Origin of the sequence: Castellaniella sp. (genome assembly GCF_049650445.1) — a bacterium.
In the GTDB taxonomy this organism is placed as follows: domain Bacteria; phylum Pseudomonadota; class Gammaproteobacteria; order Burkholderiales; family Burkholderiaceae_B; genus Castellaniella.
Map to the genome: position 1 here is coordinate 1 of NZ_JBASAD010000033.1, position 113,291 is coordinate 113,291.

General features: G+C 65.7%; 113 protein-coding genes, 1 pseudogene and 1 riboswitch (1 of these 115 running past the window's edge). Of the genes and pseudogenes, 62 read left to right on the forward strand and 52 right to left on the reverse strand.

Features of this window, described 5'->3' with window-relative positions:
* The 5 genes from lpdA to purF form a co-directional block, all read left to right on the forward strand.
* The coding region (lpdA, locus tag WA983_RS10690) for a dihydrolipoyl dehydrogenase (protein ID WP_424312010.1) at positions 1–1,471 on the forward strand (1,471 nt) is incomplete at its 5' end.
* 184 nt (positions 1,472–1,655) lie between these two features.
* Entirely contained in the window at positions 1,656–3,068 is a 1,413-nt protein-coding gene (gene folC, locus WA983_RS10695; RefSeq protein ID WP_424312011.1) for a bifunctional tetrahydrofolate synthase/dihydrofolate synthase, read from the forward strand.
* Between the two features lie 45 nt (positions 3,069–3,113).
* A complete protein-coding gene (locus tag WA983_RS10700; protein ID WP_424312012.1) occupies positions 3,114–3,944 on the forward strand; it encodes an SPOR domain-containing protein in 831 nt (276 codons plus the stop codon).
* Positions 3,945–3,982: 38 nt separating this feature from the next.
* The gene (locus WA983_RS10705; RefSeq protein WP_424312013.1) at positions 3,983–4,471 is read left to right on the forward strand and encodes a CvpA family protein; all 489 of its coding nucleotides are present in this window, start codon (positions 3,983–3,985) and stop codon (positions 4,469–4,471) included.
* Positions 4,472–4,486: 15 nt separating this feature from the next.
* Entirely contained in the window at positions 4,487–5,989 is a 1,503-nt protein-coding gene (gene purF, locus WA983_RS10710) for an amidophosphoribosyltransferase (RefSeq protein WP_424251775.1), read from the forward strand.
* 1 nt (position 5,990) lies between these two features.
* On the opposite strand, the gene WA983_RS10715 is transcribed toward purF, so the two are convergent.
* The 3 genes and pseudogenes from WA983_RS10715 to map form a co-directional block, all read right to left on the reverse strand.
* Positions 5,991–6,479: a disulfide bond formation protein B gene (locus WA983_RS10715; protein ID WP_424251777.1), complete on the reverse strand. Its 489-nt coding sequence runs from the start codon at positions 6,477–6,479 to the stop codon at positions 5,991–5,993.
* A 131-nt stretch (positions 6,480–6,610) separates the two neighbouring features.
* A pseudogene (locus WA983_RS10720) lies at positions 6,611–9,235 on the reverse strand ([protein-PII] uridylyltransferase); the annotation flags it as partial.
* A 16-nt stretch (positions 9,236–9,251) separates the two neighbouring features.
* On the reverse strand, positions 9,252–10,070 hold the full coding sequence (map, locus tag WA983_RS10725; protein WP_424251778.1) for a type I methionyl aminopeptidase: 819 nt from the start codon (positions 10,068–10,070) through the stop codon (positions 9,252–9,254).
* A gap of 196 nt (positions 10,071–10,266) precedes the next feature.
* On the opposite strand from map, the gene rpsB reads away from it, so the two are divergent.
* The 16 genes from rpsB to WA983_RS10805 all read left to right on the forward strand — a co-directional run bounded on the left by rpsB (position 10,267) and on the right by WA983_RS10805 (position 25,964).
* Positions 10,267–11,019, forward strand: coding sequence for a 30S ribosomal protein S2 (gene rpsB, locus WA983_RS10730; protein WP_424251779.1), 753 nt, complete (start codon positions 10,267–10,269; stop codon positions 11,017–11,019).
* A 98-nt stretch (positions 11,020–11,117) separates the two neighbouring features.
* Positions 11,118–11,993, forward strand: a complete 876-nt coding sequence (gene tsf / locus WA983_RS10735) for a translation elongation factor Ts (protein ID WP_424251781.1) — start codon at positions 11,118–11,120, stop codon at positions 11,991–11,993.
* Between the two features lie 209 nt (positions 11,994–12,202).
* A complete protein-coding gene (gene pyrH / locus WA983_RS10740) occupies positions 12,203–12,919 on the forward strand; it encodes a UMP kinase (protein WP_376813053.1) in 717 nt (238 codons plus the stop codon).
* A gap of 8 nt (positions 12,920–12,927) precedes the next feature.
* Positions 12,928–13,488: a ribosome recycling factor gene (gene frr / locus WA983_RS10745; RefSeq protein WP_424251783.1), complete on the forward strand. Its 561-nt coding sequence runs from the start codon at positions 12,928–12,930 to the stop codon at positions 13,486–13,488.
* 27 nt (positions 13,489–13,515) lie between these two features.
* Entirely contained in the window at positions 13,516–14,280 is a 765-nt protein-coding gene (gene uppS, locus WA983_RS10750; RefSeq protein WP_424251785.1) for a polyprenyl diphosphate synthase, read from the forward strand.
* Positions 14,281–14,344: 64 nt separating this feature from the next.
* Complete coding sequence (locus WA983_RS10755) at positions 14,345–15,190, forward strand: phosphatidate cytidylyltransferase (RefSeq protein ID WP_424251787.1); 846 nt, start codon at positions 14,345–14,347, stop codon at positions 15,188–15,190.
* A gap of 77 nt (positions 15,191–15,267) precedes the next feature.
* Positions 15,268–16,473, forward strand: a complete 1,206-nt coding sequence (locus WA983_RS10760) for a 1-deoxy-D-xylulose-5-phosphate reductoisomerase (RefSeq protein WP_424312014.1) — start codon at positions 15,268–15,270, stop codon at positions 16,471–16,473.
* Between the two features lie 46 nt (positions 16,474–16,519).
* On the forward strand, positions 16,520–17,857 hold the full coding sequence (gene rseP / locus WA983_RS10765; protein WP_424251309.1) for an RIP metalloprotease RseP: 1,338 nt from the start codon (positions 16,520–16,522) through the stop codon (positions 17,855–17,857).
* A 67-nt stretch (positions 17,858–17,924) separates the two neighbouring features.
* On the forward strand, positions 17,925–20,288 hold the full coding sequence (gene bamA / locus WA983_RS10770) for an outer membrane protein assembly factor BamA (protein WP_424251311.1): 2,364 nt from the start codon (positions 17,925–17,927) through the stop codon (positions 20,286–20,288).
* Between the two features lie 66 nt (positions 20,289–20,354).
* The gene (locus WA983_RS10775; RefSeq protein ID WP_424251313.1) at positions 20,355–20,906 is read left to right on the forward strand and encodes an OmpH family outer membrane protein; all 552 of its coding nucleotides are present in this window, start codon (positions 20,355–20,357) and stop codon (positions 20,904–20,906) included.
* A gap of 6 nt (positions 20,907–20,912) precedes the next feature.
* On the forward strand, positions 20,913–22,058 hold the full coding sequence (gene lpxD, locus WA983_RS10780; protein ID WP_424251315.1) for a UDP-3-O-(3-hydroxymyristoyl)glucosamine N-acyltransferase: 1,146 nt from the start codon (positions 20,913–20,915) through the stop codon (positions 22,056–22,058).
* A complete protein-coding gene (gene fabZ, locus WA983_RS10785) occupies positions 22,058–22,510 on the forward strand; it encodes a 3-hydroxyacyl-ACP dehydratase FabZ (RefSeq protein WP_043682505.1) in 453 nt (150 codons plus the stop codon). Before lpxD ends, fabZ begins: the two co-directional genes overlap by 1 nt.
* On the forward strand, positions 22,510–23,307 hold the full coding sequence (gene lpxA / locus WA983_RS10790; protein ID WP_424251318.1) for an acyl-ACP--UDP-N-acetylglucosamine O-acyltransferase: 798 nt from the start codon (positions 22,510–22,512) through the stop codon (positions 23,305–23,307). The genes fabZ and lpxA overlap by 1 nt, the downstream gene beginning before the upstream one ends.
* Complete coding sequence (gene lpxB, locus WA983_RS10795; RefSeq protein ID WP_424251320.1) at positions 23,304–24,539, forward strand: lipid-A-disaccharide synthase; 1,236 nt, start codon at positions 23,304–23,306, stop codon at positions 24,537–24,539. Before lpxA ends, lpxB begins: the two co-directional genes overlap by 4 nt.
* Entirely contained in the window at positions 24,526–25,137 is a 612-nt protein-coding gene (gene rnhB / locus WA983_RS10800; protein WP_424312015.1) for a ribonuclease HII, read from the forward strand. Before lpxB ends, rnhB begins: the two co-directional genes overlap by 14 nt.
* The gene (locus WA983_RS10805; RefSeq protein ID WP_424312016.1) at positions 25,134–25,964 is read left to right on the forward strand and encodes a TrmH family RNA methyltransferase; all 831 of its coding nucleotides are present in this window, start codon (positions 25,134–25,136) and stop codon (positions 25,962–25,964) included. The genes rnhB and WA983_RS10805 overlap by 4 nt, the downstream gene beginning before the upstream one ends.
* Here the strand turns inward: WA983_RS10805 and ppsR are convergent.
* Positions 25,958–26,791 carry a posphoenolpyruvate synthetase regulatory kinase/phosphorylase PpsR gene (ppsR, locus tag WA983_RS10810; RefSeq protein WP_424312017.1) on the reverse strand — a complete coding sequence of 278 codons (834 nt, stop codon included), beginning with the start codon at positions 26,789–26,791 and terminating at the stop codon, positions 25,958–25,960. The two genes, WA983_RS10805 and ppsR, sit on opposite strands and share 7 nt — an antisense overlap.
* A 397-nt stretch (positions 26,792–27,188) precedes the next feature.
* On the opposite strand from ppsR, the gene ppsA reads away from it, so the two are divergent.
* Entirely contained in the window at positions 27,189–29,567 is a 2,379-nt protein-coding gene (gene ppsA / locus WA983_RS10815) for a phosphoenolpyruvate synthase (protein ID WP_424252154.1), read from the forward strand.
* Between the two features lie 13 nt (positions 29,568–29,580).
* Positions 29,581–30,240 carry a methylated-DNA--[protein]-cysteine S-methyltransferase gene (locus tag WA983_RS10820; RefSeq protein ID WP_424312018.1) on the forward strand — a complete coding sequence of 220 codons (660 nt, stop codon included), beginning with the start codon at positions 29,581–29,583 and terminating at the stop codon, positions 30,238–30,240.
* Positions 30,241–30,318: 78 nt separating this feature from the next.
* On the opposite strand, the gene smpB is transcribed toward WA983_RS10820, so the two are convergent.
* On the reverse strand, positions 30,319–30,783 hold the full coding sequence (smpB, locus tag WA983_RS10825; protein WP_424247871.1) for an SsrA-binding protein SmpB: 465 nt from the start codon (positions 30,781–30,783) through the stop codon (positions 30,319–30,321).
* A 69-nt stretch (positions 30,784–30,852) separates the two neighbouring features.
* On the opposite strand from smpB, the gene WA983_RS10830 reads away from it, so the two are divergent.
* From WA983_RS10830 to mmsB, 5 genes are all read left to right on the forward strand, one after another.
* Positions 30,853–31,287, forward strand: coding sequence for a type II toxin-antitoxin system RatA family toxin (locus tag WA983_RS10830; RefSeq protein ID WP_424247870.1), 435 nt, complete (start codon positions 30,853–30,855; stop codon positions 31,285–31,287).
* Positions 31,288–31,294: 7 nt separating this feature from the next.
* Positions 31,295–31,603: an RnfH family protein gene (locus WA983_RS10835; protein ID WP_424247868.1), complete on the forward strand. Its 309-nt coding sequence runs from the start codon at positions 31,295–31,297 to the stop codon at positions 31,601–31,603.
* 212 nt (positions 31,604–31,815) lie between these two features.
* The gene (locus WA983_RS10840) at positions 31,816–32,970 is read left to right on the forward strand and encodes an acyl-CoA dehydrogenase family protein (protein WP_424312019.1); all 1,155 of its coding nucleotides are present in this window, start codon (positions 31,816–31,818) and stop codon (positions 32,968–32,970) included.
* Positions 32,967–34,142: an enoyl-CoA hydratase/isomerase family protein gene (locus tag WA983_RS10845; protein WP_424249296.1), complete on the forward strand. Its 1,176-nt coding sequence runs from the start codon at positions 32,967–32,969 to the stop codon at positions 34,140–34,142. Before WA983_RS10840 ends, WA983_RS10845 begins: the two co-directional genes overlap by 4 nt.
* A 4-nt stretch (positions 34,143–34,146) precedes the next feature.
* A complete protein-coding gene (gene mmsB / locus WA983_RS10850; RefSeq protein WP_424312061.1) occupies positions 34,147–35,061 on the forward strand; it encodes a 3-hydroxyisobutyrate dehydrogenase in 915 nt (304 codons plus the stop codon).
* A gap of 1 nt (position 35,062) precedes the next feature.
* Here the strand turns inward: mmsB and WA983_RS10855 are convergent, their stop codons facing one another.
* From WA983_RS10855 to WA983_RS10865, 3 genes are all read right to left on the reverse strand, one after another.
* On the reverse strand, positions 35,063–35,989 hold the full coding sequence (locus tag WA983_RS10855; protein ID WP_424249298.1) for a YgfZ/GcvT domain-containing protein: 927 nt from the start codon (positions 35,987–35,989) through the stop codon (positions 35,063–35,065).
* Positions 35,990–36,112: 123 nt separating this feature from the next.
* A complete protein-coding gene (locus WA983_RS10860) occupies positions 36,113–36,223 on the reverse strand; it encodes an IclR family transcriptional regulator domain-containing protein (RefSeq protein ID WP_424312062.1) in 111 nt (36 codons plus the stop codon).
* Positions 36,224–36,250: 27 nt separating this feature from the next.
* Positions 36,251–37,102: a DMT family transporter gene (locus WA983_RS10865; RefSeq protein WP_424312020.1), complete on the reverse strand. Its 852-nt coding sequence runs from the start codon at positions 37,100–37,102 to the stop codon at positions 36,251–36,253.
* Between the two features lie 207 nt (positions 37,103–37,309).
* On the opposite strand from WA983_RS10865, the gene WA983_RS10870 reads away from it, so the two are divergent.
* From WA983_RS10870 to WA983_RS10895, 6 genes are all read left to right on the forward strand, one after another.
* On the forward strand, positions 37,310–38,380 hold the full coding sequence (locus tag WA983_RS10870; protein WP_424250704.1) for a YeiH family protein: 1,071 nt from the start codon (positions 37,310–37,312) through the stop codon (positions 38,378–38,380).
* A 113-nt stretch (positions 38,381–38,493) separates the two neighbouring features.
* Complete coding sequence (gene mltG / locus WA983_RS10875) at positions 38,494–39,501, forward strand: endolytic transglycosylase MltG (protein WP_424250706.1); 1,008 nt, start codon at positions 38,494–38,496, stop codon at positions 39,499–39,501.
* A gap of 3 nt (positions 39,502–39,504) precedes the next feature.
* Positions 39,505–40,164, forward strand: coding sequence for a dTMP kinase (gene tmk, locus WA983_RS10880; RefSeq protein WP_424250708.1), 660 nt, complete (start codon positions 39,505–39,507; stop codon positions 40,162–40,164).
* Positions 40,161–41,198: a DNA polymerase III subunit delta' gene (holB, locus tag WA983_RS10885; RefSeq protein WP_424250710.1), complete on the forward strand. Its 1,038-nt coding sequence runs from the start codon at positions 40,161–40,163 to the stop codon at positions 41,196–41,198. Before tmk ends, holB begins: the two co-directional genes overlap by 4 nt.
* A gap of 55 nt (positions 41,199–41,253) precedes the next feature.
* Positions 41,254–42,036: a TatD family hydrolase gene (locus WA983_RS10890; RefSeq protein WP_424250712.1), complete on the forward strand. Its 783-nt coding sequence runs from the start codon at positions 41,254–41,256 to the stop codon at positions 42,034–42,036.
* Positions 42,037–42,102: 66 nt separating this feature from the next.
* Positions 42,103–42,948 carry an ankyrin repeat domain-containing protein gene (locus WA983_RS10895; protein WP_424250714.1) on the forward strand — a complete coding sequence of 282 codons (846 nt, stop codon included), beginning with the start codon at positions 42,103–42,105 and terminating at the stop codon, positions 42,946–42,948.
* 1 nt (position 42,949) lies between these two features.
* Here WA983_RS10895 and WA983_RS10900 read toward each other — a convergent pair whose 3' ends face one another.
* The 5 genes from WA983_RS10900 to WA983_RS10920 all read right to left on the reverse strand — a co-directional run bounded on the left by WA983_RS10900 (position 42,950) and on the right by WA983_RS10920 (position 47,761).
* A complete protein-coding gene (locus WA983_RS10900) occupies positions 42,950–44,017 on the reverse strand; it encodes a sulfate/molybdate ABC transporter ATP-binding protein (RefSeq protein WP_424250716.1) in 1,068 nt (355 codons plus the stop codon).
* Positions 44,014–44,904, reverse strand: a complete 891-nt coding sequence (gene cysW / locus WA983_RS10905) for a sulfate ABC transporter permease subunit CysW (protein ID WP_424250718.1) — start codon at positions 44,902–44,904, stop codon at positions 44,014–44,016. Before cysW ends, WA983_RS10900 begins: the two co-directional genes overlap by 4 nt.
* Positions 44,905–44,922: 18 nt before the next feature.
* Complete coding sequence (gene cysT / locus WA983_RS10910) at positions 44,923–45,777, reverse strand: sulfate ABC transporter permease subunit CysT (protein ID WP_424250720.1); 855 nt, start codon at positions 45,775–45,777, stop codon at positions 44,923–44,925.
* Positions 45,778–45,780: 3 nt separating this feature from the next.
* Positions 45,781–46,794 carry a sulfate ABC transporter substrate-binding protein gene (locus tag WA983_RS10915; RefSeq protein ID WP_424250722.1) on the reverse strand — a complete coding sequence of 338 codons (1,014 nt, stop codon included), beginning with the start codon at positions 46,792–46,794 and terminating at the stop codon, positions 45,781–45,783.
* Positions 46,795–46,933: 139 nt separating this feature from the next.
* Complete coding sequence (locus WA983_RS10920; protein ID WP_424250724.1) at positions 46,934–47,761, reverse strand: RsiV family protein; 828 nt, start codon at positions 47,759–47,761, stop codon at positions 46,934–46,936.
* A gap of 112 nt (positions 47,762–47,873) precedes the next feature.
* On the opposite strand from WA983_RS10920, the gene arsC reads away from it, so the two are divergent.
* Complete coding sequence (arsC, locus tag WA983_RS10925) at positions 47,874–48,218, forward strand: arsenate reductase (glutaredoxin) (RefSeq protein WP_424250726.1); 345 nt, start codon at positions 47,874–47,876, stop codon at positions 48,216–48,218.
* 89 nt (positions 48,219–48,307) lie between these two features.
* A complete protein-coding gene (locus WA983_RS10930) occupies positions 48,308–49,093 on the forward strand; it encodes a hypothetical protein (RefSeq protein WP_424250728.1) in 786 nt (261 codons plus the stop codon).
* Between the two features lie 71 nt (positions 49,094–49,164).
* Here WA983_RS10930 and WA983_RS10935 read toward each other — a convergent pair whose 3' ends face one another.
* Entirely contained in the window at positions 49,165–50,424 is a 1,260-nt protein-coding gene (locus tag WA983_RS10935; RefSeq protein ID WP_424250730.1) for an NAD(P)/FAD-dependent oxidoreductase, read from the reverse strand.
* Positions 50,425–50,674: 250 nt separating this feature from the next.
* Here WA983_RS10935 and WA983_RS10940 point away from each other — a divergent pair, with 250 nt between their 5' ends.
* Positions 50,675–50,971: an acylphosphatase gene (locus tag WA983_RS10940; protein WP_424312021.1), complete on the forward strand. Its 297-nt coding sequence runs from the start codon at positions 50,675–50,677 to the stop codon at positions 50,969–50,971.
* Between the two features lie 123 nt (positions 50,972–51,094).
* Positions 51,095–51,523 (forward strand): DUF411 domain-containing protein, encoded by a 429-nt coding sequence (locus tag WA983_RS10945; protein WP_424250734.1) that lies wholly within the window; start codon positions 51,095–51,097, stop codon positions 51,521–51,523.
* A gap of 42 nt (positions 51,524–51,565) precedes the next feature.
* Here the strand turns inward: WA983_RS10945 and WA983_RS10950 are convergent, their stop codons facing one another.
* The 3 genes from WA983_RS10950 to WA983_RS10960 all read right to left on the reverse strand — a co-directional run bounded on the left by WA983_RS10950 (position 51,566) and on the right by WA983_RS10960 (position 54,723).
* A complete protein-coding gene (locus tag WA983_RS10950) occupies positions 51,566–52,852 on the reverse strand; it encodes an OmpA/MotB family protein (RefSeq protein WP_424312022.1) in 1,287 nt (428 codons plus the stop codon).
* Complete coding sequence (locus WA983_RS10955) at positions 52,849–53,667, reverse strand: motility protein A (RefSeq protein ID WP_424250737.1); 819 nt, start codon at positions 53,665–53,667, stop codon at positions 52,849–52,851. The genes WA983_RS10950 and WA983_RS10955 overlap by 4 nt, the downstream gene beginning before the upstream one ends.
* Positions 53,668–53,823: 156 nt before the next feature.
* Positions 53,824–54,723, reverse strand: a complete 900-nt coding sequence (locus WA983_RS10960; RefSeq protein WP_424250739.1) for a LysR family transcriptional regulator — start codon at positions 54,721–54,723, stop codon at positions 53,824–53,826.
* Positions 54,724–54,820: 97 nt separating this feature from the next.
* On the opposite strand from WA983_RS10960, the gene WA983_RS10965 reads away from it, so the two are divergent.
* From WA983_RS10965 to WA983_RS10975, 3 genes are read left to right on the forward strand one after another with little or no spacing between them, the layout of a single operon-like run.
* Positions 54,821–55,825 carry a Gfo/Idh/MocA family protein gene (locus tag WA983_RS10965; RefSeq protein ID WP_424312023.1) on the forward strand — a complete coding sequence of 335 codons (1,005 nt, stop codon included), beginning with the start codon at positions 54,821–54,823 and terminating at the stop codon, positions 55,823–55,825.
* Positions 55,826–55,866: 41 nt separating this feature from the next.
* Entirely contained in the window at positions 55,867–56,763 is an 897-nt protein-coding gene (locus tag WA983_RS10970) for an NAD(P)-dependent oxidoreductase (RefSeq protein WP_424250742.1), read from the forward strand.
* A gap of 58 nt (positions 56,764–56,821) precedes the next feature.
* On the forward strand, positions 56,822–57,697 hold the full coding sequence (locus tag WA983_RS10975) for an AEC family transporter (RefSeq protein WP_424250743.1): 876 nt from the start codon (positions 56,822–56,824) through the stop codon (positions 57,695–57,697).
* Here WA983_RS10975 and WA983_RS10980 read toward each other — a convergent pair.
* From WA983_RS10980 to WA983_RS11000, 5 genes are all read right to left on the reverse strand, one after another.
* Positions 57,666–58,634: a LysR substrate-binding domain-containing protein gene (locus WA983_RS10980; RefSeq protein ID WP_424250745.1), complete on the reverse strand. Its 969-nt coding sequence runs from the start codon at positions 58,632–58,634 to the stop codon at positions 57,666–57,668. The genes WA983_RS10975 and WA983_RS10980 overlap by 32 nt on opposite strands.
* Positions 58,635–58,721: 87 nt before the next feature.
* Positions 58,722–59,891 carry an ABC transporter substrate-binding protein gene (locus WA983_RS10985; protein WP_424312024.1) on the reverse strand — a complete coding sequence of 390 codons (1,170 nt, stop codon included), beginning with the start codon at positions 59,889–59,891 and terminating at the stop codon, positions 58,722–58,724.
* A gap of 28 nt (positions 59,892–59,919) precedes the next feature.
* The gene (locus tag WA983_RS10990; RefSeq protein WP_424312025.1) at positions 59,920–61,806 is read right to left on the reverse strand and encodes an FAD-dependent monooxygenase; all 1,887 of its coding nucleotides are present in this window, start codon (positions 61,804–61,806) and stop codon (positions 59,920–59,922) included.
* A gap of 146 nt (positions 61,807–61,952) precedes the next feature.
* Positions 61,953–63,233: an arsenic transporter gene (locus WA983_RS10995; protein ID WP_424312063.1), complete on the reverse strand. Its 1,281-nt coding sequence runs from the start codon at positions 63,231–63,233 to the stop codon at positions 61,953–61,955.
* 57 nt (positions 63,234–63,290) lie between these two features.
* Positions 63,291–63,866, reverse strand: coding sequence for a TMEM165/GDT1 family protein (locus WA983_RS11000; protein ID WP_424252384.1), 576 nt, complete (start codon positions 63,864–63,866; stop codon positions 63,291–63,293).
* A 75-nt stretch (positions 63,867–63,941) separates the two neighbouring features.
* Positions 63,942–64,081: riboswitch (yybP-ykoY riboswitch) on the reverse strand.
* Positions 64,082–64,168: 87 nt separating this feature from the next.
* Here WA983_RS11000 and nadA point away from each other — a divergent pair.
* Positions 64,169–65,308, forward strand: coding sequence for a quinolinate synthase NadA (gene nadA / locus WA983_RS11005; protein ID WP_424252386.1), 1,140 nt, complete (start codon positions 64,169–64,171; stop codon positions 65,306–65,308).
* Positions 65,305–66,177, forward strand: coding sequence for a carboxylating nicotinate-nucleotide diphosphorylase (gene nadC, locus WA983_RS11010; protein ID WP_424252388.1), 873 nt, complete (start codon positions 65,305–65,307; stop codon positions 66,175–66,177). The genes nadA and nadC overlap by 4 nt, the downstream gene beginning before the upstream one ends.
* 50 nt (positions 66,178–66,227) lie before the next feature.
* On the opposite strand, the gene nadB is transcribed toward nadC, so the two are convergent.
* On the reverse strand, positions 66,228–67,862 hold the full coding sequence (nadB, locus tag WA983_RS11015) for an L-aspartate oxidase (protein WP_424252390.1): 1,635 nt from the start codon (positions 67,860–67,862) through the stop codon (positions 66,228–66,230).
* An 85-nt stretch (positions 67,863–67,947) separates the two neighbouring features.
* Positions 67,948–68,280, reverse strand: coding sequence for a c-type cytochrome (locus WA983_RS11020; protein WP_424252392.1), 333 nt, complete (start codon positions 68,278–68,280; stop codon positions 67,948–67,950).
* 238 nt (positions 68,281–68,518) lie between these two features.
* Between WA983_RS11020 and WA983_RS11025 the strand changes: the two genes are divergently transcribed.
* Entirely contained in the window at positions 68,519–69,010 is a 492-nt protein-coding gene (locus WA983_RS11025) for a TlpA family protein disulfide reductase (protein WP_424252394.1), read from the forward strand.
* Here the strand turns inward: WA983_RS11025 and WA983_RS11030 are convergent.
* The 6 genes from WA983_RS11030 to WA983_RS11055 all read right to left on the reverse strand — a co-directional run bounded on the left by WA983_RS11030 (position 68,967) and on the right by WA983_RS11055 (position 74,196).
* Positions 68,967–69,683, reverse strand: coding sequence for a slipin family protein (locus WA983_RS11030; RefSeq protein WP_424252425.1), 717 nt, complete (start codon positions 69,681–69,683; stop codon positions 68,967–68,969). The two genes, WA983_RS11025 and WA983_RS11030, sit on opposite strands and share 44 nt — an antisense overlap.
* 68 nt (positions 69,684–69,751) lie before the next feature.
* Positions 69,752–70,081 (reverse strand): NfeD family protein, encoded by a 330-nt coding sequence (locus WA983_RS11035; protein ID WP_424252395.1) that lies wholly within the window; start codon positions 70,079–70,081, stop codon positions 69,752–69,754.
* Between the two features lie 90 nt (positions 70,082–70,171).
* Entirely contained in the window at positions 70,172–70,552 is a 381-nt protein-coding gene (locus WA983_RS11040) for a DUF488 domain-containing protein (RefSeq protein ID WP_424252397.1), read from the reverse strand.
* Positions 70,553–70,620: 68 nt separating this feature from the next.
* The gene (fumC, locus tag WA983_RS11045; protein WP_424252399.1) at positions 70,621–72,018 is read right to left on the reverse strand and encodes a class II fumarate hydratase; all 1,398 of its coding nucleotides are present in this window, start codon (positions 72,016–72,018) and stop codon (positions 70,621–70,623) included.
* A 4-nt stretch (positions 72,019–72,022) separates the two neighbouring features.
* Positions 72,023–73,204: a type I glyceraldehyde-3-phosphate dehydrogenase gene (locus tag WA983_RS11050; protein WP_424312026.1), complete on the reverse strand. Its 1,182-nt coding sequence runs from the start codon at positions 73,202–73,204 to the stop codon at positions 72,023–72,025.
* 20 nt (positions 73,205–73,224) lie between these two features.
* Positions 73,225–74,196, reverse strand: coding sequence for a D-2-hydroxyacid dehydrogenase (locus WA983_RS11055; protein ID WP_424252427.1), 972 nt, complete (start codon positions 74,194–74,196; stop codon positions 73,225–73,227).
* A 129-nt stretch (positions 74,197–74,325) separates the two neighbouring features.
* Here WA983_RS11055 and WA983_RS11060 point away from each other — a divergent pair, with 129 nt between their 5' ends.
* Complete coding sequence (locus WA983_RS11060) at positions 74,326–74,937, forward strand: glutathione S-transferase family protein (protein WP_424252403.1); 612 nt, start codon at positions 74,326–74,328, stop codon at positions 74,935–74,937.
* A 59-nt stretch (positions 74,938–74,996) separates the two neighbouring features.
* On the opposite strand, the gene WA983_RS11065 is transcribed toward WA983_RS11060, so the two are convergent.
* The 6 genes from WA983_RS11065 to proC form a co-directional block, all read right to left on the reverse strand.
* Positions 74,997–75,698 (reverse strand): ABC transporter ATP-binding protein, encoded by a 702-nt coding sequence (locus tag WA983_RS11065; protein WP_424252405.1) that lies wholly within the window; start codon positions 75,696–75,698, stop codon positions 74,997–74,999.
* A 2-nt stretch (positions 75,699–75,700) separates the two neighbouring features.
* Complete coding sequence (livG, locus tag WA983_RS11070) at positions 75,701–76,465, reverse strand: high-affinity branched-chain amino acid ABC transporter ATP-binding protein LivG (RefSeq protein ID WP_424252407.1); 765 nt, start codon at positions 76,463–76,465, stop codon at positions 75,701–75,703.
* On the reverse strand, positions 76,462–77,697 hold the full coding sequence (locus WA983_RS11075; protein ID WP_424252409.1) for a high-affinity branched-chain amino acid ABC transporter permease LivM: 1,236 nt from the start codon (positions 77,695–77,697) through the stop codon (positions 76,462–76,464). Before WA983_RS11075 ends, livG begins: the two co-directional genes overlap by 4 nt.
* A 1-nt stretch (position 77,698) precedes the next feature.
* Entirely contained in the window at positions 77,699–78,628 is a 930-nt protein-coding gene (livH, locus tag WA983_RS11080) for a high-affinity branched-chain amino acid ABC transporter permease LivH (protein ID WP_424252411.1), read from the reverse strand.
* Between the two features lie 94 nt (positions 78,629–78,722).
* Positions 78,723–79,841: a high-affinity branched-chain amino acid ABC transporter substrate-binding protein gene (locus tag WA983_RS11085; protein WP_424252413.1), complete on the reverse strand. Its 1,119-nt coding sequence runs from the start codon at positions 79,839–79,841 to the stop codon at positions 78,723–78,725.
* A 206-nt stretch (positions 79,842–80,047) separates the two neighbouring features.
* Positions 80,048–80,881, reverse strand: a complete 834-nt coding sequence (proC, locus tag WA983_RS11090) for a pyrroline-5-carboxylate reductase (protein ID WP_424312027.1) — start codon at positions 80,879–80,881, stop codon at positions 80,048–80,050.
* Positions 80,882–81,081: 200 nt separating this feature from the next.
* Between proC and ugpB the strand changes: the two genes are divergently transcribed.
* The 4 genes from ugpB to WA983_RS11110 are packed head-to-tail and all read left to right on the forward strand — an operon-like array spanning position 81,082 to position 85,258.
* Positions 81,082–82,392, forward strand: a complete 1,311-nt coding sequence (gene ugpB, locus WA983_RS11095) for a sn-glycerol-3-phosphate ABC transporter substrate-binding protein UgpB (RefSeq protein WP_424312028.1) — start codon at positions 81,082–81,084, stop codon at positions 82,390–82,392.
* Between the two features lie 19 nt (positions 82,393–82,411).
* Positions 82,412–83,293 (forward strand): sn-glycerol-3-phosphate ABC transporter permease UgpA, encoded by an 882-nt coding sequence (ugpA, locus tag WA983_RS11100; RefSeq protein ID WP_424252419.1) that lies wholly within the window; start codon positions 82,412–82,414, stop codon positions 83,291–83,293.
* A gap of 33 nt (positions 83,294–83,326) precedes the next feature.
* The gene (ugpE, locus tag WA983_RS11105; RefSeq protein ID WP_424252421.1) at positions 83,327–84,169 is read left to right on the forward strand and encodes a sn-glycerol-3-phosphate ABC transporter permease UgpE; all 843 of its coding nucleotides are present in this window, start codon (positions 83,327–83,329) and stop codon (positions 84,167–84,169) included.
* A 15-nt stretch (positions 84,170–84,184) separates the two neighbouring features.
* Entirely contained in the window at positions 84,185–85,258 is a 1,074-nt protein-coding gene (locus tag WA983_RS11110) for a sn-glycerol-3-phosphate import ATP-binding protein UgpC (protein WP_424312029.1), read from the forward strand.
* 94 nt (positions 85,259–85,352) lie between these two features.
* Here WA983_RS11110 and WA983_RS11115 read toward each other — a convergent pair whose 3' ends face one another.
* The 5 genes from WA983_RS11115 to WA983_RS11135 all read right to left on the reverse strand — a co-directional run bounded on the left by WA983_RS11115 (position 85,353) and on the right by WA983_RS11135 (position 90,947).
* A complete protein-coding gene (locus tag WA983_RS11115) occupies positions 85,353–86,474 on the reverse strand; it encodes a branched-chain amino acid ABC transporter substrate-binding protein (RefSeq protein ID WP_424247601.1) in 1,122 nt (373 codons plus the stop codon).
* A gap of 114 nt (positions 86,475–86,588) precedes the next feature.
* Positions 86,589–87,545: a LysR substrate-binding domain-containing protein gene (locus WA983_RS11120; protein ID WP_424247599.1), complete on the reverse strand. Its 957-nt coding sequence runs from the start codon at positions 87,543–87,545 to the stop codon at positions 86,589–86,591.
* Between the two features lie 54 nt (positions 87,546–87,599).
* Entirely contained in the window at positions 87,600–89,636 is a 2,037-nt protein-coding gene (gene recG / locus WA983_RS11125) for an ATP-dependent DNA helicase RecG (protein WP_424247603.1), read from the reverse strand.
* 60 nt (positions 89,637–89,696) lie between these two features.
* Positions 89,697–90,083 (reverse strand): Rid family detoxifying hydrolase, encoded by a 387-nt coding sequence (locus WA983_RS11130; protein ID WP_424247597.1) that lies wholly within the window; start codon positions 90,081–90,083, stop codon positions 89,697–89,699.
* 87 nt (positions 90,084–90,170) lie between these two features.
* The gene (locus WA983_RS11135; RefSeq protein WP_424247595.1) at positions 90,171–90,947 is read right to left on the reverse strand and encodes a ferredoxin--NADP reductase; all 777 of its coding nucleotides are present in this window, start codon (positions 90,945–90,947) and stop codon (positions 90,171–90,173) included.
* A gap of 257 nt (positions 90,948–91,204) precedes the next feature.
* On the opposite strand from WA983_RS11135, the gene WA983_RS11140 reads away from it, so the two are divergent.
* The 3 genes from WA983_RS11140 to WA983_RS11150 are packed head-to-tail and all read left to right on the forward strand — an operon-like array spanning position 91,205 to position 94,698.
* A complete protein-coding gene (locus WA983_RS11140; RefSeq protein WP_424247593.1) occupies positions 91,205–92,245 on the forward strand; it encodes a Fe(3+) ABC transporter substrate-binding protein in 1,041 nt (346 codons plus the stop codon).
* A 9-nt stretch (positions 92,246–92,254) separates the two neighbouring features.
* A complete protein-coding gene (locus WA983_RS11145) occupies positions 92,255–93,907 on the forward strand; it encodes an ABC transporter permease (protein ID WP_424247591.1) in 1,653 nt (550 codons plus the stop codon).
* An 8-nt stretch (positions 93,908–93,915) separates the two neighbouring features.
* Positions 93,916–94,698, forward strand: a complete 783-nt coding sequence (locus WA983_RS11150) for an ABC transporter ATP-binding protein (protein WP_424247588.1) — start codon at positions 93,916–93,918, stop codon at positions 94,696–94,698.
* 4 nt (positions 94,699–94,702) lie between these two features.
* Here WA983_RS11150 and ntrC read toward each other — a convergent pair whose 3' ends face one another.
* The 6 genes from ntrC to rph form a co-directional block, all read right to left on the reverse strand.
* On the reverse strand, positions 94,703–96,229 hold the full coding sequence (gene ntrC, locus WA983_RS11155) for a nitrogen regulation protein NR(I) (protein WP_424312030.1): 1,527 nt from the start codon (positions 96,227–96,229) through the stop codon (positions 94,703–94,705).
* A gap of 13 nt (positions 96,230–96,242) precedes the next feature.
* A complete protein-coding gene (locus tag WA983_RS11160) occupies positions 96,243–97,196 on the reverse strand; it encodes a two-component system sensor histidine kinase NtrB (protein ID WP_424251380.1) in 954 nt (317 codons plus the stop codon).
* A gap of 11 nt (positions 97,197–97,207) precedes the next feature.
* Positions 97,208–98,620 carry a type I glutamate--ammonia ligase gene (glnA, locus tag WA983_RS11165; RefSeq protein ID WP_424251382.1) on the reverse strand — a complete coding sequence of 471 codons (1,413 nt, stop codon included), beginning with the start codon at positions 98,618–98,620 and terminating at the stop codon, positions 97,208–97,210.
* Between the two features lie 224 nt (positions 98,621–98,844).
* On the reverse strand, positions 98,845–100,041 hold the full coding sequence (gene hemW, locus WA983_RS11170) for a radical SAM family heme chaperone HemW (RefSeq protein WP_424312031.1): 1,197 nt from the start codon (positions 100,039–100,041) through the stop codon (positions 98,845–98,847).
* Positions 100,042–100,075: 34 nt separating this feature from the next.
* Positions 100,076–100,699 carry an RdgB/HAM1 family non-canonical purine NTP pyrophosphatase gene (gene rdgB / locus WA983_RS11175; protein WP_424251386.1) on the reverse strand — a complete coding sequence of 208 codons (624 nt, stop codon included), beginning with the start codon at positions 100,697–100,699 and terminating at the stop codon, positions 100,076–100,078.
* A gap of 74 nt (positions 100,700–100,773) precedes the next feature.
* Positions 100,774–101,526, reverse strand: a complete 753-nt coding sequence (gene rph / locus WA983_RS11180; protein ID WP_424312032.1) for a ribonuclease PH — start codon at positions 101,524–101,526, stop codon at positions 100,774–100,776.
* A gap of 82 nt (positions 101,527–101,608) precedes the next feature.
* Between rph and WA983_RS11185 the strand changes: the two genes are divergently transcribed.
* The 8 genes from WA983_RS11185 to WA983_RS11220 all read left to right on the forward strand — a co-directional run bounded on the left by WA983_RS11185 (position 101,609) and on the right by WA983_RS11220 (position 107,021).
* Positions 101,609–102,520: a YicC/YloC family endoribonuclease gene (locus tag WA983_RS11185; RefSeq protein WP_424312033.1), complete on the forward strand. Its 912-nt coding sequence runs from the start codon at positions 101,609–101,611 to the stop codon at positions 102,518–102,520.
* Between the two features lie 106 nt (positions 102,521–102,626).
* Positions 102,627–102,833 (forward strand): hypothetical protein, encoded by a 207-nt coding sequence (locus WA983_RS11190; RefSeq protein WP_424251939.1) that lies wholly within the window; start codon positions 102,627–102,629, stop codon positions 102,831–102,833.
* Between the two features lie 99 nt (positions 102,834–102,932).
* A complete protein-coding gene (locus WA983_RS11195; protein WP_424312034.1) occupies positions 102,933–103,112 on the forward strand; it encodes a hypothetical protein in 180 nt (59 codons plus the stop codon).
* A 51-nt stretch (positions 103,113–103,163) separates the two neighbouring features.
* On the forward strand, positions 103,164–103,349 hold the full coding sequence (locus WA983_RS11200; protein ID WP_424312035.1) for a hypothetical protein: 186 nt from the start codon (positions 103,164–103,166) through the stop codon (positions 103,347–103,349).
* Positions 103,349–103,633, forward strand: coding sequence for a helix-turn-helix domain-containing protein (locus WA983_RS11205; RefSeq protein WP_424251955.1), 285 nt, complete (start codon positions 103,349–103,351; stop codon positions 103,631–103,633). The genes WA983_RS11200 and WA983_RS11205 overlap by 1 nt, the downstream gene beginning before the upstream one ends.
* Before the next feature lie 451 nt (positions 103,634–104,084).
* A complete protein-coding gene (locus WA983_RS11210; RefSeq protein ID WP_424251945.1) occupies positions 104,085–104,345 on the forward strand; it encodes a hypothetical protein in 261 nt (86 codons plus the stop codon).
* On the forward strand, positions 104,342–105,310 hold the full coding sequence (locus WA983_RS11215) for a c-type cytochrome (protein ID WP_424312036.1): 969 nt from the start codon (positions 104,342–104,344) through the stop codon (positions 105,308–105,310). Before WA983_RS11210 ends, WA983_RS11215 begins: the two co-directional genes overlap by 4 nt.
* A 13-nt stretch (positions 105,311–105,323) precedes the next feature.
* Complete coding sequence (locus WA983_RS11220) at positions 105,324–107,021, forward strand: cbb3-type cytochrome c oxidase subunit I (RefSeq protein WP_424251948.1); 1,698 nt, start codon at positions 105,324–105,326, stop codon at positions 107,019–107,021.
* Here the strand turns inward: WA983_RS11220 and WA983_RS11225 are convergent.
* Positions 107,003–107,884, reverse strand: a complete 882-nt coding sequence (locus WA983_RS11225; RefSeq protein ID WP_424251949.1) for an urea transporter — start codon at positions 107,882–107,884, stop codon at positions 107,003–107,005. The two genes, WA983_RS11220 and WA983_RS11225, sit on opposite strands and share 19 nt — an antisense overlap.
* A 130-nt stretch (positions 107,885–108,014) precedes the next feature.
* On the opposite strand from WA983_RS11225, the gene WA983_RS11230 reads away from it, so the two are divergent.
* Together WA983_RS11230 and WA983_RS11235 are read left to right on the forward strand one after the other, a co-directional pair.
* A complete protein-coding gene (locus WA983_RS11230) occupies positions 108,015–109,232 on the forward strand; it encodes an MFS transporter (RefSeq protein ID WP_424312037.1) in 1,218 nt (405 codons plus the stop codon).
* Entirely contained in the window at positions 109,229–110,431 is a 1,203-nt protein-coding gene (locus WA983_RS11235) for a CynX/NimT family MFS transporter (RefSeq protein ID WP_424312038.1), read from the forward strand. Before WA983_RS11230 ends, WA983_RS11235 begins: the two co-directional genes overlap by 4 nt.
* A 91-nt stretch (positions 110,432–110,522) precedes the next feature.
* Here WA983_RS11235 and fabB read toward each other — a convergent pair whose 3' ends face one another.
* The 4 genes from fabB to WA983_RS11255 all read right to left on the reverse strand — a co-directional run.
* Complete coding sequence (fabB, locus tag WA983_RS11240; protein WP_424249398.1) at positions 110,523–111,740, reverse strand: beta-ketoacyl-ACP synthase I; 1,218 nt, start codon at positions 111,738–111,740, stop codon at positions 110,523–110,525.
* A gap of 11 nt (positions 111,741–111,751) precedes the next feature.
* Entirely contained in the window at positions 111,752–112,267 is a 516-nt protein-coding gene (gene fabA, locus WA983_RS11245) for a 3-hydroxyacyl-[acyl-carrier-protein] dehydratase FabA (protein ID WP_407932645.1), read from the reverse strand.
* 92 nt (positions 112,268–112,359) lie between these two features.
* Positions 112,360–112,812, reverse strand: a complete 453-nt coding sequence (locus tag WA983_RS11250) for a flagellar protein FlhE (protein ID WP_424249400.1) — start codon at positions 112,810–112,812, stop codon at positions 112,360–112,362.
* A 44-nt stretch (positions 112,813–112,856) separates the two neighbouring features.
* Positions 112,857–113,291: the 3' end of a methyl-accepting chemotaxis protein gene (locus WA983_RS11255; protein ID WP_424312039.1), read on the reverse strand. 1,167 nt of this gene lie beyond the right edge of the window; 435 of the gene's 1,602 nt are visible here — the last part of the coding sequence; its start codon lies beyond the right edge, outside the window; the stop codon is at positions 112,857–112,859.

Consider the following 113,291-nt stretch of genomic DNA (forward strand, 5'->3'; position numbering starts at 1 on the left):
GCCTGCGCCTGCGCCCTCAGCCCCGGCGCCGACGCCTGCGCAGTTTTCCGGCGCAGCCGACGGCGAATACGACGTCCTGGTGCTGGGCGCGGGCCCCGGCGGCTATTCGGCCGCCTTCCGTGCCGCAGACCTGGGCCTGAAGGTCGTCCTGGTCGAGCGCTACGCTACCCTGGGCGGCGTCTGCCTGAACGTCGGCTGCATCCCGTCCAAGGCGCTGCTGCACACCGTCGGCGTACTGGAGGAAGCCAAGACCCTGGCGGCACACGGCATCGCCTTCGGTGAGCCGACGATCGACCTGGACAAGCTGCGCGGCTACAAGGACTCGGTGGTGGGCAAGCTCACCGGCGGTCTGGCCGGCATGGCCAAGGCCCGCAAGGTCGCGGTCATCCAGGGCGTGGGCACCTTCGCCGACCCGCATCACCTGACGGTGGACAAGGCGGATGGCAGCCAGGCCACGGTCAAGTTCGCTTCGGCCATCATCGCCGCCGGCAGCCAGTCGGTGAAGCTGCCGTTCCTGCCGGACGACCCGCGTATCGTCGATTCGACCGGTGCGCTGGCCCTGAAGTCGGTGCCCAGGCGCATGCTGATCGTCGGCGGCGGCATCATCGGTCTGGAAATGGGCACGGTCTACTCCGCGCTGGGCGCTCGCCTGGACGTGGTGGAAATGCTGCCCACGCTGATGACCGGTGCGGACCGCGACCTGGTCAAGGTCTGGGACAAGATGAACGCCAGGCGTTTCGACCACGTCATGCTCAACACCAAGACGGTGGGGGCGCAGGCCGGGGAAGACGGCATCTGGGTCACCTTCGAGGGCGAGGCTGCCCCCAAGGAACCCCAGTGCTACGACCTGGTGCTGCAGGCCGTCGGCCGTTCGCCCAATGGCAAGAAGATCGGTGCGGAAAACGCCGGGGTTGCAGTGTCCGACCGTGGCTTCATCACCGTGGACAAGCAGATGCGCACCAACGTGCCGCACATCTACGCCATCGGCGACATCGTGGGCCAGCCCATGCTGGCGCACAAGGCCGTCCACGAGGCGCACGTGGCCGCCGAAGTCATCGCCGGCCACAAGGCGTTCTTCGACGCCCGCGTGATTCCCTCGGTGGCCTACACGGACCCCGAGGTGGCCTGGGTCGGTCTGACCGAAGAAACCGCCAAGAAAGACGGCATCGCCGTCAAGAAAGGCCTGTTTCCCTGGCAGGCATCGGGCCGCGCCATCGCCAACGGCCGCGACGAGGGCTTCACCAAGCTGCTGTTCGACGCGGAAACCGGCCGCATCCTGGGGGGCGGCATCGTCGGCACCCACGCAGGCGATCTGATCAGCGAGGTCGCTCTGGCCATCGAGATGGGCGCGGATTCCGTGGACATCGGCAAGACCATCCATCCGCACCCGACGCTGGGCGAATCCGTGGGCATGGCCGCCGAAGTGGCTGACGGGCATTGCACGGACGTGCCGCCGGCGCGAAAGAGGTAGCCCCCACGCTGCGCAGCCTGCGGCCGCTTGCTGCCCCTGGAGGGGGCCCTCCGGCCTTGGGGCGGTCCGGCGGCCGGAGCCCACTTCAACCCGCAGACTGCGCAGGTAGTAGGGATGTCCGGTGTGTCTTGAAACGGCAGGTGCTACTATCGGCACCTGCCGTTTTCATTGCTGAAGTCCGCTCATGTCCATTTCTGCTCCCGCCCCGGGCGCCGCGCTCGCCGACTGGCTGGCGTATCTCGAAACCCTGCACCCAAAAGCCATCGACCTGGGCCTGGATCGCATCCGTACCGTGGCCGATCACCTGGCCCTGTCCCTGGACTGCGTCAAGATCACCGTGGCCGGCACCAATGGCAAGGGCTCCACCTGCGCCATGCTGGAATCCATACTGCTGAACGCGGGCTACAAGGTCGGCAAATACACCTCGCCTCATCTGCTGCGCTTCAATGAACGCATCTGTGTGAATGGGCAAGAGGCCAGCGACGCGGACATCGTGGCGCAGCTCGAGCGCATCGAGGCCGTGCGCGGCAGCGTCACGCTGACGTATTTCGAGATGACCACGCTGGCGGCGCTGCTGCTGTTCCAGGCCGCTCGTCTGGACGTCGTGGTGCTGGAAGTCGGCCTGGGCGGCCGGCTGGACGCGGTCAACCTGATCGACGCCGATTGCGCCATCCTGACCAGCGTGGACCTGGACCATACGCAGTATCTGGGCAATACCCGCGAGGCAATCGGCTTGGAAAAGGCCCACGTCTTCCGGCCCGGACGGCCCGCCATCTGCGCGGATCCGATGCCGCCGCACACCGTGATCGACCATGCCGAAGCGATCGGTGCGGATCTCTGGCGTGTCGGGGTCGATTTCAACTATTCCGGCGATCGTCAGCAATGGGCCTATGGCGGGCGTTCACAGCGCCGCTCGGCACTGGGTTATCCCGCCCTGCGCGGCGCCAACCAGTTGCTGAATGCCTCGGCCGCGCTGGCGGCCCTGGAGGCCCTGCGCGACCGTCTGGTGGTGACGCAGCAGGACGTGCGCCAGGGCCTGCTGCACGTCAGTCTGCCGGGCCGCATGCAGATCCTGCCAGGCCTGCCCGCCACCATCCTGGATGTGGGCCACAATCCGCACGCCGCTTCGACGCTGGGCCAGAATCTGGACAGCATGGGCCATTACCCGCATACCTATGCGGTGGTCGGCATGCTGCATGACAAGGACATCGAGGCCACGCTGTCGCGCCTGGTGCGGCGGGTGGACCGCTGGCTGTGCGCCACGCTGGGCGGGCCGCGCGGCACCACCGCGCAGGAACTGGCCGACACTGTGCGCCGCATCAGCGGCGAGCAGGCGCCCGTGGACCCGTTCATCACCCAGACTCATGAGCTTGCCCGGCCCGCGGGCGGGCACAAGCCTGGTGTCCGGGCCGAGCCCCGGCCTGCCGTAGCCGTCCGGGACGTTCAGGTTTCAACTTATGACAGTCCGGAACAAGCCTTTGCCGAGGCCCGAAAGCAGGCGACCGACAATGATAGAATCCTCGTGTTCGGATCGTTTGCCACGGTCGGCCCTGTGCTAGACGTCCTGCGCCACGAAGGCCGGGATGTCCTGTCCTGATCGGGCCAGAGGCCGATCCGCCACTTTTGATGGGTTGGCTGCACGATGTTTTTTCGCAAAGGAACCGAAACGGGACAACGCGCACCGGCACGATCCGCCGGGACCGAGGCCCAGCTTCGTGAACTGCGCGTCAAAGCCCGCCGCCGTCTGATCGGCGCCCTGGCGCTGGTGCTGGCGGCCTTCATCGTCGTGCCCTGGCTGTTCGACGAACCCGTGCCCGACGACGCCCACGCGCCGATCGTGGTGCCCGCGCCAGTGGCCGGCCTGCCGCTGGCGACCGAACCGACTCCCTCGCCGGATTCCACCCCCTCCGAAGTCACCCGCAATCCCGGCCCGCTCGCCGCCGCATCCGGTGACGGCGACGAAGAACAGGCCGATCCCACTCAATCGTCCGAACTGCCCCGGCTCGTGCCGCCAGCGATCGCCGTTGCGCCCGAACCCGCCCAGGCTCAGCCCGAACCGACCAGCGAAAAGCCCGCCGCTGAACCCGCCAAGCCCAAACCCGCTGAGCGTGCCGGTACGGAAAAACCGGCCGCCGGCCGTGCGCCGGCCGATCGCACAGACGATGGCTCCGTTGCCCTGGCTTTGCTGTCCGGCAAGACCCCGCCTGCGGCCCGCGCCGATTCCAAGCCCGCTGCCGGGGGCCGCTATTATCTCCAGGTGGCTGCGTACACGACCGAACAGGATGCGAACGCGCGGCGCGACAGCCTGCGCCAGGCCGGTGTCTCCGACGCCTACGTCGAACGCGGCCAGTCCAACGGTCGCACCGTCTACCGGCTGCGGGTGGGACCCTTCGGCTCCCACGAGGCCGCCCAGGCGGCTCAGGCCCGGCTGCGGGCGCTGGGCTACCAGAACGGCCTGATCTCCGGCAAGTGATGGCCGGGCCATGATTTCCTGCCCCTGACCTCCGGCACGTGACCAGCTTCGACTATTTCGTTCTGGCCGTCGTGGCCGTCTCGGCCCTGATCGGTCTGCTGCGTGGCTTCCTGCGCGAGGTCCTGTCGCTGGTCGCCTACATCGTTGCTTTCGTGGCCGCCATCTGGTGGGGGCCGATGGCGTCGGATTGGCTGCTGGGCCTGATCGACAACGGCCTGCTGCGGACGCTGGCCGCCTACGGGGTGGTCTTCATCCTGGCCCTGCTGCTGGTCGGCCTGCTGAACATGGCGCTGGGCGCCTTGGTGGAGCGCACCGGCCTGACGCCGGCCGATCACGGTCTGGGTGCGGTGTTCGGCGCAGTGCGGGGCATCGTGCTGGTCCTGGCCCTGGTGGGCCTGGCAGGCTATACCCAGCTTCCTCAAGAACCCTGGTGGCGGGACGCGCGCACCTCCGAGGCCGTCGTCCGGGGCTTTCAACACGTCAAATCGCTGCTGCCGACCCAGGTGGCGGAACTGCTTCCCTATTAGCCGGAATTCATTCTTATGTGCGGAATCGTGGGTGTGGTGGGGCGCGGCCCCGTCAATCAACTGATCTATGACAGCCTGCTGCTGCTGCAGCACCGGGGCCAGGACGCGGCAGGCATCGCCACCGCGCACGATCAGTTCTTCAATATGCACAAGGCCCATGGTCTGGTGCGCGACGTGTTTCGCACGCGCAACATGCGGGCCTTGCCCGGCAACAGCGGTGTGGGGCAGGTGCGCTATCCCACGGCGGGCTCCAGCGCCAGCGTGGACGAGGCCCAGCCCTTCTACGTCAATGCGCCGTTTGGCATCACCTTCGTGCACAACGGCAATTTGACCAACTGGCGCGAATTGCGCGAGTCTCTGTTCAAGCACGACCGGCGCCACATCAACACCAACTCCGACTCCGAAGTCCTGCTCAACGTCTTCGCCCACGAACTGCAGCAGGCGTCCAACGGGGTCACCCTGGACGCGAACGCGGTGTTTCAGGCGGTGCGCGCGGTACACCGGCGCGCCAAGGGCGCCTATGCCGTGATTGCCAACATCAGCAGCTTTGGCCTGGTGGCGTTCCGTGACCCGCACGGCATCCGGCCGCTGTGCCTGGGCCGCAACGACACCGCATCCGGCACCGAGTGGATGCTGGCCTCCGAATCCGTGGCGCTGACCGGCAGCGGTTTTTCTCTGGTACGCGACATCGCGCCCGGCGAGGCCGTCGTCATCACCGAGGATGGCGAGTTCAGCGCCGAGGCCTGTGCCGAACCCGGCCTGGAGCAGACGCCCTGCGTCTTCGAATACGTCTATTTCGCCCGGCCTGATTCAGTCATGGACGGGATCTCGATCTATGACGCGCGCCTGCACATGGGTGAATACCTGGCGGACAAGGTCGCCAAGACCTTGCGGCTGGGCGATCTGGACGTGGTCATGCCGATTCCGGATTCCTCACGACCCTCGGCCATGCAACTGGCCGCGCGCCTGGGGCTGAACTACCGCGAGGGCTTCATCAAGAACCGCTACGTGGGCCGCACCTTCATCATGCCCGGTCAGGCCGTGCGCAAGAAATCCGTGCGCCAGAAGCTCAGCGCCATCGACATGGAATTCCGTGGCAAGAACGTGCTGCTGGTCGACGATTCCATCGTGCGCGGTACCACCAGTCGTGAAATCGTCGATATGGCCCGGGCGGCGGGTGCCAACAAGGTTTATTTCGCCTCGGCCGCTCCGGCGGTCCGCTACCCGAACGTCTACGGCATCGACATGCCGACCCAGGCTGAACTGATCGCCACCGGACGGGACGAGGCGCAGATCGCACGCGAGATCGGTGCCGATGGCCTGGTCTACCAGGACCTGGAGGATCTGGAACAATCCCTGCGTGACCTGAATCCGGCCATGCACACCTTCGAGTCGTCCTGCTTCAATGGCCGCTACATCACTGGCGACATCGACGAGGCCTATCTGGAGCTGCTGCGCAGCACCCGGAACCTGCCGCAGCGCTCCGGCGCCATGGTGGCGGCTGCCGAAGAAAGCTGATTCAGGTCCGGACGGCGCGCCGCAGTGCGGCCAGCGCCAGCACGGCGCAGACGATGAACAGCATCAGGCCCCACAGCGCGTATTCCACACCCAGCAGGGTGACGCGGGCGTCCATGCAGCTTGCATAGATGCCGAACAGCCAGGGCAGGGCGGCGTCCAGCCCCGAGCTCGAAATGAAGCGATCGGCGAAGGTCTGTGCGCAGGAGAACATCTGCGAGGCCACGCTGTACTGATACCAGGCGGCGACGATGCCGCTCCCCGCCAGGACGGCCGCGATCGCGGCGCCCGCGCGGCGCACCAGGACCGAACCCCAACCCATGCCCGCCAGGCCACAGACGGCGGCGATGGCCAGCAGGATCAAGCGCTGCAGCACGCACCAGGCGCAGGGCTTCATGCCCAGCACATGTTGCGAGATCAGGGCAAAGCCCACGGCAACCAGGCACAGCAGGCCGATGAGACGCAGGAGACGGTCGGAGCGGGTCAAAGTCATGAGGATGAGGGGTTCCGGTTCGTGGGGCTGGTTGGATTCGTGGAATTGGTCTGAGGGTTGGAGCCTGCCGGATCGCTAAAGTTCACCGGAGTCGCCGGCGCCCCGGGCGTGGCGGCGGCGGACGCCGCGCCCAGCGTGTCCAGCACCTGGCGCTCGAACTGCATCTGGCCGCGCGGGTGTTCCAGGCCGGGGCCGTCGAGGACGAAGATATCCTCCACACGGTCGCCCAGCGTCATGATCTTGGCCATTCTCAGGCTCACGGCGTGGCGGGCGAAGACCCGCGCCAGATCATGCAGCAGACCGACGCGGTCGGCTGCCGTGACCGACAGTCGCCAGTTGCCGCCCTGTTCATCGGGCTGCAGCACCACGCTGGGCATGATCGGAAAGGCCCGCGACCGGCGCGAGCCCTGGTTCGGTGCGCGGGCAGCGCGGTGCGCCGTCGGCCCGCCGTCCAGTGCGGCGCGCAACTCGTGTTCGATCAGCGTCGCGTAGGCGCGGTAGTCGCGCTCGTGTTCCGGCAGCAGCACGATGAAGCTGTCCAGCGCCCAACCCTGGCGCGTGGTGTGAATGCGTGCGTCCTGGATGCTCAGGTCACGGTGGTCGAAATAGGTGCAGATGTCCATGAACAGGTCCGGCCGGTCGGGCGCGTAGGTCAGGATCTGCAAGGCTTCGCTCTGGCCCAGGACGCGGGCGCGCACGACGGGATCGGGGCCCTGGAAACAGTGGTACAGGTGCCGCGTGTGCCAGGCGATCTCATTGACGTCATGGCGCAGGAAGTAGGCCACGTCCAGTTGCGACCAGAAGGCTTCCCGGCTGTCGTCGCGCAGTCCCATCCGGCGGATTTCCGCTGCAGCGGCGTCCTTGCGCAGGGCCAGGATGGTCCGGGTGTCGGGCTGTTCGCCCCCCAGGGCCGCCAGCGTCCGGTGATACAAGTCTTCCAGCAGCTTGCCTTTCCAGGTGTTCCAGACCTTGGGACTGGTGCCGCGGATGTCGGCCACGGTCAGCAGATACAGGGCGGCCAGGCGACGCCGGGATCCGACCCGGGCGGCGAATGCGTGGATGACCCTGGGATCGCTCAGATCGCGCTTCTGGGCCACCTGGGACAGGGTCAGGTGTTCGCGCACCAGGAAGTCCAGCAATTCGACGGATTCGCGCGGCAGGTCGTGGCGGCGGGCGAAACGCCGCACCTCGGCGGCACCCAGTTGCGAATGGTCGCCGCCGCGCCCCTTGGCGATGTCGTGGAACAGAGCCGCCACGTACAGCAGCCAATGCTCGTCCAGGTCGGCGATCAATTGGCTGGCCAGGGGATATTCCTGGGCGTGTTCGGGCATGGTGAAGCGGCGCAGGTTGCGGATCACCATCAGGATGTGCTGATCCACGGTATAGGCGTGAAACAGATCGTGCTGCATCTGGCCGACGATGCGCCGGAACACCGGCAGGTAGCGCGGCAGGATGTTCCACATCGTCATGTCGCGCAGCGCATGGACGATACCGCGCGGCTGGCGCAGGATGTCCAGGAACAGGCTGCGGTTGATCGGATCGTCGCGGAACGCCCGGTCGATACGGTGGCGGGCGTGCCACATGGCGCGCAGGGTGCCGGCGGCCATGCCGCGCAGTTCCGGGTGCTGTTGCGCAACCAGGAAGACCTTCAGCAGCAGGCTGGGCGCGTGTTCGAAGGCGTCCTCGCGGACCAGGGCCAGCCGCTCGCGGCGGACGCAGAAATCCGCGTCCAGCGCGACGGTTTCGTCCTGCGGCTGGGGAAACAGGTGTTCTTCCAGCGCCAGCATCAGCAGGCGGTTGACCTGGCAGACCACGCGTGCCGCCCAGTAATAGCGTTGCATCAGCAGTTCGCTGGCGCGTCGGTGGGGCTGGTCGGTAAAACCATAGACCTCGGCCAGACGCGGCTGCAGGTCGAACAGGATGCGGTCCTCGCGGCGGCCAGCCAGCAGGTGCAGCTCGATCCGCAAGCGCTTGAAGGCCAGTTCCGCCCGTCGCAGGGAACGGAATTCGGCCGAGGTCAGCAGATCGGTGCGTGCGACGGCGGTCCAGGTCGACCCCAGACCGGCGGCGCGCGCCAGCCACAGCAGCACCTGCAGATCGCGTAATCCGCCGGGGGCCTCCTTGCAATTGGGTTCCAGCGCATAGGGCGTGTCCTGGTGACGCGCATGCCGCTGCTGCATTTCGGTGCGTTTGGCCAGGTAGAAGTCCTGGGGATCCAGGTCCTGCTGCATCTGTGCGCGGAAGCGCTGGAACAGCGACCGGCCGCCGGCCAGCCAACGGGCCTCCAGCAGGGAAGTCTGAACGGTGATGTCGGCGGCGGCCTCGTGGCGGCATTGCTCCAGGGTGCGTACGCTCAGGCCGGGTTCCAGGCCGATGTCCCACAGGGCGGCGACCAGGGCCTCGATGCGTTCGCGGGCAGCAGCGTCCGGGGCGCGTTCGAGCAGGATCAGGATGTCGAGGTCGGAACCGGGATACAGTTCGCCGCGGCCATAGCCGCCAACGGCCGCTGCGCAGGCGCCGGCCGGCAGCGGATGGATCTTCAACAGGCCGCGCAGCGTGTCGTCGGCGATGCGCCGCAGAGCGGTCAGCAGCGTATCGGGCCGCAAGTGCAGACGCCAGGACTGGATGGCCTCGGCCTGACGCGCCTGCAGCCGGGTGCGCAATTCGGCCAGAGCCGGCCGGGATGGATCGACGTCCGTCAGAGCGGTGTCGAGGCGCCCCGGTTCGCCGGCGGGCAGGCGGGTGCCCGGGCGCATGGTCATGGTCCTGTGGTCAGGCAGCCGTGCGGGCGGCTTTGGTGAAGGCCGGGGGCGCCGGCATGCCAGGCGAGACCGTCAGCACTTCGTAACCGTCGTCGGTGACCAGGATGCTGTGCTCCCACTGAGCGGACAGGCTGTGGTCGCGTGTGACGACTGTCCACTGATCGGCCAGGGTGCGGATTTCGCGGCGGCCGGCGTTGATCATGGGCTCGATCGTGAAGATCATGCCGGGTTCCAGGCGCACGCCCGTGCCGGGCTTGCCGTAGTGCAACACCTGGGGGTCCTGATGAAAGCGCCGCCCGACGCCGTGGCCGCAGTATTCGCGCACCACGGAAAAGCCCGCGCTCTCGGCGTGCTTCTGGATGGCGTGGCCGATGTCGCCCAGCGTTGCGCCCGGGCGGACCTGGTCGATGCCCAGCCACATGCATTCGTAGGTGGTGTCGATCAGGCGGCGGGCCAGGATGGACGGCTCGCCCACGCAGTACATGCGGCTGGTATCGCCGAACCAGCCGTCCTTGATGATGGTGATGTCCATGTTCAGGATATCGCCGTTCTTCAGAACCTTGTCGCCGGGGATGCCGTGGCAGATGACGTGGTTGACCGAGATGCAGATCGAGGCCGGGAAGGGCGGGTAGCCCGGGGGCGCGTAGCCCACGGTGGCCGATTTGACGTGCAGCGTGTTGGTGAGATAGTCCATGCACAGACGTTCGAGCTCTCCCGTCGTGACCCCGGCACGCACATGGGGTTCGAGGTAATCCAGGATGCTGGCGGCGGCCTGGCAGGCGGCGCGCATCTGGTCGAGTTCTTGGGGATCGGTGATGACTGGGCTCATGGGGTGCTTGCTGTATGAACGAGATGAATAGTAGAATTATAGGCTTAGCTGTAAATAGCGTGCCTGGTCGCCCAAGGGTGTGCGCGACGAGATGGAAGTGTGGAAAAGCTTTGGTAGTAATTGAAGCTTCAGCCTTCTTTCATGTTAGTCCCGGATACTGGCCAGGTACAAGACCAAACCCTCTCGGAGAATTTTCATGTCGCTCATGCGCGAAATGCTGGAAGCCGGTGTCCATTTTGGCCACCAAACCCGTTACTGGAACCCGAAGATGGCCGAATACATCTTCGGCCAACGCAACAAGATTCATATCGTCAACCTGGAACGCACGGTTGAAAAGTACCTGGAAGCCAGCCAGTTCGTGCGCCAGGTCGCTGCGCGCGGCGGCAACGTGCTCTTCGTCGGCACCAAGCGCTCCGCCCGTGAACTGGTCGCCGCCGAAGCCCAGCGCTGCGGCATGCCCTACGTCGACAGCCGCTGGCTGGGCGGCATGATGACCAACTTCAAGACGGTCAAGACCTCGATCAAGCGCCTGAAGGACATGGAAGCCCAGCAGGCCGAAGGCGCCACCGAGCACATGAGCAAGAAAGAAGCGCTCATGTTCGCCCGTGAAATGGACAAGCTCAACAAGTCCATCGGCGGCATCAAGGACATGAACACGCTGCCCGAAGCCCTGTTCGTGATCGACGTGGGTTACCACAAGATCGCCGTGGCCGAAGCCCGCACGCTGGGTATCCCGGTGGTCGGCGTGGTCGACACCAACCACTCGCCCGAAGGCATCGATCACGTGATCCCGGGCAACGATGACTCCTCCAAGGCCATCGCGCTGTATGCGCGCGGCATGGCCGACGCCGTGCTGGCCGGCCGCGAACAGAGCCTCAATGGCCTGGTCGAAGAACTGGCCGAAGGCGAGGAATTCATCGAGGTCGAGCAGGACCAGGACCAGGAATAATTTCCGGCCTTCCGCCGTCCCGGTCCGCCGCCCATCTGCGGCGGATTCGTCGCGCGCCGCTCGTCGGCGCGCGCATTGATTGAACAGGAGAAAACAAAATGGCTCAAATCACCGCCGCCATGGTCAAGGAACTGCGCGAAAAGACCGACGCGCCCATGATGGAATGCAAGAAGGCCCTGACCGAAGCCGAGGGCGATCTGGCCCGCGCCGAGGAACTGCTGCGCGTCAAGCTGGGCGGCAAGGCCTCCAAGGCCGCCAGCCGCGTCACGGCTGAAGGCCTGGTCGGCCTGTACATCGCCGCTGACGGCAAGGCCGGCGCGCTGGTCGAGGTCAACTGCGAAACCGACTTCGTCGCCAAGAACGACGACTTCATCGCCTTCGTCAACGACCTGGCCCGCCTCGTCGCCGAGCGCAACCCGGCCGACCTGGACGCCCTGGGCGCATGCGCCATGGGCGACGGCACCGTCGAATCCGTGCGTACCCACCTGGTGGGCAAGATCGGTGAAAACATGTCCGTACGCCGCTTCCAGCGCTTCGACACCGTGGACGGCCTGAACAGCTACGTGCATGGCGGTCGTATCGGCGTGCTGGTGGACTTCGCCGGTGACGAAGAAGTCGGCAAGGATCTGGCCATGCACATCGCCGCGACCAAGCCCCGCGCGCTGAACGCGGACGGCGTGGATCCCGCGCTGATCGCCGCCGAACGCTCTGTGGCCGAACAGAAGGCCGCCGAATCCGGCAAGCCCGCCGAGATCGTCGCCAAGATGGTCGAAGGCTCCGTGCAGAAGTTCCTGAAGGAAGTCACGCTGCTGTCGCAGCCCTTCGTCAAGAACGACAAGCAGTCCGTCGAACAGATGCTCAAGGAAAAATCGGCCCGCATCAACCGCTACGCACTGTTCGTGGTGGGCGAGGGGATCGAGAAGAAGTCCGAGGACTTCGCTGCTGAAGTCGCTGCCGCCGCCAGCGGTTCCTGATTTAGTAGTACTCTAGCGCAACCGTCGGGCAAGCAAGCTTTTTGCATCGCGCATTTCGCTTGTCTGCCCGCTGTACGGCTTGCACGCCGCTTTGGATATGCCGGCACGGTTCAGTTCCCAGGGGCTGAGCCGTGTTCAGGCACATCCCGGTATCCGTACTGCAGTATGTTTCAAGTTTCAACGATTATTCTTCCTTCCAGGAATCCTGCATGTCCACTCCTGCCTACAAGCGCGTTCTCCTGAAACTCTCGGGCGAGGCTCTGATGGGCGGCGATGCCTTCGGCATCAACCGCGCGACCATACTTCGCATGACCGAGGAAATCCACGGCATCGTGTCCCTTGGCGTACAGTTGGCCGTCGTGATCGGCGGAGGCAATATTTTCCGTGGTGTGGCGCCGGGCGCCCAAGGCATGGACCGTGCCACGGCTGACTACATGGGCATGCTGGCCACCGTCATGAACGGCCTGGCGCTGCAGGATGCGCTGAAGAACCATGGCGTCGACACGCGGGTGCAATCGGCCCTGAACATCGACCAGGTGGTCGAGCGCTACATCCGCCCCAAGGCCCTGCGCTATCTTGAAGAAGGCAAGGTCGTCATCTTCGCGGCCGGCACTGGCAATCCCTTCTTCACGACGGATACGGCAGCCGCGTTGCGCGGTGCCGAAGTCGGGGCCGAAATCGTGCTCAAGGCCACCAAGGTCGATGGCATCTACAGCGCCGACCCCAACAAAGACCCGAACGCCACGCGCTATTCGCGCATCAGCTTCGACGAAGCCATCGTGCGTCGTCTCGAAGTCATGGACGCCACGGCTTTCGCGCTGTGCCGCGACCAGAAGCTGCCGATCAAGGTCTTTTCGATCAATAAACCAGGAGCCCTCCGGCGCGTCGTCTGCGGCGAGGATGAAGGCACCCTGGTTCAGGTATAGGAATCCTCATGAGTCTTTCCGACATCCGCAGCTCGGCCAACGAGCGCATGGAAAAATCCATCGAAGCCCTGAAGACCAGCCTGGCCAAGATCCGCACGGGTCGCGCCCATGCCGGAATTCTGGACCACGTGCATGTCGAATACTACGGTTCCCTCGTGCCGGTGAGCCAGGTTGCCAACGTCACCGTGATCGACGCCCGCACCCTCAGCGTGCAGGTCTGGGAAAAGACCATGGCGGGCCCGGTCGACAAGGCTATCCGCGAATCCGACCTGGGGCTGAACCCCATCGCCATGGGCGACAACATTCGCGTGCCGATGCCGGCCCTGACGGAAGAACGCCGCCGGGATCTGACCAAGGTCGTGCGCGGCGAAGGCGAGGACACCAAGGTCGCCGTGCGCAATCTGCGCCGTGAAGCCAACGAAACCCTGAAAAAGCTCGTCAAGGACAAGGAAATCTCGGAAGACGACGATCGCCGTGGCCAGGACGAGGTGCAGAAGCTCACCGACCGCTACGTGGCTGAGATCGACAAGCTGGTCTCTCAGAAGGAAGCCGAGATCATGACGGTCTGATCGACCGTCCAGGCGACGCCACGGCGCATGATCGAAACTCACTCTTCCACGCTTGCCATTCCCGAGACCGGGGACGTGCCCCGGCATGTCGCCATCATCATGGATGGCAATGGCCGCTGGGCGACCCGGCGGATGCTGCCGCGCACGGCAGGGCACATACGCGGCGTCCAGGCCGTGCGCCGCATCGTCGAGGCCTGTGGCCATCGAGGTGTGCGCTACCTGACACTCTTCGCCTTCAGTTCCGAAAACTGGCGACGGCCAGCCCAGGAAGTCTCTCTTCTGATGCGGCTGTTCGTGCGCACTCTGGAAAAAGAGGTCGACCGGCTGGAAGCCCAGGGCGTGCGCCTGCGCGTGGTGGGCGACCTCTCGGCCTTTGATGCGCATCTGCGCGGTCTGATCGAGGCCGCAGAGCAGCGCACCGCCCAACAGACGGCACTGACCTTGACCATCGCCGCCAATTATGGCGGCCGCTGGGACATCCTGCAGGCCACCCGGGCCTTGCTGGCTGACAGCCCCGATCTGGCCGCTCACCCCGAGGCACTGGACGAAGCCGCCCTGACGCCCCGGCTGGCTATGGCCTACGCACCCGAGCCCGACCTGTTCATCCGCACCGGCGGAGAACAGCGCATCTCCAATTTCCTGATCTGGCAGCTCGCCTATACTGAGCTGTATTTCACCGACTGCTGGTGGCCGGATTTCGACGCCGGGCAGCTCGATGAGGCTTTCGCGTGGTACCGCGGACGTGAACGGCGCTTTGGCCGCACCAGCGCCCAATTGCGCGACCCCGTCTAGGCGGCGCGCAGGCCTTGCGATTTCCTTCCTGAATCGTCCACACCGGCCCTGAGGAATACCATCCATGCTGCGCCAGCGCATTCTCACCGCCATCGTCCTGCTGCTGATCGTGGCAGCCGCCGTGACTGCCCCGACTCCCTGGCCGATGTTGGCCCTGCTGGGGCTGATGATCGGCTGCGCATTGTGGGAATGGCTGCGGCTGGTCATCGACAGCGCCGCCGTGCGCTGGGGCGGTGCGGTGCTGGCCGTTCTCGTGCTGGTACCGCTCTCCCGCCTGCTGAGCGACGGCCAGCCGACGCTGGAAGCCGTTTTCGCATCGTATCTGCTGCCGCTGGCCGTTCTGTTCTGGCTGACTCTCGCTCCCGTGTCCGTGGTGCGTGCCCAGGTGCCGGACGCCTGCCGGCCCGGCATGCTGGCGCTGTTGGGGGTGTTGACCTTGGCCGCGACCTGGTATGCGCTGGCCTGGGTCTTTCTGCGCCACGGCGCGGCGGCGCTGATCAGTCTGTGGGCCTTGATCTGGGCGGCCGACATCGCGGCCTATTTCACGGGCCGCAGCCTGGGCCGCCACAAGCTTGCGCCGCGTGTCAGCCCCGGCAAGACACTGGAAGGCGCGGCCGGCGGCATTCTGGCGGCCACTGCATGGTTGGTCGCCACGGCCATGTGGTGGCCGGACAGCTTCGGTGCGCTGCTGCTGGCGCGCATGGGCTGGGTTGGCCTGATCGTGGCCGGCGTGATGCTGGCCGCCTGGTCCATTCTGGGCGACCTGTTCGAATCGCTGCTCAAGCGCCGCGCGGGGGTCAAGGACTCCAGCCAGCTGCTGCCCGGCCACGGCGGCGTGTACGATCGCATCGACGCGGTGCTGCCGGTGGCGCCGGCCGCCGTCCTGCTGTTGACGCTGGCCGCTCGCTAGAGACGCTGCTCCAGGCCGGCCGCATCCGTTCATTCATCCGGCGCTTTTCCGTTTCCGATTCCACAGGCTCCAACACCATGTCCGCTCAACACCGCCTCTGCATCCTCGGCTCGACCGGTTCCATCGGCGTGAGCACGCTGGACGTCGTGGCGCGTCATCCCGACCGGTTCTCCGTCCATGCCCTGAGCGCGCACAGCCGGATCGAATCGCTGGCCGAGCAGGCGGCGCGGCACGCGGCGCGGGTGGTGATCGTGCCTGATGACGCCGCTCGGGCGCGCTTCGTCGCCGCCTGGCCGGCCGGCCGGCCCCTGCCGGAAATCCGCCAGGGCGACCAGGCGCTGGCGGATACGGCGGCCGATCCCGAGGTCACTGCGGTCATGGCCGCCATCGTGGGCGCCGCCGGGCTGCCTGGGGCCTTGGCGGCGGCGCGGGCCGGCAAACGGGTCCTGCTGGCCAACAAAGAAGCGTTGGTGGCGGCGGGCAGCCTGTTCATGCGGGCCGTGCGCGAATCGGGTGCCGAACTGCTGCCTATCGACAGCGAACACAACGCCATCTTCCAATGTCTGCCCCAGTCGGCCGACCGGGCGCAGGCCCCGGCAAACCCGGCCGAAGGCGTGCGCCGGCTGCTGCTGACCGCCTCCGGCGGACCGTTTCGCTGCACCGCGCTGGACCAATTGGAATCCGTCACCCCGGATCAGGCCTGCGCGCACCCCAATTGGCGCATGGGCCGAAAGATTTCCGTGGATTCGGCCACCATGTTGAACAAGGGCCTGGAGGTCATCGAGGCTCACTGGCTTTTTTCCATGCCGATGGAACGCATCCAGGTGGTTGTCCATCCCCAGAGCGTGGTGCACTCAATGGTCGAATACCTGGACGGCTCCATACTGGCTCAGTTGGGCCAGCCCGACATGCGTACCCCCATCGCCTACGGCCTGGGCTACCCTGAGCGTATCGACGGCGGCGTCGGCCTGCTGGAGCTCGCCCGCCTGGGGCGCCTGGATTTCGAAACCCCGGATCTGGCGCGCTTTCCCTGTCTGCGACTGTCCTTCGACGCGTTGGGCCAGGGGCAGGGCGCCTGCATTGCGCTGAACGCGGCCAACGAGGTCGCGGTCGATGGTTTCCTGCGCGGGCGCATCCGCTACACCCAGATCCCGTCCATCATCGAACATTGCCTGGACGATTCCGTCGCGCATGGTGCGCAGACGCCGTCTTCTCTGGCGGAAATCCTGGACCTGGACGCGCACACACGGCGTGTTGCAGCCGGCCTCTGCCAGGTGGTCTGACGGCTCGACTGCCCGATTCCCCCGTTTCTGTATTTTCAATCCTGCCATGCTGTTGACCCTGTTCGCTTTCATCCTCGCTCTGGGCCTGCTCGTGACCTTCCACGAACTGGGCCATTACTGGGTGGCGCGGCGCGCGGGCGTGCCCATCGTGCGCTTTTCGGTCGGCTTCGGTCCGGTGCTGTTGCGCCGTCACGATCGGCACGGCACTGAATGGGCGCTGTCGGCCATCCCCTTGGGCGGCTACGTGAAAATGCTCGATGTCGCCCCGCCGGACGCGGACGAGGCCATGCGCCGCGCCGTGTTCAACGCCCAGCCGCTGATCCGGCGCGTGGCCATCGTGGCGGCGGGCCCGGTCGCCAATCTGGTACTGGCCGCCCTGATCTATGCCTTTCTGGGGATGTGGGGCACGCTCGAACCAGCCGCCGTGCTGGCCGCGCCACCCGCCGGCACCCCTGCTGCGCTGGCGGGGGTGCGCGACGGCGACACGCTGACGGCCGTCGCTGGTGAGCCCGTGGCATCCTGGCCGCAGGCCCGCTGGCAGTTGATCGAACCGCTGTCCCTGGGCGGTGATGTTCCTCTGACGCTGGCGTCTGCCGGCGGCGACGTGCGCACGGGCACGCTGCGGCTCACCCCGCAGACGGTGATGCCGGACGGCCCTGACCCGCTTCTGGTCGCAGGGTTGGCGCTGCGGGCACCGTTTCCCGTGGTGGGCGAACTGGTCCCGGGCGGGGCTGCCGAACAGGCCGGCCTGCGCACCGGCGACCGGATTTTAAAGGTCGGCGACCTGGACCAGCCTGCCGTTGAAGCCTTTGTGCAAACCGTTCAAGCGCATGCCGGCCAGACCTTGCCCCTGATCGTGCTGCGACAGGGTGACCGGATATCCCTCGCCGTGATGCCTCGGCCGGAAGCGGGGGAGGACGGCCGTCCGGTCGGCCGTATCGGCGCTCTGATCCGGGCAGAACGGCCCGAAGCGCTGGTGCGTCTCGGCCCCTTGGACAGCCTGTGGCAGGGCGTGCGGCGCACCGCCGACACCAGCCTGTTCACCCTGCGTATGATGGGGCGCATGCTGGTGGGTGAGGTCTCCTGGAAAAACGTCACCGGTCCGGTCACGATCGCCGAATATGCCGGCCGCACTGCCCGCATCGGTCTGGAGTCCTACCTGGGCTTTCTGGCGCTCATCAGCATCAGCATCGGCGTACTGAATCTGCTGCCCATTCCGATGCTGGACGGTGGCCATCTGCTGTTCTATCTGATCGAGGCCCTGCGCGGCGGCCGGCCGCTGTCCGAACGCGCGCGCGACCTGGGTCAGCGCCTGGGTCTGGGGCTGGTGCTGAGCCTCATGGTTCTGGCCCTGTTGAATGATTTTTCGCGGCTTTTCAGTTGATGAGGTTGTGACTTACAATCCCGCATCGCTCAAGCATGTCCCCCCACGGCCAAATAGGATTGCCAGGATGTCGTCTCCCCGGAATTTTCGTCTGATCAAGCGTGCCATCCCCCTTGTGCTGGCGACCCTGCTGGCACCCGCCATCGCAGCAGCCTTCACGCCCTTCGTGGTTCAGGACATCCAGGTCAAGGGGATCGAGCGCGTCGATCCGGGTACGATCTTCACCTATCTGCCCGTCAAGGTCGGCCAGACCTTCACTCAGGAAGAAGCCTCGGCCGCCATCCAGAAACTCTACGGCACGGGGTTCTTCAACGACGTCAAGATCGACGCCCAGGGCAATGTGCTGGTCGTCACCGTTGCAGAACGGCCCACGATCGCCTCGATCAACTTCAACGGCATGCGTGAATTCGACGCCAAGGCCCTGACGAAATCCCTGTCCCAGGTCGGCTTCGGCCAGGGCCGGATCTTCGACCAGGCCATGCTGGACCGCGCGGTCTTCGAACTGAAGCAGCAGTACCTGTCCAAGGGCAAGTACGGTGTCCAGATCAATCCGGTCATCACGCCGCTGGAACGCAACCGGGTGGGCGTCAGCTTCGACATCTTCGAAGGCGACGTCGCCACCATCGACAAGATCGAATTCATCGGCAACGAGGCCTTCTCCTCCAGCACCCTCGAAGACCAGATGGAACTGACCACCGGCGGTTTCATGACCTGGTACACGGGCACCAACAAATACTCGCGCGAAAAGCTCGAGGGCGACGTGGAACGCATCCGTTCGTACTACCTGGACCGCGGCTACCTGGAATTCTCCATCGAGCCGCCTCAGGTGTCGATTTCGCCCGACCGCAAGGCCATCTACGTCACCATGACCCTGCACGAAGGCGAGCCCTACAAGCTGGGTGAGGTCGGTCTGGCCGGGGATCTGCTCGGCCTGGATGACAAGCTCCAGCCGCTGGTCACCATCAAAGAAGGCGAGACCTTCTCGGCCGAAAAGACCAACGCCGTGGCCAAGTCCATCACGGACTACCTGGGGTCGCTGGGCTACGCTTTCGCCAACGTCAATCCCAGCCCCGTGCTGGATCACGAGAATCACGTCGCCAAGCTGAATTTCTACGTCGACCCGGGCCGCCGCGTCTACGTGCGCCGCATCAACGTGGGCGGCAACACCCGCACCCGCGACGAGGTCGTGCGCCGCGAAATGCGCCAGCAGGAAGCCGCCTGGTACGACTCGTCCAACATCAAGACCTCGAAAGAACGCATCGATCGCCTGGGCTATTTCACCGATGTGGACGTCAAAACCGATCCGGTGCCGGGCTCGCCCGACCAGGTGGACGTCAACGTCGACGTCAAGGAAAAGCCCACCGGCATGATCAGCCTGGGCGTGGGCTACGGTTCCACCGACAAGCTGATGCTGTCGGCCGGCATCAGCCAGGACAACGTCTTCGGCAGCGGCAATTCCCTGTCCCTGAACGTCAACACCAGCAAGACCAACCGTGCTGCGGTGATTTCGCACACCAATCCGTACTGGACCCAGGACGGCATCAGCAAGACCACGTCGCTGTACTACCGCCGCACCACGCCGTACGACGTGTCCGACAGCGGTTCCACCGGCTGGTACACCGTCGAATCCATGGGCCTGGGCCTGAATTTCGGCGTGCCGATCTCCGAAGTCGATCGCATCTTCGCCGGCGCGACCTTCGAACGCAACGCGCTCAAGGACATCCGCCGCGACGGCACCAATCCGGCGCCGCTGGCGTACCAGAATTTTGTCGATCAATACGGCGACGTCACCAACGCCGTCATCTTCAGCCTGGGCTGGGCCAAGGACACCCGCGACAGCGCCCTGGCGCCTCACAAGGGCAGCTACACCCGCGTGTCCACCGACGTCTCCACGATGGACCTGCGCTACTACAAGCTGTCCGGCCAGCAGCAGTACTACCTGCCGTTGGGCCGCGCCTTCACCCTGGCCCTGAACGGCCAGATCGACTGGGCCAAGACCTACGGCAACAGCGGCAAGGCTTTCCCGGTGATCAAGAACATGTACGCGGGCGGCATCGGCTCGGTGCGTGGTTACGAAGGCGCCTCTCTGGGGCCGCGCGACTCTCTGACCGACACCTACCTGGGCGGCTCCCGGCGCATCGTCGGCAACGTGCAGCTCTACCTGCCGTTCCCGGGGGCCTCGCGCGACCGTACCCTGCGCTGGTTCATGTTCTCGGACGCCGGCCAGATCGACACGACCGACGGCTCCACCTGCGCCAACGGCCAGTACGGCCAGGTGGCCGACCCCTGCGGCTGGAAGTTCTCCGCAGGTCTGGGCCTGTCCTGGGAATCGCCGCTGGGGCCGCTGCAACTGTCCTTCGGCCGCGCGCTGAACGCCAAGGAAGGCGACCAGAAGCAGGTCTTCCAGTTCCAGATCGGTACGGGTTTCTGATTCCCTCCGTTTGATGGCACAATAACTCCCTTTGTAGCTGCTTTGATCCTAGGTGGATTCCTCATCATGTTTGTTTCAGGTCTGAATGTTTCAACCTTGGCGCAACGCGCCGTGCGTGGCCACCGGGCGCTGGCCCTGGCGGCGGCCGTGAGCCTGGGGGCGCTGTTCGTCGCGCCGTCTTATGCCCAGGGCACGAAGATCGGTTTTGTCAGCACGGAACGTATCCTGCGTGACTCCAAGCCCGCCAAGGCGGCTCAGGCCAAGATCGAAGCCGAATTCAAGAAGCGCGATCAGGAATTGCAGCGCCTGTCCGACAGCCTGCGCACCGAAGCGCAAAAGCTCGACAAGGACGCCCCGGTGTTGTCCGAGGCCGACCGCGTCAAGCGCCAGCGCAAGCTTCAGGACATGGATTCCGACCTGCAGCGCAAGCGCCGCGAATTCCAGGAAGACTTCAACCGTCGCCGCAACGAAGAATTTTCCACCATCGTGGAAAAGGCCGATGCTGCGATCAAGAAGATCGCCGAACAGCAAAACTACGACCTGATCATCCAGGACGCCGTCACGGTCAGCCCGCGCGTGGACATCACCGATCAGGTCATCAGCGCTCTGGGCGGCTGATTTCCGATGCCTGTGCTGCTCGCGCCCGATCAGGCGCCCGCATTGTCCGATTTGTTGCGGGCGGCCGATACGGTCGGGCTGGGGTGTGGCATCACAGGTGTGCCGGACGCGGGCGCGCTGAAGATTGCGGGCATCGGCTCGCTGCATTCGGCGGGCCGGTCCGAGATCAGTTTTCTGTCCAATCCCCGCCTGCAGGCCCAATTGGATGACTGCGGTGCAGCCGCCGTGATTCTGCGCCAGCAGGATTGGGACGCCTACCGCTCCAGCCATGCCGACACGCCCCCCTGGGCGGCGGTGTTGTGCCCGCAGCCCTATCTGATGTACGCCCTGCTGGCTCAATGGTTCGACCGCCACCGTCAGGCCGGCCTGCCCAAGGGCATCCACCCCAGCGCCGTGATCGCCGATGACGCCGTGCTGGCTGACGGCGTACACGTCGGCCCCCTGGCGGTGATCGAATCGGGCGTGCACATCGAAACAGGAACCCGCATCGGTGCGGGCTGCGTCATCGGCGCAGGCAGCAGTATCGGCGCAGACAGCCTGCTGCATGCACACGTGACGCTGTATCACGGTGTGCACGTGGGCGCGCGGGCCATTCTGCATTCGGGTGTGGTGCTGGGCGCTGACGGCTTCGGTTTCGCGCCCGATCCGCGCACTCCCGGTGCCTGGGCCAAGATTGCCCAACTGGGTGGCGTGCGCCTCGGCGATGATGTGGAAATCGGCGCCAACACCACCGTCGATCGAGGTGCAGTCGAGGACACGGTGCTGGGCAACGGTGTGAAGCTCGATAACCAGATCATGATCGGCCATAATTGCCGCATCGGAGATCACACCGCGATGGCCGCCTGCGTGGGCGTGGCCGGTTCCACCACCATGGGCCAGCGCTGCGTGATCGGCGGGGCCGCCATGTTCGGCGGACATCTCACGCTGGGTGACGACGTACACATCTCGGGGGGCACGGCAGTCACCTCCGATATTCTCAAGGCCGGGCGCTATACCGGGGTATTCCCCGTGGCCGAACATGGCGCCTGGCAACATAATGCAGCCGTGATCGGCCAGCTTGCGCAATTGCGCAAGCGGCTGCGTGCCGCAGAACGACAGGGCGCCGCCGGCACAGCCGGCCAGCCGACGAACCCCAAGCAGGACACACAATAATGGAACTCGATATCAAAGACATCATGGAACGGTTGCCGCACCGGCAGCCGATGCTGCTCGTGGACCGCGTCCTGGAAATGGACCCGGGCAAGAGCATCGTGGCCATCAAGAATGTCACCTACAACGAGCCCTTCTTCCAGGGGCACTTCGCCCACCATCCGGTGATGCCGGGTGTCCTCATCATCGAGGCGCTGGCTCAGGCGGCCGCGTTGTTCTCCTTTGCCGATGCCGGCGCACCGAACCTGGCCAGCACCAAGATCGCCTATTACCTGGTCGGCGTGGACGGCGCACGCTTCCGCCGCCCCGTGGTGCCTGGTGATCAACTGCGCATGGAAGTCTCGGCCGACAAGCTCAGCCGCTCCATCTGCAAGTACACTGCCGTCGCCAAGGTCGATGATCAGATTGCCGCCGAGGCCAAGATCATGTGCGCGGTGCGTATCCTGGAGGAATGATGGGCGCGCCACAGATCCACTCCACGGCCCTCGTTGCGCCGGGTGCGGTGCTGGGCGAGGACGTCGTCGTCGGCCCCTACAGCATCGTCGGTGAGCACGTTCGTGTCGGTGCGCGTACGCGTATCGGCCCGCACTGTGCCATCGATGGGCATACCGTCATCGGTCCGGACAATCATTTCTACCGTTTTTGCTCCATCGGCGGCATCCCCCAGGACAAGAAATACGCGGGCGAGCCCACGGCGCTGGAAATCGGCGCGGGCAACACCTTTCGTGAGTTCGTGACTGTGAACACCGGCACCGCCCAGGACGTGGGCACGACCCGGCTGGGCGATGACAACTGGATCATGGCCTACGTGCATATCGCGCACGATTGCCAACTGGGCAGCCATATCGTCATTTCCAACAGCGTCCAGTTGGGCGGCCACATCCACATCGGCGACTGGGCCATCCTGGGCGGCCTGTCGGCAGTGCATCAGTTCGTGCGCATCGGCGCACACGCCATGATCGGCGGCACCAGTTCCGTGCGTCAGGACGTGCCCCCCTACATGATCGGCGCGGGCGACTCGTTCCGGCCGGTCGGCATCAACGCCGAGGGCCTGGGCCGGCGCGGCTTCACACCGGCTGACGTGCAGGCGCTCAAGGACGCCTACAAGATCCTCTACAGGCGCCAGCTCAGTGTGGAACAAGCCATCGAAGCCCTGGTGGCTCTCCAGGCCGAACGACCGGCCGAGGCGCCGGCCGTTCAGACGCTGGTCGACTTCCTGCGCGCATCCGGCCGAGGTATTGCCCGGCCATGACGTTTGCCGCCGCCATCGTGGCCGGTGAACCTTCCGGCGACCTGCTGGCGGCGCGCATGCTCCGCGGCCTTCAGTCGCACGATCCTCAGGTCAAGGCCATGGGCATCGGCGGTCCGGCCATGGCCCGTGCGGGTTTCGAAGCCTGGCACCCCATGGATGCGCTGTCCGTATTCGGCTACGTCGACGCGCTGCGCCAGGCGCCACGCCTGATCCGCACCTGGCGCGACACTCGCCGCCGCGCGCTGGAATGGCGTCCGGACGTATTCGTGGGCGTGGACGCGCCGGACTTCAATCTGCGCCTGGAAGAAAAGCTGCGCGCGGCCGGCATTCCCACCGTGCATTTCGTCGGCCCTTCGATCTGGGCCTGGCGCTTCGAGCGCATCCACCAGATCCGCCGCGCGGTCTCGCACATGCTGGTGCTGTTCCCCTTCGAGGTCGATCTGTACCGCGAGCAGGGTGTGCCCGTGACCTACGTGGGCCATCCCCTGGCCGAACTCATCCCCGTGCGGCCGGATCGTGCGGCTGCACGTGCACGCCTGGGCCTGGAGCCTGGGGGCCGGGTGCTGGCCCTGATGCCGGGCAGCCGTGAATCGGAGATCCGCCTGCTGGCCCCCCGATTCCTGCAGGCCGCGCAGATCCTGCTCGGCCAGGACCCGGATTTGCGCGTCATCGTGCCGGTCGTCAATCAACACCGCCGTGCTCAGTTCGAGGCCATCCTGGCGCAATATCCCGTCCCGGGATGCCAGGTCCTGACGGCCTTGCCGACCGCGGGGCAGGGCGCCGAAGCCGCTGCGGCCGGGCAGCGCGCCGATGGCCTGGACACGTCCGAATGGCCGATCGCCTGGCATGCCATGGAAGCCGCCGACGCCGTGCTGGTGGCCAGCGGCACGGCCACCCTGGAAGCCGCGCTCTTCAAGCGCCCCCTGGTGATTTCCTACGTCATCACCCCCTGGATGCGGCGCATCATGGCCTGGAAATCCGGCCAGGACGCCCCGAGCCTGCCCTGGGTCGGCCTGCCGAACATCCTGGAGCGCGAATTCGTCGTGCCCGAACTGCTACAGGAAGCCGCCACGCCGCAGGCGCTGGCCGAGCACACCTGGGCGGCTCTGACCGACGCAGACCTGGCCGCGCGCATCACGAAACGCTTCACGACGCTGCACGAGACCCTCAGCCGCGACACACCGGGACTTGCGGCCCGGGCCATCCTGGAAACCAGCCGTGGCCATGCCTGATCTGTTCGATACCCTGGCAGTAGACGGTCTGGTTGCCGGTGTGGACGAGGCGGGACGCGGTCCGCTGGCCGGTCCGGTCTACGCGGCCGCCGTCATCCTGGACCCGGCCCGGCCCATCGAAGGTCTGGACGACTCCAAAAAACTCAGCGCCGGGCGCCGGGAAGTCCTGGCCGGCCTGATCCGCGAGCGCGCGCTGGCCTGGGCCGTCGCTCATGCCGACGTCGAAGAAATCGAGCGTCTGAACATCCTGCACGCGACGATGCTGGCCATGCAACGGGCCTGCCAGGGACTGTCCCAGGCACCCGCGCTGATTCTGGTGGACGGCAACCGCGTGCCCCCCGGGCTGCCCTGTCAGGCCCGTGCCGTGGTGGGGGGAGACGCCCTGGAACCCGCGATTTCCGCAGCCTCGATCCTTGCCAAGACCGCACGCGATGCCTGCTGCCTGGAACTGCACGCACGCTATCCGGACTACGCCTTCGATCGCCACAAAGGTTATGGCACCGCGCTGCATCTGGCCCGTCTGGCGGAGTTCGGTCCCTGCCCCGAACACAGGCGCGATTTCGCGCCTGTACGCCGCCTGCTTGAAGGGGGCCTATGACCGTTCCCGTACGCCACATCGCCTCGCGGGACAATCCGGATTACCGCGCCTGGCTGCGACTGGCACAAGGCCGGCCAGGCCGCCATGACGTCCGCGTCATCCTCGAAGGCGAGCACCTTTGCCGCGCCTGGCTGGAACACAAGGGCGTGCCGCCGACGCTGGTGGTCGGCGAATCCGCACTGTCCCTGGACTGGGTCGGACCGATCTGGCAGGCTTGCGTGCAGGGTCGCCGTATCGTCCTGCAGGACAATCTTGCGGCCGTCCTGTCCCAGGTCGAGCACGGCCCCGCCGTGTTCTTCATCGTGGATGCACCCGCACCGAAGCTGCCCGCACGCATCACGGCTGGTTGCCTGTGGCTGGATCGGGTCCAGGACCCGGGCAATCTGGGCACGCTGTTGCGCACAGCAGCGGCGGCGGGCCTGAAGCAGGCCTATCTGTCGGACGGCTGCGCCTCGGCCTGGTCGCCTAAAGTCCTGCGCAGCGGCCAGGGGGCGCACTTCGCCCTGGAGATCCATGAGCACGCTGACCTGTCGGCGCTGACGCGCCAGTTGGACATCCCGCTGGCCGCCACGACCTTGGAACGAGCCGAGATCCTGTACATCAAGGACTTGCGTCAGCCCTGCGTCTGGCTGTTCGGCAATGAAGGGCAGGGCGTGGCCGACGATCTGCTGGACCTGGCCGACTGGCGGGTCCACATCCCGCAGTCCACAGCGGTCGAATCCCTGAACGTCGCTGCCGCTGCCGCCGTCTGCCTGTTCGAGCAGCGGCGCCAGCAACTGGTGGCCGCCGTGCGAGCACGCACGGCGCACCGCGAAAAAAATCAATAACTCATTCTATCCAGGCCGACCTCATCCAATATCTTGGTCGAGATTTCCTCGATCGAGCGGGTCGTGGTGGACAGCCAGGGAATGTTTTCCATGCGCATCAGGCGCTCGGCGTCGGCGATTTCCTGGCGGCACTGCTTCAGCGAAGCGTAGACGCTGTTGGGACGGCGCTCGTTGCGGACTTCGGCCAGGCGTTCGGGCTGGATCGACAGGCCGAACAGCTTGCGCCGATAGGGCAGCAGGGTGGCGGGCAGGGCGCCGCGGTCGAAGTCTTCCGGGATCAGCGGATAGTTGGCGGCCTTGACTGCGTACTGCATCGCCAGATACAGGCTGGTGGGCGTCTTGCCGCAGCGCGAGACCCCCACCAGGATGACGTCGGCCTGCTCCAGCCCCTGAACATACTGACCGTCGTCGTGGGCCAGACTGAAATTGATGGCCTCGATGCGGTTGTTGTACTGCTTGCTCAGGCCATTGGTGTGCGAACGGCCGACCGAACGGCTGGCGTTCACGCCCAGAACGCCTTCCAGGTGATGGACGAAGGAGCCGAACAGGTCCAGAAAGACGCAGGGCGCGGCGCGAATGCGGTCGGCCATGTCTGAATCCACCAGGGTGCTGAACACCAGCGGGGGCGGGCCGCCCCGGTCCGCCTGCAAGGCGATGCGCTGCGCGGCGGCGTCGGCCTTTGCCGCCGAATCGATGAAAGGCAGACGCACGGACTGGAAGGCGACCTCCTCGAATTGCGAGAGCACTGCGTGACTGAAGGTTTCCGCAGTGATCCCGGTGCTGTCCGAGACGATGAACACTGTGCGTTCGATAGGAGAGTCGGTCATGGATTATTGAACTACCAAGCGTCAGAAACGGTACAATCCGCGAAGGTTACCAGTCACCCGAACCGGGATCAAGGGAACCTCTGAATAAGTCGAGCGGCAAGCGGGCGCTGCGGATTGGGATGGGATGCAAGGCGCGAACCGCAGCCATAGCCGTCGCTATGGCGAGGATGAGCAACGCGGCAGACCGCCCGAGACCGCAGATGTACGCGGCGCGAGGACTTGTTCAGAGATTCCCAAGGCGCCTTCTGAATTCGTTCAGGGGTCCAAGGCTGGTTTGCCGGGCGCACGCGATCATGCCATGCACGCACAGGGTTCGTCCCTGCGCACGCGCAGGACTTGTTTTTGCGCGCCGCGTACGCCGGGCAAACACGCTTTTTCTATCTCAAAGGTGACAACCATGTCGTACGTCGTATCGTTCGAGCAACTCCGCATGACGGATGTGGACTCGGTAGGAGGCAAGAACGCTTCTCTTGGGGAAATGATCAGCCAGTTGGCTGGCGCCGGGGTTCGGGTGCCGGGTGGTTTCGCGACCACGGCGGACGCATTCCGCGATTTCCTGAAGTCCACCGGGCTGGACGCCCGCATCAACGCGCGCCTGGATGCGTTGAACGCCGACGACGTGCGCGAACTGGCTTCCGTCGGCGCCGAGATCCGTCAATGGGTGATCGACACGCCGTTCCCGGCTGACTTCGAGCAGGCCATCCGTGGCGCCTTCGCCACGCTGGATGCCGATGGCAAGGGCTCCTTTGCCGTGCGCTCGTCGGCCACCGCCGAAGACCTGCCCGACGCCTCCTTCGCCGGCCAGCAGGAAACCTACCTGAACGTGGTCGGCATCGACGACGTGCTGGACAAGATTCGCCACGTGTTCGCCTCACTGTACAACGACCGCGCGATTTCCTACCGCGTGCACAAGGGCTATGCGCACGCCGAAGTCGCCCTGTCGGCCGGCATCCAGCGCATGGTGCGTTCGGACAAGGGCAGCGCGGGCGTGATGTTCACCCTGGACACCGAATCCGGCTTCAAGGACGTGGTGTTCATCACCTCGTCCTACGGTCTGGGCGAAACCGTCGTCCAGGGCGCCGTCAACCCCGACGAATTCTACGTTTTCAAGCCCACGCTGGCCGCCGGCCACTATCCCGTCATCAGCCGGCGCATCGGCTCCAAGCTGATCAAGATGGAATTCGACGAGCAGCGCGTCTCCGGCCATGCCGTGCGTACGGTCGAAGTGCCTGCGTCCGAACGCAACCGCTATTCCCTGACCGACGACGAGATCATCGAACTGGCGCGTTACGCGACCATCATCGAAAAGCACTACCAGCGTCCGATGGACATCGAATGGGGGCGCGACGGGGTGGACGGCAAGCTCTACATCCTGCAGGCCCGGCCCGAAACCGTGAAGTCGCAGCAAGGCCACCACGACGTCCAGGAACGCTACCGCCTGAAGGCCACCGGCGAGGTGCTGATCACCGGCCGCGCCATTGGCCAGAAAATCGGCTCGGGCACGGTGCGCGTCGTGGCCGACGCCTCCGAAATGGACAAGGTGCGCCCCGGCGATATCCTGGTCACCGACATGACCGATCCCAACTGGGAACCCGTCATGAAGCTGGCCTCGGCCATCGTCACCAACCGGGGCGGGCGCACTTGCCACGCCGCCATCATCGCGCGTGAACTGGGCATCCCGGCCGTGGTGGGCTGCGCCGAAGCCACCGACGTGCTGGCCAACGGCCGCGAAGTCACCGTGTCCTGCGCCGAGGGCGACGAGGGCCGCATCTACGACGGCCTGATCGAGACCGAGATCGAGGAAGTCCGCTGGGGCCAGATGCCCGACATCGGCCTGAAGGTCATGATGAACGTCGGCAACCCGCAACTGGCCTTCGACTTCTCGCAGATCCCCAACGGCGGCGTCGGCCTGGCACGCCTGGAATTCATCATCAACAACAACATCAACGTTCACCCCAAGGCCATCCTGGACTACCCGAACGTCGATGGCGAACTGAAAAAGGCCGTGGAATCCGCCGCCCGGGGCTACGCCAGCCCGCGCGCTTTCTTCGTGGAAAAACTGGCCGAAGGGATCGCCACCATCGGTGCGGCCTTCTATCCCAAGCCCGTCATCGTGCGCCTGTCGGACTTCAAGTCCAACGAATACCGCAAGCTGGTGGGCGGCTCGCGCTACGAGCCCGAGGAAGAAAATCCGATGCTGGGTTTCCGGGGCGCATCGCGCTACATCTCCGAAGACTTCGCCGAGTGCTTCCGCATGGAATGCGAGGCCCTGAAAAAAGTCCGCGACGAGATGGGCCTGACCAACGTCGAAATCATGGTGCCCTTCGTGCGCACGCTCAGCCAGGCTTCGCGCGTGGTGGATCTGCTGGCCGCGCACGGCCTGAAGCGCGGTGACAACGGCCTGCGCCTGATCATGATGTGCGAAGTCCCGACCAACGCCATCCTGGCCGACGAATTCCTGCAGTATTTCGACGGCTTCTCGATCGGTTCGAACGACATGACCCAACTGACCCTGGGCCTGGACCGGGATTCGGGCATGGAACTGCTGGCCGCCGATTTCGACGAACGCGACCCCGCCGTGCAGTTCATGCTGCGCCGCGCGATCCAGGCCTGCCTGAAGGCCGGCAAGTACGTCGGCATCTGCGGTCAGGGCCCCAGCGATCATCCCGATCTGGCCCAGTGGCTGCGCGACGAGGGCATCCTGTCCATGTCCCTGAACCCGGACACGGTGGTCGATACCTGGCAGCGTCTGGCCGACACCAAGGTGGCCGCCTGACGATCCACCCGCGATGCCGTTCCATGCCCTGATTCCGTCGCTCCTGGGGCCGATCCTGCTGGAAGCGGATGAGGTCGGCCTGCGTGGCCTGTACTTCACCGACCAGCGGGATCTGCCTCAGGTGCCGGGTGTGGAGGCCGTCGCGGCGAAAGTGTCCGATCCCACGGCCGGCCGCCAGGGCGGCCGGCCGATCCGCTCGTTCCGGGCGGTACGGGGGCAGGCCGCAGGCGAGAGCGGGGCGCTGTTTACGGAATCCACGGAAGCACTGCGAATGGAAACGGTGCCGCTGCGCCTGTTGCAGGAGAACACTCCGGACAGCGCGCGGGCGGTGCTGGAACAGACACGGCGTGAACTGGACGAATACTGGCGTGGCGAGCGTCAGGTCTTCGAGATGCCGCTGGCTCCTCAAGGCACGGCGTTTCAGCGAAAAGTCTGGCAAGCCCTGCTGGCAGTTTCCTGCGGCCAGACCCTGTCCTATGGTGAACTGGCCGAACGCGCCGGCCTGGGGGCCGGCCACGGCCGCGCAGTGGGCACTGCCGTGGGCAGCAACCCCATCAGCATCATCATTCCCTGCCATCGCATCCTGGCCCGCAACGGTACCCTGAACGGCTACGGCGGAGGCCTGAGCCGCAAGGCACGGCTGCTGGAAATCGAGGGTTTCACGATTCGCTGAAGACGCCGTGCGCCGGCCGTGTTCGCCGGCGCGCGGCTGGAGCGGGGCCCTGTCGATCGACGTGGCCGTGCAGGCGGCTCAATCCCCCTGCTTGCCGCGGGTGTCGTGCTTCATCAGCCGTTCTTTTTCGCGCGCCCAGTCCTTGTCGCGCTGGGTGTCGCGCTTGTCGTGCAGCTTCTTGCCGCGTCCCAGGCCGAAATCCAGCTTGATGCGCCCGCCCTTGTAGTGCAGGTTCAGCGGCACCAGAGCGTAGCCGCGCTGTTCGACCTTGCCGATCAGCTTGCTGATTTCCTGAGCGTGCAGCAGCAGTTTGCGCGTGCGGGTGGCGTTGGGATGGATGTGCGTCGAGGCCGTGGGCAGCGGGCTGATGTGCATGCCCAGGATCCACAGGGCACCGTCGCGCACGATGACGTAGGCTTCTTTCAGCTGGACGTGGCCGGCACGAATGGCCTTGACCTCCCAGCCTTCCAGCACCAGCCCGGCTTCGAAGCGTTCCTCGATGAAGTAATCGTGGGTGGCTTTGCGATTTTCGACAATACTCATGGGGTCTGAACAGGCCTGGGACTGAAAATGTAAAATCCCTTCATTCTAGCTCAACCGACTGTCTTGCCGATGCCTTCGATCCAGCGCTCCGTCCTCGTCCCTTTCAGTTGCGAACAGATGTTCGATCTGGTGGCCGACGTCGGGCGTTACCCCGAATTCATGCCCTGGTGTGGCGGAGCCCAGGTGCAATGGAAGAACGAGCAGGGCATGCAGGCCACGGTGCAGATCCATTTCGCCGGCATCCGCCAGGGCTTCACCACACGCAACGATCACGAATACCCGCACAGGATCGTCTTCCACCTGGTGGACGGGCCATTTTCCAGCCTGACCGGGCACTGGACCTTCCAGCCCCTGGGCGAGGACGGCTGCAAGGTGCTCTACACCATGGAATACACATTCTCCAGCCGCGCGCTTTCGGCGGTGGTCGGGCCGGTCTTCAACCGGATCGCCACCAGCTTCATCGATTCCTTCACTCAGCGCGCCCACGCGGTCTACGGGGGCTGATGTGCGAGTGCACATCGCCTTCGCCGCACCCACACGTCTGTGGCAACACACCCTGGACGTGCCCGAAGGCACAACCGTTGGTCAGGCGCTGGATCAGAGCGGCTTTGCCGATGAGTTCCCCGAATTCACCGACCACCCGCCCGCGACGGGCGTGTACGGCGAGCGCTGCGATGTGCGTCGCATCCTGCGCGAGGGCGACCGCATCGAACTGTACCGCCCGCTGGTCTTCGACCCCCTGGAATCCAGGCGCCGGCGTGCGGCGCATCGACGGGATGCGCCGCATCGGCCCGCGCGGACGGACACGCCGCACGACTGAGGTCCCGGAATCCCGGCTGATCGCCGATTGTCGCGTGCGCGACAGCCGCGCCGTGGCGGCTGCGCTAAGGTGGTCGGGCCGCACGGAAGCAGCCCCTTTGAAGTGCTACATTAAGCGTGCGGCGTATCGGCCGGCTCTTACCCGGGCCAGGCCGCGTCGGACGGCGCCACAAGCATGCCGCGACAGCCCCCTAGAATCCGGAGACACGCACCATGGATTTTCGCCTCACCGAGGAGCAACAGGCCTTTGCACAGGCCGCCCGCGAATTCGCCCAGGGGGAACTGGCCCCGTACGCGGCGCAGTGGGACGAGGAACATATCTTTCCCCGCGAGGCCTTCGCCAAGGCCGGCGCACTCGGGTTCTGCGCCATGTATGCGCCGGAATCCATCGGCGGGCTGGGCCTGCCGCGCCTGGACGCCACCCTGGTGTTCGAAGAAATGGCCGCCGTCGATCCCTCGACCACGGCCTTCATCACCATCCACAACATGGCCACCTGGATGATCGGCTCCTGGGCGCAACCCGGGGTGCGTGACCACTGGGGGCCGTTGCTGGCCAGCGGAGAAAAGCTCGCTTCCTATTGCCTCACCGAGCCCGGCGCAGGCTCGGATGCCGCTTCGCTGACGACCAGCGCCCGCCGGGAAGGCGACCACTATGTCCTGAATGGTGCCAAGGCCTTCATCTCCGGCGCGGGCGACACCGATGTCCTGGTGGTCATGGCCCGCACGGGCGGCGAAGGCCCCCGTGGGATCTCGGCCCTGGTCGTGCCGGCCGACAGCGCCGGCATCACCTACGGCCGCAAAGAAAACAAGATGGGCTGGAACAGCCAGTCCACGCGTCCTATCACCTTTGAAAACGTCCATGTGCCGGTGGCAAACCGCCTGGGCGAGGAGGGCGAGGGCTTCCGCTTCGCCATGAAGGGCCTGGACGGCGGGCGCATCAACATCGCCACCTGCTCGGTCGGCGCCGCCCAGGGCGCCTACGAAGCCGCGCGCCGCTACATGGGCGAACGACGCCAGTTCGGTCGCGCCCTGGCGGATTTCCAGGCGCTGCAGTTCAAACTGGCGGACCTGCTGGCCAATATCGTCGCCTCGCGCCAGATGGTGCGGCTGGCGGCCTGCAAGCTGGACGAGGGAGACCCCCAGGCCACCGCCTATTGCGCCATGGCCAAGCGTCTGGCCACAGACTTGTGTTTTCAGTCCTGCCTGGATGCGCAGCAGATCCATGGCGGCTACGGCTACCTGAAGGACTATCCGCTGGAACGGCTGGTGCGAGACACGCGCGTGCACCAGATCCTGGAAGGCACCAACGAAATCATGCGCCTGATCGTGGCGCGCCACATCCTGACCCAGGAGGCCGACCTGCGATGAGCGCGTCCGCCCTTTCTCCATCCGGGCACACCGCATCCGCCGGGGCGGCCCCGGTGCTGTTCCAGGAAATCACCGGCCGTGATGGCCGCCGCATCGGCGTCGCCACCCTGAACAGCCCTCAGACCCTGAACGGCCTGTCCCTGCCCATGTGCCGTCTGCTGGACGCCCGCCTGCAGACCTGGGCGGCCGACGACGGGCTGGTTGCCGTGGTCCTGAACGGCGCGGGCGGGAAGGCCTTCTGCGCCGGAGGCGATCTGCACGGCCTGTACCGCGCCATGCTCGACAGTCCGGCGGGGGATGCCTGGGCCAACGTTCCGGCCCGTACCTTCTTCGAGACCGAATACCGCCTGGATCATCGCATCCACTGCTATCCCAAGCCGGTGCTGTGCTGGGCAAGCGGCATCGTGATGGGCGGCGGCGTGGGGCTGATGCTGGGCGCCAGCCACCGGATCGTCACCGACACGACACGTTTTGCCATGCCCGAGGTCACCATCGGCCTGTACCCCGACGTGGCCGGCACCTGGATGCTCAGCCGCTTGCCACGCGGCATCGGCACCTTTCTGGCCTTCACCGGCGCACAACTGGGTGCGGGAGACTGCCTGCATTACGGCCTGGCCGACCGGATCTGCGGTGCCGAGGGGCTGGATGCCTTGCTGGCCGCGCTGGCGGCGACGGACTGGGCCGCCGATCCGGGCCATCATGCCGCCCAGGTGGATGCCGTGCTGGACGCCTGCCAGACGCCGGCCCCCGAGCCCGGCCCGCTGCAGCGTCACGCAGACGCGATCCGTCCCGCCTGTGGCCGCGCTGGTTTTCTGGACATCGCGGCCGCCATCACGGCCTGGAAGGACGACCCCGATCCCTGGCTGGCGCGGGCGGCGGGCACCTTTCTGGCCGGCTCGCCTGGTTCGGCCCGCCTCAGCCATACGCTGCTGGCGCGTGCCCGGCACCAGTCCCTGGCGCAAACCTTCCGCATGGAATTCACGGCCTCGCTGCATTGCTGCGCCGAGCCGGATTTCCGCGAAGGCATCCGCGCGCTGCTGATCGACAAGGACAAGACACCGCGCTGGAATCCGGCCACGTGCGCGCAGGCCACGGCGGACTGGGTGCAGCGCTTCCTGGCGCCTCTTGGACCCGTCGGCCAGCCGCACCCCCTGGCGGATCTGGGTGCTTGATCGAATACAAACACAGGAGACACACATGAGCAGCACCATCGGATTCATCGGCTTGGGCCACATGGGCGGCCCGATGGCCCAGAACCTGCTGAAGGCGGGACATACGCTCCAGGTGTTCGACCTGGTTCCGCAAGCGGTCCAGACCCTGGTCCAGGCGGGCGCCAAGGCGGCGGCCACGGCGGCCGAAGCCGTGGCAGGGGCCGACCTGGTCGTCACCATGCTGCCGGCCAGCCGCCACGTCGAGGGCCTGTACCTGGGCGAGAACGGCCTGCTGACCGCCATCGCCCGGGGGACGCTGGTGCTGGAATGCAGCACCATCGCGCCCGAATCGGCGCGCAAGGTCTCGGCCGCAGCCGCCCTGCGTGGCATCCGCATGATCGACGCGCCGGTGTCCGGCGGCACGGGCGGGGCCGTGGCGGGCACGCTGACCTTCATCGTCGGCGGTGCCGCCGACGACCTGGAGGCCGCCCGGCCCTACCTGGAGAAAATGGGCAAGAACATCTTCCACGCCGGAGACGCGGGCGCAGGCCAGGTGGCCAAGATCTGCAACAACATGCTGCTGGGCATTCTGATGGCCGGCACGGCCGAGGCCCTGGCCCTGGGCGTGGCCAACGGCCTGGACCCCAAGACCCTGTCGGACATCATCGCCAAGAGTTCCGGGCGCAACTGGGCGACGGAACTCTACAACCCCTGGCCGGGTGTGATGGCGCAGGCGCCGGCTTCAAAGGACTACGCCGGTGGCTTTGGCGTGGACCTGATGCTCAAGGATCTGGGGCTGGCGGCCGAGGCATCGATGCAGGCCCGTGCCACCACGCCGCTGGGCGAACTGGCGCGCAATCTGTACGCACTGCACAGCACCCAGGGGAACGGGAAACTGGATTTCTCCAGCATTCTGAAGCTGTATCACCAGCCACGCTGAATCAAGCCACGCTCGACGGTATCCGCATGTCCAATGGGACGCCGTCGGGCGCACCTGCGACGTAGCGCATGGCCGGCCAGTCCGATAGGGTGATTTCCGCAGCCACGTGCAGCAGCCCCCCCTGGACGGCCGATTCGATCACGCGTCCTGCCGGACGGCCGGCCGCATCCCCGGCAGCGTACAGATCAGAAGCCGGGGGCAGGGCGGGGGTGTCGGGCGCCCAGGACGCGGTGCCATACGCCATGCGCCGCTTGACTGTGCCCCGGTAGTGGCTGCGGGCAATGACTTCCTGGCCCGGGTAGCAGCCCTTGGCGAAATCGATGGTGCCGTTCAGATCCATATCCAGCGACGCCGGGAGGAACTGGTCCTGGGACGCGGCTCGAATCCAGGGCCAGGCGCCGGCCAGCCGCGCGGCCGTCCAGGCATCACCTTCGGCCGGGGCGGTCCCCTCGGGCGCGTCCGGTGACGTCTCCGCCAGGCGCCAGGCGGCAGGCTGGTTCGCCCCGGACATGGGGGCCACGATCCAGTCTGCGCTTCCGATCGCGGCGCGCGTCCAGGCCGGCGCCGCATGCAGCGCGGCCGGTACGGCCTGGGCACCCAAAGCGCCACAGACCCGTACCGCTTCGTCCAGGCTGATCGTGACCTTGGCGCGCAGCACGAACATGCGCAGGCGCTTGAGCAGGCTGTCCGTCAGATCCCGCGACACCATCCAGACGAAGCCATCGTCCTGCGTCCGCCACAACACGCCGTTGGCCAGCAGGCGGCCCTGGGCCGTGCAATAGGCGGCCGGGGCCGCCAGATCGGCGCCCAGGCTGGTGACCCCATGCGTCAGTTGTCCGTGCAGGAACGATGCGGCGTCGGGGCCCTGGATGCGCACCAGCGCGCATTCGGGCAAGGGGTGAAATCCGTCGGTGGCAAGGCCTTCCATGGTGAATCCGTGAATATGCATGTTTCAAACAATGAGTCAGCGCCCATGATAGCGCGGGCGCGCCCCGGGACGGCGAGAGAGCCGGCTGGCAAAACGGATAAAGGCGGCGAAGGACGGCCCTAATCAGGCCAGGGCCGCGATCATCTTGCCCTCGCGATCCCTGATCGGAACCGCGACCGCCACCATGCCGACGATGAATTCTTCGTCGTCGATGCCGATCTCCTGTTCCTGGATCGGCCGGCGGCGGAGCCGACCCGCCGGCTATGGGGCCAGGCGCAGCACGATCACCCCCGCCACCAGGACGCCGGCACCCGCGATGCGTGCGGGCGTCAGGCGCTCGCGCAGGAACAGGCCTGAAATCAGGATACCGAACAGGATGGAAGTCTCGCGCAGTGCAGCAATGACTGCGATGGGCGCCAGGGTCATGGCCCAAAGCGCCACGCCGTAGGAAATCACGGAACCGGACCCGCCCAGCAGGGCTGCGCCCCAGTGATTCCGGAAATACCGCGCCAGATCCCGGGCCCGATGCGGCAAGGCCAGTCCGACCATGACGATGCCCTGAAGCAGGAAGATCCACAACGTATAGCTGGCCGGCGCCTGCGAAAGCCTGGCGCCCGTGCCGTCCACCAGGGTATAGCCGGCGATCACGGCGGCGTTCAGCAAGGCGAGCCGCACGCCGCCGGACTTGCGCTGCTGCGCGCCGCCGGGCAGGCCGATGCACAGGATGCCGGCGCAGATCGTGGCCACGCCCACGAGCGCGCCCGGACTCGGGTCGTCGTGGAAGAACAGAATGGAAACGAGCGCCACCAGCAGCGGCGCGGTACCCCGCATGACGGGGTAGCTGACGCTCATGTCGGCCACGCGATAGATGTGCGCAACCAGCCGCATGTAGATCACTTGCAATCCCAGCGATGCCAGCAGAAACGGCCAGCTTGCAGGCGCGGGCTGCGGCAGCCAGGGCAGACAGAGCGCTGCGATCAGCGTCGACGCTCCGGTGATACCGATGGCGCTCAGCAGTTTGTCGGCGCTGCCCTTGATCAGCGCGTTCCAGGTCGCATGAAAGAGGGCGGAGGCCAGCACGGCACCATAAATGAAATCGACGCTGGGCGACATGGCGGAAATGGTGTGGGCGGCGAACGAGAGGCAGGGAAGCCGGGCCGCATAGGATAGCGCGAACCGGCGTCCGACCCTGGCGGCTGGTGCAGTCAACCTGCTGCAATTCAATATTTTTTATGTGTTCACTAAAATGATTTGAATTTATTTATCCATAGCCGATCCCTAGAATGGCCTTCAATTCCCACCCATCGAAGAGCCTTCAGCATGCTGCCCATCTCCGCCGTGCCTCACCCTCTGCCGACGGCCTCCAGCCGTCCCGCTGCCCAGACACGGTCACACGGCTCATCGCGCACACCGTCGCTGTGGTATGGCGTGCTCCTCTCCGGCGGCCTGGGCTTGGTGGCCTGGTGGCTGGGCACCCGGTTTCCGCTGATCGGCGGGCCCGTGTTCGGTATCTTGCTGGGCATGATCTGGCGCAATGTGCTGGGTCTGTCCCCGGTCTTCACCCCGGGGGTGGTCTACAGCAGCCGCCAGGTGCTGAAATGGTCCATCATCGGCCTGGGCTTCGGCCTGAGCTTCGGTCAGGTCATGCAGACCGGGGCCTCGTCCCTGGCCGTGACCCTGATCACCCTGTCCGTGGCCTTCCTGAGCGCCTGGCTGCTGGGTCGCTGGCTGAAGCTGGGCGGGTCTCTATGCACCCTGATCGGCGTCGGCACCGCGATCTGCGGCGGCTCGGCCATTGCGGCGGTGGCGCCCATCATCAAGCCCGACGATCACGAGACGGCGCTGTCGATTTCGACGATCTTTCTGTTCAACGTCGTGGCGGTGCTGCTGTTTCCGCCGCTGGGCCACTGGATGGGGCTGAGCGACGCCGGCTTCGGCTTGTGGGCCGGGACCGCCATCAACGATACGTCCTCCGTGGTGGCGGCCGGTTACAGCTACAGCGTGGCTGCGGGGGACATCGCGACGATCGTGAAGCTCACTCGCGCCACGCTGATCATCCCGATCTGCATCGTCATCGCCTTCTGGGTGGCCTGGCGCAATCAGCATTCGGACACCCGGGTGTCCCTGGCGTCGATCTTCCCCTGGTTCATCCTCTGGTTCCTGGCCGCTTCGGCAACGCGCAGCCTGGGCCTGGTTCCGGAAATCCTGCTCGGACCGCTGCACCTGATCTCGCAATTCCTCATCATCATGGCCCTGACCGCCATTGGTTTGTCCTCCGATCTGCGCCGCATGGCGCTGGCCGGCGCGCGCCCGCTGCTGTTGGGCCTGGGCGTCTGGACGGCCGTGTCGGTCAGCAGCCTGGCCGTACAAATGCTGATGGGCAGCCTCTGAGGCGAAAAGTCACAAGCCCGTCGATCGCCCGCCAGTGATCCAGTTAAACTGGCGGGCATGGAAAAATACCCCCACGCTGCACGCTACGCTTTTCATCCTGGGACGACCCGCAGATGAAAACCATCCTGCGCGGATTCCTCTGGCTGCTGATATTCGGCCTGCTGGCCGTGGCGATCGTCATCGCTTCGGCGGCCTGGTGGGGCTGGAAGCGCCCCGTGCCCATGAAAACCCCGGTGGTGGACTACCTCATCGACGCGGGCAGCACTCCGCGCCAGATCGTGGGGGCGATGCGCGACGCGGGCATCGAAATCCAGCCGGATGCCTTCGTCTGGCTGGCCCGCCTGAGCGGCCGGGACAAATTGCTGAAGGCCGGCGCCTATGAAGCCCGCGAGGGCGACACCCCCTGGCTGCTGCTGGAACGCATGGCCAATGGGGACATGACCCAGACCCGCCTGACCTTCCCGGAGGGTTGGACCTTCGCCCAGATCCGGGCGGCGCTGGATGCCGATCCCCAGGTCCGCCACGACACGCGCGGGATCGACGATCAGGCACTGATTCAGCGTCTGGGCCTGGAAGCCAAGGCGCCCGAGGGGCTGTTCCATCCCGATACCTATGTGTTTGCGCCGGGCAGCTCCGACCTGGACATCCTGCGTCGCGCCGCACAGGCCGGCCGCCAGACGCTGGAGCGCGCCTGGGCCGAACGCGACCGTGATCTGCCGCTGGAAACCCCGTACCAGGCCTTGATCCTGGCCTCCATCGTCGAAAAAGAAACCGGCCACGGCGCCGATCGGGCGCGCGTCGCCGGCGTCTTCATCAATCGCCTGAAGATCGGCATGCCCCTGCAGACCGACCCGACCGTGATCTATGGCCTGGGCGCTGATTATCAGGGCCGCCTGCGCAGAAAGGACCTGGAGCGCGACACGCCCTGGAATACGTATACCCGCGCGGGCCTGCCGCCCACACCCATTGCCAGCCCGGGCAAAGCGGCGCTGGAGGCGACCCTGCATCCGGAACGGCACAAATACCTGTACTTCGTGTCGCGGGGCGATGGCACCAGCGAATTTTCCACCGACCTGCCGGCGCACAACCGCGCCGTCAGCAAATACATCCTGAAACGATAGCCCATGACGACCCGAGGCGCCTGCTTCATCACGCTCGAAGGCCTGGACGGAGCCGGCAAGAGCACGCACATCTCCTGGATCGAGGACCGGCTGCGCCGGGCCGGTGTGGAGCTGCTGTCCACCCGTGAACCCGGTGGCACCCCGCTGGGAGAAACCTTGCGCGAACTGCTGCTGCATCGCCCCATGGACCTGCGCACCGAAACCCTGCTGATGTTTGCTGCCCGCAACGAACACTGGCGCACGCGCATCCTGCCCGCCCTGGACGATGGCCGGTGGGTGCTGTGCGACCGCTACACCGATGCCTCGTTCGCCTACCAGGGCGGCGGCCGGTCCCTGGGCGCGGAGCCGGTCCGCATCCTCGAAGACTGGGTGCAGCAGGGCAGGGGGCCGGATTGCACGCTGCTGTTCGACGTGCCGCTGGAAACCGCCCGCGAGCGCCTGGCGCAAGGGCGCGCCCAGACTGACCGCTTCGAGCGCGAGGACGCCGCCTTCTTCGAGCGCACCCGCCAGGCCTACCACGCCCGGGCAGCGGCCGATCCGGACCGTTTCCGGGTGATCGACGCCCGCCAGAGCATCGAGGCCATCCACGCCGAACTGGGCGCCATTCTGGACGGACTGCTGCGCACGCGCGGCTATACGCCCGCCACGCTGGACCCGGCATGACGGACTTTCTGCCCTGGCAACAGGCACCGGCGCGCCACTGGCTGGCCACGCGCGAGCGCTTCGCCCACGCCTGGCTGATCCATAGCCGGCCAGGCTGCGGCCAGATGGAATTCGCCCTGGCCGGGGCCGCCAGCCTGCTGTGCGAGTCCCCTCGCGACGGACTGGCCTGTGGCGAATGCCAGGCCTGCCGCTGGGTGAAGGCCGGCAACCATCCCGACCTGCGCCGCATCCGGCCCGACGACCAGGCCGTGCGCGAAGGCGCGCTGGACGTCGCCGAAGACGCCAAGAAACAGCCTTCGCGCGAGATCCGCATCGAACAGATCCGCAGCCTGCTGCCCTGGTTCAACACGGCCACTCACCGGGGTGGCTGGCGCGTCGCCTTGCTGTATCCGGCCGAAGCCCTGAATACCATCGCGGCCAACGCCCTGCTGAAGATCCTGGAAGAACCGCCCGAGCACACGGTGTTCCTGCTGTCGGCCCAGGCTCCCGACCGCCTGCTGCCCACGCTGGTGTCGCGTTGCCGCCGCCTGCCGCTGGCGGTACCGCCCGTTGCCGAGTCCCTGGCCTGGCTGGAAACGCAGGGCGTGAAAGACGCCGCCGCTCGACTGGCCGCCGCGGGCGACGCGCCCCTGCTGGCGCTGGAGCAGGCGCAGCAAGGACTGCCCGTGATGCCCGCCTGGCTGGATCTGTTTCTGGACCAGGCAAGCCAGGGCGGCGACGGCGCGGTGCTGGCCGATGCGCTGCAGGCGGGTGAACCGGCTGACTGGGTGGACGACTTCCAGCGTCTGTGGCTGGACCTGAGCCTGTGCACCCACGGCCTGCCGCCGCGCTATCATCCCGCACAGGCAGCCCGGATCAAAGCGGTCGCCCGGGGCCTGGACCCGGCGGCCCTGGCACGCACCGCCGACTGGCTGCGGGATCAGCGGCGTCTGGCGCATCATCCCCTCAACCCCAAGCTGCTGGCCGATCACGCGGCCCGCACCTTGCTGCAGTCGGTGCGGCCCGTGCGCGCCGCCCCGAAGGGTCGCCCCTAGCCCAGGGGCTCGGCCCGATCCGTTTTAGACCTGAATACCCTGATAGTGCCCGATCATGTACATCGATTCTCATTGCCACCTGAATTTTCCCGATCTGCGGGCCCAACTGCCCGAAGTGCTGGAGCGCATGCGCACGGCCGGCGTGGGCCATGCCCTGGTGGTCAGCGTCAACCTGCGCGACTGGCCCGGCCTGATGGCGCTGGTGGAGCAACATCCTTTCCTGCGGGCCTCCGTCGGCGTGCATCCGGACAATGACGCCGGGGACGAAGACAACGCCGAGCCGACCGTGGAAGATCTCGTCAGCCGAGCCGTCCATCCCCGGGTCGTGGCCATCGGTGAAACCGGGCTCGACTATTACCGCCTGAGCGAACCGCTGGACTGGCAGCGCGAGCGCTTCCGCACTCACATCCGCGCGGCGCATGAAACGGGGCTGCCGCTGATCATCCACACCCGTGCCGCCGCCGAGGACACCCTGCGCCTGATGCGCGAGGAACGTGCCCCGGCCGGGGTCATGCATTGCTTCACCGAATCCTGGGAAGTCGCACAAGGTGCGCTGGAACTGGGGTTCTATATCTCTTTGTCGGGTATCGTGACCTTCAAGAACGCCACCCAGATTCAGGACGTGGCTCGTCAGGTACCGCTGGACCGCCTGCTGATCGAGACCGATTCCCCCTATCTGGCGCCGGTCCCGTACCGGGGAAAGATGAACGATCCGTCCCGGGTCATCCACGTGGCCGAAAAGATCGCCGAACTGCGCGGCGTGCCTGTCGCGACGATCGAGCAGGCCAGTGCCGAAAACTACTGGCGGTTGTTCCCCAAGGCGGCTGCGGCCGCCTGAACCGCCTTCATCCCGGCCCGCCGTCCGGGCCGCCTGTCCTCATTTCCGTCGACGGAGGTTTCCGCCATGTCCTTGTCCACTCTCGTTCGCCTCGGTGCCCGGCGCGGCCGGCTGGCCGGTCTGATCCTGGCCCTGGCCCTGGGCATCGGCGCCCCGCCCACGGTCTTCGCCCAGCAGGCGCCGACTGCCGACTGGTGGTCGGCCATCCGCCGCGATGATCTGTCCACCGTCCAGGGCCTGCTGTTGCGCCATACCGACCCGAACGCGTTCAACAACTTGGGCAACCCCGCTCTGACCCAGGCGGCACGCGACCAGTCCTGGCAGGTGTTCGATGCCTTGCGTGTGGCCCCCGACGTGCAGATCGACGCACCCAACGCCCGCGACGAGACGGCGCTGATGTACTTGTGCATCCTGGGCCAGACCGACCGGGCCCGGACGCTGATCGCCGCAGGTGCCCAGGTCAACCGTCTGGGCTGGACGCCGCTGCACTACGCCGCATCCAAGGCGCAGATGGAGACGGCTCGCATGCTGATCGAACGTGGGGCCATCATCAATGCCCCCGGCCCCGACGGCACCACGCCGCTGATGATGGCGGCCCTGTCCGGCAAGCCGGAGATCGTCCGCCTGCTGCTGGAGCACGGTGCCGACCCGAGCATGTTCAACGCCGCTCAAGAAACGGCAGCGGACTGGGCGCGCAAGAGCAACCATGCCGCTCTGGCCGCCGGCCTGGACGAGGTGGCCGCCCGAAGGACGCAAAGCCGGCAAGGCGGAGGCTCCCGATCGGCCCCGGTGCCAGGCGGTCCGACAGACGCTGCGCAGGCGAAGGCGCCGGCCGCCCAGCCGGAGGACACGACCTCGTTCTCGCGTTACTTCGATCTCGGCCGTTTCGAGGATACGCCGCAGGGCAAGTAGCCTAATTCAGAAAGACCCGCGCCTGGCGGGGCCGGGCGATGAAACGTCGATGGCCTTGCGCGCGGATCCGGTCGAACTCCAGGCTGGGCATGACCACCTCGATGATTTCCTGAGTGTCCTCGCGCCGCAGTTCCAGTTGCGCCAGCGGCCCGAAGGCGTGTGCCCGCTGCAGATTCACCCGCAAGCCCGGGTCGGCGGACGGCTCCGCCGGCAGCGGCTCGATCTGGATGTCGTGCGGCCGGACGTAGGCCGTTCCCGGCGCGTCGGCGGCCCCCTCCAGGCCCGGCATTTCGATCGCGGCGCCGCCCGTGTGCAGCCGTCCGTCCCGTACCCGGCCCTGGAACAGGTTCACATGCCCCAGAAAGCCGTACACGAACGCCGTTTCCGGCGTGTCGTACACCGCTTGTGGTGCGCCCTGCTGCTCGACCCGGCCCTTGTTCATGATGACGACCTCGTCGGCGACCTCCAGGGCCTCTTCCTGGTCGTGCGTGACGAACAGGCTGGTCATGTGCAGTTCGTCGTGCAGACGGCGCAGCCAGCGCCGCAGTTCCTTGCGGACCTTGGCGTCCAGCGCGCCGAAGGGTTCATCGAGCAGCAGCACGCGCGGCTCCACCGCCAGGGCACGGGCCAGGGCGATGCGCTGACGCTGCCCGCCGGACAGGGCCGCTGGCCGGCGATCGGCCAGCCAGTCCAGTTGCACCAGTTCCAGCAGCCCCATGACCTTCTCACGGATCCGGCGCTCGTCCGGCCGCTGTCCGCGCGGCTTGACGCGCAGGCCAAAAGCCACGTTCTCGAACACCGTCATGTGCTTGAACAGGGCGTAGTGCTGAAACACGAAGCCGACCTGCCGTTGACGCACGTGCGTACGGGACGCATCCTGACCTCCCAGCAGCACCTGGCCCGTGTCGGAATGTTCCAGGCCTGCGATGATGCGCAGCAGCGTGGTCTTGCCGCAGCCCGACGGCCCCAGCAAAGCCGTCAGTTGGCCATCCGGAAAGGCCAGGGACACGTCATCCAGCGCCGTGAATGCGCCGAATTGCTTGTGGATGTGACGGACTTCGATGCTCATGAGGATTGCTCCGATACGGTTCGGGCGGCCTGGGCGCGCAGATGCCATTCAGCCAGGGACTTCAGGGCCAGCGTCAGCAAGGCCAGCAGCGCCAGCAACGAGGCCACCGAAAAGGCGGCCGCGAAGTGGTATTCGTTGTAGAGAATTTCCACGTGCAGGGGCAGGGTGTTGGTCAGGCCGCGAATGTGGCCCGACACCACCGACACCGCACCGAATTCCCCCATGGCGCGCGCATTGCACAGGATCACGCCGTAGAACAGTCCCCAGCGGATATTGGGCAGCGTGACGTGCCAGAAGACGCGCCAGCCCGAAGCGCCCAGCACGATGGCGGCTTCTTCTTCCTCGCTGCCTTGCGACTGCATCAGCGGGATCAGTTCGCGCGCCACGAAGGGCACGGTGACGAAGACGGTGGCCAGCACGATGCCCGGCACGGCGAACAGAATCTGGAAGCCATGCGCCTGCAGCCAGGGACCGAACCAGCCCTGAGCGCCGAACATCAGCACGTAGATCAGGCCGGCGATGACGGGGGATACGGAAAAGGGCAGGTCGATCAGCGTGATCAGCAGGCTCTTGCCACGGAATGCAAAGCGGGTGACGGCCCAGGCCGCGCAGACTCCGAAGACCAGATTCAGCGGCACGGCGATTCCGGCTGCGATCAGCGTCAGACGGATGGCGGCTCGGGCATCGGGCTCGGTGATCGCCGCCACGCAGGCTTCCCAGCCTTTGCCCAGGGCCTGATGAAAGACCGCTGCCAAGGGGATGAACAGAAACAGGAACAGGAAGGCAAACGCCGTCCCCATCAGTGCCCGCCGGGCGAGCCGGCTTTCGCCGGCCGGGCGCGCGGCGGCCGTGGTTGGGGAGAGGGGATCGAGAGCGATGGAAGTCATGGATTTGGAATAGGCGTGTCAGGTCTGGCCGGTCGAGCGCCGCCGCACCCAGGCCTGCAACAGATTGATGGCCAGCAGCAGCAAAAAGGAAATCCCCAGCATCACCACGGCGATGGCCGTGGCCCCCGCGTAGTCATACTGCTCCAGCTTGGTGACGATCAGCAGCGGCGCGATTTCCGAGACCATCGGCATATTGCCGGCGATGAAGATCACCGAACCGTATTCACCGGCCGCACGCGCAAAGGCCAGGGCAAAGCCCGTCAGCAGGGCCGGCAGGATCGCGGGGAACACCACGCGAACGAAGACCTGCGCGCGCGAAGCCCCCAGGCTGCTGGCGGCCTCCTCATATTCGGGTGCCATGTCCTCCAGCACCGGCTGGACGGTCCGCACCACAAAGGGCAGGCCGATGAAGATCAAGGCCACCACCACCCCCAGCGGCTTGAAAGCCACCTGGATGCCCAACGGCGCCAGCAGCCCGCCCAGCCAGCCCGTGGGTGCGTACAAGGCGGTCAGGGCAATCCCGGCCACGGCCGTCGGCAAGGCGAAAGGCAGATCCACCAGCGCGTCCACCAGCCGCTTGCCGGGGAATTCGTAGCGCGCCAGCACCCAGGCCACGAGGCCGCCGAATACGGCATTCACGGCTGCCGCCAGCAGCGCGGCGCCGAAACTCAGGCGGTAAGAGGCCAATACCCGGGGCGCGGTGACGGCTTTCCAGAACGCCTCCGCGCTCAAGGTCGTGGCCGTCAGAAACGCGGCCGACAGCGGCAGCAGGACCACCAGGCACAGATAGGTCAGTGTCAGGCCCAGCGTCAGGTTGCGGCCGGGCAGGACCCGGTGCGCGATGGAGGCGGGCGATGCGAGCGTCGTGGACATGGGCTACTGCGCGTTCGGCTGGTAGATCTGGTCGAACACACCGCCGTCCGCGAAGTGCGTCTTCTGCGCCTCGTCCCAGCTCGGTGCCACGTCCGTCAGGGTGAACAAGGAGATCGAGGGAAACTGTCCCGCATGGCGCTCGGCGGCGGCCTTCAGCGTGGGCCGGTAATGGTGCTGCGCGGCGATCTCCTGGCCGGCCTCGGAATACAGATAGTCCAGGTAGGCCTGCGCCACGGCGCGTGTGCCCCGGGCATCGACGACCTTGTCCACCACGGCGACGGGCGGCTCGGCCAGGATGCTGACCGAGGGTACGACGATGTCCGCCTTGTCGGGCCCCAGTTCCTGGACGGCCAGAAAGGCTTCGTTTTCCCAGGCCAGCAGCACGTCGCCGATGCCACGCTCGATGAAGGTCGTGGTCGAACCCCGGGCGCCCGAATCCAGCACCGGCACCTGACGGTAGAGCGCACCGACGAACGCACGTGCTTTCGCCTCGTCGCCGCCGGGCTGGCGCAGAGCGTAGCCCCAGGCCGCCAGGTAGTTCCAGCGCGCGCCGCCGGAAGTCTTGGGATTGGGCGTGATGACCTGCACTCCCGGTTTGATCAGATCGCCCCAGTCGTGGATGCCTTTGGGATTGCCCTTGCGCACAAGGAAGACGATGGTGGAGGTATAGGGCGCGCTGTTCAGGGGCAATTGTTGCTGCCAGTCCGGGCGGATCGCGCCGCGCGCGGCGATGGCGTCGATGTCCGGCGCCAATGCCAGCGTCACCACATCGGCCTGCAGGCCGTCGATCACCGAACGCGCCTGCTTGCCCGAACCGCCATGCGACTGACGGACCGTGACGTGATCGCCGGTCTTGTCCTGCCAGTACTGGGCAAAGGCCGCGTTATAGGCTTGATACAGCTCTCGCGTCGGATCGTAGGACGCGTTCAACAGCGTGACATCGGCGGCGTGCGCGGCGCCGGTCAGGCCCAGGGTGGCGGCCAGGACGAGTAGCTGCCGCGGGAATCGGAATCGCATGAAAAGGACCTCGTGATGCGCGAATCAAGGCATCAGCTTAAAGAGATCCTTTTCAAAGCCGAACGAATCGTTTTGTCCAACGATATGAACGCCGCACATTATGCGGCGCTGCTATATGCGTATGCGACGGCCGGGGTGTCTAAGACTTCGGCGGCAGGAACTGCGGACGCAGAATATCCCGCAGGCGATCGTAGGGAATCAGCAGTTCGGGCTGCCCCCAGGCGTAGGGCGCGATTTCGTAGGGCTGATATTTGACCAGCACACCCAGGTCGGTCAGCCCCACGTTATCGCTGGGCGCGAAGGGCCACATACGGTTGAAATTATCCGGGTTGTCGATGGCGTCGGCATGCTGCTCCAGCCAGCGGGCGTGCTCGGCGCGCAAGGCCGCGTCGAAGGCCGGGCGCGCGCCCGGCGCCAGCAGATTGTCGATCGTCAGGGCCTTTTCGGCCGTATTGTCCCAATTCAGCAATTGCGACCCCGTCATGCCGTGGGCCATGCCGGTACGATACTGGCCCGCATCCAGTTCGACCACGGTCAAGTGGTCGTTGCGATAGCGCGTCCGCGCGGCCAGTTGGACCTCGTCGCGCGATCCGGCAGTCTGCCAGTAATAGGCCTCGAAACCGCTCAGGGTGTCATAGGGGGCCGCGCTTTGCGTATCGACCCAGGTCATGGCCGCCAGGGCGTGATCGATCAGTTCCGTTAGGCGAGGATGCCCCGGGAAGGCCAGGGAATCGACCGTCAGCTTGGGACATTCACCCCGGCAGTCCGGCCGTTCGCGCGACCATTTCACCGGTTGCGTGAACAGCCCGTCCCGGCTGGTCTGCTGGTCGAGCTGGGCCGGCACCAGGCTGAGATTGTCCTGGGGGCCGCTGGCGCAGCCGGCCAGCGCCAGGGCCATGATCAAGGCGGGCAGGGCGGTGCGCCAGGAAAACGGCGGGCGAGGTTGAGACGGCAGGTGCATCGGCATGGGGCTCATCGACTGGGTGTGATGCGGTGTTCGGGATTGCGGGCGGGAAGGGCGGGGGGAGGGCCGGACGGCCTGATCGTGGATAATAAGGCCTTTTCACCGGGGAGGGCCCATGATCAGAATCTACCACAACCCGCGTTGCAGCACGTCGCGCAAAGCGCTCGAAACGCTCCAGGCCACAGGGCGTTCCGTCGAAGTGGTCGAATATCTGCATGCCTTGCCGCCGCGCGACGAACTGCGCGAACTGATCCGGGCCGCGGGCCTGACGGTGCGCGCAGCCTTGCGCCCCAAAGAAGCAGCCTACGAGTCGCTGGGATTGTCGGACACCACGCTGACGGACGAACAGTTGCTCGACGCCATCGAGCAGCACCCCGTCTTGCTGAATCGGCCCTTCGTCGTCACGGACAAGGGCACGCGCCTGTGCCGTCCGTTTGAACGCATCCAGGAAATCCTATAGGCAAGCTCTGACTCGGGCGGTCTGCAGCGTTTGCCTGCCGCTCTACTGATTCAGATGTTCCTCAGCTTCCAACCACTGACGAGGCGCCTGTGTTCGAGTTCATCCAACTGCTGCCCCCATTGCTCAAGTTTGCGGCGTGTGTGCTGTTCGTCGGCCTGATTGCACTTGTTGCCCTGGGCGCGATGAGCATGCTGCGCCGTGCGTGGCCCCCCGGACTGCATGCCCCCAATATGGTCAATACCATGCTTTCCGGCATCCTGCTGCCCACGGGCATGGTCATTGCCTTCGTGGCGGCGGATATCTGGCAGCAGGATGCCAAGGGCCACATCGCGGTCGAGCACGAGGCCAGCGCCGTGGTCGACGTGCTGCGCATCGCAAAATTCCTGCCCGGCGACCGGCGTGAAAGCGTCACGGGTTTGATCGATGACTACATCCGCGAAGTGGTCGAAAACGAATGGCCGTTCATGGCGACAGGCCGCTGGAGCCTGGTCGCCGAGAACCAACTGGAGGCCTTGATCATCGCATCCGTGGAGCTCGAGGCAAGCACCGATCAGTTGGGTGTGCGCCGCGCAGCCGAAGAACTGCGGCGCTATGCGCAGAATATCGAAAGAGCCCGCGATGACCGTCTGCTGATTGCGCGCAGCCCGGGGATCATGTCCGCGAAGGGGGCCGTGGTGCTGATGCTGCTGTTCGTCGCCGCGTGCGTGTTGTGCGAACTGCATCTCAGCCAGCGGCGGCCGCTGGTCTTGTCGATGCTGTTGTTTTCCCTCAGTTTCGGCGCGACGCTTTATCTGATCGTTTCATTCGATCGGCCCTTCATGGGCACCAACCAGATCCAACCGGAATCCCTGTCATTGCTGCTGATCCGGGGTTAGTGCCCTGTCTGGTTGATGAGCCAGACGGGGCACTGAAGTCAAGGCCCGTATTCGCACCTGACGAGCGCGCGTCAGGGCTGGACCGAGGGTACGCCGGTCGGGAAGCGGCGCGTGCGGTGCGTCACCGGCAGGCCACGGCCCTTCAGCAGGATGTTCCAGTAAAACCAGGGCATGAAGCGGCGCTTGAGCCACCAGTAGGAGCGGCGCGGCACGCGCGGATCGAAGGGAAAGCTGGGCGTGATCGTCCCGCCGTAGGTGAACTCGGCCAGCAGAACCTTGCCGCGTGAAGTCGTCAACGGGCAGGCAGCATAGCCATCGTAGCTCTCGACGTTGCCGGCGCCACGCAGGGCGCTCAGCAGGTTCAGCGTCAGCACGGGAGACTGGCTCTTGATGGCGGCGGCTGTCTTGCTGTTGGGCGTCGAGGTGCAATCCCCCAGGCCGAACACATCGGGATACCGTGTGTGGCGCAGCGTGTGCTTGTCCACATCCAGCCAGCCGTTCGCATCGGCCAGCGGGCTGGTGCGGATGAAATCAGGCGCACCTTGTGGCGGCACCACGTGCAGCAAGTCGTAGGCGACTTCCTCGCGCACTTTTTCACCATCCACCACTGATTCGAAGACGGCGATCCTGTCCTCGCCACGGACCTGGACCAGATTCTGGCCAAAGTGTGGTTGGGCACCGTAGGACGCCATGACTTTGTCCAGCGCCTGGGCGTAGAAGGGCACGCCGAAGACTGTAGCGCCGGCCGTACGGAACTGCAGGCTGTCGGCCTTCACGCCCCGTCGGCGGAACTCGTCGGCAGCCAGGTACAGGGCCTTTTGCGGCGCACCCGGGCATTTCACCGCGCCGGCCGGCTGGGTGAAGATCGCCGTGCCGCCCTGGAACTGGCGCACCAGTTCCCAGGTGTAGGGTGCCAGATCGTAAAGATAGTTGCTGGTCACGCCGTTCTTTCCCAGGGCGTCGGCCAGGCCCTCGATGGCGTTCCAATCGATCTGGATGCCCGCAGCCACCACCAGGTAGTCATAGGCCACGCGACTGCCGTCGCCCAACTCCACCTGACGCTCGTCGGGCAACAGGGCGGTCACGGGCTGCGCGATATGGCGCACGCCGTCGGGCAGGCAGTCGTGCAGAGGCCGGCGCGTGTCTTCGGCCTTATACGCGCCGCCGCCCACCAGGGTCCAGGCGGGCTGATAATCGTGATGGCTGGACGGATCGATGATGGCGATGTCCAGACCCGGCTCGTGGCGGCGGAGCTGGGCGGCGACGGTGGTGCCGCCGGTGCCGGCGCCGACGATCACCACGGTATGCTTGCGGACGGATGCGTTGCTCATGAAGGCCTCGAATGGGTCGAATATGGAGCCTGGGGCGATGCGCCCGGCGGCATAATGCGATCATTCTAGGAGCCGGCTCTCGCAGAGAGAACGACCGATGGGCTATGTCTTTATGACTTTTGCGACCAAAAACCCGGATACCGCGAAGGAATAGAGGCCTTGTCCCGCATCCGGTTTTCGATTTCCCGGGTGTTAATATCGCTCAGGAGCCTCTTGGCTGAAACCCCGATTGCGTTCCGATTCCTGAAGTATGAAATCTCTGCCTGAACACCACGAACTAGAAACGTTGACCGCGCTCGTCGAGGGCCGTGTACAGGGCGTCGGATTTCGCGCCGCCGCTGTCCGTCAGGCGCACCAGCTCAAGCTCGGCGGCTGGGTACGCAATCTGTCCGATGGCCGGGTCGAAGCCCTGATCCAGGGCGAACATGCCGCCGTCGACCGCATGCTGTCCTGGCTGCTCCAGGGACCGCCCGCCGCCCGGGTGACTGGCGTGACGCACACGGAAACCCCCACAGAACGCCACTACGAGCGCTTCGAGCAGATCTGACAGGATCCGATCGCCTGCGCACAGCCGCATGGTGATCCGGACCGGTTGAACCAATCGACCTTTTCACACTCAAAGCTGCAGTCCGCCGATTCCGGTGGATCTGGTGACTATTCAGAGGTACGCATGAAACGATTCTTCACCCTCGGCCTGCTGGCCGCCGCCCTGGGAGCCTCCCTGTCCGCCCACGCCCAGGCAGGCGAAGCCGTCACCGTCTACCAGGACCCGAGCTGCGGCTGCTGCCACGGCTGGGCCGAGCACATGCGCGCCGAGGGCTTCGAAGTGCGTGAAGTGCCGACCTCCGACATGGCGGCGGTCAAGACCCGCCTGGGCGTGCCCATGGAGCTGGCGTCCTGCCACACGGCACGGCTGGAGTCGAGCGGCCAGATCGTCGAAGGTCACGTGCCGGCCTCGGCCGTGCGCAAGCTGTTGGCCTCGAAGGACACGCGCGGCGCGGCAGCGCCCGGCATGCCGCTGAATTCGCCCGGCATGGGGCCGATGGACGGCAATCTGGTCACGCTCGACTTCAACGGCAAGCCGTTTTCGCGCGACTGAAGCAACCGGAGCGAAGCCCGGCCAGGCCGAAACCCGTTCGCCTCAGTGCGTAGCGGGTTCGGATTCGGCTGCGGAGTCGGGACTGGCCACGTGCGCCGTCGGCGCGGGTAGTTCACCGACAGGGCGCGCGGCCGGAGCAGGCGAGACCTGCGCAGCGGGCCGGGTAGCCTGGACAGGCCGGGTTGCTGCGGGCTTGGCTGCCGCAGGTCTGGCGGCCCCGGCCTCGGACGACTTTTCCACCACCAGTTCGACCCGGCGGTTGCGCGCGCGCCCGTCGGCCGATTGGTTGTCCGCGATCGGCTTGGCATCGGCATAACCCACAGCCTTCAGATGCCCCTTGCCGATGCCGTTGGCTTGCAGATAACGCACCACGCTGCCGGCCCGGGCGCTGGACAGCTCCCAGTTGGACGGATAGCGGGCATTGCTGCGCACCGGCACCGCATCCGTGTGGCCCTCGACCGTGATGTCGTAGCCGGCGTCGGACAATACCTTGGCCATGCGCCGCAGCACCGACAGGCCCTCGCGGCTGAGATCCGCCTGACCCGTGCCGAACAGGATCTCGCTGTTGACGCGAAAACTGATGGAACGCTGGTTGACGATCACCTCGACGTCATGGCCCAGATCACCCAGCGGCAGAGAGGCCGCCAGGGCAGCCCCTTCGGAGGGTTCCTCCGCAGCGGGGGCGGGCGCGACCGAAGGACTCCCGCCGGTCTTGTCCGTGCGTGAGAGCGGGGAGGGCGAAGTGAACGCGAGCGCGGCGTCCTGAGCAGAATAGGGCGCGATGTCGTCCGGCGGCGGGATCTGTGCGAGCGTTGCAGGTTCGGTTTCGGTCGCCACAGGCGTCTCGGCGACCGCCACCGGTGCCTGTGCCTGTGCCGGCTCGGCCGCGAAATCCGGGAAAGTCCCGAACAAGGGCGAATGTTCGGGCTCGGTCTGGGGCGGGGCGCTGAACGCGACCGCAGCGTCCTCGGCGGAATAGGCGTATGCCTCGTCCGGCGCGGGAATCGGTGCCAGCGGCACCGCCGGCGGCGCCGCCTGCTCATGGACTGCCGTCGTCAACACGGCGGCCCGCTTGCCGATGGATCCTGAAAACGCCAGCATCACGATCATGGCGACCAGCAGCAGCGTCATCACATCCAGATACGTCAGGAACCAGCCTTCTTCCTGAGGCGATTCCGTCGTCTGCCCCAAGCCCCAGCGATCGGACACATTGGTGCGCTTGCGGTCACGCCGCAGGGCCTGGCGGGCCTGAAACAGCTCAATCTCCATCTCCCGCATGCGTTGGGAGAAGGCCTGGGCCGGGTTCAGTTCGGCAGGTCCGCGCCTCATGAGGGCTCCGGCTCCTTGTCCTTGAGCGCCGCCGTGACCGGTCCCTGGTCGCGGATTTCATCGCGGATCTCGGCGATGAAGGCTTTCAGCGTTTCCCGCATCAGCGCAGGACTGCGCTTCTGGCTCATCATGGCGATGCCCTGCATCAGGGTGTTCATCAGGATCAGGCGCTGCTCGGTGCGCCGTTCCAGCTTGACCGCGACGGGTTTGAACACCAGATTGGCCAGCAGCACGCCGTAAAAGGTCGTCATCAGGGCCAGGGCCATCTGCCGTCCGATTGCCGTGATGTCGCCGTCGCCCAGCAGGAACAGCAGATTGACCAGGCCCACCAGCGTGCCCACCATGCCGAAAGCCGGTGCAAAGCCCGCCATGACGCGAAACAACTGGGCCTCGGCATGTTCCTTGGCCTTCATGCGGGCGACGCGCCATTGCAGCAAGTCCAGGATGTCCTGTTCAGGCACGTTGTCGATCACGAACTGGACGCCGTTGCGCAGAAACGGGCTGGACACGCGTTCCAGGGCCTGCTCGACGGCATGGATGTCGCTCTGCATCCAGATGCGCGCGATTTCGACCAGATCTTCCAGATCCTTGTCGACGTCCAGACGCTCGCGGTGGACGACGCTGCGGATCAGGCCGAAAATCCGCATGACTTCACGCAAAGGATAGGCGATGAACGTCGCCGCCGCCGTGCCGATCAGCACGATGCCCAGGCCCGGCCAGTCGACGAACAGCCCCGGATCCTCGGCCGACAGGAACAGAACGATGGCCAGCATCACAATGCTGGCGACGATGCCGATCAGGGTGGATGGATTCATGCGCGGGGCCGTTGGAGGAAAAACAGAGGCATCTTACCGTGATCGGCGGTACAGGCGCTTGAAGAACAGCGGGCTCTTTCCTGGCCCATGCGCCCGTCTTTAATTCGCATAATGTATATTATGTAAAGTCAAAGAAAGAAGCCTGCAGCGCTCCGGTCATGACAGAGCCCCCATCTGCTCCTTCAGGAATTCCAGAAAGATCCTGATCCGGGCCGACTGCGCGGCCCGTGACGAAGAGACTGCCCAGACATCGCCGGGCTGGCTGTATGCCGGCAGCACCCGGACCAGCGATCCATCGTCCAGACTGTCCCGGATCAACCAGTCGGCGCTGCAGGCGATGCCGTGACCGTCTCGCACCCAGTGCAGCACCGCATCAATGTCGTTCGAGGCCAGGGTGCCCGAAACCCGGACCGATTCCCCACCCTGCGGTCCACTCATGCGCCAGGTCCCGAAGGGTTCTTCACGTTCCCGCAGCAGAACGCATTCATGGCGCGCCAGTCCGGCCAGATCCTGCGGCATGCCATGACGCGCGATGTAGGACGGCGCCGCAAAGAGGATGCGTGCGCTCGGTATGATGCGATGCGCGATCAGATGATGTTCACGCACCTCGCCGGCCCGGATGTCGAGATGGAATCCTTCGCCGATCAGATCGACGGGGCGATCGAGCAATTCCAGCCAGACGTCGATCCCGGGATGATGCCTTTTGAAGCGCGACAGCGCCGGCGCCAGATGGGTGCGGCCCAGCCTGGCGCTGGAGCTGATGCGGATCGGACCATTGGGTTCGCTGCGTGCCTCCGAGATCTCATCACGCATCTCCTCGACGTCTTCCAGGATGCGCTGCACCCAGCGATAAACCTTGCGTCCTTCGTCGGTCAGATTGACGCGCCGCGTCGTCCGATGCAGCAGCCTGACACCGAGCGCCTGCTCCAGCATGGCAATCCGCTTGCTGACGAACGTCGGGGCAATGCCGTATTCCCTGGCGGTGGCGGCGAAGCTGGACAGACTGGCGACCTTGCCAAACAGGCGCAGATCATGCAGATCCGGATCATTGCTCATTATTCAGTTCTTAATGAGTGAATTCATTCTCTAATAATATATTAAACGATTCACATTAGACTCACTCATCCCAGGCTTGAACAGGACCAGAGCGAGAATGAAGAAGACCGCCCTCATCGGTGCAGGAGCCATTGCCTACTGCCATGCCCGCGCATTGAAACAGCTCGACGTGGAAATCTGCGGCGTGATCGACGTCAATACCGACAGCGCCCGGAAACTGGCCGATGCCTGCGGCACGCGCGTCGTCAGCCATCTGGCTGAAATCGCCGGAGAGCTGGACATGGTGCATCTCTGCACCCCACCCTCCTTCCGTATCGACTATGCCAGGACTGCCATGGAAGCCGGCTGCCACGTCTTCATGGAAAAACCGATGGCAATCACCCCGGCCGACGGACAGATCCTGGTGAACATGGCCGAGGCCAACGGCGTCCGGCTGATGGTGGATTTCAATCACAGGTTCCGTGCCGGCTTCCAGGAACTGCTCCGCATCGTCCAATCCGGCGAGATCGGCGAGGTCGTCAACGTCTTCATCAACCGCATGGGCATGCTGGGCGGCAATGCCGGCACGCAGCACGACACCTGGCGGCGCAAGGCCGGCACCGTCTGCGGCATGAGCATCGAGTCGCTGTCGCACGACATCGACATGGTCTGGCAACTGCTCGGACCCGTGGCCAGTGTCCGGGCCGACGTGCGCGGCACATTCGCCGATGCGCCGGCCTTCGACAACAACGTCAACGCCCTGCTCTCCATGCGCAACGGCGCCATGGGCGTCCTGCACGCCAGTTGGTCTTCCCATCTGAAGATGAGCGCACGCGGTGTCGTCGGCACGCGAGGGACCGTCATCCTGGAAGGCGACGATCTGTTCGATTTCAACCGCCTGCGCCTGCGCACCGCAGACATGCCTCACGAACATCTCATCCGGCTGGACGACGTCTACCACTTTGCGACGTGCCCGTCCTATCTGAACGCCAACCGGTATTTTCTTGAATGCCAGGACAAAGGCGAGGACGGATCGGCCAGTGGCCGCCATGCGCTGGAGACGCTGAAGATCTCGCATGCCATCCTCGAATCGGCACGCACGCAGACGGCCATCCCGCTCTGAAGGCCTTCAGGCACGCACACGACACGAGACAAGGAACCGTCATGAAACAGATCGGCATCATCGGCCTGGGCAATATGGGCATGGGCATGGCCCGCAATCTGTTGAGCCAGGGTTTTTCACTGGCCGGCTTCGACCGCAATCAGCACAAGCGGGACACGCTCGCCGGGCTGGGAGGACGGCCGTGTCTGGGAGCCGCCGCCGTAGGCGCCTGTTCGGAGCTGGTCTTCGTCATGGTCGTCACCGAGGCGCAATGCGAAGCCGTGATGGCCGGCCCGGATGGCCTGTTCGACACTCTGCAGCCCGATGCTGTCATCGTCGTCACCGCCACCATCGGACCCGCAGCCGTGAAGGCCCTGGCGGCACGGGCCGCCGCGCGCGGCATCACTCTGATCGACTGTCCGGTCTCGGGCGGACAGAAAGGCGCGGATGCCGGGACGCTGACCTTGATGGCCTCCGGCCCCCGGGACGCATTCGAACGTTGTGCGGACGTGTTTGCCGCCATTGCCGCGAACATCAATTACGTCGGCGACCAGCCCGGCCAGGGGCAGATCGTCAAGGCCTGCCTGCAGGGGCTGGTGGGTTGCGTCTATTCCGGGATGTTCGAAGCCATGGCCCTGGGCGTCAAGGCCGGCGTTTCGGCGGAGACGCTGTTTTCCGTCATCGGGACCAGTGTCGCCAACACGGCGCTGTTCCAGAGCGCCATCCCGGCCGTCATGGACCGGCGCTTTCAGGGCACCGGGGCCAATATCGCCAATACCTGCAAGGACCTCTCGATTACCATGGCGCTGGCCGAGGCATGCGGCATGCCCATGATGACCACGGGCATGGCCAAGCAGTTCTTCCAGGCGGGCATCACCAAATTTCCCGGCGAGGACAACCAGTGCCTGATCAAGATCCTTGAAGACATCACCGGCATCGAGGTCACCCGGAGCGCCTGAAACCCAGGCGCCGGCAGCCTGCCGGCTGGCTGGCTGACATGAATACACGCATCCTTTCATGATCCATCGCATCGTCTTCATCGTCTTTCCGCTTTTTGCCGTGGTCGCGGCCGGGTTTTTCTACGCGCGCTGGACCAAGCCGGACATGGCGGCGGCCAACCGCATGAACATGGAAGTATTCCTGCCGGCGCTCATCTTTACCGTGCTGGCGGGGAAAAGCTTCGACCTGGCCGATCAGATCCCCATCGCCGCAGGCTGCGTCCTGGTGGTCTGCGGCTCCGGCTTGCTGGCATGGCTGGTCGCGCGCTGTCTGAAAATCGATCCGAAAACGCTCGTGTCGCCTGCGATGTTCAACAACGTCGGCAATATGGGGTTGCCTCTGATGCTCTTTACTTACGGCGATCAGGCGCTGGGCGCCGCCGTGGTGCTGATGCTGATCATGACCGTCCTGCAGTTCATCCTCTCGCCCTGGCTGCTGAGCGGCGGGTTTTCTTTCGGCACCCTCTGGCGCGAACCCTTCCTCGTGGCAGCGGCGCTCGGCGTGGCCGTGAGCCTGAACGGCATTGAACTGTGGCCGCCGCTCCTGTCGGCGTGCCGCCTGCTGGCCGACATTTCCCTGGGGCTGATGATTTTCTCGTTGGGCACCCGTCTGGCCTCGACACGCGTCGGGTCGATGCTGGGCATCGGCGTGGTCGGCGCCATCGTCACGCCCCTCACCGGCATGCTGACGGCCTGGGCGTATGGCACCCTCGCCGGCCTGAGCAAGGCGGACATGGACGTGCTGTTCCTGTTCGGCGCCTTGCCGCCCGCCGTGTCCTGCTTCATCTTTGCCGACCGCTACCGCCAGGAGCCGGAAAAAGTGGCGGCCATCGTCATGATCGGCAACGCGATGGCCCTCGGCTTCATTCCTTTCGCGCTGGCTCTGCGCCTTTGACCTTGAGCTTTCCGTCGGGCGCACGCAGTACGTGGCGGATGCAATCCAGCGCCAGTTCCACCGACTTCGGCCGGTATTCGTCCCGGCGCCAATACATCGACACCGACCCGAAACACTGCAATGCCAGCGGCAGGATGCGCAACAGGTCCATGTCTTCCAGCGCGCTCGCGGAGCGATGCGAGGCGACGCCGATCGCATCGCTGTTGCGCAGCAGCGCAATATTGGCGATGACCGAGTTGGATTCGATGTAATTGGGCGGCAGGCTCAGGCCCGCTTCGGCCAGCGCGGTCTCCAGCGCCTTGCGGATCGGCGAGCCTTTGGGCCAGACGACCCAGCGGTACTGCCGGACGTCGTCCCAGCCGATGGCCGCGCGTCCCACCAAAGGATGGTCACGGCGCACGGCCAGGTCGACCGGCTCGGTGTACAGCAGTTCGGAATCGAAACCGACCAGGCTCGCATCATCCTCGATCGTCCGGCCGATGACGATGTCCAGATCGCCCTGGCTGAGCTGGTTCAACAGCAGGTCCATGGTGCCTTCGACCAGATCGATGCGCAGGCGGGGCATGCGCGCGGCCATTTCCAGTACGGCGAGCGGACCGGCCTCGGTCGCCGCCACACCCGAGGCACCCAGCGCCACGTGCCCCGCCCCGCCCTCTCGCAGGATGTTCATGTCGGCCGCCGCACGGTCGAGCTGGGCTTCGATGCGGCGGGCATGCTCGATCAGCGCCTGACCATGGACTGTCGGCGTGAGCCCTCGGGCGTGGCGCTCGAACAGCGTCAGGCCCACGTCACTTTCCAGGTCCTTGAGCCATTTCGACAGGCCGGGCTGCGTGGTGTGCATCGCGGCCGCCGAATGGCTGAGGTTGCGGGTCTGGGCCAGGCTGAGCAGAAATCTGAGGTTGCGCAGACGAATGCGGTCGGTCCAATCACTACCCATGTCTCGAATCCAGGATGAGAGCGACGGTGGCACGCGACAGACCCGGTGCCCCGACAGAGTCTCTGAACGATCCCAGGGTTCAGCGGTTCACTTGCCCGGATCCTTCACGGCCTCGAAGGTCGCGAATTCGATGTTCTGCAGCTTGCCATCGACCCGCTCCAGTTTGCGGATGTATTCATTCTGGATGATATCGCGAGTTTCAGGATCGATCTGGATGGGACCGCGCGGGCTGTCCCATTGCAGGCCCCGGGCCGCTGCGATGAAAGCGTCGCCGCTGGCGTCGCCACCGGTTTTTTCCAAGGCCTTGTAGATGAGCTGCATGCCGTCATAGCCGCCCACCGACATGAAGTTGGCGCGGTCCTGCGGATGGGCCTTGGTGTAGGCGTCCACGAAAGTCTTGTTTTCCGGCGAGTTGTGCGCATCCGAGTAATGGAAGGCAGTGATCATGCCCAGCGCATTGTCACCCAGCGCCGCCAGGGAGTTCTCGTCGGTCATGTCGCCCGGGCCCATTTCCTTGATGCCCATCTTGTCCAGGCCCATTTCACGGAAGTTCTTGGCCAGCGCAACCATGGAACTGCCCGGCGGGACGAAGAAAAAGAGCGCGTCGGGACGGGCTTCCTTCACGCGCTGCAGGAACGGCGCATAGTCGGGCGTGTTGACCGGCGTACGCACCTCGCCCAGCACCTTGCCCCCCAGTTCGGTGAAGGTCTTCTTGAACTGCGTCTGGGCGTCATGACCCGGGCCGTAGTCCGCCACCAGGATGTAGGCCGACTTGATGTCGTTCTTGACCGCCCACTGGGCGATGGCCCAGGAACTCTGCGGCAGCGTCATCGACACGCGGACGATGTAGGGCGACTTCTCCGTGATCGAGGAGGTGGCCGCGTTCATCACGATCATGGGCACCTTGGCCTCGGTTGCCAGCGGCGCGACCGAGAAGGCATTGGGCGTCAGATCGAAGCCGGCCAGGATGTCGACCTTGTCCTTGATCAGCAGTTCCTGCGCCTGGCGCTTGGCGATGGCCGGGGCGATGCCCGTGTCGTCCTTGATGATCAGCTTGACCTTGCGACCGGCCACCGTGTCACCATGCTGTGCCATGAATGTCTCGATGCCGTTCTGGATCTGTTTGCCATAGTCGGAAAACGGCCCCGACATCGACAGCACCAGGCCGATGGTCAGATCTTTGGCATGAGCGGGCGACGCGAGTGCCGCCGCGCCGAGGGACAGGGCGGCAACGCCCAGGATGTTGCGCAGTTTCATGGTCTCTCTCCTTGTTTGAAGCCTGTTGTCATTGCTGCCGGCTGGCGAAGGTCCGGATGAATCCGGCCAGTTCGTCCGTGGCCGTCAGCGGCAGTACGTTCGCCACGTACTGGTCGGGGCGCACGATCACGATGGCCCCTTGCCGGTCGATGCCGCGCAGCCGGAAGATATCCTGATCGGCCAGCGTCGCGTAGACGTTTTCCAGGTCGATCAGCCCGTGGGTGCCCACTCGTGGCAAAAAGGCCCGGGGCACCCGGCCGATATCGACGGCAGCGTAATCCTGCTGATAGATCACCTTGAGGTCGAACCAGGCGTTCTCATCCTGGCTGGCAGGTGTATAGCCCCGGATGGGGGATTCGGGGGATTCGTCCAGCCAGCGTCCCAGCGCGGCGACGGGTGAGTCCTCTCCGGCGTGCGCCGCATCGGCGAACACGTAGATCCGCCAACGGCCGTCCGCCTTCGCTTCATGACCCAGGTGCTGGCGATTGACGTCTGCGACCCGCATGACTTCGGCGGACCGGAAGCGCTTGCCGATCGGATAGCCCGCAGCCAGGGCCTGGTGCGTGGCCGCTGCAGTGATCATGGAAGGCCCGTATTGCGTCATGAAACCTTGCGCGAATTCGGTGATGCGCAGATAGGCCTGCTCGAACTCGGCGTGGCTGGCGAAAGCCTCCGCCGATTTGGCCATCTGCGTAGCCCAGCGCAAATCCTGATCGATCAGATCCTGGCCGATCTGCTGACGTTCGGCCGAATAGGTCGACAAAAGATCGACGGTGCAGCGGCCTTCCAGGACGTGCCCGAGCTTCCAGCCCAGATTGAAGCCGTCCTGCATCGAAGCGTTCATGCCCTGCCCCGCCTTGGCGCTGTGCGTGTGAGCGGCATCCCCGGCGATGAACACGCGCGGCGCGCGACCTTGCGCCCCTGCCTGGGGCACATCGTCGAAATGGTCGCACAAACGATGGCCGACTTCGTACACGCTATGCCAGGCCACTTCGCGCACGTCCAGCCGGTAAGGATGGAAAATCCGCTGCGCCCGGCCGATGATCTGGTCGAGCGGCATGTTGCGGATGGCGCCGCCATCCTGTGCGCAGACCTCGCCCAGATCCACGTACAGGCGGAACAGGAACCCGCCTTCGCGGGGAATCAGCAGGATGTTGCCGGCTTCCGACTGGATGGCGCATTTGATGCGGACGTCCGGAAAATCGGTATCGGCCAGCAGGTCCATGACGCCCCAGGCGTGGTTGGACGATACACCGTGCAGCGCCAGGCCCAGCGCCTTGCGTACGCTGCTGCGCCCGCCATCGGCGCCCACGACATAGCGGGCGTGCACGATGCGTTCCTGTCCGCCCGCATCACCGACGTGGGCCAGGCGCACGGTCACGGGGTAGTCGCCCGTTTCGGCAACCGTCAGACTCTGGAGTTCATAACCGTAATCAGGGGTCATGCGCGTGGGCGCATGGGCCATGAACTCGGCAAAATAGTCCAGCACTCGGGCCTGATTGACGGTCAGGTGGGGATATTCGCTGACGTCGTGCGGATCCTCGGCGACACGGGACACTCGGACGATGTCCGCCGGCTTGTCCGGGTCCGCTTTCCAGAATATGGTTTCCGTCACCACGCAGGCTTCGGCAATCAACTGCTGCGCAAAGCCGAAAGCCTCGAAGGTCTCGATGCTGCGCGGCTGCAGGCCGTCGGCCAGGCCGACCTCCAGGCGCCCGGTACGGCGATCGACGATGCGTGTGACGATACCGGGAAACTGGGACAACTGAGCCGCAGTGATCATGCCGGCGGGTCCAGCCCCGACGACCAGGACGTCCACGCGGTCGGGCAATTCTTCCGGGCGATCGATGCCGGCGCCGGCCGGCGCCTGAATGCGCGGATCGTGCGACACGTACCCGTGATGATGGTATTTCAAGGCAGTCTCCTGAAGGAATCCTGGGAACCCAGGCGTCGATCTTTTCGCGAGAAGAACTGCTGAACATTCTAAGATCGGATCATGAATATTTCATAATTTAAAGAATGAAATATTCCTATTATTCATACGAAGAATAGTATGTCTTGTTACCCGATCCGCCAGGCCAGCATCGCCAGCGCCGTACCAAGCACCGGCAGCGTCAACACCAGACCGATCCGGCAATACTGTCCCCAGCCGATGCGGATGTCCCGGCCGCGCAGCACGTGCAGCCACAGCAGCGTGGCCAGACTGCCGATGGGCGTCAGCTTGGGGCCCAGATCGCAGCCGATCACGTGCGCGTAGATCATGGCCTCCCGCACGGCGCCCTGGGCCTGGGACGCCTCGATCGACAGGGCGCCGATCAGGACCGTGGGCAGGTTGTTCATCAAGGAAGACAGGGCTGCGCTCAACAGCCCCGTGCCCAGGGTGGCCGTCCAGACCCCCTGCCCGGCCAGCCAGTCCAGGGCTCGCGTCAGAAACTCGGTCAGGCCCGCGTGGCGCAGGCCGTAGACCACCAGGTACATGCCCAGAGCGAACACAATGATCTGCCAGGGAGCGCCGCGCACCCGTCGCAGGACCGGGATGCGCCCGCCCCGGGCGGCCACGCCGGCCAGGACCAGGGCACCGATCGCCGCCGTCGCGCTGACGGGAATACCCAGAGGTTCCAGCACGAAAAAGCCCAGCAGCAGCCAGGCCAGCACGCCCCACCCCGCCAGGAACGTCGGCCGGTCGCGGACGACGGCGGCCGGCACGGACAGCCTCTGCACGTCGTAGCGCGGCGGGATGGCGCGCCGGAATACCAGACCCAGGACCGCCAGAGAGGCGAGGATGGCGGCGAGATCGACCGGCGCCATGATGGCCGCATAGCGAGCAAAGCCGATGTCGAAGTAATCCGCCGTGACGATGTTCACCAGGTTGGACACCACCAGCGGCAGACTGGCGGTATCGGCGATGAAGCCTGCCGCCATGACGAAAGCCAGCGTCGCCTTGGAGGAAAACCGCAGCGCAGCCAGCATGGCGACGACGATCGGAGTCAGGATCAGCGCCGCGCCGTCGTTGTTGAACAACGCGCTGACGCCGGCGCCCAGCAGAATCATCAGGACGAACAGGCGTCCACCTCGGCCGCCGCCCAAGCGGGCCATGTGCAGGGCCGCCCATTCGAAGAAACCGGCAGCCTCCAGCAACAGGCTGATGATCACGACCGCGACGAAGGTGCCGGTGGCGTTCCAGACGATGCCCCAGACCACCGGGATGTCCGCTGGCTGGATGACGCCGGTCAGCAGCGCCAGCCCCGCGCCCAGGCTGGCGCTCCAGCCGATGCCCAGGCCGCGTGGCTGCCAGATGACCAGCACCAGCGTCAGGACGAACAGGGCCAGAGCCAGCATCAGACTGCCTTCACAGGCAGGGCGAAGCGCTTGAGCGCATCTGGTTGCACGGCATCCACGTCAACTCCCCAACCAGCCGGCCGCGCGCAGCAGCATCGCACAGCCCAGGATCGCGAACAGCGCCGCAGCAATGCCGTGCACCAGGCGGGCCGGCAGCCGGTCGGCTGCACGCGCACCGAAATACACGGCCGGCACATTGGCCAGCATCATGCCCAGCGTGCTGCCGCCCACGACCGCGATCAGGCTGTCGTAGCGCGCCGCAAGGGCGATCGTGGCGATCTGGGTCTTGTCCCCCATCTCCGCCAGGAAGAACAGCGTGATCGTCGCCGTCAGCACACCCAGACCACGCATCGGCTTGGGCGTTTCGTCGAGTTTGTCGGGGATCAACAGCCAGCCGGCCATGAGCAGGAAAGAAATTCCCAGCACCCATTGCAGTACGACGGGGTCGAGCAGTTGCGCGGCCAGCTGTCCGGCCAGACCGGCCAGCGCGTGATTGGCCAGGGTGGCGATCAGCACGCCCAGGCAGATCAGACCGGGCCGGTGGTAGCGAGCCGCCAGCATGATGGCCAGCAATTGGGTCTTGTCACCGATTTCACCCAAGGCGACCATGCCGGTGGAAACGAGGAAGGCATCCATGAAAAACATCCGGGGCTGACGCGACTACGTCCCCGCCGGCCCCTTGCGACGGGAAACGCAGTCAGCGGTCTTGCCAGGTCCGAGATGCGATATCCACGAACCGCGTGCGCCATGGCCGGACGGCCAAGTGTGTTGACGCATGCACTGCGCGCGGTGCGACATCCGGAACGGATGGCTGTCTCAGCGCGAGTCGGCTACTCCCCGATGACGGGTGGCCCGAATTATAACCACACCGGACGATACCGGCAGCTTTGTCGTATGATGGCTTTCTACCCGTTTTTTCTGCCTCGATCCCAATCACCATGCTGCCTTCAGGTACCCGAATCGTTGAATTCGACCGCCCGGACATGGCTGTCGGCACCCATACGGTGGCCGAAGCCTGGGCCCGGGTGAATCCGCCGCTGTCTCCCCAAGAACGAGAATTCCAGAAGGACCGCATCCGGCGCCTGCTGAAGTCCCGCAACGCCGTCCTGGTCGCGCACTATTACGTGGACGCCGACATCCAGGATCTGGCAGAGGAAACCGGCGGCTGCGTTTCCGACTCTCTGGAAATGGCGCGCTTTGGACGCGATCACGCGGCCGACACGCTGGTCGTCTCGGGCGTGCGCTTCATGGGCGAGACGGCCAAGATCCTGTCGCCTGAAAAACGCATCCTGATGCCCGATCTGGACGCCACCTGTTCCCTGGACCTGGGCTGCGATCCGGTGGCTTTTGCCGAGTTCCGGGCGCAACACCCCGACCGAACCGTGGTGGTCTACGCCAACACCAGCGCCGCCGTCAAGGCTCAGGCCGACTGGATGGTGACCTCCTCCATCGGTCTGGATATCGTGTCCGAGCTGCACCGCCAGGGTCACAAGATCCTCTGGGCACCGGACCGTCATCTGGGCTCCTACATCCAGCGCGAAACCGGCGCGGACATGGTGCTGTGGCAGGGGTCCTGCACCGTGCACGACGAGTTCAAGGGCCTTGAACTGGACTTGATGCGCAAGGAACACCCAGGCGCCCGGATTCTGGTGCACCCGGAATCGCCCGCTTCCGTCGTGGCTCAGGCCGACGTGGTGGGTTCGACTTCGCGACTGCTGGCGGCCGTGACCGAGTCGCCCGCCACGACCTTCATCGTCGCCACCGACCAGGGCCTGCTGCACAAGATGCGCCTGGCCGCACCCGGCAAGACCTTCATTGCCGCACCCACCGCGGGCGAATCGGCCACCTGCAAGAGCTGTGCCCACTGCCCCTGGATGGCCATGAATTCCCTCAAGGGCGTGGCTGATGCGCTGGAATTCGGCACATCCGAAGTCCATCTGGACCCGGCCCTGGGCCGCCAGGCCAAGGTCTGCATCGACCGCATGCTGGACTTCGCCGCCGCACGCCGCGGCAACACCCGGCCCGGCCCCGATCTGGCGCAGGAACAAGCCCTGTTTTCGGGGATTGGCCCGGCATGAGCCTTTCGTCGACTCTGCGCAACCCGCACGCCCCCTTCCCGGCCGACCTGCAATCCTCCCTCGAGTCCAACATCGAACGCGCGTTGGCCGAGGACGTCGGTTCGGGCGACCGCACCGGCCTGCTGATCCCCGACGAGCAGATCGAAGCCGCCCGCGTCATCGTGCGCGAGCCCGCCGTGCTGTGCGGCGCGCCCTGGTTCGAGGCCGTGATGCACCGGGTGGATGAACGCATCCTGCTCGACTGGGCATACGCCGAGGGCGATCTGATGGAGGCCGACAGCGTGGTCTGCCGCCTGCACGGCCCGGCACGCGCGCTGTTGACCGCCGAGCGCACGGCCCTGAATTTCCTGCAACTGCTGTCCGGTGTGGCCACGGCCACCCGCCGCTACGTGGACCTGACCGCAGGCACGCGCGCGTCTATTCTGGACACCCGCAAAACGCTGCCCGGCCTGCGTCTGGCCGAAAAATACGCCGTGCGCGTGGGTGGCGGCAAGAACCAGCGCCTGGCCCTGTACGATGGCATCCTGATCAAGGAAAACCACATCATGGCTGCGGGCGGCATCGCCGCCGCCCTGCGGGCCGCACAGGACGTCTCGGGCGGCGTCCCGATCCAGATCGAAGTCGAATCGCTGGACGAGCTGCGGCAGGCGCTGGACGCCGGGGCAGTCTCCGTACTGCTGGATAATTTCAGCCTGGACGATCTGGCTGCAGCCGTTGCGCTGAACGCCGGCCGCGCCCTGCTGGAGGCCTCTGGTGGCATCCGCCACGACACCGTACGCGCCATCGCCCGGACGGGCGTGGACCGGATTTCCATCGGCAGCCTGACCAAAGACATCCAGGCCGTCGATTATTCTCTGCGCATCGTCTGAAACGCGTCTGAAACCGGCCCGCAGCACACGCGCGGGCCGGCATCATCCTCTCAGAGAAACCCGTCTTCCGGCGTCATCACCGTGGGCAAGGCCCGGGGCAGCGTCCAGGGGAAATCCTGGCAATAATGCAGGCCGCGGCTTTCCTTGCGCGACAGCGCAGCGGCCACCACCAGGGCGGCGACCTGGATCAGGTTGCGGCATTCCAGCAGGTCGCTGGTGACCCGGTGTTCCTGGTAGTACGCTTCGATTTCCTGATCCAGCAGACTGATGCGCTGACGCGCGCGGCCCAGGCGTTTTTGCGTACGCACGATGCCGACGTAGTTGGACATCAGGCGCCGGACCTCGTCCCAGGCGTGCGTGACCAGCACGGCTTCGGAACTGTCGCGCGCCCGGCTGTCGTCCCAATCCGGCACCTGGCCGGGCACGGATTTTTCCTCTGCTTGAGCGTCGATGTCGTGCGCGGCGTTACGGCCGATCACCAGGCACTCCAGCAGGGAATTGCTGGCCAGACGGTTGGCGCCATGCAGGCCGGTATAGGCGGTTTCCCCCACCGCGTACAAGCCGGGGATATCGGTGCGACCGTTCATGTCGACCACCACGCCGCCGCAGGTGAAATGCATCGCCGGCACCACTGGAATCGGCTCGCGGCTCATGTCGATGCCGAATTCCAGGCAGCGGGCATGGATGGTCGGAAAATGTTCGCGGATGAACTCGGCCGGCCGGTGGCTGATGTCCAGGTCCACGTGGGTCAGGCCGCGTTTCTTGATCTCGAAATCGATGGCGCGGGCCACCACATCGCGCGGGGCGAGTTCCAGGCGCTCGTCGTGCCACTGCATGAAGCGCTCGCCCGCCTGGGCGCCGGCCGAAGCCGGCAGGCGCAGCACCCCGCCCTCGCCGCGCACGGCCTCGGAAATCAGGAAGGACTTGGCCTGCGGGTGGTACATGCAGGTCGGGTGGAACTGCATGAATTCCATATTGGCCACGCGGCAGCCCGCCCGCCAGGCCATGGCGATGCCGTCGCCCGTGGAGGTATCGGGATTGCTGGTGTGCAGATAGACCTTGCCTGCGCCGCCCGTCGCCAGTACGACGCGCGATGCCAGCACGGTATGCACGCGGTCGGCACGCTCGTCGTAGACGTAGGCTCCCAGGCAGCGGGCCGGCTGGTTGGCGGCAGCCGGCCAGCCATCGGCCAGAATGCGGCTGGTGATGAGTTCGACCCCGGAATGATATTCCAGCAGAGTGATGTTGCGATGCGCCCGGACCTGCTGCTCCAGCGTCTGCTGGACCAGGTGGCCGGTGGCGTCGGCGGCGTGGATGATGCGCCGCTGGCTGTGGCCGCCCTCGCGGGTCAGGTGAAAGCCCAGTTCAGCGCCCCGATCAGGTGTAAAGGGCACACCCAGTTCAATCAACCAGTCGATGGCCGAACGACCCTGCTCGACGATGTGGCGCGTGGCGTCGGTGTCGCACAGTCCGGCGCCCGCGACCAGCGTGTCGGCGATGTGCTCGTCATGGCTGTCCTGGGAATCCAGCACGGCGGCAATGCCGCCCTGCGCCCAGTTGCTGGCCCCATCGAGCAAGGCCTTCTTGGACAACACAGCGACTTTCTTGTCGGCCGCCAGATGCAGTGCCACCGTCAGGCCGGCCAGGCCGCTGCCGATGATCAGGACGTCGTACTGATGGTTCATCCACGAACTCTCGAAGAACAAAAGAAAAACCCTGCGGCGGCCGATGGCCGCGCGCAGGGTCGCTGCCGATCAGAAGATCAGGCGATCAGTGCGGGGCGCCGGCGACCAGCCAGTCGACCACCGTCTTGATGTCGGCGTCGGAAATCCCGACGTTGGGCGGCATCGGGATCGGACCGTAGACACCCGAGCTGCCGCCCTTGATGTGCTTGGTCAGGACTTCGGCGGCATCCGCCTGGCCCTTGTGCTTGGCGGCGACCTCGTCGTACGCCGGGCCGATGACCTTCTTGTCGACCGCGTGACAGGCCAGACAGGCGTTCTTGGTCAGGATGTCCTTGACCTGGGCATAATCCGGCGCAGCGTGCGCGGCCTGGCCCATGGCCAGCAGAGAAAGGCTCAAGGCGAGAGCAGACAGTTTCATGTGTAAATCTCCGTCATACTAAAACTAAACAAAAAATTTCCAACGAACGCCCGACAGGGTGCCCGGCATGATTCTTTTTCCGCCCACCAGCAGCGGCGAAAAGGCCTCATTACACCACGGGCGGCGGGTGGACGGTAGATTAGCACTACGATTCGTAGGTTTTCCGGCCCCCGCGTCTTTCCTCGATTGTACGCTCGTCCTATCATGGAACTGAACGACTTCACTGCGGAGTTTCACCATGATCAACGGCGCGCTGCCCCCCTCCTGGGACATCGAAACCTGGCTGAACATCCACGAGGCCGCGCCCACGCTGGAATCGCTGCGCGGCACCGTGGTGGTCGTGCATGCCTTCCAGATGCTGTGTCCGGGCTGCGTGTCTCACGGCCTGCCCCAGGCCAAGGCGATCCACGAGTCCTTTCCGCCGGGACGCGTTCAGGTGATCGGCCTGCACACGGTCTTCGAGCATCATGCGGCCATGGGCGAAATCGCGCTGCGGGCGTTCCTGCACGAATACCGGATCCGCTTTCCCGTGGGCATCGACCGGCCTTCCCCGTCCGGCAATCCGATCCCCCTGACCATGCAGGCCTGGGGCCTGCAGGGCACGCCATCCCTGGTGATTCTGGATGCCCGGGGCAACGTGCGCCTGCATCATTTCGGCCGCCTGGATGACCTGCGCGCAGGCGCAGTCATCGGTCAGCTTCTGGCCGAAGCGGACGCGACGGCCCCATGAACCCCGCCAGTAGATCGATGGGGATCGGAAACACCAGGGTGGACGACTTGTCGCCCGCCACCTGGGACAGGGTCTCCAGGTAGCGCAACTGCATGGCGGCCGGTTCCCGGGCCAGGGTATTGGCCGCATCGGCCAGCGCCTGGGCCGCCTGGCGCTCGCCCTCGGCGTGGATGACTTTGGCGCGGCGTTCACGCTCGGCTTCGGCCTGGCGCGCCATGGCCCGTACCATGGTCTCGTTCAGGCCGATGTCCTTGATCTCGACATTGGTGACCTTGATGCCCCAGCCGTCGGTCTGGGCGTCCAGAATGGTCTGGATGTCCTGGTTCAGTTTTTCGCGCTCGGCCAGCATCTCGTCCAGTTCGTGCTTGCCCAGCACCGCCCGCAGCGTCGTCTGCGCCAACTGGCTGGTGGCCTCCAGGTAGCGTTCGACCTGGATGATGGCCTTGCCCGGGTCCACGACACGGAAATACAGCACTGCATTGACCTGCACCGAGACGTTGTCGCGGGAAATCACGTCCTGAGGCGGGATGTCCAGCGTCACCACACGCATATCCACACGCACCGCCTGCTGCAGAAAGGGAATCACGATGATCAGCCCCGGCCCTTTGCTGCCCGTGAACCGGCCCAGTGTGAAAATCACTGCGCGATCGTATTCACGCAGGATGCGGAACATCTTGAACAGCACGAACACCAGGAAGATGAGCGCTACCAGGACGAGGCTTGAATCCAGTTCCAGAAACATCATGAGGGTTCTCCCAGAGAAACATCCCGCTCGGGGACGGGTTCGACTTCCAGCATCAGGCCGTGTTCGGCCCGGACGCGCACAGCCTGACCGAGGCGTAAAGGCGTGGACGCATGCACCTGCCAGATCTCGCCGCGTACCAGGGCCCGCGCCCGGCCACGCGTATCGGACGCCTGAGTGACTTCACCGACCATGCCGGGCAGTTCTTCGTTGCCGCCCCGTGCACGGCCGCGATGGGCCTGGATGGCGATGATCACGCCCAGCAGGAGGATCAGACCCAGCAGCGACAGCGCCCAGACCGATTGCGAACCGAAATAGACCAGCAGCATGTCCTTGTCCAGAAAGATCGACGGATGCGCGCGGTCCGGATTGCACCGGACCGTGCCCGCCGGATGCGGCCAAGCCGCAACGAGGGCGGCTCAGCCGATGCGATGCCGTTTGGCGTAGTCGTTCATCACATCGGCCAGGACCACCGCCTGATTGTGTTCCGTATCCTTGGCGCCGAACACCAGGGTGACGCGCCTGCCCTGGGCCGCCGCAAAGACCTCGCCGATGCGGGCCTGCGCCTGTTCGTCCTTCAATTCGACGGCATAGTCGCGGCGGAAACCGTCCCAACGCTCGGGCTTGTGGCCGAACCAGGTGCGCAGCGCCGAACTGGGCGCCAGGTCCTTGCACCACAGATCATAATGGAACGTGTCTTTAGACAGGCCGCGCGGCCAGAGCCGGTCGACGAACACGCGCAGGCCGTCCGTGTCCGACGGCGCTTCGTAAGCGCGCTTGATCTGTATGGATGATTTCACAATACCTGCCTTTCCGGACTGCCCGCCCGGACCCCGGCCTTGCGGCCGGAAAGTCGGCACGATCAGTCTCAACTGGGATGCGTCATGTCCAGAGGGACGATCCATTCATCGTACTGCGCATCCGTCAGAAAGCCCAGCGACAGCGCGGCTTCGCGCAAGGTGCTGTGTTCCTTGTGAGCCTTCTTGGCGATCGCGGCCGCCTTGTCGTAGCCGATGTGGCGGTTCAGCGCCGTCACCAGCATCAGGTTCTTGTTCAGGTTTTCCTCGATGCGCGGCCGGTTGGGCTCGATGCCGACGGCGCAATGCTCATCGAAGGACAGGCAGGCGTCGGCCAGCAGGCCGATGCTTTCGAGGACGTTGTGCACCATCACGGGCTTGTAGACGTTCAACTGAAAATTGCCCTGGGACCCGGCGAAGGCCACCGCGGCATCGTTGCCGTAGACCTGGGCGCAGACCATGGTCATGGCCTCGCACTGGGTGGGATTGACTTTGCCCGGCATGATGGACGAGCCCGGCTCGTTTTCCGGGATCAGCAGTTCGCCGATGCCGCAGCGCGGACCGCTGGACAGCCAGCGCACGTCGTTGGCGATCTTCATCAGCGCGCCGGCCAGGGTGCGCAGCGCCGCCGACAGGTTCACCAGCGCATCGTGGGCCGACAGGGCAAAGAACTTGTTTTCTGCGCTGCGAAAAGGCAGTCCGGTGATGTCGGCAATGCGGGCGGCGGCCAGTTCGCCGAAACGCGGGTGGGCGTTCAGGCCGGTGCCCACGGCCGTACCGCCGATCGCCAGGTCGTAGACGCCCGGCAGCGCCGCCTGTACGGTGTCCAGGGCAAAGTCGATCTGCGCCACCCAGGCGCTGATTTCCTGACCCAGCGTGATCGGCGTGGCGTCTTGCAGGTGGGTCCGTCCTGTCTTGACGATGTCCTGGAAGGCCCTGGCCTTGGCGTCCAGCGTGGCGCGCAGGCGCCCGACGGACGGGAAGAAATGGCGTGCCAGTTCTTCGGCCACCGCGATGTGCATGGCCGTGGGGAAGGTGTCGTTGGACGATTGGCCGCGATTGACGTGGTCGTTGGGGTGCACCGGAGTCTTGGAGCCCACCTGCCCGCCCGCCAGCGCGATGGCCCGGTTGGAGATGACTTCGTTTGCGTTCATGTTCGACTGGGTGCCCGAGCCGGTCTGGAACACCACCAGCGGGAATTCGCCGTCGAGCTTGCCCTCGATGACTTCGTCGGCGGCGCGCACGATCAGATTGCCGATGTCGGCGGGCAGTTCACCCAGTTCGGCGTTGGCCTGGGCGGCAGCCTTTTTCAGCACGCCCAGGGCGCGGATCACCGGAGGCTGCCATCGAAACCGTGCTACACCGATCGGGAAATTCTGGATGGAACGCTGCGTCTGCGCACCCCAGTAATGCGCGGCGGGCACCTCGATGGCGCCCATGGAATCGGTTTCGGTACGGCTGTCGGCCATGATGTCACACTCCGGGAGATGAGGAAAAGGGTTCTGGCACTGAGGCGGCGGCGGTCAGGACCGAAGAAACGTCCCCCACGCTGCGCGGCGCCCCCAAAAGGGGGGCGGTTTTTGCCTCGGGACGGCCCGGCGGCAAAAAGCAATCCGCCCAGACCCGCGCCACGTCGAGCATGCGGTTGGCGAAGCCCCATTCATTGTCGAACCAGATGAGCAGATTGGCGAAACGGCCCTGGTTGACCCGGGTCTGGCCCAGATCGACGACGGCCGAGTGCGGGTCGTGGTTGAAGTCCACCGAGGCATGGGGCTGGTCGGCGCAGGCGATCAGGTCGGGGCGGTGCCGGGCCGCCTCGGCGAACAGCGCATTCAGGGCTTCCGGGCTGGTGTCCTGGCGCAGATTGACGGCCAGGTCGATGGCCGAGACGTTGAGGATGGGCACCCGCACCGCCTTGGCCTGGATGCGGCCGGCCAAGCCGGGCAGCATGCGCTCGATGCCCTGGGCCAGGCCCGTGGCGACCGGCACGATGGACTGCATGGCCGAACGGGTGCGGCGCAGATCCGTGTGGTGATAGCCATCGATCATGGGCTGATCGTTCATCACCGAATGCAGCGTGGTCAGGAAGGCGCCATCCACGCCCAGGCGGCGTTCCAGCAGATCCAGGATCGGGACGGCGGCGTTGGTCGTGCATGAAGCCGCCGACACGATGCGCTGATCGGCGCGCAATTCATCATCATTGATGCCGTGGACAATGGTGCAATCCACGTCTGCTGCGCTCTTGCCGGGATGCGAGACCAGCACCCGCGGGCAGCCTGCGTCCAGAAATGCCTGCAAGTGGTCACGCGTCGAGAAGGCGCCGGAACATTCCAACAGCAGATCGAACTCCAGTTGCTCCCAAGGGCCATCGGCCGGTTCCCTGGCATGGAAGACGGGGATCGCCCGGCCGGCGATCTCCAGCCCGTCCTCGACCACGCGGACCGTCCCCGGAAAGATGCCATGGGTCGAATCGAAGCGTGTCAGGTAGGCCATGGACTCCAGGTCCGCCGGCTCGTTGATCGCCACGACCTGCAGACGATCACGGTACGGGGATTCCATCAGTGCGCGCAGCACGCAGCGCCCGATCCGGCCGTAACCGTTGATGGCGATGCGCAGGGGACGGGAGACGGCGGGTTCGAAGCGGTCAGCGGGCATGGCGGGGGGCAGGAAGAAGATCAGCGCGCGGCGCGGTAGCCGGCAACGACGTTGCGTGGCGCGTCGCGCAGGAAGGCATCGATGTTGTCGCGCACCTGGCGGATCATCGCCCGGATGGCGGCATCGCTGCTCCAGGCCACGTGCGGAGTCAGAATGAAGTTCGGGTGGTCCAGCAAGCGCATCAGCGGATGGTCCGGCGCGGGGGGTTCCTGGGAGGCCACATCAAAACCCGCGCCGCTGATCTGCCCCGAGCGCAGCGCGTGTTCCAGCGCGTATTCGTCCACCAGCCCTCCGCGCGCGGTGTTGACCAGCAATGGTTTGCGTTCCATCAGGGCGAACTCGGCAGCGCCGATCATGCCCCGGGTCTGAGCATTCAAAGGGCAATGCAGGCTGATCACGTCACTGGTGCGCAGGACGTGGTTGAAATCGGTGTAATCGCTGGTGGGCTCATTGGCATCCCGCCGCGCAGCGAACTGGACCTTCATGCCGAAGGCGCGCGCGATCTCGGCCACCGCTTCGCCCAGCGCGCCCCGGCCGATGATGCCCAAGGTCGAGCCGGCCAGATCATGTACCGGAAAATCGAAATAGCAGAACTGGCCACTGGCCTGCCAGCGGCCGTCCTGCACCGACTGGCGGTAGGCCAGCAGATTGCGCCGCAAGGCCAGCATCAGGGCAAAAGTGTGTTCGGGCACGGCGTGCACGGCATAGTCGCGCACGTTGGACACGATGATGCCACGCTGATCGCAGGCGTCCAGGTCGACGTTGTCGGTGCCGGTCGCGGCGATGGCAATCATCTTCAGGCGTGACGCCTGGGCGATCGCGTCGGCGGCCAGCGGAACTTTGTTGACGATGACGATATCGGCGTCACAGATGCGTTCGGCGACCTGCTCAGGTGCCGTGCGCGGGTACGAGACCCATTTGTGAGGGGCTTCCGGGCCGGTAAACGTCTCCGTCGCTGGCAGGGAATCCCGGTCCAGGAAAACGATACGCAGGGTGTCCATTGAACGAACCTCATCGAAAGGCAACGACAGCCTGGATAGTCTACCGCATGACCGGGCAGCCGCCGGAAGCAAGTGGTATAAAACGAAGGAGCACCCCCCCTATTCCCCCATGGGAGCATCATGAAACTCTATTACTTCCCCGGCGCCTGCCCTCTGGCCAGCCACATCGTCCTCGAATGGATCGGCAAGCCCTACGAAACCGTCCGGCTGACCCGCGAGCAGACCAAGGAAGCCGACTATCTGGCACTCAATCCGACCGGCGCCGTCCCCACCCTGGTGGACGGCGACTTCGTCCTGACCCAGAGCGCCGCCATCCTGAACTATCTGGCAGAACTCAATCCTCAGGCCGACCTGCTGGGCGACACACCCCGCGAACGCGCGGAAACCCATCGCTGGCTGGGCCTGTGCAATTCCGACCTGCACAAGACCTTCTCCCTGGTCTTCGGCGCAAGCCAATTCAGCGGCGGTGACGAGGCCGTGGCTCAGGTTCTGGCCGTCAAAGCGATCGAACATCTGCGGGGACTGTTGAGCATCACCAATAACCAGTTGCGTGGACGCGACTGGCTGACCGGCAAACGCTCGGTGGCTGATACCTACCTGTTCGTGATCCTGCTGTGGACCGGTTTCAAGCAGATTCCGCTGGACGGCCTGGACGAACTGCGCCGGTTCCAGGAGCACATGCAAGCCGACGCCGGCGTCCAGGCCGCCATGAAGGCACAGGGTTTGATCTGACGATTGCCCGGCCAAGCCGGGCAATTCTCTATCCAGATCGGCACGGATCCAAACCGTGATCAGGCCCCCAGGTACGCCTTGCGGACCTCGTCGTTGGTGAGCAGGTTGGCGCCGGTGTCGGCCAGCACGACCTTGCCGGTTTCCAGGACGTAGCCCCGGTCAGCCACCTGCAAGGCCTTGTTGGCGTTCTGCTCGACCAGGAACACCGTCACGCCTTCCTCGCGGATGGTACGGATGATGTCGAAGATCTGGGCAATGATCAGCGGCGCCAGGCCCAGCGTAGGCTCGTCCAGCAACAGCAGCTTGGGGCGCGTCATCAGCGCCCGGCCGATGGCGAGCATCTGCTGTTCGCCGCCGGACATGGTGCCGGCACGCTGGTTGGCGCGCTCGCGCAGACGCGGGAACAGGTCGAAGACGTGCTCCATGCCTTCCTCGGTCAGGGTACGGTTCAGGAAGAACGCACCCATGTTCAGGTTTTCGGCCACCGTCAGGTCGGGAAACACGCGCCGGCCTTCCGGCGAGATGGCGATCCCGCGCTGCATGATGACGTGCGTGGGTTCCTGAGTGATGTCCTGATCCAGGAAGGTGATCCTGCCCGAGCGGGCGCGCGGGTTGCCGCAGACCGACATGAGCAGCGTGGTCTTGCCGGCGCCGTTGGCGCCGATCAGGGTGACGATTTCCCCCTGGTTGACCTCTACGGATACCTCGTTCAGGGCCTGGATGGCCCCGTAGAACGTGCTGACGTTTTCGAGTTTGAGCACGGTCATTCCCCCAGATAAGCTTTGATGACGCGGGGATCCGCGCGGACTTCGCCGGGCAAGCCGGTCGTGATGGGCTTGCCGTGTTCCATGACCAGGATGCGGTCGGACACGCCCATCACCAGGCTCATGTCGTGCTCGATCAGCAGCACGGCCACGCCGAATTCGCGCCGCAACTGATCGATCAGCGACTGCAGGTCGCGTTTTTCCTGGGGATTCAGGCCGGCGGCCGGCTCGTCGAGCATCAGCAGACGCGGCTGGGTGATCATGCAACGGGCGATTTCCAGGCGGCGCTGGTGACCATAGGCCAGATTGCCGGCCTCGCGGTTGGCGTACTGGCGGATGCCCATGAAATCCAGCCACTGGACCGCGCGTTTCTTGGCCTCGGTTTCGGAATGCCGGAACGAGGGTAGCTTGAGCAAGCCCTGCAGCAGACCGGTTTCCATCAGGGTGTGCTGCGCCACCATCAGGTTTTCCAGCACGGTCAGGTTCTTGAACAGCCGCACGTTCTGGAACGTGCGTACCAGCCCGTGGCGGGCGACCTTGTGGCTGGGCTGGCCGGTGATGGCCTTGCCATCCATCAGGATGTCGCCCGTCGTGGGCTTGTAAAAGCCGCCCACGCAGTTGAACACGGTGGTCTTGCCGGCGCCGTTGGGACCGATGATGGCAAAGACTTCGTCACGACGCACGTCGAATTCGACCTGATCGACGGCCAGCAGGCCGCCGAACCGCATGGTCAGTCCGCTGACCTTCAGCAATGTTTCACTCATGATTCCAATTCCACTTGCGGACGTTTCACCGGCAACAGGCCCTGCGGACGCCAGACCATCATGACGACCATGACCAGGCCGAAGATCAGCATGCGGTATTCGGCGAATTCGCGGGCGACCTCGGGGATGACGGTCAGCAGCACGGCAGCCAGGATGACGCCCAGTTGCGAGCCCATGCCACCCAGCACGACGATGGCCAGGATCAGCGCCGATTCGATGAAGGTGAAGGATTCCGGATTGACCAGGCCCTGGCGCGCGGCGAAGAACGCCCCGCCGAAGCCGGCGAACATGGCCCCCATGGTAAAGGCCGAGAGCTTGATGTTGCGCGGGTTCAGGCCCAGCGAACGGCAGGCGATCTCGTCTTCGCGCAGGGCTTCCCAGGCGCGGCCGATCGGCATGCGGATCAGGCGGCTGGTGAAGTACAGAGTGAACAGCACCAGCACCAGCGCCATCAGGTACAGGTAGATCACCACGTCCTGGCTGTTGAAGGACCAGCCCATCAGTTCATGGAAGGTCGGCGTGCCGTCCACGGAACGGCGCACCATCTGGTAACCGAAGAAGGACGGCTTGGGAATCCCCGAGATACCGTCCGGACCGCCGGTGAAATCGGTCAGGTTGATGAGCAGCAGACGGATGATTTCACCAAAGCCCAGAGTCACGATCGCCAGGTAATCGCCTCGCAGCCGCAGCACCGGGAAACCCAGGATGAAGCCGAAAAAGGCCGACATCAGACCGGCGAACGGCAAGGCTTCCCAGAAGCCCCAGCCCGCCCAGTGATACAGCAAGGCGTAGGTGTAGGCGCCCACGGCGTAGAAACCGACGAAACCCAGGTCCAGCAGACCGGCGAAACCCACCACGATGTTCAGGCCCAGGCCCAGCATCACGTAGATCAGCACCAGCGTGGCGATGTCCACCTGGGCGCGGCCGGTGAAGAACGGCCAGACCAGCGCGAACAGCACCAGCACCAGAATCGCCTTGTGACGGAACGCGTCCGTGATGGCGGGAATACGGAACCGTGAAGGCGCAGCCGCCTTGCCGGCCCGGTGCTGGCGCCACACGGCGTTCAGGATGTGGAACACGAAGACCGCCAGCATGCCGCCGATGATCATCTTCCAGTCGGGTTGCAGGTAGGTTTCCTGGCCCCGGCGCAGGATCTGCAGGCCATATACGGGGGCAATGATCACCCCCGCCAGCAGCGAGGCGATCGCTGCATTCTTGAGATACTGATTCATATTAGACTTTTTCCACCTCGGGTTTGCCCAACAGCCCCGTGGGACGGAACAGCAGGATGAAGACCAGCAGCAGGAAGGCGACGATGTCCTTGTACTGCGAGGAGATGAAAGCGGCGGCGAAAGTCTCGGCCAGGCCCAGCAGCACACCGCCCAGCATGGCGCCGGGGATGCTGCCGATGCCGCCCAGCACGGCGGCGGTAAAGGCCTTGATGCCGGCGATGAAACCGATGAAAGGATTGAGCTTGCCGATGGCCAGCGCAATCAGCACACCGCCGACGGCGGCCAGCATGGCACCGATCATGAAGGTGAGGGAAATGATCCGGCTGGTGTCGATGCCCAGCAGATTGGCCATGCGCAGGTCCTGGGAGCAGGCCCGCGACGCCTGTCCGGTGCGCGAATACTTGATGAACAGGGTCAGGCCGATCATCATCAACACTGTCACCACGATGATCAGGATGCGGGAATACGGCGTCGTCACGCTGAAGTCGCTGGAACCGATCGTGAAGTTGAACGATCCACTGATCAGCGCAGGCACGGCCATGTCGCGTGCGCCCTGCCCCGTGGCCACCCAGTTTTGCAGAAAGATCGACATACCGATGGCGGAGATCAGCGGCACCAGGCGCGGGCTGTTGCGCAGCGGTGCGTAAGCGATTTTCTCGACGGCAAAACCGTAGACCGCAGTCACCAGCACGGCCATGATCAGCATGATCAGCACCATCAGGGGCAGCGGCAGGCCGCTGCCCACGCCGATGGCCGAGAGCGTCACCAGGCCCACGTAGGCGCCGATCATGTAGATCTCGCCGTGGGCGAAGTTGATCATGCCGATGATGCCGTAGACCATGGTGTAACCAATGGCGATCAAGGCATAGATGGCGCCCAGCGACAAGCCGTTGAACAGCTGTTGCGTCAATAGAGGAAGCAGGTCGGACATAATGTCGGGGGGAGTAAGACGAAAAGACGGCCGGGCGACATGCGCCCGGAGGAACCGCAGCGGCCCCGGCGTCAGCCGGAGCCGCCCAAGCCCGTCAGGGCTGGATCTGGGTCAGGTTGCCGTTGGCATCCCAGCGGAAAACCGCGAACTCGAAATGCTTGAGGTCGCCCTTGGCATCATAATCGACCTTGCCGATGGCAGTGTCGAAGCTATTGCCGTGCATGTAGTCGGCGACCTTGGCCGGGTCCGTACCCACTGCGTTGATACTGTCGGCCAGCACCTGCATGGCCGCATAGGCGGTCATGGTGAAGGCGCCGTCAGGGCTGCGTTGGTACTTCTTGAACTGTTCGAGAACCTTCTCGTTGCCCTTGCGCTTGGTGAAGTCGGCCGGCAGCGTCACCAGCAGCTTGTCCACGGCCGGGCCCGCGATGGCGGCGAGGTCCTTGTTGGCCACGCCTTCGGGACCCATGAACTGGGTTTCCAGACCTTGCTCGCGCGCCTGACGCAGCAGCAGGCCCAGTTCGGGGTGATAGCCGCCGAAATAGATCAGATCGGGGCCCAGAGCCTTCAGTTTCGAGATGACCGCGGAATAGTCGCTGTCGCCGACGTTGATGCCTTCGAACATGGCGATGTTCACGCCGTCTTTTTCCAGGGCCTTCTGGACCTGGGTGGCCACGCCGTTGCCGTAGGTCTGCTTGTCATGCAGGATGGCGACCTTCTTGGGCTTGAGCTGCTGGGCAATGTAACCGGCGGCAAAGGGGCCTTGCTGGTCGTCGCGACCGATGGTGCGGAAGAAGAAGTGTGGCTTGATCGTGTCAGTGACCAGCGGGGACGTGGCGCCCGGGGTGATGGCGACGATGCCTTCCTGTTCGTAGACGTTCACGGCCGGGACGGTGGTGCCCGAGCAGGCGTGGGCGATGGCAAACTTGGCGCCGGCGTTGACCACGCGGTTGGCGGCCGGGACGGCCTGCTTGGGTTCGCAGCCGTCGTCGATCAGCAGGGGCTCGATCTTCATGCCCTTGATGCCGCCGGCTTCGTTCATGGCATCAATGGCCGTCAAGGCGCCCGCCTGAATCTGATCGCCATACTGAGTGTTGGGGCCGGTCATCGGCTGGGGAATGCCGATCTTGAGGGTGTCGGCATGAGCGCCGGCAGCCAGAGCCAGAGCTCCGAACGCGAGGATGCAGGGGGTGATGCGCAGTGTGAACTTCATTCGATAGTCTCCGGTAGAGGCACCCGTGGCAATATTTCGGTATCCCCGTTCGGGACCGAAGCCAGAGAGCGCCAAGCCTTGGTTTTGCTTTCCGCCCTGAGCGGCAGGCGTATTCTGAAGGCTCTCCCCCCGAGGTGTCACTACGGTTAATCCCTTATGACCGAACGTGACCATGATGGGTGCCCCCGGGTCGGGCACCCCCCGTTTCAGACGGAGAACTCACGCGCCAGTTCGCCCGCCCGGCGTGCGGCGGCGTCCACCGCCGCGCGCATGATCTCGGCAAGACCGCGATCCTGGAAGACCGCCAGCGCTGCGGCCGTGGTGCCGCCCTTGGACGTCACCCGATCACGCAAGACCGCAGGCGAATCCGGTGACAGGGTCGCCAACTGGGTCGCGCCATGAAAAGTACCCAGCGCCAGCCGGCGCGCCTGGTCTGGTGTCAGGCCTTGCTCGATGCCGGCCGCGATCAGGGCCTCCAGGAACAAGAAGACATAGGCGGGACCGCTGCCGGACACCGCCGTGACGGCGTCGATGGCGGCGTCGTCCCTCACCCAGATGACCTCGCCGACGGCGCGCAGCAGTTCCTCGGCCAAGGCACGATCGGACTCATCCACGCCGGCCAGGGCCGCCATGCCCGTCATGCCGCAGGCAATCAGTGCCGGCGTATTGGGCATGCAGCGGACGACCCGGGCATAGGGCCGATCGTCGTCACCCAGCCAGCGCGCGATCACCTCGCCGGGGATGCCGGCAGCGATGCTGATGATCAGGGTATCGGGGCGCAACCAGGGACGGCACTGGCGCACGACCTCGGCCATGACCTGGGGCTTGACGGCGAAGAACCAGACACGGCATTCGGCCAGGCGCGCATCGGGCGCCGCCGCCGTGGTGGTACCCAACGCGTCCCAGCGTTCGCGAGTTTCCTCGCCGGGGTCGATGACGTGGACATTGCCGGCGGCGCAACGCCGGCCGATCAGGCCGCTGGCCAGGGCGTTGGCCATATTGCCGCCGCCAATGAGCGCAAGAGAAAGTTCTGTTTTCATGACCCGGCATTGTACGGACAAGCGCTGTTGGACAGAAGGCCTCACATCGGACATTGGAAAGAAAACGCACAGGAAACGAAAAGAAAAACAAGGAAATCAGGGATTGCCAAAGCTGTCATCAGCCCATCACAATGACTCCCTATAATCCCCTCCCGCCGCCGTCCCGGGCGAACCGGGAGGCACAATCACAGGAGACCACCATGGCTTTTTCCTTGTTCCGCACGACCGCATTGGCCGCCCTGCTGAGCAGCGCCGGCCTGGCCCAGGCCGCGACTGACGTCACGTTCTGGCATTCCATGGAAGGCCCGCTGGGTGAGCGCGTCACCCAGCTCGCCAAGGATTTCAACGCCAGCCAGTCCGACTATGTCGTGCATGCCGTCTACAAGGGCAACTACGGCGAATCCATGAACGCGGGGATCGCCGCCTTCCGTGCGGGCAATGCCCCCGACATCCTGCAGGTCTTCGAGGTCGGCACGGCCACCATGATGTATGCCAAGGGCGCCATCAAGCCCGTCCAGGCGCTGTCCGAATCCGTCGGCGACCCCATCGATCCGTCCGCTTTCCTGGGCGCCGTGGCCGGCTACTACTCGTCCCCCGACGGCAAGCTGGTGTCCATGCCCTTCAACAGCTCCACACCGGTGCTGTACTACAACAAGGACGCCTTCAAAAAGGCCGGCCTGGACCCCGAACATCCGCCCAAGACCTGGCCCGAAGTCGCCGATGCGGCCAAGAAACTGCGCGCCGCCGGCATGGAATGCGGCTATTCCTCGGCCTGGCCGTCCTGGATTCTGCTGGAGAACTTCGCCGCCTGGCACAACGTGCCCTACGCCAGCCAGGACAACGGCTTCGGCGGCCTGGACGCGCGCCTGCAACTGGACAGCCCCCTGTTTCGCAAGCACCTGAGCTTCCTCACCGACATGGCCAAGGCCGGCACCTTCACCTACGGCGGACGCGGCGACGCGGGCAACGCCCTGTTCACTTCGGGCAAATGCGGCATGTACACCGGCTCCAGCGGCATGCGCGCCTCCATCATCAAGACCGGCGGCTTCGCCTTCGGCACCAGCACCCTGCCCTACTATCCCGACGTGCAGGGGGCTCCCCAGAACTCCATCATCGGCGGCGCCTCGCTGTGGGTGTTCTCCGGCAAATCCGATACCGCCTACAAAGGCGTGGTGAAATTCTTCAAGTTCCTGGCCAGCCCCGAACAGGCCGCCGCCTGGCACCAGGGCACCGGCTACGTGCCGGTCACCAAGGCGGGCTATCAGGCCACCAAGGAATCCGGCTTCTACGACAAGAACCCGGGCACGGAAATCGCGGTCAAGCAGCTCGACGCCACCACCACCGCCAACTCCCGCGGCATCCGGCTGGGCTACCTGCCGCAGATTCGCGACATCGAGGACAGCACCATGGAACAGATCTTTGCCGGCCAGACCAGCCCCGAAGACGGCCTCAAGAAGATGAACACCGAAGGCAACGCCCTGCTCGAACGCTTCCAGAAGAGCGTCAAGTAGATCCGGGCGCGCCGCCCCCATGGAGAAACGCGTCGTCTTCCGCCACCGCAGCCTGCCCTGGCTGCTGTTGGCGCCGCAACTGGCCATCACGCTGGTGTTTTTCTTCTGGCCGGCGGGCCAGGCCTTGTGGCAGTCCTTCCGCCTGGAAGACCCCTTCGGCCTGTCCTCGCAGTTTGCGGGTCTGGAGAACTTCGCGGACCTGTTCGCCAGCGCCGACTACCTGAGTTCATTTCGCACCACACTCGGGTTTTCGGCGCTGGTGGCGTTCGGCGGGCTGGCGATCTCGTTGCTGCTGGCCGTGATGGCCGACCGCGTGGTGCGTGGCGCGGGCCTGTACAAAACCCTGCTGATCTGGCCCTACGCAGTCGCGGCGGCCGTGGCCGGGGTGCTGTGGCTGTTCCTGTTCTCGCCCTCGGTCGGCATCCTGGCAGTCTACATGGCGCAGATCGGCCTGGACTGGAACCCGCGTCTGGACGGCGACGACGCCCTGGCGCTGGTGGTCTTTGCCTCGATCTGGAAGCAGGTGTCCTACAACTTCCTGTTCTTCCTGGCCGGGCTGCAGTCCATCCCCCGCTCACTCATCGAAGCGGCCGCCATCGACGGCGCGGGTCCCGTCCGACGCTTTTGCAGCATCGTCTTTCCGCTGCTCTCGCCCACGACCTTTTTCCTGCTGGTGATCAATTTCATCTACGCCTTCTTCGATACCTTTGCCGTCATCGACGTGGTGACGCAAGGGGGACCGGGGCATGCCACCGACATCCTGGTCTACAAGGTGTACAACGCCGGCTTCAAGGGCCTGGACCTGGGCTCGTCCGCCGCCCAGTCGGTGATCCTGATGCTGATCGTGATCGGTCTGACGGCCTTGCAGTTCCGCTACGTCGACCGCAAGGTGAACTATTGATGCGGGCCGTTCCCCACCTTCCCGGAGGCGCCCATGGTTGAACGCCGACCGCTGCTGGACATCGTCTCGCACCTCACGCTGATCCTGGGTGTGGCGGTGATCGCCTTCCCGCTGTACGTGGCCTTCGTGGCCTCCACCCAGACGGCCCAGGAAGTCGCCCGGGCGCCCATGTCCCTGATTCCCGGCACCCACTTGCTGGAGAACTACTGGGCCGTGCTCAAAGGCGGCGCGATCAACACCCCGCCGGTGGGCCGGATGCTGTGGATCAGCACCTTCATGGCCTTGGCGATCGCCATCGGCAAGATCGCCATTTCCATGCTATCGGCCTTCGCCGTGGTGTATTTCCGCTTCCCCCTGCGCATGCTGTGCTTCTGGATGATCTTCGTCACCCTGATGCTGCCGGTGGAAGTCCGCATCGCCCCCACCTACGCGGTCGTGGCCGATCTGGGCATGCTCAACAGCTACGCCGGCCTGACCCTGCCGCTGATCGCCTCGGCCACCGCCACCTTTCTGTTCCGGCAGTTTTTCCTGACCGTGCCGGACGAACTGGTCGAGGCCGCGCGCATCGACGGCGCAGGTCCCATGCGCTTCTTCAAGGACATCCTGCTGCCGCTGTCACGCACCAGCATCGCCGCCCTGTTCGTGATCCAGTTCATCTACGGCTGGAACCAGTATCTGTGGCCGCTCATCATCACCACGCACGAAAACATGTACCCCGTGGTGGTCGGCATCCGCCGCATGATCGCCGGGGGCGACAGCGTCACCGAATGGAATCTGGTCATGGCCACGGCCATGCTGGCCATGCTGCCCCCCGCCGCCGTCGTCATCCTGATGCAGAAATGGTTCGTCAAGGGCCTGGTCGATTCAGAGAAATAGGAAACCGCATTCCCCATGGCAACCCTCAGCTTTCGCGCCGTACGCAAAACCTACCCCGGCGATGTGGCCGTCATCCATGGCATCGACATGGACGTGCGCGACGGTGAATTCGTCGTCATCGTCGGGCCGTCGGGCTGCGGCAAATCGACCCTGATGCGCATGGTGGCAGGCCTGGAATCCATCACCGGCGGTGAAATCGCCATCGGCGGCCGTGTCGTCAACGACCTGGAGCCCGCCGAGCGCGACATCGCCATGGTGTTCCAGAACTACGCGCTCTATCCCCACATGAGCGTCTTCGACAATATGGCCTATGGCCTGAAGATCCGCCGCCTGGGCCGCGACGAGATCCGCCGCCGGGTCGAGGACGCCGCCCGCATCCTGGAGCTGGATCAACTGCTGGAGCGGCGGCCGCGCCAATTATCCGGCGGCCAGCGTCAGCGCGTCGCCATGGGCCGTGCCATCGTGCGCGAACCGGCCGTGTTCCTGTTCGACGAACCCCTGTCGAATCTGGACGCCAAGCTGCGCGTGCAGATGCGCCTGGAAATCCAGAAACTGCACCAGCGTCTGGGTACGACCAGCCTGTACGTCACCCACGATCAGGTCGAGGCCATGACGCTGGCCCACCGCATGATCGTCATGAACAAGGGCGTGCCCGAACAGATCGGCACGCCCGCCGAGGTCTTCGAGCGACCCGCCACCGTCTTCGTCGCCAGCTTCATCGGCTCGCCGCCCATGAATCTGCTGCGGGTGGATGTGGATGCGCAGGGCCGGGCTGTCGGCCCGGACGGTACCGCCTTGCCCCTGACAGCGCCCCCCGGCCCTGCTCGGGCCCTGATCCTGGGGCTGCGCCCGGAGCATCTGACGCTCGGCGCACCGGGCCTGCAGGCCCGGATCGAGATGGTCGAAATCCTGGGCTCCGAGCAACTGATCCACGCCCGCTGGGGCGAACAGCCGCTGATCCTGCGCTGCACCGCGCCCGAAGCCGGGGAACGCCCGCTCGCCGCCGGCGACGAGATCACCTTGGGGCCGGATGGCCGGCATCCGGCACACTGGTTCGAGGCCGACACGGGCAAACGCGTCCAGGGCTGAGCCCGGTGGCAAAAAGAAAAACGGCGCAGCCCGGAAACGGGTTGCGCCGTTTTCCATGTCGGGAGCCGCGCGGCCCCCGCATGGACGAGGCTTATTACTTGAAGACGGTCTTGGAACCGTCCGCGTGCCAGGTGAAGACGTCGAACTTGAAGGACTTGAGGTCGCCCTGCTTGTTCCAGGCGATGTCGCCGATCGGGGTCTTGACCGAGTTGCTGTGCAGCCAGGCCGCGACCTTGGTCGGATCGTCCTTGCCCACGCCCTTGATCCCGGCGGCGATGGCTTCGACGGCGGAATAGGCGGTGAGCTGGAAGGCGCCGCCCGGGTTGCGGTTCTTGTCCTTGAAGGCCTTGACCACGGACGCGTTGGCCGGGTCGGAGGTGAAGTCGGCCGGCAGGGTCACCAGCATGCCTTCGACGGCCGGGCCGGCGATGGCGTTGATGTCCGGGTTACCCACGCCTTCAGGACCCATGAACTTGGCCTGCAGGCCCTGTTCGGCACCCTGGCGCAGCAGCAGGCCCATTTCGGGGTGGTAGCCGCCGTAGTAGACGAAGTCGGCACCCGAGGACTTGAGCTTGGTGATCACGGCGGAGTAGTCGCTGTCGCCGGCGTTGATGCCTTCGAACAGGACGACCTTGATGCCGGCCTTTTCGAGATCGGCCTTGACGGCGGTGGCGATACCCTGGCCGTACGACTGCTTGTCGTGCAGCACGGCCACGGCCTTGGGCTTGACCTTCTGGGCGATGAATTCCGCAGCGGCGGGACCTTGCTGGTCGTCACGGCCGATGGTGCGGAAGATCATGTCGTAGTTCTTGCCGTCGGTCACCAGAGGCGAGGTGGCGGACGGGGAGATCATGACCACGCCTTCGTTGTTGTAGACGGGTGTCGCGGCAATGGTCGCGCCGGAGCACACGTGGCCCACGACGTAGTGGATTTTTTCGTTGACGACGCGGTTGGCCACGACCGGACCCTGCTTGGGCTCGCAACCGTCGTCGATGACGACAGCTTCCAGCTTGTTGCCCAGCACGCCGCCACCGGCGTTGATGGTTTCGATCGCCGTGTCCACGCCTTCCTTGACCATGTCTCCGTACTGGGTCAACGCCCCGGTGAAGGGCCCCGCGATGGCGATGCGGATGGTATCAGCATGCGCCACGGAAGAAAGCATCATGCCGGCGGCCAGACCCAGTGCGGCTGCCATCGGCGTAAAGCGTACGTTCATAAAACCTCCTGTGAAAGACCTTGAAAAGAATACACGAAACCCCTGTAAAACGCCCCTGGCGCCGCACGGGGGTTTTCCCGATATTGTCCTTGCACGCTGCGGCAAGATCGCGCCTCAGCCTGCCTCGGCAACCACCGGGACCGTATCCTCGAGCACGGTCACGCCCGGCATGCCGCAATGGCGCACGGCCTGGATCAGGGCCTCGATGGCCGCCTGGCGCGGAAAGCTCTTGCGCCAGACCAGCACCACGCGGCGATCGGGTGCCGGCGGCTTGAACGGCACGAAGCGCAGCAGGCGGCTCTCGGCTCCCTGCACCCCCAGGGCACTGGCCGGCAAGACCGTGATGCCGATGCCTGCGGCCACCATGTGGCGGATGGTCTCGAGCGAGGACCCTTCGAAGGTGCGCTGGATGCCTTCGCTGGAGGCCGAGAAGCGCGACAGTTCGGGGCAGACTTCCAGGACCTGATCGCGGAAGCAATGGCCGGCGCCCAGCAGCAGCATGGTTTCTTCTTTCAGGCGGCCGGAATCGATCTGCTTCTCTTGCGCCCAGGGATGGGTGTGCGGCAGCGCGACGTAAAAAGGCTCGTCATAAAGGGCGCACTGCGACAGGCCGGTGTCGGGCAGCGGCAGGGCGACGATGGCACAGTCGATTTCACCCTGGCGCAGCAGTTCCAGCAATCGCGCGGTGTAGTTTTCCTGAAGCAGCAGCGGCATCTGGGGAGTGCGACGAATCTGCTCGGGCACCAGATAAGGCAGCAGGTACGGCCCCACGGTGTAGATCACGCCGACCCGCAGCGGGCCCTCCAGCGGATCGTGGCCCTGCCGGGCGATCTCGCGCAAATTGGCGCCCTCCTCCAGGACTTTCTGGGCCTGAGCGACGACACGCAAACCGATGGGGGTGATGCCGACCTCGGCGCCGCCGCGCTCGAACAGCACCACGCCCAGTTCTTCTTCAAGCTTGCGGATAGCCACCGACAGCGTGGGCTGGCTGACGAAACAGGCTTCCGCAGCCCGCCCGAAATGGCGTTCCCGCGCCACGGCGACGATGTATTTCAATTCGGTCAGCGTCATGAGGATTCCTCTCGAACCTGTTGGCACGATGCCAGACGATCGTGCCGGATTTCATCAACTGCGTAGATATTGGTCGGCGCCTGCCATCCAGCGTTGCCGGTGGGCGCGGGCGTGCTCGGGGAAATCGGCCGACAGCCGGGCGGCGGCCTCGCGGGCCTGCTCCAGCAGGTCCTCATCGGATTCCAGGTCGGCGAAACGCAGCAGGGCCTGGCCCGACTGGCGCAAGCCCAGCAACTCGCCGGGCCCGCGCTGGGCCAGGTCGCGTCGCGCGATCTCGAAGCCGTCGGTGGTCTCGTACATGGCGCGCAGGCGCTCCCGGGCGATGGCCGACAGCGGCGGCTGGTACAGCAGGACGCAGGTGGCTTCGCCGCCGCCCCGCCCGACCCGGCCGCGCAACTGATGCAACTGCGCCAGACCGAAGCGCTCGGCGTGCTCGATCACCATCAGACCCGCATTGGGTACGTCCACACCGACCTCGATGACGGTGGTGGCGACCAACAGATCGATCTCTCCAGCGCGAAAGGCATCCATGATCTCGGATTTGTCCCGCGCGGGCAGGCGGCCGTGCATCAGGCCGATGCGCAGGTCCGGCAGGGCCGCGCACAGCAGTTCATAGGTATCGACCGCCGTCTGCAATTGCAGGGCTTCGCTTTCCTCGACCAGGGGGCAGACCCAATAGGCCTGGCGGCCGGCGCGCACGACCTCGCCCACGCGGACCAGGACCTCGTCGCGGCGCCGGTCGTCGAACAAGCGCGTGCGCACCGGCACGCGGCCCGGCGGCAGTTCGTCCAGCACCGAAACGTCCATATCGGCAAAGAAAGCCATCGCCAGGGTTCTCGGGATGGGCGTGGCGCTCATGCTGAGCTGATGCGGGCGATACCTGGCCTGGTCACCCTTGCGGTTCAGTGCCAGGCGTTGCCCCACGCCGAAACGATGCTGCTCATCGCTGATCACCAGGCCCAGCGACTCGAACTCCACCTTGTCCTGGATCAGGGCCTGGGTACCGATCGCCAGCCGGGCCTCGCCAGAGGCCATCGCGCTCAAGGCCTTGCGGCGTTCGGCGGCCGGCAGGCCGCCCGTCAGCCAGACGGGCACGACGCCCAGCGGCGTCAGCCATTCGGACAGTTTGCGCCAGAGCTGTTCGGCCAGGATTTCCGTGGGCGCCATCACGGCGACCTGAGCGCCGGCCTCGATCGCCTGAGCGGCCGCCAGGGCGGCCACCAGGGTCTTGCCACTGCCTACATCGCCTTGCAGCAGGCGATGCATGGGGTGTGTCCGCGCCAGATCCGCACCAATCTGCGCCACGGCGCGGGACTGGGCGCCGGTCGGTGCAAACGGCAGGCCGGCCAGCAGGCGGCCCGTCAAACGGCCGTCTCCCCGCAGGCTGTGCGCGGCCTGGGCGCGGCGCGCGGCGCGGGCGTCGGCCAAGGCAAGCTGCTGCGCCAGCAGTTCGTCGAATTTGATGCGCCGCCAGGCGGGATGGCTGTGCGCGGCCAGTGATTCCAGGGAAATGTCCGGCCCCGGGTGATGCAGCAAGCGCAGGGACGGCGCGAAATCGGCCAACTGGTAGGTCTCGCGCACGGCGGCCGGCAGCGTGTCGTCCAGGACGGCCTCGTCCAAAGCGCGCGCGATGGCTTTGCGCAAAGCGGCCTGCGGCAGGCCCTGGGTCGTGGGATAGACCGGCGTCAAGGTGTCGGGCAGCGGCGTGCCTGGCTCCGTCACCAGCGGGTGCACGATCTCCAGCCCGTGAAAGCCCGCGCGAACCTCACCCCGCGCCCGAATCCGCCGTCCGGCGTGCAGACGTCCCTGCTGACCTGGATAGACGTGCAGCCAGCGCAGACCCAGGCGACCGGAATCGTCGGCCAGCGTGGCCTGCAGGGTCCGCCGGGGACCGAAGCGGATTTCGCTGTCGACGATCTCGCCCTCGAACAGGGCGTGGACGCCTGGCTGCGCGTCGCCGATCGACGTGATGCGGGTCTCGTCTTCGTAACGCAGCGGCAGATGGGTGGCAAAGTCGGCGGGGGTGCGCAGCCCCAGTCGCTCGAACAGTCGAGCCTGGGACACCCCCGCCGTCTTGCGGGCGCCGGGCACGGCCCGGCGCGGCTTTTCAGCCGAATTCACGGCGCGCGGTCCGGCAAGCGGTGGCGCGGATCAGAGCGCCAGAATGGCTTCGACTTCGAACTGGGCGCCCTTGGGCAGACTGGCGACACCCAGGGTCGAACGCGCCGGGTAAGGCTGGGGGATGATTTCCGCCATGATCGCGTTGGCGCTGGCGAACTTGCTGAGGTCCGTCAGGAACAGGGTGAGCTTGACGATGTTGTCCAGCGTGCCGCCGGCCGCCTCGATGACGGCCTGCATATTGGCGAAGGACTGGCGGACCTGGCCTTCGAAGTTTTCCGACACCAGTTCGCCCGTGCCGGGTTCCAGCCCGATCTGGCCTGACAGAAAGACCAGCTTGCCGGCGGGCACGCTGACTGCCTGGGAGTACGGGCCGACAGCGGCCGGGGCGGCATCGGTGTGGATGATTGCCTTGCTCATGGTGGAAGACTCGATGGTGGTTAAAAGACTATCAGAGTGTACCGACCAATAGCAAAAAATAAAAGCCGCGTCGCGCCACCGCCGCTGCTATTTTTCAGCGAAGGCACGCTCGTAGACGTAATCGCCGGGCTCACCCACCCCCGGAGACACGACGAAACCGCGTGCGTCCAGCATGGCGCGGATGTCGGTCAGCATGGCCGGGCTGCCGCAGATCATGGCGCGATCGACGGCGGGGTCCAGTGGCGGCAGGCCGATATCGTCGAACAACTGACCGGTTTCGACCAGAGTCGTCAGCCGGCCCTGGTGCTCGTAGGGCTCGCGCGTCACTGTGGGGTAGTAGATCAGCTTGTCGCGCACCATTTCGCCCAGGTATTCGTCCTGGGGCAGTTCCTGACGGATGTAGTCGGCGTAGGCCAGTTCGCTGACGAAGCGCACGCCGTGCATCAGGACGATCTTTTCGAAACGGTCGTAGACCTCGGGGTCCTTGATGATGCTGAGAAACGGCGCCAGCCCCGTGCCGGTGGCGAACAGGTACAGGTGGCGGCCCGGGCGCAGATCGTCGGCCACCAGGGTGCCGACCGGCTTGCGGCTGACCAGCACGGCGTCGCCCGGCTGCAGGTGCTGCAAGCGAGAGGTGAGCGGGCCGTTGGGGACCTTGATGCTGAAGAATTCCAGATTGTCTTCGTGATTGGCGCTGGCGATGCTGTAGGCGCGCATCAGCGGCTTGCCCTCGACCTCCAGACCCAGCATCACGAAATGGCCGTTGTGGAAACGCAGGCCGGGATCGCGGGTGGTCTTGAAGGAGAACAGCGTGTCATTCCAGTGACGCACGCTGAGGACTTGCTCGGAATTGAAAGCGGCCATGACGAAAAACGGACTCCAGGATTCGGGGATGTGTATGTCTATGAAGAGATGGTACGGCGGTGGTCAGGAAACGCAAGACCGGACCCTGCGTGACGCAGGGGGTTTCTTGATTTTGCGCAAGAACAGCCACAAAACAGGGCGGATTTCCTGCATTCGCGGAGGATTTTAACGTGTTCAGCTTGCCTTACGTTGATCGCGATGATAAATTCGCATTCGTTTTGAGAATTGTTCTCATTTTATATTACGAGCCCCTCATCATGCCGATTCGCCTGCGCGCCCTGCCCTTTGTCCGACGTCTGTCCCTGCTGGCTGCGGCTCTGCCGCTGATGGCGGGCACCGCCCTGGCGGCGGAAGTCAATCTGTACACCACCCGCGAGCCCAAACTCATCGAACCGCTGCTGGCCTCTTTCACCCAGGACACCGGCGTCAAGGTCAACACGGTTTTCGTCAAGGACGGCCTGCTGGAACGGGTCCGGGCCGAAGGCGCGCAATCGCCGGCCGATGTGCTGATGACTGTGGACATCGGCAATCTGCTGGATCTGGTGGACGGCGGCGTCGCCCAGCCGGTGGATTCCGCCGTGCTGAAAGCCGCCATTCCCGCCCACTTGCGCGCAACCGATGACCAGTGGTTCACCCTGTCGCTGCGCGACCGGGTCGCCTACGTCGCCAAGGACCTGGACGTCCAGACCTTCCACTATGAAGATCTGGCCGACCCTCGCTGGAAGGGCAAGGTCTGCATTCGTTCTGGCCAGCACCCCTACAACACCGCACTCATCGCTGCCCTGATCGCCCACAACGGCGTCGAGGCAACGGAGCAATGGCTGCGCGGCGTCAAGGCCAATCTGGGCCGCCCCGCGACCGGCGGCGACCGCGACGTGGCGCGCGACATCCTGGGCGGGATCTGCGACGTGGGCATCGCCAACGCCTATTACGCGGGCCATATGAAGAACGCCAAAGAAGGCAGCGATGCCCGCCGCTGGGGGGACGCCATCCGCGTCATCCGGCCCACCTTCAAGAACGCGCCGGGCACGCACGTCAACATCTCCGGCGCCGCCGTGGCGCGCCACGCGCCGCATCGGACCGAAGCCGTCCAGTTGCTGGAATACCTGGTATCGGACAAGGCGCAAAGCCTCTACGCCCAGGCCAACTACGAATACCCGGTCAAGGCGGGCGTGACGCTGGACCCGACCGTGGCCAGCTTCGGGCCGCTGACCATCGACACCCTGCCCCTGACCGAGATCGCCCGCCACCGCAAACAGGCGAGCGAGCTGGTCGATCGCGCCGGTCTGAGCCAGTAAACGCACGACATGGCGGCAAGCGGCCGATTCCAGGCCTGGCCCTGGCACGCCGGAACAGTCCTGGCGGCACTGGGCGTGCTGGCCCCGATCCTGGCCCTGATGATTCAGGCGGGCCAGGGCTCGGGCGGTCACTGGAGCCATCTGCTGCAATTCGTCCTGCCCGGCGTACTGGCCCAGACGCTGGGCCTGCTCGCCGGAGTCGGCCTGCTGGCTACCGCCCTGGGCGTGGGTGCCGCCTGGCTGGTGACAGCCTACGATTTTCCCGGCCGCAGAATCCTGTCCTGGGCCCTGCTGCTGCCGCTGGCCGTACCCACCTACATCGTGGCCTATGCCTACCTGGACATCCTGCATCCCATCGGCCCCGTCCAGGAGGCCATCCGCACCCTGCTGGGCTATTCCAGTCCGCGCGAATTCCGACTGCCCGATCTGCGCAATCTGCCAGGCGCCATCGTGCTGTTGTCCTTCGTGCTGTATCCCTACGTCTACCTGACCACCCGCAGCATGTTTTCCAGCCAGGCAGCCCATCTGATGGAAGCCGCCCGGCTGCTGGGCTACGGCCCCTGGGGCGCCTTCCGGCGCGTCGCTCTGCCGCTGGCCCGGCCCGCCATCGCCGTCGGCCTGTGCCTGGTGCTGCTGGAAACCTTGAACGACATCGGCGCCTCCGAATTCCTGGGCGTCCAGACGCTGACCGTCGCCATCTACACCACCTGGGTGACCCGCTCCGACCTGGCGGGCGCAGCCCAGATCGCTTTAGTCGCCCTGCTGCTGGTGACGATCCTGATCGCTGTCGAGCGCCACGGCCGCCGACGCCTGCGCTACACCGGCACTCGCCGCGCCGCGCCGATCCGCCCGCACCTCTTGCACGGACCGGCCGGCTGGCTGGCCACCCTGCTGGGCCTGGCACCCGTCCTGATCGGCTTCGTCGCGCCGGCCGCCTATCTGCTGGCGCTGACCTGGGAACGCCTGGGTGCGGGCCAAGGGCCTTCGGCCGCCCTGCTGCGAGCCGCCGGACAGACGCTGATGGTCTCGGCGCTGGCCATGATGATCGCCCTGGCCATCGGTCTGATCGTTGCCTGGAGCCGCCGCATCCTGCCCCGCGCACGCGCCTGGATGCGCGCCCTGCCCCGGTTGGCGACGCTGGGTTACGCCGTGCCCGGCACGGTCCTGGCCATCGGCCTGCTGTTCCCCCTGATGGCGGCTGAGCGGGGGCTGGCGGCGCTGCGCGAGGCAACCGGTATGGACCCGACGGGCCTGGTATTGCTCGGCACCCCGGCCGCTCTGGCGCTGGCCTACGTGATCCGCTTCCTGACCATTCCCGTGGGCACGCTGGAGGCCGGACTGGACCGGATTCCACCGTCCCTGGATCAGGCCGCACGCCTGCTGGGCGAAAATGTCCACGGCATGTTGCGGCGCGTGCATCTGCCCCTGCTGCGCCCGGCGCTGGCCGCTTCGGCGCTGCTGGTGTTCGTGGACGCGATGAAGGAACTGCCCGCCACGCTGCTGCTGCGGCCCCTGAATTTCGATACCCTGGCGACCTGGCTGTACGCCGAGGCTGCGCGCGGCACCTACGAAGAAGGCGCCATCGCCGCCCTGGGCATCGTCGCCGCCGGCCTGTTGCCCGTGATCCTGCTGGCCCGCCTGATGGACCGCCCTGCCGTCTGAGAACCGATATGCTGGAACTGAACCGGATTTCCCTGAGTTACCCCGCCGACAGTGGCCGGCGCGCCGTACTGCGCGAACTGAGTCTGAACCTGGAAAGCGGGCAGATTGCCTGCCTGCTGGGCTCCTCGGGCTGCGGCAAGACCAGCGTGCTGCGCGCCATCGCCGGCTTCGAACCGCTGGACGGGGGTTCGATCCGCCTGGACGGACGACTGCTGTCGGGCGACGGGGCCCGCGTCGAACCCGAACACCGGCGTGTGGGCATGATGTTCCAGGACTATGCGCTGTTCCCCCACCTGGACGTGGCGGCCAACGTCGGCTTCGGCCTGCGCCGCCTGGACACGGCCGAACGCGGCCGACGCGTGCGCGGCCTGCTGGAACTGGTGGGGCTGGCGGGTCAGGAGGCACGCCGTCCCCATGAATTGTCCGGCGGCCAGCAGCAACGCGTGGCACTGGCCCGGGCCCTGGCGCCCGAACCCGATCTGCTGCTGCTCGACGAACCTTTTTCCAATCTGGACGTGGACGCCCGCGAACGGCTGGCCTTCGAACTGCGCGATCTGCTGAAAGCAGCGGGACGCACTGCGCTGTTGGTCACCCACAATCAGGCGGAGGCTTTCGCCGTGGCCGACCGGATCGGCATCCTGAAGGAAGGCCGGCTGGCCCAGTGGGACACCCCCTACGGCATGCACCACCACCCGGCCACACCGGAAATCGAGGCCTTCATCCACCGCGAGGCCCTGATGGCCAAACGCGCGCAGGCGGGTTTACGCGGCGCGCCTTCGATCGCCGCCTGAACGATCAGTCCTCGAGGGCCGGGCCCGTCTCCGGGTCCATGCCCAGTTCTTTGCTCTTGCGGGTCAAGGTATTGCGGCCGATGCCCAGGCGCAGCGCGGCCTCGCCGCGGCGGCCGCCGGCCTGCTCCAGCCCGACCCGCAGCAGCGTCCGCTCGAAGTCCCGCAGCAGTTCATCCATCACGCAGGGTTCGCGACGCGCCAGGCGCGCCCGCGCCTCGATCGCCAGCGCGGCGCACCAGCCAGACTGGGCCTGAGACGCGGCCGCTTCCGGACCGGGGCCTTGCCCCGAACTGGCGCCAGGCTCGGCCCAGCCCGTGTCTCCGGCATCCAGGATTTCCGGCGGCAGATCCTCCAGGCCGACTTCCGCGCTGGGCGCCATGACCGTCAGCCACTGGCAGACGTTCTCCAGTTGGCGGATGTTGCCGGGATAGTCGAAGCGGCGCAGCGCCTCCAGCGCGGCGGCATCGGGCCGGCGCACCGGCACGCCCAGCTCGGCCGCGCTGCGCGCCAGGAAGTGTCGCGCCAGGGATTCGATGTCCTCGCGGCGTTCCCGCAGGGGCGGCAGGCGCAGGCGGATGACGTTCAGGCGGTGGAACAGATCGGCGCGAAACAGGCCCGCCCGCACCCGCTCTTCCAGCGGCTGGTGGGTCGCGGCCACGATGCGGACGTCCGCCTGAACGGGTCGCGCGCCACCCACCCGGTAGAAGGCGCCTTCGGCCAGCACCCGCAGCAAGCGGGTCTGCAATTCGGCCGGCATGTCGCCGATCTCGTCCAGGAACAACGTCCCCCCGTCGGCCTCCTCGAAGCGCCCCCGGCGCGACTGGACCGCACCGGTGAAGGCGCCGCGCTCGTGGCCGAACAGTTCCGCCTCCAGCAGATCGCGCGGGATGGCGGCCGCATTGACCGCCACGAAGGGCCCGGCGGCGCGGCGGCTGTGCCGATGCAAAGCCCGCGCCACGAGTTCCTTGCCGGTCCCCGATTCCCCGGTGATGAGCACAGTGGCACCCGACTGGGACAGGCGGCCGATCGCGCGGAACACGTCCTGCATGGCCGGAGACTGCGAGGGGGCCATTTCCGCCACACCGGGCAGGGGCCTGGACCCGGCCTCGGCATGGTCCGGCTGGGCGACGCCGGCGGCATGGCGGGACGGCGCAGACTGAGCGGCGCGGCCGATCAGTTCGACGGCAGCCTGGATGTCAAAAGGCTTGGCCAGATAGTCGAAGGCGCCCTGCTCGAAGGCCGCCACCGTCGTGTCCAGATCGGTGTAGGCCGTCATCATGATGACGGGCAGGCCCGGCAGGCGCGCGCGCACCGTCGCCAGCACGCTCAGGCCGTCGGGCCCCGGCATGCGGATATCGGACACCAGCACCACCGGCCGGTCCGGATCCTCCGCCCCCGCCAGCGCATCGAGGGCCGCCTTCAAGGCCACACCGTCGGCAAAGCTGCGCACCGGCCAGCCGGCCTTGTCCAAGGCCTTTTCCAGCACCCAGCGCATGCCGGGTTCGTCGTCCAGAATCCAGATCGTGTTCATGCAGCCTCCGGCGTCATGCCAGTTCCAGCGGCAACAGCAGACGGAATTCGGTGCGTCCGGGGACGGAGTCGAATTCCAGCAGACCGCCCTGCCGCTGCAGACATTCCTGGGCCAGGCTCAGGCCCAGGCCGGTACCCTGCGCCCGACCGGTCACCAGGGGATGAAAGAGCTTGTCGCGCAGGGCCTCGGGCACCCCGGGGCCGTTGTCGATGACCGCGATCCGCAAGCCCAGGCGGTGCTGACCGTCGGCCAATACCGGTTGATGCAGGATGCGAGTGCTCAGGTGCAGCGTGGGCGCGTCCAGGTCGGTGGCCTCGGCCAGTGCCTGTGCGCCGTTGCGTGCCACGTTCAGCAAGGCCTGCAGCAACGGGTCGCGATCGGCGCGCATGTCCGGCACCGAAGCGTCATAGTCGCGCTCCAGACGGATGCGTTCACCGAACTCCAGACGGACCAGAGCCAGGACCCGTTCGCATAGTTCATGGACATTGAACACACTGGGCACGGCGGCCGGCTGGCCGGACGAGCTCAAGCGGCTCACCAGTGCAGCCAGCCGGTCGGCCTCGGCCACGATCACCTGAGTGTATTCGCGCAGATCGCCGCGCGGCAGTTCCATTTCGAGCAACTGGGCGGCGGCCCGCAGGCCGGCCAGGGGATTGCGGACTTCGTGCGCCAGATTGCGCAGGGTTTCGCGCTGCGCTGCCTGGGTATCGCGGGCCTGCCGCAGATCGTCCAGATGGCCGCCCTGATGGACAGGGATTTCGATCAACCAGGCCCAGGGCTGACTCCGCAACGGCGTTTTCAGGACGCTGTCGCGGCCGTCCAGCCAGGGCTGCGCGGGCTGCCCCGCCAACTGGCGACGGGATTGGCCCAACAGTTCTTCCGCCGCGCCGTTGGCGTGGCGGATCCGGTGGGACTCGTCCAGCAACAGGACCGCAGTGCGCAGCAGGTCGAGGCCGGACGTGTCCACCGCAATCCTCGCTAGAGGGAGTAATACATGTCGAATTCGACCGGATGCGGGGTCACCCGCAGGCGATCGAGCTCGTTGGCCTTCAGGTCCAGAAAGGCGTCCAGCAGATCGTTGCTGAAGACCCCGCCGCGCGTCAGGAAGTCGCGGTCGCGATCCAGGGCTTCCAGCGCCTGATCCAGCGACGAGCACACTGTCGGGATCTTGGCGTCTTCTTCCGGCGGCAGATCGTACAGGTTCTTGTCGGCCGGATCGCCCGGGTGGATCTTGTTCTGGACGCCGTCCAGGCCCGCCATCATCAGGGCCGAGAAAGCCAGATACGGATTGGCCAGCGGGTCCGGGAAGCGGGCCTCGACACGACGCGCCTTGGGGTTGCTGACGTAGGGGATGCGGATCGAGGCCGAGCGGTTGCGCGCGGAATACGCGAGCTTGACCGGGGCTTCGTAGTGCGGCACCAGGCGCTTGTAGGAGTTCGTGCCCGGATTGGTGATGGCATTCAGGGCGCGGGCGTGATGGATGATGCCGCCGATGTAGTACAGGGCGAATTCAGACAGACCGCCGTAGCCGTTGCCGGCGAACAGATTCTGGCCATCCTTCCAGATGGACTGGTGCACGTGCATGCCCGAACCGTTGTCGCCTACCACGGGCTTGGGCATGAAGGTTGCGGTTTTGCCGTAGACATGGGCCACGTTGCGGATCACGTACTTCATGGTCTGGGTCCAGTCGGCACGCTGAACCAGGGTGCTGAAACGGGTGCCGATTTCCAACTGGCCGCAGTTGCCGACCTCGTGGTGGTGGATTTCCACCGGCACGCCCATCTGTTCCATCAGCAGGCACATTTCCGAGCGCATGTCGGCGAAGGAATCAGTCGGCGACACAGGCACGTAGCCGCCCTTGACGGCCGGACGATAGCCCAGATTATTGCCATTGGAATCATGGGCATTGGACCAGGCGGCCTCATCGGAGACGATCTTGACGAAGCTGCCGCTCATGTCCGAGTTCCAGCTCACGCCGTCGAACACGAAGAATTCGGGTTCCGGACCGAAATAAGCCGTGTCGCCCAGGCCGCTGGACTTCAGATAGGCCTCGGCGCGGCGGGCCAGAGAACGCGGATCGCGGTCGTAGCCCTTCAGGTCGGACGGTTCGACCACGTCGCAGGTCAGAATCAGCGTGGTTTCTTCGCGGAAGGGGTCCAGACGCGCCGTCCCGGCGTCCGGAATCAGAATCATGTCGGACGCCTCGATGCCCTTCCAGCCCGGCAGCGACGAGCCGTCGAAGGCGACGCCCGATTCCATGCGGTCCTCGTCCATCTGGCTGGCGGGAACGGTCAGGTGATGCTCCCGGCCCAGGGTGTCGGTAAAACGGCAATCCACGAACGCCACTTCGCGTTCGGCGATCATCTGCACAACGTTTTCAGGGGTGGACATAAAAGCTCCTGCGCCAAATCGTATCGTCAAAGGGAAAAGCTCGAGGCTTCGTCAGATTTATTAGCAATGACCGTGCCAACTTTTTGGGTGGTGGTTCCAGGCAGCGGTGCCCAGTCTGCCGACCAGGTGGCAGTCGTACAGAACGCGAATGCACAACCATACCGCACCATTAGAGTGCATATTTTAGTGCATTGTGCCCCATGAATGCACCATCAAGGTGCAATTCAATTCAGAAACTCCATCTGCAGCTCGTTCAGAAACTGCCAGCCTTGAGCGGTGGCACACACCCGGTCCAGGCCGGGTTCGAGCAGGCCGCGCTCGACCGCGCGGCGCATGGCCGGCAGGATGGACATCAGCGACAGGCCGGTGCGCTCGATGAACAGCCCGCCCTCGACGCCTTCACGCAGGCGCAGGGCATTGAGCATGAACTCGAAGCCCAGGTCGCTGGGGCCGAGTTCGCGGCGCTCGACCACGTGCTTGCCGGCGCCTTCGGTCACCAGCCGCATCCAGGCATCCGGCATGCGTGCCCGCGCCTGTCGCGTGATGCGGTCCTGAAAGGAAATCTTCGAATGCGCGCCCGGACCGATGCCCAGGTAATCGCCGAAACGCCAGTAGTTCAGGTTGTGCTGACAAGCCTGGTGAGGCCGCGCATAGGCGGAGACCTCGTAGCGGTCGAAACCGGCCGCCTGGATCAGTTCCGCCACCCGGTCCTGCATGGCCGCTCCCAGCTCGTCGTCTGGCACCCGGGGCGGAAATTTGGCGAAGACCGTATTGGGTTCGAGCGTCAGGTGATACAGCGACAGGTGCCCCGTGCCGAACGCCAGCGCCTCGCGTACGTCTCGCTCGCACTCGGCCAGAGTCTGCTCAGGCAAGGCGAACATGACATCCAGATTGACCCGGTCCACGGCACGCTGAGCCATTTCGATGGCCGCGCGGGCCTGGGCGGCATCGTGGATGCGTCCCAGGCGCCGCAGCTTGTCGTCATCGAAGCTCTGGATGCCCAGCGAGATCCGGTTCACTCCGGCCTGAGCATAGCCCTGAAAGCGGCCGGCCTCGGCCGTGCCCGGGTTGGCTTCCAGGGTGATCTCCACGTCGGGCGCCAGATTCAGATAGGCGCGAAACAGGCCGATGATCCGGTCGATCGCCTCGGCCGACAGCAGACTGGGCGTGCCGCCACCAAAGAACACCGTCGAAACCGGCCGTCCCCAGATGTCGGGCACCGCCTGTTCCAGATCGGCCTGCAGGGCCTGCAGATAAGCTTCTTCCGGCAGTTCGCCTGAGCGCTCATGCGAATTGAAGTCGCAATACGGGCACTTATGCACGCACCAGGGCACATGCACGTACAGCGACAAGGGCGGCAGCGCCGCCAGGCCGGGCTTGCCGCGCACGCCCGGGCGGCCGTCGCCTGCGCGTTCGGGCATGGGAACGGGTACCAGCCTTTTCATTGCATACCCCCTATGCTTGTTGACCTTGATCCTGGCCGAATTCGCTGCGCAACGCCTGCAGCAGGCCGCGCAGGGCGCGGGCCCGGTGGCTGAGCATGTTCTTCTGCTCCAGAGGCAGTTCGGCGGCGGTCATGTCCAGGTCGGGCAGGTAAAAGTACGGGTCGTAGCCGAAGCCGTTGGCGCCCCGAGGGGTATCCAGCACCTCGCCGTCCCAGGAACCTTCGACCACGATCGGGCGCGGATCGTCGGCGCTGCGGACGTAGACCAGGACGGCGACGTAGCTGCCGCGCCGGTCGGTGCGGCCGGCCATCTCGGCCACCAACCGGGCGTTGTTGGCCGCGTCCGAGCGTGTGCCATCGGGCGCCTGCGCGTAGCGTGCCGAATACACTCCAGGTGCGCCGTCCAGCGCCTGCACGCACAGACCCGAATCGTCGGCCAGCGCCGGCAGGCCGGTGGCGCGGCTGGCGTGACGCGCCTTGGCCAGTGCGTTCTCCACGAAGGTGTGAAAAGGCTCATCGGCCTCGGACACGCCCAAAGCGCTTTGCGGCACCATCTCGATACCGGCCGCCGACAGGCTGGCGGAAAATTCCTTCAGTTTCCCGGGATTGCCCGAGGCCAGCACGACTTTTTTCATCGCAGGGCCGTCCCAAGATGGAAAACGCCCCCCCCGGGGGGCAGCAAGCCGCAGGCGCAGCGTGGGGGCCTTTTTCATGCGCCGCCCAGGGTCGCCGCCTGGGCACGGATCAATGCCTGGATACCGCCGGTCGCCAGGTCCAGCAGACTGTTCAATTCATCGCGGCGGAAGCTGCCGCCCTCGCCCGTGCCCTGGACCTCGACAAAGTCCCCGGCGCTGGTCATCACCACGTTCATGTCGGTGTCGCAGGCAGCGTCTTCCGGATAATCCAGATCCAGGACCGGCCGCCCGTCCACGATGCCGACCGAAACGGCGGCCACCTGACCGCGCAGCGGATTGGCCTTCAACTGGCCGGAGGCCATCAGGCCGCGCACCGCCAGGGCCGCCGCCAGCCAGGCACCGGTGATGCTGGCACAGCGGGTGCCGCCGTCGGCCTGCAGCACGTCGCAGTCCAGGTGCAGGGTGCGCTCGCCCAACGCCTCCAGATCGAATACTGCGCGCAGGCTGCGGCCGATCAGGCGCTGGATTTCCTGGGTGCGGCCGCTTTGCTTGCCCCGGGCCGCCTCGCGGTCGCCCCGGGTGTGCGTGGCACGCGGCAACATGCCGTATTCCGCCGTCACCCAACCCTGGCCTCGGCCTTTCAGGAAGGGCGGCACTTTGTCCAGCACGCTGGCGTTGCACAACACGCGCGTGTCGCCCATGCAGGCCAGCACCGAGCCTTCGGCGTGGCGCGTATAGCCGGTCAACAGTTCGATGCGGCGCAGTTCGTCCGGCCGGCGGCCGGACGGCCGCGACGCGGCGGAATCAGAAGTCGAGGGGATGGTCATGAAGAAATTTCCTGCCAGAAGGCCTGGAGAGGCCAGACTACAATAAGACACCATTGTAGATAAACACCGACGAGACCGCCCCATGATCCGCAGCATGACCGCCTTTGGCTCCGCCCGCCTGGATTCCGACGCCGGGGCGATCAGCGCCGAGATCCGCAGCGTCAACAACCGCTTTCTGGACCTGAGCCTGCGGATTCCGGAAGACCTGCGTTTCGCCGAATCCCGCATGCGCGAACTGGTCGGCCGCCAGGCCCTGCGCGGCAAGGTCGAACTCAAGCTGACCTATGCCGCAATCGACCGCGAAGCCCTGCGCCCCATCGACGCCGAGGCCATGCAGGCCCTGGCGGAACAACTGCAATGGGCGCGCCAGTTCATTCCCGATCTGCCCGCACCGGCTCTGTCCGAACTGCCGCGCGAAGGCGCGACACGCAGCGGTCTGGACGCCGATGTCTGGCTGCCGCTGTGCGAACAGGCTTGCATCCAGGCCCTGGAAGAATTCGGCGCCGCGCGCCAGCGTGAAGGCGCCCGGCTGGCACAGGCCATGCTGACCATGGCCGACGAGATCGACACCATCGTCGTCCGCGTGGACGCCGAACTGCCCGCCCTGGTGCAACAGCATCAGGACCGCATCGCCCAACGCCTGCGCGAGGCCCTGGAGACCGCCAGCCCCGAAGGTTTCGCCGCCATCAGCGGGGCCGAACTGACCGCCCGCATCGCCCAGGAAGCCAGCCTGTTCGGCCTGCGCGTGGACGTGGCCGAAGAGCTCACCCGGCTGCGCTCGCATCTGCAGGAACTGCGCGAAATCCTGTCCGGCAAACATGCCTCGGCAACGCGCGGCGGCAGCGGCAAGCGCCTGGACTTCCTGTTCCAGGAAATGAATCGCGAAGCCAACACCCTGGGCTCCAAGGCCGCAGCCCTGTCCGTCACCCAGGCCGCCATCGACCTGAAGCTGCTGATCGAGCAGATGCGGGAACAGGCGCAGAACATCGAGTGATGTTTCAGGAAAGTCCAGCGTGCCAACGCCAGGCGAGAAGCAAGACCGAATCCGCGAAGCTGCCGAACGGATAGAGGCTGGCCGTAGTGCCTGGACGGTGGCCGACATGGCCGACGCCTATTTCCACGACAAGATCATGGGGCATTGGAAGCACCTCAACATCGTCTGCGGTTCTTTGCCGGCGGACGATGTGCTGATCGCGTCCCGCCTGGGCATGGATGCTGAAGCGTTCCAGAACGACAAGGCAATCCTTCTGCGGCCATGTGGTGTGCGAGGGGTTCGAGATAAACCGGGCCGTGCCGAGGGCTGGTGAGTGATGCGATTCCGCTTCCCCAAAGTCACTCCAGTGGATGGCCGAGCGGCCCATCGCCTTGCCAGAGGCTTGGCCCTGGTTGAGGAGGTGCAACGCGCTGTGGCATTGGAAACGAATGAACTTGGGGGTGGATATCAAGTAAGCGACGAGCGCACCCTGGAACTCGGGGGCCAACTCGGCGAGGCCGTGGATCTGATGCGCGTGGCCCTGGGCGAATGCCATAGTCTGGCCGCGATCTATGCGAAAACGCCCACTGCGGAAGAAATCCACAGCGAGTGAGGCAGTGACAAAGCCCCTTGATGCGACTAATCCAATGGATTACAATACACCATGTACGAAGTCCTGCACGGCATCGTCGAACTGCCCTCCTACATCCGCCTGGCCGACAAACTCTTGAACGCGGAAGAGCGCCAAGACCTGATCGGCTACTTGGCCGAGCATCCCAAGGCCGAGCGCAACGAACTGACCGGCCTGGTGGACGTGCTGGTGAATATCTGGAAAGGACGGGCAAAGTGATGAGCACTGCGTTTGAAAGCATCAAGCAAGGCCTGCAAGAGGCTATCGCGCACGCCCAGGGCGACGAGCGCGGCGTGCGCGTGCATCGCCCGCGCGCCATCAACGTGAAGGCCGTGCGCGCCAAGGTGGGCATGACCCAGGAACAGTTCGCCGCCCGCTTCGGCTTCTCCACCGCGACCCTGCGGCACTGGGAACGCGGCGATCGCACACCGCACGGCCCGGCGCTGGTGCTGCTCAACGTGATCGAGCGCAACCCGCAGGCCGTTATCGAGGCACTGACCTGACGCCGGGCACCACGAAAAATCTTGTACCCGCTGCTGTACCCGTTGAAAAATCGGATTGGTTCAGAGCCATATTTTACGCGGACTCCGGGGGTAAATCCCCATTTTGACGCCAACTTGATGCAAGTTAAGGCGCCAAGACGGGAAAGCGGATTCATCAGACGCAGTTCCCGGTTCGCCACCCTGAATCCTTTAAATCAATCAATTAAAGCTGAATATTAGAAATACAATATAACTGCTTGATTATTAATCTTAATATCTCAAGATAAATTTTCTTTTTCCGGCTCGTTCAGCCTCTCCCCCTCCCGCATCGCAGCAAAACAAACCATCGTTTGATGTGCCGCTGATCGAGTCCGCACCAGCCATATCCCTCATCTGCGGTAATGGCTTCAAAGCCCCCGCCCACCCCTGCTCCTAGACTGGCCTTGCCATCCACAACCCGGAGGGAGGCATCATGGCGCAACGCATCATCGATGGGGTGCTGTCGGCCCTGGCGGGCCTGGTCAGCGTACTGCTGTCCTGGCCCTACTGGCGGGATTTCGAGTATTGGCCGGAATCCCATGCCATGTGGTGGGTGTACATCGCTGCGGGCTACGTCCTGGCGGTCTACGTGTTCTACGTCTTCCTGGGCTGCCTGCGCACTCTGTTCCTGCACGATGAACAGGCACGTCCGGCCACCGGGCGCGACGGACTGGTGCGGGAGGAACGGCCATGAGCTGCCTGAACGGAACCGACTGCCGCGAGCCGGCCAAGCGCCGCGCTGCCCTGGCCGTGCTGGCGCTGATGCTAGCGATCTTCCTGTTGCTGTCTGTCTGGTCCTTTCTGCCTTCGCGCGGGCAGGCCATCCCCGATGCGATCCAGTACGGAGGCGTCGACGCGGTGGAAGGCAAGCGGGTCTTCCAGGCCTACAACTGCATGGGCTGTCACACCATCGTCGGCAACGGCGCCTATCTGGGCCCCGACCTGACACGCATCCACGCCACTGCCGGAGCCGCCTGGCTGGCCGCCTTCCTGCCTTCGGCGGGCGGCTGGCCCACGTCCGCCGCCGTGCGGGTGCAGTTGCAGAACCCGGCCGTCAGGGAAGACGCCGGCACCGCCGACCTGCAGGCCTACCTGCAGCGCCATCCCGGCGCGGCCGAACGACTGGAACAACGCGGCGGGCAACACACCCTGATGCCCAACCTGCCGCTGGACGCCCGCGAAGTCACGGCGCTGATCGCCTTCCTGAAGTACACCTCGACCCTGCACACCGAGGGCTGGCCGCCCAAGCCACGCGAAGATCGACGGATTCCCGCTGGCCTGACCGGGCAGATGCCGGTGGCCGGTCAGGCTGCCGCCACCATTGCACCGGCAGCCGCCCCCACTGCCACGGCAGCCACGCAAGCCCAGGACCCCGTGGCACGCGGCCGGCAACTGGTCGCCGATCTGGGCTGCGTGGCCTGCCACGCCACCGACCAGAAGCGCACAGTAGGCCCGGGCTGGGGCGGCGTGTCCGGCCACGAAGTCCAGTTGGCCGACGGCACCACCGTCACGGCAGACGAGGCCTACCTGGTCCGCTCGATCCGCCAGCCCGATGCCCAGATCGTCGCCGGCTACCCGCCGCACGTCATGCCGCCCTACGACGCGCTGATCGACGAGGCCGACATGCAGGCCATCGTGGCCTACCTGCGCAGCCTGTGAAAAGGAAGCCATCATGATCCAGATCGACTACCGCACGCAGCGCCTGAGCCTGCGCTTCTTCCTGCTGATGCTGGTCCTGTTCGGATTCCAGGTGCTGTTCGGCCTGCTGATCGCCGTGCAGCACGTGGACCCGCGCCTGCTCTCGGGCATTCTCAACTTCAACGTCCTGCGCGCCGAGCACACCAACCTCGGCATCCTCTGGATTCTGTCGGGGTTCATCGGCACCATCCTGTTCGTCGGCCCCCTGCTGTCGCGCCGCGAACTGGCCGCTCCCTGGCTGATCCGCTTCCTGTTCTGGGCCCTGCTGGCCGTCACTCTGTGGAACGTCGCCACCCAATCCCTGGCGGCGCAGGGCACCGCCGGCTGGTGGCTGGGGCAGCCCTGGCTGCAGGAAGGCCTCGAATACCTGGAGGCCGGCCGCGCCGCCGACATCGTCATCTTCGTCGGCTTCGCCATCCTGGCCTGGGTGGTGCTGCGCACGTTTCCATCCCGCCGCGAATGGAACGAGATCCACTGGGGACTGGCGATCGGCGTCTGCGCCCTGACCTTCGTCTGGCTGTTCGGCGTGTTCTTCGTCGAACGCCTGGATCTGCAGGAATATTTCCGCTGGTACGTGGTGCACTACTGGGTCGAAGGCGTCTGGGAAGTCATCCACATCAGTCTGGTGGGCTTCCTGCTGGTGCTGATGTTCAGGGCCGACGTCAAGGCCGTCGGCTACGCCGTGTTCTGGGGGGTCGCAATGGTCTGGCTCTCGGGCCTGATCGGCAACGCCCACCACTACTTCTGGATCGGCACGCCGGAATTCTGGCAGTTCTGGGGCTCGCTGTTCAGCGCCCTGGAGCCGCTGCCCCTGGTGTTCTGCTTCTGGCACATCTACCTGGACGCCCATCAGGACCGCCGCCCGCTGGAAAACGCGCCGGCCTTCTATTTCATCCTGGGCTCGGTGGTGCTGGAACAGGTCGGAGCGGGCATCCTGGGATTCACCATGACCTTCGCACTGACCAACGTCTGGTCGCACGGCACCTGGGTCACGCCCAGCCACGCCCACCTGGCGCTGTTCGGCACCTTCGGCATGCTGGGCATCGCGTCGGCCTATTACGCGATTCCCCTGCTGCGCGGCATCAAGGGCTTCGACCAGCGGCTGGGCCGGATCGCCTTCTGGCTGGTCTTCACCGGCATGCTGGGCATCGCCTTCGCCTTTGCGATCGGCGGCACGATCCAGGTCTTCCTGTACCGTGCCATGGGGCTGGACTGGTTCGGCGGCCAGGTCTTTCCCGCCATGCAGTTCTACAAGGTCCTGGTGCCGGTGTTCGGCCTGGTGTTCCTGGCGGGGGCGGGCCTGCTGATCTACGATCTGCTGACACTGGGGCTGCGCGCCCGCAACGCGCCCCGGCCCCAGGCGGTCTTCCGGGCGGCCGATCCGGGCCGCTGGCGCCGCACGCTGCACGGCGGGGAAGCCGGCCTGTGGCTGGCGGGCATGTGGATCTTCGGCGCCTTCATCACCCTGGGCCTGCTCAGTTTCAACCTGGACGCCGTGGCCCAGGGCGACCCGACCATTCCCTACGTCCTGGCCGGGCTGGGTTATCCGGGCCTGCTGCTGATCACGCTGCTGTTCGTCTGGCGCTTCCTCGCCTCTCTGGAGGCTCGCCCGGCGCCCGGACCGGCACCTGCAGGCTTCGGCCAGGCCGCCGATCAGACCGTCCGGGCCTGAGTCGAACGGCGCAGGGCGACCTGGCGCACCCCCCAGGTCGCCAGCAGGAACGGCGCCGTCAGCGACGGCAACTCCAGCAATTGGAAACCGCGCATCAGGCCCAGGCTGAGCAGCGCGCCCAGGCAGGGCCAGATCCAGGCGCCCGGGCGGATCGTCCGTAGCGCCTCGGCCGCCAGCACGGCGTTGAAACCGTACAGTCCCAGCAAGGCCGCGTCGGTCGGAAAACCCGCCAGACCGGCCACCAGCAGGCACAGGCCGGCAGACAGAGCGGCGGACAGCGCCGCCCAGGGAGTGCCCAGCGCCAGGCCCAGCAGGCACAGGGTGCCTGCCCGGGGATCATCCAGAAACATCACTTGCCCGACCCCGCGCAGCAGTCCCTGAATCGGGCCGCCCCAACCAGGATCAACAGTGACCGTTGCGACGGCACGCGGCAGATCCAGGCCGGTGGCAGCCGCCATCAGCAGCCAGGTGATCAGCACGAACGGTGCCGTATAGGGCGGCACGGAGCACCGGCGGCGCCAGGCGTGCGCCCCCCAGGTCGCCAGGCAGGCCAAAGGCGCCACCAGAGACCAGGCGAGCAAATCGGCCGGCAGCACGATCATGACACCCAAGCCGGTCAACGCGCCGTTGTAGCCATCCAGTCCCGCGCGGCTACCCACGGCATCGCCAGCGGCCATCCCCCATACAGTCCCGGTCAACGCTCCCAGCAAGCAGGCGCCCGCCATCGTCCAGGACTGCCAGGCCACAGCGGCCAGCAGAACCGCGCCGGCCCCGGCGCTGGGCAACAGATAGATCTGGCCGATGCCGCGCAGCAGCATGCGACCGAACACCGCGCCGAACGAATCACGAAGCTGCAGGGACATGGTGGAGGTCTGAAAGAATGGCTTGAATCCAAGTCGCGATCGTACAGCGGGAGCGGCGAGAATGGGCGCATCGCTCCACATACCGCCCATACAGGCGGTGCATGGGCCTCGGCGGCGTACAATCTTCTGGATGAAAAATACGCTCGCCACGGCACCAACCGACACGGTCCAGCCTGAACCCGGCGTGGTCTTCCCCGTCCTGGGGGCCATCAGCCTGACCCACCTGCTCAACGACATGATGCAGTCGGTCCTGCTGGCCATCTATCCGGTGCTGCAGGGCCGCTTCGATCTCAGTTTCGCCCAGGTCGGCGTCATCACATTGGCCTTCCAGTTCTCGTCCTCGCTGCTGCAGCCGGTGGTGGGCCGGCTCACCGACCGCCGCCCGATGCCGTACTCTCTGCCGATCGGCATGGGCTTCACCTTCTGCGGCTTGCTGCTGCTGTCCCAGGCCTGGAACTTTCCCCTGGTGGTGCTGGCTGCGACACTGGTGGGTGCCGGATCCTCGGTGTTCCATCCGGAGTCCTCGCGGGTGGCGCGCATGGCCTCGGCCGGCCATCACGGCCTGGCCCAGTCGATCTTCCAGGTGGGCGGCAACATCGGTTCCTCGATCGGGCCTCTGCTGGCCGCGTTGCTGATCGTCCCCCACGGCCAGGAAAGCGTTGCCTGGGTGTCGCTGGCCGCCCTGGCCGGCATCTGCATCCTGTGCGGCGTCAGCCGCTGGTACGCCGCCAACCTGTCCAGCGTGCGCGGCCGCGCCTCCCTGCGCCAGACCGACACCGGCCTGTCGGCGCGCCAGGTGCGTGGCGCCGTGTCCATCCTGATGCTGCTCATCTTCAGCAAATACTTCTACCTGGCGAGTCTCAGCAGCTATTTCACCTTTTACTTGATCGACCGCTTCGACCTGGGCATCCAGCAGGCGCAGTATTCTCTGTTCGTGTTCCTGGCCGGCGTGGCCACCGGCACCTTGGTCGGGGGCCCGGTGGGCGACCGGATCGGCCGCAAACGCGTCATCTGGGGTTCGATCCTGGGCACCGCGCCATTTTCCCTGGCCCTGCCCTACGCCAACCTCCACTGGACCCTGATCCTGGCGTTCTGCGCCGGGGTCATGATCGCCTCGGCCTTCCCGGCGATCATCGTCTACGCGCAAGAGCTCATGCCCGGCAAGACCGGCACGGTGTCGGGCCTGTTCTTCGGCCTGGCATTCGGCATGGGCGGGATCGGCGCCGCCGCGCTGGGCAGGCTGGCCGACGCCACCAGCATCGCCTTCGTCTACCACCTCTGCGCCTTCCTGCCCCTGCTGGGCCTGGCGGCCTTCTTCCTGCCCGACACGGGGCGCCGCACCGTATGACGCCGCCCGCCACACTTCGACCCGCCGCCTGGCTGACGGCGGCCAGCCTGTTGCTGCTGGCCACCAATCTGCGCCCCCTGTTCGCCAGTGCGGCCATCCTGCTGCCCGAACTGACCCAGGCTCTGGGGCTCTCCAGTGCACAGGCCGGCTACCTGACCACCCTGCCCGTGCTGTGCATGGGGCTGTTCGCCCCGCTCGCACCGTACCTGGCACAACGTTCCGGCATCGAACGCACTCTGCTGTTGGTACTGGCCATGATCACCCTCGGCATGGCGCTGCGCGGCGTCCTGGGCACCACAGGCCTGTTTCTGGGCACCGGCCTGGCGGGCGCGGGCATTGCCCTGGGCAACGTGCTGCTGCCCAGTCTGGTAAAACGAGACTTCCCCGACCGGGCGGCGCTGATGACCGGCCTCTACACCATGAGTCTCGTGGGCGGCGCGGCCCTGGCCGCCGCCGTCACGCTACCGCTCACCCGAGCCCTGGGCGGCCGCTGGGAACTGGGCCTGGCTCTGTGGGCTGTCCCGGGCGTCGTGGCGCTGGCCGCCTGGGCGCCGATTGCCTTGCGTGCGCCCGGCCGTTCGACGAACGGCCGTCACATCCTGCCCGTCAAGGGACTGCGCCGCGACGGCCTGGCCTGGGCCGTCACCCTGTTCATGGGCTTGCAGTCGTCGCTGGCCTATTGCGTGCTGGGCTGGATGGCCCCTATGCTGCGGGATCGTGGGCTGGACGGTACCACAGCCGGTCTGGTGACCTCGCTGTCGATTCTGCTGCAGGTCGCTGCCTGCCTGCTGACGCCCATGGTGGCCTCGCGTTTCCGGGATCAGCGCGGCCTGGCGGTCTTCCTGGCTGCGTCAGCCACCCTGGCCCTGATCGGCATGATCCAGGGGCCGCACTGGTCCATCTGGCCCCTGGCCGTGATCCAGGGCATCGGTCAGGGGGGGCTGTTCGCCCTGGCCGTCATGCTGATCGTGCTGCGGTCCGGCGATGCCCACATCGCCGCCCACCTCTCCAGCATGTCCCAGACGACGGGCTATACCCTGGCTGCGGGCGGCCCCCTGCTGATCGGCGTGCTGCACGACTGGACGGGCGATTTTCAGGCCACGACCGGACTGCTGGCTGCGCTCGGGATCGGCACGGCGCTGACCGGCTGGTCGGCGGGCCGCAGCGCGCTGGTGCGCGCCAGGGTCGTGCAGGAGTAAAAACGAAACGGCCCGCCGCGCTGGAAAGCACGGCGGGCCGTTTCTGCTGCGGTTCCGGAACCCACCGGAGCGGGCGTCCGATTCGGTCGGATCAGAGCCCCGCGTTCGAGAACACCAGCGTGGCGTTGGTGCCGCCGAAACCGAAGCTGTTGGACAACGCAGTCTGGATGCGAGTCTGCGGCAGTGTTTCGCGCAGGATGTTCATGCCCTCGGCTGCCGGGTCCAGGGTGTCGATGTTGGCCGAAGCCGCAACGAAACCATGCTGCATCATCAGCAGCGTGTAGACAGCCTCGTTCACGCCCGCCGCGCCCAGCGCGTGGCCGGACAGGGACTTGGTGGAAGCGATCCAGGGCTGTTTTTCGCCGAAGACCTCGCGGATGGCCTCGAGTTCCTTGACGTCGCCCACCGGCGTGCTGGTGCCGTGGGTGTTGATGTAATCCACGTGCGTCTTCACGTCGATCAGCGCCTGGCGCATGCAGCGCATCGCGCCCTCGCCGGACGGCGCCACCATATCGTAGCCGTCGGAGGTCGCCCCGTAACCGACGATCTCGGCCAGGATGCGGGCGCCGCGCGCCTTGGCGTGTTCGTATTCCTCGACCACCAGAATGCCGCCGCCGCCGGAGATGACGAAACCGTCACGGTCGGCGTCGTACGTGCGCGAGGCACGGTCGGGCGCATCGTTGTAGCGCGTGGACAGGGCTCCCATGGCGTCGAACATGAAGGACAGCGACCAGTGTTCTTCTTCGGCGCCGCCGGCGAACACGATGTCCTGTTTGCCCAACTGGATCTGTTCGACCGCATTGCCGATGCAATGCGCGCTGGTGGAGCAGGCCGAACTGATGGAGTAGTTCACACCCTTGATCTGGGCACCGGTGGCCAGGCAGGCGGACACGCCGCTGGCCATGGCTTTGGTGACCATGTAAGGGCCGACGCGGCGCACACCCTTGTCGTGCAGGGTCTGGATGCCATCGTTGATCGCGGAATGCGAGGCGCCACCGGCGCCGACGATCAGGCCGGTGCGTGGATTGGAGACCAGTTCGGGGGGCAGACCGGCGTCCTGGATGGCTTCCTGCATGGCCAGCCAGGCATAGGCGTGACCGCTGGCCATGAAGCGGCCAAGCTTGCGGTCGATCAGGTCGAGCGCGTTCAGGCGCACCGAGCCCGCCACATGCGAGCGCAGGCCCTGTTCAGCGTACTCCGGCTGGAACGTGATGCCAGAGCGCCCCTGACGCAGGCTGTCCAGAACCTCGGACTGGTTGTTGCCCAGGCTGGACACGATGCCCATGCCCGTAACGACGACACGACGCATAATCGGGCCTCCTAGAAATTGTCCGTGCGGGTGAACAGACCCACGCGCAGATCGTGAGCGACGTAGATCTCGTGGCCGTCGACTTCCATGCGGGCGTCGGCAATGCCCATCACCAGCTTGCGCATCATGACGCGTTTCATGTCGATGGTGTAACGGACCAGCTTGCCGGTCGGCAGGACCTGGCCGGTGAATTTGACTTCACCCACGCCCAGGGCGCGGCCCCGGCCCTGGCCGCCACAGCAGCCCAGGAAAAAGCCCACCAGTTGCCACATGGCGTCCAGCCCCAGACAGCCCGGCATCACCGGATCGCCCTGGAAATGGCAGTCGAAGAACCACAGGTCGGGACGGATGTCGAGCTCGGCCACGATCTGACCCTTGTCGTGCGCGCCGCCCTTGTCGTCGATGTGCGTGATCCGGTCGAGCATCAACATGGGCGGCAGCGGCAGTTGGGCATTGCCGGGACCAAAGAGCTCCCCGCGCCCGCAGGCCAACAGTTCGTCGTAGCTATAGCTGTTCTTTTGCATGATGTTCCGTCTGAGGTCCGCCGGATCGGCGGCCATGGCTGGCGCACGGCGCCCTACATAGGTAAGCTGGCTAGTATAACCCGATATATTTTCAGTCATTCACCGCCGAACCACACCGTTACCGTCCCCCGGACGAACAACGGCGGGTGATCGTTGCCCCAGCCTTCGACCCGATGCACCAGCAGCAGCGGCCCGCTCGCCGCACGGCCATCGAAGGCCCGGGTTTCGACGGATCGGCCCTCCAGCGGCACGCACGGCCCCTGCTCCGATCCCCAGCACAACCGGGTGGAGACACGGGCGGTGCCGTTGTAATCCCGCGAAGCATAGACCCCGGCGATGCGAGCAGAGACCGGCACCGCCGGACCCCGAGGTCCTGGTTCATATAGGACCGACACCGCCCGGCCCTGCGCCTGCAGGCCCTGGCTGACCTGGTCCCGCGTCCAGGCCCGATCGCCGGCCCAGGCTGCGGCTGCGGCGGCCAGGATCAGCATCGCCGCCGCCATCACCGCGCTGCGTGGAACCCGGCCCGCACGCCTCACGGAGCGCATGCCTCCCTCCTTGGCGCTGCACACCGTCTCCTTGACCCGCACACTCATGTCTGCGGCAAGGCGGGCGCGCCCGGCCCGCTCAATTGGAAGACGCCGACAGCCCGGTTCAGGCCGTTCATCTGGTCATTCAGCGAGTGGGCCGCCGTGCCCGCCTCGACCACCAGCGCGGCGTTCTGCTGTGTCACCTGGTCCATCTGACCGATGGCCAGATTGATTTGCTCGATGCCGGAGGCCTGCTCACGACTGGCCAGCGTGATTTCCGACATGATGTCGGCCACCCGCTGGACGCTGGAGACGACATCGGTCATGATCTGACCCGCACCGTTGGCCAGCTCCGCACCCGCCTGAATCTTCTGCACGGTGGAATCGATGAGGCCACGGATTTCCTTGGCGGCGTTCGAGGACCGCTGCGCCAGCGCGCGAACCTCGGAGGCCACCACCGCAAAGCCCTTGCCCTGTTCGCCGGCGCGGGCGGCCTC

Coding starts and splice junctions, on each gene's coding strand:
- folC (WP_424312011.1), top strand. CDS start 1,656: ATGTCCATTTCTGCTCCCGCCCCGGGCGCCGCGCTCGCCGACTGGCTG.
- WA983_RS10700 (WP_424312012.1), top strand. CDS start 3,114: ATGTTTTTTCGCAAAGGAACCGAAACGGGACAACGCGCACCGGCACGA.
- purF (WP_424251775.1), top strand. CDS start 4,487: ATGTGCGGAATCGTGGGTGTGGTGGGGCGCGGCCCCGTCAATCAACTG.
- WA983_RS10715 (WP_424251777.1), bottom strand. CDS start 6,479: ATGACTTTGACCCGCTCCGACCGTCTCCTGCGTCTCATCGGCCTGCTG.
- map (WP_424251778.1), bottom strand. CDS start 10,070: ATGAGCCCAGTCATCACCGATCCCCAAGAACTCGACCAGATGCGCGCC.
- rpsB (WP_424251779.1), top strand. CDS start 10,267: ATGTCGCTCATGCGCGAAATGCTGGAAGCCGGTGTCCATTTTGGCCAC.
- tsf (WP_424251781.1), top strand. CDS start 11,118: ATGGCTCAAATCACCGCCGCCATGGTCAAGGAACTGCGCGAAAAGACC.
- pyrH (WP_376813053.1), top strand. CDS start 12,203: ATGTCCACTCCTGCCTACAAGCGCGTTCTCCTGAAACTCTCGGGCGAG.
- frr (WP_424251783.1), top strand. CDS start 12,928: ATGAGTCTTTCCGACATCCGCAGCTCGGCCAACGAGCGCATGGAAAAA.
- uppS (WP_424251785.1), top strand. CDS start 13,516: ATGATCGAAACTCACTCTTCCACGCTTGCCATTCCCGAGACCGGGGAC.
- WA983_RS10755 (WP_424251787.1), top strand. CDS start 14,345: ATGCTGCGCCAGCGCATTCTCACCGCCATCGTCCTGCTGCTGATCGTG.
- WA983_RS10760 (WP_424312014.1), top strand. CDS start 15,268: ATGTCCGCTCAACACCGCCTCTGCATCCTCGGCTCGACCGGTTCCATC.
- rseP (WP_424251309.1), top strand. CDS start 16,520: ATGCTGTTGACCCTGTTCGCTTTCATCCTCGCTCTGGGCCTGCTCGTG.
- bamA (WP_424251311.1), top strand. CDS start 17,925: ATGTCGTCTCCCCGGAATTTTCGTCTGATCAAGCGTGCCATCCCCCTT.
- WA983_RS10775 (WP_424251313.1), top strand. CDS start 20,355: ATGTTTGTTTCAGGTCTGAATGTTTCAACCTTGGCGCAACGCGCCGTG.
- lpxD (WP_424251315.1), top strand. CDS start 20,913: ATGCCTGTGCTGCTCGCGCCCGATCAGGCGCCCGCATTGTCCGATTTG.
- fabZ (WP_043682505.1), top strand. CDS start 22,058: ATGGAACTCGATATCAAAGACATCATGGAACGGTTGCCGCACCGGCAG.
- lpxA (WP_424251318.1), top strand. CDS start 22,510: ATGGGCGCGCCACAGATCCACTCCACGGCCCTCGTTGCGCCGGGTGCG.
- lpxB (WP_424251320.1), top strand. CDS start 23,304: ATGACGTTTGCCGCCGCCATCGTGGCCGGTGAACCTTCCGGCGACCTG.
- WA983_RS10805 (WP_424312016.1), top strand. CDS start 25,134: ATGACCGTTCCCGTACGCCACATCGCCTCGCGGGACAATCCGGATTAC.
- ppsR (WP_424312017.1), bottom strand. CDS start 26,791: ATGACCGACTCTCCTATCGAACGCACAGTGTTCATCGTCTCGGACAGC.
- ppsA (WP_424252154.1), top strand. CDS start 27,189: ATGTCGTACGTCGTATCGTTCGAGCAACTCCGCATGACGGATGTGGAC.
- WA983_RS10820 (WP_424312018.1), top strand. CDS start 29,581: ATGCCGTTCCATGCCCTGATTCCGTCGCTCCTGGGGCCGATCCTGCTG.
- smpB (WP_424247871.1), bottom strand. CDS start 30,783: ATGAGTATTGTCGAAAATCGCAAAGCCACCCACGATTACTTCATCGAG.
- WA983_RS10830 (WP_424247870.1), top strand. CDS start 30,853: ATGCCTTCGATCCAGCGCTCCGTCCTCGTCCCTTTCAGTTGCGAACAG.
- WA983_RS10840 (WP_424312019.1), top strand. CDS start 31,816: ATGGATTTTCGCCTCACCGAGGAGCAACAGGCCTTTGCACAGGCCGCC.
- WA983_RS10845 (WP_424249296.1), top strand. CDS start 32,967: ATGAGCGCGTCCGCCCTTTCTCCATCCGGGCACACCGCATCCGCCGGG.
- WA983_RS10855 (WP_424249298.1), bottom strand. CDS start 35,989: ATGGAAGGCCTTGCCACCGACGGATTTCACCCCTTGCCCGAATGCGCG.
- WA983_RS10865 (WP_424312020.1), bottom strand. CDS start 37,102: ATGTCGCCCAGCGTCGATTTCATTTATGGTGCCGTGCTGGCCTCCGCC.
- WA983_RS10870 (WP_424250704.1), top strand. CDS start 37,310: ATGCTGCCCATCTCCGCCGTGCCTCACCCTCTGCCGACGGCCTCCAGC.
- mltG (WP_424250706.1), top strand. CDS start 38,494: ATGAAAACCATCCTGCGCGGATTCCTCTGGCTGCTGATATTCGGCCTG.
- tmk (WP_424250708.1), top strand. CDS start 39,505: ATGACGACCCGAGGCGCCTGCTTCATCACGCTCGAAGGCCTGGACGGA.
- holB (WP_424250710.1), top strand. CDS start 40,161: ATGACGGACTTTCTGCCCTGGCAACAGGCACCGGCGCGCCACTGGCTG.
- WA983_RS10890 (WP_424250712.1), top strand. CDS start 41,254: ATGTACATCGATTCTCATTGCCACCTGAATTTTCCCGATCTGCGGGCC.
- WA983_RS10895 (WP_424250714.1), top strand. CDS start 42,103: ATGTCCTTGTCCACTCTCGTTCGCCTCGGTGCCCGGCGCGGCCGGCTG.
- WA983_RS10900 (WP_424250716.1), bottom strand. CDS start 44,017: ATGAGCATCGAAGTCCGTCACATCCACAAGCAATTCGGCGCATTCACG.
- cysW (WP_424250718.1), bottom strand. CDS start 44,904: ATGACTTCCATCGCTCTCGATCCCCTCTCCCCAACCACGGCCGCCGCG.
- cysT (WP_424250720.1), bottom strand. CDS start 45,777: ATGTCCACGACGCTCGCATCGCCCGCCTCCATCGCGCACCGGGTCCTG.
- WA983_RS10915 (WP_424250722.1), bottom strand. CDS start 46,794: ATGCGATTCCGATTCCCGCGGCAGCTACTCGTCCTGGCCGCCACCCTG.
- WA983_RS10920 (WP_424250724.1), bottom strand. CDS start 47,761: ATGCCGATGCACCTGCCGTCTCAACCTCGCCCGCCGTTTTCCTGGCGC.
- arsC (WP_424250726.1), top strand. CDS start 47,874: ATGATCAGAATCTACCACAACCCGCGTTGCAGCACGTCGCGCAAAGCG.
- WA983_RS10935 (WP_424250730.1), bottom strand. CDS start 50,424: ATGAGCAACGCATCCGTCCGCAAGCATACCGTGGTGATCGTCGGCGCC.
- WA983_RS10940 (WP_424312021.1), top strand. CDS start 50,675: ATGAAATCTCTGCCTGAACACCACGAACTAGAAACGTTGACCGCGCTC.
- WA983_RS10945 (WP_424250734.1), top strand. CDS start 51,095: ATGAAACGATTCTTCACCCTCGGCCTGCTGGCCGCCGCCCTGGGAGCC.
- WA983_RS10950 (WP_424312022.1), bottom strand. CDS start 52,852: ATGAGGCGCGGACCTGCCGAACTGAACCCGGCCCAGGCCTTCTCCCAA.
- WA983_RS10955 (WP_424250737.1), bottom strand. CDS start 53,667: ATGAATCCATCCACCCTGATCGGCATCGTCGCCAGCATTGTGATGCTG.
- WA983_RS10960 (WP_424250739.1), bottom strand. CDS start 54,723: ATGAGCAATGATCCGGATCTGCATGATCTGCGCCTGTTTGGCAAGGTC.
- WA983_RS10965 (WP_424312023.1), top strand. CDS start 54,821: ATGAAGAAGACCGCCCTCATCGGTGCAGGAGCCATTGCCTACTGCCAT.
- WA983_RS10970 (WP_424250742.1), top strand. CDS start 55,867: ATGAAACAGATCGGCATCATCGGCCTGGGCAATATGGGCATGGGCATG.
- WA983_RS10975 (WP_424250743.1), top strand. CDS start 56,822: ATGATCCATCGCATCGTCTTCATCGTCTTTCCGCTTTTTGCCGTGGTC.
- WA983_RS10980 (WP_424250745.1), bottom strand. CDS start 58,634: ATGGGTAGTGATTGGACCGACCGCATTCGTCTGCGCAACCTCAGATTT.
- WA983_RS10985 (WP_424312024.1), bottom strand. CDS start 59,891: ATGAAACTGCGCAACATCCTGGGCGTTGCCGCCCTGTCCCTCGGCGCG.
- WA983_RS11000 (WP_424252384.1), bottom strand. CDS start 63,866: ATGGATGCCTTCCTCGTTTCCACCGGCATGGTCGCCTTGGGTGAAATC.
- nadA (WP_424252386.1), top strand. CDS start 64,169: ATGCTGCCTTCAGGTACCCGAATCGTTGAATTCGACCGCCCGGACATG.
- nadC (WP_424252388.1), top strand. CDS start 65,305: ATGAGCCTTTCGTCGACTCTGCGCAACCCGCACGCCCCCTTCCCGGCC.
- nadB (WP_424252390.1), bottom strand. CDS start 67,862: ATGAACCATCAGTACGACGTCCTGATCATCGGCAGCGGCCTGGCCGGC.
- WA983_RS11020 (WP_424252392.1), bottom strand. CDS start 68,280: ATGAAACTGTCTGCTCTCGCCTTGAGCCTTTCTCTGCTGGCCATGGGC.
- WA983_RS11025 (WP_424252394.1), top strand. CDS start 68,519: ATGATCAACGGCGCGCTGCCCCCCTCCTGGGACATCGAAACCTGGCTG.
- WA983_RS11030 (WP_424252425.1), bottom strand. CDS start 69,683: ATGTTCCGCATCCTGCGTGAATACGATCGCGCAGTGATTTTCACACTG.
- WA983_RS11035 (WP_424252395.1), bottom strand. CDS start 70,081: ATGCTGCTGGTCTATTTCGGTTCGCAATCGGTCTGGGCGCTGTCGCTG.
- fumC (WP_424252399.1), bottom strand. CDS start 72,018: ATGGCCGACAGCCGTACCGAAACCGATTCCATGGGCGCCATCGAGGTG.
- WA983_RS11050 (WP_424312026.1), bottom strand. CDS start 73,204: ATGCCCGCTGACCGCTTCGAACCCGCCGTCTCCCGTCCCCTGCGCATC.
- WA983_RS11060 (WP_424252403.1), top strand. CDS start 74,326: ATGAAACTCTATTACTTCCCCGGCGCCTGCCCTCTGGCCAGCCACATC.
- livG (WP_424252407.1), bottom strand. CDS start 76,465: ATGAGTGAAACATTGCTGAAGGTCAGCGGACTGACCATGCGGTTCGGC.
- WA983_RS11075 (WP_424252409.1), bottom strand. CDS start 77,697: ATGAATCAGTATCTCAAGAATGCAGCGATCGCCTCGCTGCTGGCGGGG.
- livH (WP_424252411.1), bottom strand. CDS start 78,628: ATGTCCGACCTGCTTCCTCTATTGACGCAACAGCTGTTCAACGGCTTG.
- WA983_RS11085 (WP_424252413.1), bottom strand. CDS start 79,841: ATGAAGTTCACACTGCGCATCACCCCCTGCATCCTCGCGTTCGGAGCT.
- proC (WP_424312027.1), bottom strand. CDS start 80,881: ATGAAAACAGAACTTTCTCTTGCGCTCATTGGCGGCGGCAATATGGCC.
- ugpB (WP_424312028.1), top strand. CDS start 81,082: ATGGCTTTTTCCTTGTTCCGCACGACCGCATTGGCCGCCCTGCTGAGC.
- ugpA (WP_424252419.1), top strand. CDS start 82,412: ATGGAGAAACGCGTCGTCTTCCGCCACCGCAGCCTGCCCTGGCTGCTG.
- ugpE (WP_424252421.1), top strand. CDS start 83,327: ATGGTTGAACGCCGACCGCTGCTGGACATCGTCTCGCACCTCACGCTG.
- WA983_RS11110 (WP_424312029.1), top strand. CDS start 84,185: ATGGCAACCCTCAGCTTTCGCGCCGTACGCAAAACCTACCCCGGCGAT.
- WA983_RS11115 (WP_424247601.1), bottom strand. CDS start 86,474: ATGAACGTACGCTTTACGCCGATGGCAGCCGCACTGGGTCTGGCCGCC.
- WA983_RS11120 (WP_424247599.1), bottom strand. CDS start 87,545: ATGACGCTGACCGAATTGAAATACATCGTCGCCGTGGCGCGGGAACGC.
- WA983_RS11130 (WP_424247597.1), bottom strand. CDS start 90,083: ATGAGCAAGGCAATCATCCACACCGATGCCGCCCCGGCCGCTGTCGGC.
- WA983_RS11135 (WP_424247595.1), bottom strand. CDS start 90,947: ATGGCCGCTTTCAATTCCGAGCAAGTCCTCAGCGTGCGTCACTGGAAT.
- WA983_RS11140 (WP_424247593.1), top strand. CDS start 91,205: ATGCCGATTCGCCTGCGCGCCCTGCCCTTTGTCCGACGTCTGTCCCTG.
- WA983_RS11145 (WP_424247591.1), top strand. CDS start 92,255: ATGGCGGCAAGCGGCCGATTCCAGGCCTGGCCCTGGCACGCCGGAACA.
- WA983_RS11150 (WP_424247588.1), top strand. CDS start 93,916: ATGCTGGAACTGAACCGGATTTCCCTGAGTTACCCCGCCGACAGTGGC.
- ntrC (WP_424312030.1), bottom strand. CDS start 96,229: ATGAACACGATCTGGATTCTGGACGACGAACCCGGCATGCGCTGGGTG.
- glnA (WP_424251382.1), bottom strand. CDS start 98,620: ATGTCCACCCCTGAAAACGTTGTGCAGATGATCGCCGAACGCGAAGTG.
- hemW (WP_424312031.1), bottom strand. CDS start 100,041: ATGCCCGAACGCGCAGGCGACGGCCGCCCGGGCGTGCGCGGCAAGCCC.
- rdgB (WP_424251386.1), bottom strand. CDS start 100,699: ATGAAAAAAGTCGTGCTGGCCTCGGGCAATCCCGGGAAACTGAAGGAA.
- rph (WP_424312032.1), bottom strand. CDS start 101,526: ATGACCATCCCCTCGACTTCTGATTCCGCCGCGTCGCGGCCGTCCGGC.
- WA983_RS11185 (WP_424312033.1), top strand. CDS start 101,609: ATGATCCGCAGCATGACCGCCTTTGGCTCCGCCCGCCTGGATTCCGAC.
- WA983_RS11190 (WP_424251939.1), top strand. CDS start 102,627: ATGGCCGACGCCTATTTCCACGACAAGATCATGGGGCATTGGAAGCAC.
- WA983_RS11200 (WP_424312035.1), top strand. CDS start 103,164: ATGTACGAAGTCCTGCACGGCATCGTCGAACTGCCCTCCTACATCCGC.
- WA983_RS11205 (WP_424251955.1), top strand. CDS start 103,349: ATGAGCACTGCGTTTGAAAGCATCAAGCAAGGCCTGCAAGAGGCTATC.
- WA983_RS11210 (WP_424251945.1), top strand. CDS start 104,085: ATGGCGCAACGCATCATCGATGGGGTGCTGTCGGCCCTGGCGGGCCTG.
- WA983_RS11215 (WP_424312036.1), top strand. CDS start 104,342: ATGAGCTGCCTGAACGGAACCGACTGCCGCGAGCCGGCCAAGCGCCGC.
- WA983_RS11220 (WP_424251948.1), top strand. CDS start 105,324: ATGATCCAGATCGACTACCGCACGCAGCGCCTGAGCCTGCGCTTCTTC.
- WA983_RS11225 (WP_424251949.1), bottom strand. CDS start 107,884: ATGTCCCTGCAGCTTCGTGATTCGTTCGGCGCGGTGTTCGGTCGCATG.
- WA983_RS11230 (WP_424312037.1), top strand. CDS start 108,015: ATGAAAAATACGCTCGCCACGGCACCAACCGACACGGTCCAGCCTGAA.
- WA983_RS11235 (WP_424312038.1), top strand. CDS start 109,229: ATGACGCCGCCCGCCACACTTCGACCCGCCGCCTGGCTGACGGCGGCC.
- fabB (WP_424249398.1), bottom strand. CDS start 111,740: ATGCGTCGTGTCGTCGTTACGGGCATGGGCATCGTGTCCAGCCTGGGC.
- WA983_RS11250 (WP_424249400.1), bottom strand. CDS start 112,812: ATGCGCTCCGTGAGGCGTGCGGGCCGGGTTCCACGCAGCGCGGTGATG.